Source organism: Proteus genomosp. 4 str. ATCC 51469, from assembly GCF_003144375.1.
Lineage (GTDB): Bacteria > Pseudomonadota > Gammaproteobacteria > Enterobacterales > Enterobacteriaceae > Proteus.
The window spans coordinates 1-109,697 of record NZ_PENV01000016.1 but is presented as its reverse complement, the minus strand read 5'-3'; the positions used below and the strand labels follow the sequence as shown (position 1 = coordinate 109,697).

131 protein-coding genes and 7 tRNA genes are annotated in these 109,697 nt (G+C 39.1%); 85 read left to right on the top strand and 53 right to left on the bottom strand.

Going from position 1 to position 109,697, the window contains the following annotated elements:
* Nucleotides 1-100 (top strand): IS3 family transposase (locus DK866_RS15240; RefSeq protein WP_162556975.1); only part of this gene is annotated, 100 nt, incomplete at its 5' end.
* Between the two features lie 335 nt (nucleotides 101-435).
* Here DK866_RS15240 and DK866_RS19850 read toward each other — a convergent pair.
* Entirely contained in the window at nucleotides 436-996 is a 561-nt protein-coding gene (locus tag DK866_RS19850; protein WP_159262666.1) for a hypothetical protein, read from the bottom strand.
* Complete coding sequence (locus DK866_RS15230) at nucleotides 993-1,232, bottom strand: Arc family DNA-binding protein (RefSeq protein WP_109409583.1); 240 nt, start codon at nucleotides 1,230-1,232, stop codon at nucleotides 993-995. Before DK866_RS15230 ends, DK866_RS19850 begins: the two co-directional genes overlap by 4 nt.
* Nucleotides 1,233-1,317: 85 nt before the next feature.
* Between DK866_RS15230 and DK866_RS15225 the strand changes: the two genes are divergently transcribed.
* Together DK866_RS15225 and DK866_RS20210 are read left to right on the top strand one after the other, a co-directional pair.
* Nucleotides 1,318-1,479 carry an Arc family DNA-binding protein gene (locus DK866_RS15225; RefSeq protein WP_109409582.1) on the top strand — a complete coding sequence of 54 codons (162 nt, stop codon included), beginning with the start codon at nucleotides 1,318-1,320 and terminating at the stop codon, nucleotides 1,477-1,479.
* Between the two features lie 71 nt (nucleotides 1,480-1,550).
* The gene (locus DK866_RS20210; RefSeq protein WP_244179715.1) at nucleotides 1,551-2,366 is read left to right on the top strand and encodes a phage antirepressor N-terminal domain-containing protein; all 816 of its coding nucleotides are present in this window, start codon (nucleotides 1,551-1,553) and stop codon (nucleotides 2,364-2,366) included.
* Between the two features lie 20 nt (nucleotides 2,367-2,386).
* On the opposite strand, the gene DK866_RS15215 is transcribed toward DK866_RS20210, so the two are convergent.
* The 38 genes from DK866_RS15215 to DK866_RS15040 form a co-directional block, all read right to left on the bottom strand.
* Nucleotides 2,387-3,079 (bottom strand): DUF6246 family protein, encoded by a 693-nt coding sequence (locus tag DK866_RS15215; RefSeq protein WP_109409581.1) that lies wholly within the window; start codon nucleotides 3,077-3,079, stop codon nucleotides 2,387-2,389.
* A 49-nt stretch (nucleotides 3,080-3,128) separates the two neighbouring features.
* On the bottom strand, nucleotides 3,129-3,884 hold the full coding sequence (locus DK866_RS15210) for an Ig-like domain-containing protein (RefSeq protein ID WP_109409580.1): 756 nt from the start codon (nucleotides 3,882-3,884) through the stop codon (nucleotides 3,129-3,131).
* Between the two features lie 64 nt (nucleotides 3,885-3,948).
* The gene (locus DK866_RS15205; protein ID WP_109409579.1) at nucleotides 3,949-4,317 is read right to left on the bottom strand and encodes a phage tail termination protein; all 369 of its coding nucleotides are present in this window, start codon (nucleotides 4,315-4,317) and stop codon (nucleotides 3,949-3,951) included.
* Nucleotides 4,314-4,685 carry a hypothetical protein gene (locus DK866_RS15200; RefSeq protein ID WP_109409578.1) on the bottom strand — a complete coding sequence of 124 codons (372 nt, stop codon included), beginning with the start codon at nucleotides 4,683-4,685 and terminating at the stop codon, nucleotides 4,314-4,316. The genes DK866_RS15205 and DK866_RS15200 overlap by 4 nt, the downstream gene beginning before the upstream one ends.
* 1 nt (nucleotide 4,686) lies before the next feature.
* Entirely contained in the window at nucleotides 4,687-5,028 is a 342-nt protein-coding gene (locus DK866_RS15195; RefSeq protein WP_109409577.1) for a hypothetical protein, read from the bottom strand.
* Entirely contained in the window at nucleotides 5,028-5,426 is a 399-nt protein-coding gene (locus DK866_RS15190) for a DUF7370 family protein (protein WP_036905480.1), read from the bottom strand. The genes DK866_RS15195 and DK866_RS15190 overlap by 1 nt, the downstream gene beginning before the upstream one ends.
* A gap of 56 nt (nucleotides 5,427-5,482) precedes the next feature.
* On the bottom strand, nucleotides 5,483-5,656 hold the full coding sequence (locus tag DK866_RS15185) for a glycoprotein (protein ID WP_109409576.1): 174 nt from the start codon (nucleotides 5,654-5,656) through the stop codon (nucleotides 5,483-5,485).
* Nucleotides 5,657-5,665: 9 nt separating this feature from the next.
* A complete protein-coding gene (locus DK866_RS15180) occupies nucleotides 5,666-6,760 on the bottom strand; it encodes a major capsid protein (RefSeq protein ID WP_109409575.1) in 1,095 nt (364 codons plus the stop codon).
* A 16-nt stretch (nucleotides 6,761-6,776) separates the two neighbouring features.
* Entirely contained in the window at nucleotides 6,777-7,214 is a 438-nt protein-coding gene (locus DK866_RS15175; RefSeq protein WP_109409574.1) for a phage cement protein, read from the bottom strand.
* Complete coding sequence (locus DK866_RS15170; protein ID WP_109409573.1) at nucleotides 7,214-8,488, bottom strand: hypothetical protein; 1,275 nt, start codon at nucleotides 8,486-8,488, stop codon at nucleotides 7,214-7,216. Before DK866_RS15170 ends, DK866_RS15175 begins: the two co-directional genes overlap by 1 nt.
* 3 nt (nucleotides 8,489-8,491) lie before the next feature.
* Nucleotides 8,492-9,421: a phage minor head protein gene (locus DK866_RS15165; RefSeq protein WP_109409572.1), complete on the bottom strand. Its 930-nt coding sequence runs from the start codon at nucleotides 9,419-9,421 to the stop codon at nucleotides 8,492-8,494.
* On the bottom strand, nucleotides 9,372-10,727 hold the full coding sequence (locus DK866_RS15160; protein WP_109409571.1) for an anti-CBASS protein Acb1 family protein: 1,356 nt from the start codon (nucleotides 10,725-10,727) through the stop codon (nucleotides 9,372-9,374). Before DK866_RS15160 ends, DK866_RS15165 begins: the two co-directional genes overlap by 50 nt.
* Nucleotides 10,727-11,971, bottom strand: coding sequence for a PBSX family phage terminase large subunit (locus DK866_RS15155; protein WP_109409570.1), 1,245 nt, complete (start codon nucleotides 11,969-11,971; stop codon nucleotides 10,727-10,729). The genes DK866_RS15160 and DK866_RS15155 overlap by 1 nt, the downstream gene beginning before the upstream one ends.
* Entirely contained in the window at nucleotides 11,952-12,392 is a 441-nt protein-coding gene (locus DK866_RS15150; protein WP_109409569.1) for a ubiquitin carboxyl-hydrolase, read from the bottom strand. Before DK866_RS15150 ends, DK866_RS15155 begins: the two co-directional genes overlap by 20 nt.
* A gap of 147 nt (nucleotides 12,393-12,539) precedes the next feature.
* Nucleotides 12,540-12,725, bottom strand: coding sequence for a hypothetical protein (locus tag DK866_RS15145; protein ID WP_063073743.1), 186 nt, complete (start codon nucleotides 12,723-12,725; stop codon nucleotides 12,540-12,542).
* A 5-nt stretch (nucleotides 12,726-12,730) separates the two neighbouring features.
* On the bottom strand, nucleotides 12,731-12,919 hold the full coding sequence (locus DK866_RS15140) for a hypothetical protein (RefSeq protein WP_109409568.1): 189 nt from the start codon (nucleotides 12,917-12,919) through the stop codon (nucleotides 12,731-12,733).
* Nucleotides 12,920-13,018: 99 nt separating this feature from the next.
* Entirely contained in the window at nucleotides 13,019-13,708 is a 690-nt protein-coding gene (locus DK866_RS15135) for a Rha family transcriptional regulator (protein WP_072063061.1), read from the bottom strand.
* Between the two features lie 509 nt (nucleotides 13,709-14,217).
* Nucleotides 14,218-14,382 carry a hypothetical protein gene (locus tag DK866_RS19845; protein WP_162557016.1) on the bottom strand — a complete coding sequence of 55 codons (165 nt, stop codon included), beginning with the start codon at nucleotides 14,380-14,382 and terminating at the stop codon, nucleotides 14,218-14,220.
* Nucleotides 14,379-14,636 (bottom strand): Rz1-like lysis system protein LysC, encoded by a 258-nt coding sequence (gene lysC, locus DK866_RS20355; protein ID WP_109409567.1) that lies wholly within the window; start codon nucleotides 14,634-14,636, stop codon nucleotides 14,379-14,381. The genes DK866_RS19845 and lysC overlap by 4 nt, the downstream gene beginning before the upstream one ends.
* Nucleotides 14,524-14,901: a hypothetical protein gene (locus DK866_RS15125; RefSeq protein ID WP_109409566.1), complete on the bottom strand. Its 378-nt coding sequence runs from the start codon at nucleotides 14,899-14,901 to the stop codon at nucleotides 14,524-14,526. Before DK866_RS15125 ends, lysC begins: the two co-directional genes overlap by 113 nt.
* Nucleotides 14,898-15,290: a M15 family metallopeptidase gene (locus DK866_RS15120; protein WP_109393617.1), complete on the bottom strand. Its 393-nt coding sequence runs from the start codon at nucleotides 15,288-15,290 to the stop codon at nucleotides 14,898-14,900. The genes DK866_RS15125 and DK866_RS15120 overlap by 4 nt, the downstream gene beginning before the upstream one ends.
* Nucleotides 15,283-15,600 carry a phage holin, lambda family gene (locus tag DK866_RS15115; RefSeq protein ID WP_109409565.1) on the bottom strand — a complete coding sequence of 106 codons (318 nt, stop codon included), beginning with the start codon at nucleotides 15,598-15,600 and terminating at the stop codon, nucleotides 15,283-15,285. The genes DK866_RS15120 and DK866_RS15115 overlap by 8 nt, the downstream gene beginning before the upstream one ends.
* A gap of 1,035 nt (nucleotides 15,601-16,635) precedes the next feature.
* The gene (locus tag DK866_RS15110) at nucleotides 16,636-17,223 is read right to left on the bottom strand and encodes a hypothetical protein (protein ID WP_244179714.1); all 588 of its coding nucleotides are present in this window, start codon (nucleotides 17,221-17,223) and stop codon (nucleotides 16,636-16,638) included.
* The gene (locus tag DK866_RS15105) at nucleotides 17,220-17,435 is read right to left on the bottom strand and encodes a hypothetical protein (protein ID WP_087726538.1); all 216 of its coding nucleotides are present in this window, start codon (nucleotides 17,433-17,435) and stop codon (nucleotides 17,220-17,222) included. The genes DK866_RS15110 and DK866_RS15105 overlap by 4 nt, the downstream gene beginning before the upstream one ends.
* Nucleotides 17,422-18,018 carry a recombination protein NinG gene (locus tag DK866_RS15100; protein ID WP_109409564.1) on the bottom strand — a complete coding sequence of 199 codons (597 nt, stop codon included), beginning with the start codon at nucleotides 18,016-18,018 and terminating at the stop codon, nucleotides 17,422-17,424. The genes DK866_RS15105 and DK866_RS15100 overlap by 14 nt, the downstream gene beginning before the upstream one ends.
* A complete protein-coding gene (locus tag DK866_RS20275) occupies nucleotides 17,990-18,124 on the bottom strand; it encodes a hypothetical protein (RefSeq protein WP_279629004.1) in 135 nt (44 codons plus the stop codon). The genes DK866_RS15100 and DK866_RS20275 overlap by 29 nt, the downstream gene beginning before the upstream one ends.
* A 5-nt stretch (nucleotides 18,125-18,129) precedes the next feature.
* On the bottom strand, nucleotides 18,130-18,396 hold the full coding sequence (locus DK866_RS15095) for a hypothetical protein (protein WP_162557012.1): 267 nt from the start codon (nucleotides 18,394-18,396) through the stop codon (nucleotides 18,130-18,132).
* A gap of 17 nt (nucleotides 18,397-18,413) precedes the next feature.
* Nucleotides 18,414-18,794 carry a hypothetical protein gene (locus DK866_RS15090; protein ID WP_109409562.1) on the bottom strand — a complete coding sequence of 127 codons (381 nt, stop codon included), beginning with the start codon at nucleotides 18,792-18,794 and terminating at the stop codon, nucleotides 18,414-18,416.
* 2 nt (nucleotides 18,795-18,796) lie between these two features.
* Complete coding sequence (locus DK866_RS15085; RefSeq protein WP_109409561.1) at nucleotides 18,797-19,240, bottom strand: recombination protein NinB; 444 nt, start codon at nucleotides 19,238-19,240, stop codon at nucleotides 18,797-18,799.
* Nucleotides 19,197-19,400, bottom strand: a complete 204-nt coding sequence (locus tag DK866_RS15080) for a Lar family restriction alleviation protein (protein WP_109409560.1) — start codon at nucleotides 19,398-19,400, stop codon at nucleotides 19,197-19,199. Before DK866_RS15080 ends, DK866_RS15085 begins: the two co-directional genes overlap by 44 nt.
* Nucleotides 19,393-19,725 (bottom strand): HNH endonuclease, encoded by a 333-nt coding sequence (locus DK866_RS15075; protein ID WP_109409587.1) that lies wholly within the window; start codon nucleotides 19,723-19,725, stop codon nucleotides 19,393-19,395. Before DK866_RS15075 ends, DK866_RS15080 begins: the two co-directional genes overlap by 8 nt.
* A 22-nt stretch (nucleotides 19,726-19,747) precedes the next feature.
* The gene (locus DK866_RS20350; RefSeq protein ID WP_162557015.1) at nucleotides 19,748-19,936 is read right to left on the bottom strand and encodes a Lar family restriction alleviation protein; all 189 of its coding nucleotides are present in this window, start codon (nucleotides 19,934-19,936) and stop codon (nucleotides 19,748-19,750) included.
* Nucleotides 19,936-20,229 (bottom strand): hypothetical protein, encoded by a 294-nt coding sequence (locus tag DK866_RS15065; RefSeq protein WP_109409558.1) that lies wholly within the window; start codon nucleotides 20,227-20,229, stop codon nucleotides 19,936-19,938. Before DK866_RS15065 ends, DK866_RS20350 begins: the two co-directional genes overlap by 1 nt.
* A 15-nt stretch (nucleotides 20,230-20,244) precedes the next feature.
* Nucleotides 20,245-20,478, bottom strand: a complete 234-nt coding sequence (locus DK866_RS15060; protein WP_109409557.1) for a hypothetical protein — start codon at nucleotides 20,476-20,478, stop codon at nucleotides 20,245-20,247.
* Between the two features lie 19 nt (nucleotides 20,479-20,497).
* Nucleotides 20,498-21,874 carry a replicative DNA helicase gene (locus tag DK866_RS15055; protein WP_109409556.1) on the bottom strand — a complete coding sequence of 459 codons (1,377 nt, stop codon included), beginning with the start codon at nucleotides 21,872-21,874 and terminating at the stop codon, nucleotides 20,498-20,500.
* Nucleotides 21,874-22,962: a replication protein gene (locus tag DK866_RS15050; protein WP_109409555.1), complete on the bottom strand. Its 1,089-nt coding sequence runs from the start codon at nucleotides 22,960-22,962 to the stop codon at nucleotides 21,874-21,876. The genes DK866_RS15055 and DK866_RS15050 overlap by 1 nt, the downstream gene beginning before the upstream one ends.
* 255 nt (nucleotides 22,963-23,217) lie before the next feature.
* Nucleotides 23,218-23,517, bottom strand: coding sequence for a hypothetical protein (locus DK866_RS15045; RefSeq protein WP_244179713.1), 300 nt, complete (start codon nucleotides 23,515-23,517; stop codon nucleotides 23,218-23,220).
* Between the two features lie 181 nt (nucleotides 23,518-23,698).
* Nucleotides 23,699-23,905 carry a helix-turn-helix domain-containing protein gene (locus tag DK866_RS15040; RefSeq protein WP_109409553.1) on the bottom strand — a complete coding sequence of 69 codons (207 nt, stop codon included), beginning with the start codon at nucleotides 23,903-23,905 and terminating at the stop codon, nucleotides 23,699-23,701.
* A gap of 98 nt (nucleotides 23,906-24,003) precedes the next feature.
* On the opposite strand from DK866_RS15040, the gene DK866_RS15035 reads away from it, so the two are divergent.
* The 4 genes from DK866_RS15035 to DK866_RS15020 all read left to right on the top strand — a co-directional run bounded on the left by DK866_RS15035 (nucleotide 24,004) and on the right by DK866_RS15020 (nucleotide 26,489).
* Entirely contained in the window at nucleotides 24,004-24,660 is a 657-nt protein-coding gene (locus DK866_RS15035; protein ID WP_109409552.1) for an XRE family transcriptional regulator, read from the top strand.
* Between the two features lie 55 nt (nucleotides 24,661-24,715).
* Nucleotides 24,716-25,495, top strand: coding sequence for a hypothetical protein (locus tag DK866_RS15030; protein WP_109409551.1), 780 nt, complete (start codon nucleotides 24,716-24,718; stop codon nucleotides 25,493-25,495).
* Nucleotides 25,492-25,857: a hypothetical protein gene (locus DK866_RS15025; RefSeq protein ID WP_109409550.1), complete on the top strand. Its 366-nt coding sequence runs from the start codon at nucleotides 25,492-25,494 to the stop codon at nucleotides 25,855-25,857. The genes DK866_RS15030 and DK866_RS15025 overlap by 4 nt, the downstream gene beginning before the upstream one ends.
* Nucleotides 25,858-26,201: 344 nt before the next feature.
* A complete protein-coding gene (locus tag DK866_RS15020; protein WP_109409549.1) occupies nucleotides 26,202-26,489 on the top strand; it encodes a hypothetical protein in 288 nt (95 codons plus the stop codon).
* A 15-nt stretch (nucleotides 26,490-26,504) separates the two neighbouring features.
* Here DK866_RS15020 and DK866_RS15015 read toward each other — a convergent pair whose 3' ends face one another.
* Nucleotides 26,505-27,020, bottom strand: coding sequence for a hypothetical protein (locus DK866_RS15015; RefSeq protein WP_109409548.1), 516 nt, complete (start codon nucleotides 27,018-27,020; stop codon nucleotides 26,505-26,507).
* Nucleotides 27,021-27,466: 446 nt separating this feature from the next.
* On the opposite strand from DK866_RS15015, the gene DK866_RS15010 reads away from it, so the two are divergent.
* From DK866_RS15010 to DK866_RS14940, 18 genes are all read left to right on the top strand, one after another.
* Nucleotides 27,467-27,661 (top strand): antirestriction Ral family protein, encoded by a 195-nt coding sequence (locus tag DK866_RS15010; protein ID WP_109409547.1) that lies wholly within the window; start codon nucleotides 27,467-27,469, stop codon nucleotides 27,659-27,661.
* Between the two features lie 59 nt (nucleotides 27,662-27,720).
* Nucleotides 27,721-27,996, top strand: coding sequence for a hypothetical protein (locus DK866_RS15005; RefSeq protein WP_109409546.1), 276 nt, complete (start codon nucleotides 27,721-27,723; stop codon nucleotides 27,994-27,996).
* Nucleotides 27,997-28,030: 34 nt separating this feature from the next.
* Nucleotides 28,031-28,195, top strand: coding sequence for a hypothetical protein (locus DK866_RS19840; RefSeq protein WP_162557014.1), 165 nt, complete (start codon nucleotides 28,031-28,033; stop codon nucleotides 28,193-28,195).
* 53 nt (nucleotides 28,196-28,248) lie between these two features.
* The gene (locus tag DK866_RS19980; protein WP_167395492.1) at nucleotides 28,249-28,404 is read left to right on the top strand and encodes a hypothetical protein; all 156 of its coding nucleotides are present in this window, start codon (nucleotides 28,249-28,251) and stop codon (nucleotides 28,402-28,404) included.
* 7 nt (nucleotides 28,405-28,411) lie between these two features.
* Entirely contained in the window at nucleotides 28,412-28,669 is a 258-nt protein-coding gene (locus DK866_RS15000) for a hypothetical protein (RefSeq protein WP_109409545.1), read from the top strand.
* A 32-nt stretch (nucleotides 28,670-28,701) separates the two neighbouring features.
* Nucleotides 28,702-29,139: an SAM-dependent methyltransferase gene (locus DK866_RS14995; protein WP_109409586.1), complete on the top strand. Its 438-nt coding sequence runs from the start codon at nucleotides 28,702-28,704 to the stop codon at nucleotides 29,137-29,139.
* A complete protein-coding gene (locus DK866_RS19975) occupies nucleotides 29,136-29,288 on the top strand; it encodes a hypothetical protein (protein ID WP_167395491.1) in 153 nt (50 codons plus the stop codon). Before DK866_RS14995 ends, DK866_RS19975 begins: the two co-directional genes overlap by 4 nt.
* Entirely contained in the window at nucleotides 29,285-29,605 is a 321-nt protein-coding gene (locus DK866_RS14990; RefSeq protein ID WP_109409544.1) for a hypothetical protein, read from the top strand. Before DK866_RS19975 ends, DK866_RS14990 begins: the two co-directional genes overlap by 4 nt.
* Before the next feature lies 1 nt (nucleotide 29,606).
* Nucleotides 29,607-30,221 carry an ERF family protein gene (locus DK866_RS14985; protein ID WP_109409543.1) on the top strand — a complete coding sequence of 205 codons (615 nt, stop codon included), beginning with the start codon at nucleotides 29,607-29,609 and terminating at the stop codon, nucleotides 30,219-30,221.
* A complete protein-coding gene (locus DK866_RS14980) occupies nucleotides 30,221-30,751 on the top strand; it encodes a single-stranded DNA-binding protein (RefSeq protein ID WP_109409542.1) in 531 nt (176 codons plus the stop codon). Before DK866_RS14985 ends, DK866_RS14980 begins: the two co-directional genes overlap by 1 nt.
* A gap of 50 nt (nucleotides 30,752-30,801) precedes the next feature.
* Nucleotides 30,802-31,080, top strand: a complete 279-nt coding sequence (locus DK866_RS14975; protein ID WP_109409541.1) for a hypothetical protein — start codon at nucleotides 30,802-30,804, stop codon at nucleotides 31,078-31,080.
* Nucleotides 31,080-31,346, top strand: a complete 267-nt coding sequence (locus DK866_RS14970; RefSeq protein WP_109409540.1) for a hypothetical protein — start codon at nucleotides 31,080-31,082, stop codon at nucleotides 31,344-31,346. Before DK866_RS14975 ends, DK866_RS14970 begins: the two co-directional genes overlap by 1 nt.
* Complete coding sequence (locus tag DK866_RS14965) at nucleotides 31,339-31,620, top strand: hypothetical protein (protein WP_109409539.1); 282 nt, start codon at nucleotides 31,339-31,341, stop codon at nucleotides 31,618-31,620. The genes DK866_RS14970 and DK866_RS14965 overlap by 8 nt, the downstream gene beginning before the upstream one ends.
* A gap of 72 nt (nucleotides 31,621-31,692) precedes the next feature.
* On the top strand, nucleotides 31,693-32,655 hold the full coding sequence (gene dcm / locus DK866_RS14960; protein ID WP_109409538.1) for a DNA (cytosine-5-)-methyltransferase: 963 nt from the start codon (nucleotides 31,693-31,695) through the stop codon (nucleotides 32,653-32,655).
* A gap of 72 nt (nucleotides 32,656-32,727) precedes the next feature.
* Nucleotides 32,728-33,312, top strand: a complete 585-nt coding sequence (locus DK866_RS14955) for a hypothetical protein (RefSeq protein WP_162557013.1) — start codon at nucleotides 32,728-32,730, stop codon at nucleotides 33,310-33,312.
* Nucleotides 33,299-33,901, top strand: coding sequence for an MT-A70 family methyltransferase (locus DK866_RS14950; RefSeq protein ID WP_109409536.1), 603 nt, complete (start codon nucleotides 33,299-33,301; stop codon nucleotides 33,899-33,901). Before DK866_RS14955 ends, DK866_RS14950 begins: the two co-directional genes overlap by 14 nt.
* A gap of 32 nt (nucleotides 33,902-33,933) precedes the next feature.
* A complete protein-coding gene (locus tag DK866_RS14945) occupies nucleotides 33,934-34,179 on the top strand; it encodes an excisionase (RefSeq protein WP_109409535.1) in 246 nt (81 codons plus the stop codon).
* Nucleotides 34,136-35,137, top strand: coding sequence for a tyrosine-type recombinase/integrase (locus tag DK866_RS14940; protein ID WP_109409534.1), 1,002 nt, complete (start codon nucleotides 34,136-34,138; stop codon nucleotides 35,135-35,137). Before DK866_RS14945 ends, DK866_RS14940 begins: the two co-directional genes overlap by 44 nt.
* Nucleotides 35,138-35,363: 226 nt before the next feature.
* Here the strand turns inward: DK866_RS14940 and nagE are convergent, their stop codons facing one another.
* Complete coding sequence (nagE, locus tag DK866_RS14935; protein WP_109409533.1) at nucleotides 35,364-37,406, bottom strand: N-acetylglucosamine-specific PTS transporter subunit IIBC; 2,043 nt, start codon at nucleotides 37,404-37,406, stop codon at nucleotides 35,364-35,366.
* Between the two features lie 354 nt (nucleotides 37,407-37,760).
* Between nagE and nagB the strand changes: the two genes are divergently transcribed.
* The 13 genes from nagB (at nucleotide 37,761) to fghA (ending at nucleotide 44,743) form a co-directional block, all read left to right on the top strand.
* On the top strand, nucleotides 37,761-38,567 hold the full coding sequence (gene nagB, locus DK866_RS14930; protein ID WP_109409532.1) for a glucosamine-6-phosphate deaminase: 807 nt from the start codon (nucleotides 37,761-37,763) through the stop codon (nucleotides 38,565-38,567).
* A gap of 125 nt (nucleotides 38,568-38,692) precedes the next feature.
* Complete coding sequence (nagA, locus tag DK866_RS14925; RefSeq protein ID WP_109409531.1) at nucleotides 38,693-39,856, top strand: N-acetylglucosamine-6-phosphate deacetylase; 1,164 nt, start codon at nucleotides 38,693-38,695, stop codon at nucleotides 39,854-39,856.
* Nucleotides 39,857-39,865: 9 nt separating this feature from the next.
* Nucleotides 39,866-41,098 (top strand): DNA-binding transcriptional regulator NagC, encoded by a 1,233-nt coding sequence (gene nagC, locus DK866_RS14920; RefSeq protein WP_109409530.1) that lies wholly within the window; start codon nucleotides 39,866-39,868, stop codon nucleotides 41,096-41,098.
* 413 nt (nucleotides 41,099-41,511) lie between these two features.
* Nucleotides 41,512-41,588, top strand: a tRNA-Met gene (locus tag DK866_RS14915).
* An 8-nt stretch (nucleotides 41,589-41,596) separates the two neighbouring features.
* Nucleotides 41,597-41,681 (top strand) — tRNA-Leu (locus DK866_RS14910).
* A 27-nt stretch (nucleotides 41,682-41,708) separates the two neighbouring features.
* Nucleotides 41,709-41,783 (top strand) — tRNA-Gln (locus DK866_RS14905).
* A gap of 41 nt (nucleotides 41,784-41,824) precedes the next feature.
* Nucleotides 41,825-41,899: transfer RNA gene (locus tag DK866_RS14900), tRNA-Gln, on the top strand.
* Between the two features lie 19 nt (nucleotides 41,900-41,918).
* Nucleotides 41,919-41,995 (top strand) — tRNA-Met (locus tag DK866_RS14895).
* A 5-nt stretch (nucleotides 41,996-42,000) separates the two neighbouring features.
* A tRNA-Gln gene (locus DK866_RS14890) sits at nucleotides 42,001-42,075 on the top strand.
* Nucleotides 42,076-42,125: 50 nt separating this feature from the next.
* Nucleotides 42,126-42,210: transfer RNA gene (locus DK866_RS14885), tRNA-Leu, on the top strand.
* A gap of 239 nt (nucleotides 42,211-42,449) precedes the next feature.
* Nucleotides 42,450-42,725: a metal-sensing transcriptional repressor gene (locus tag DK866_RS14880; RefSeq protein WP_036938507.1), complete on the top strand. Its 276-nt coding sequence runs from the start codon at nucleotides 42,450-42,452 to the stop codon at nucleotides 42,723-42,725.
* 20 nt (nucleotides 42,726-42,745) lie between these two features.
* Nucleotides 42,746-43,858: an S-(hydroxymethyl)glutathione dehydrogenase/class III alcohol dehydrogenase gene (locus tag DK866_RS14875; protein ID WP_109409529.1), complete on the top strand. Its 1,113-nt coding sequence runs from the start codon at nucleotides 42,746-42,748 to the stop codon at nucleotides 43,856-43,858.
* A 54-nt stretch (nucleotides 43,859-43,912) separates the two neighbouring features.
* Nucleotides 43,913-44,743: an S-formylglutathione hydrolase gene (gene fghA, locus DK866_RS14870; RefSeq protein WP_109409528.1), complete on the top strand. Its 831-nt coding sequence runs from the start codon at nucleotides 43,913-43,915 to the stop codon at nucleotides 44,741-44,743.
* Nucleotides 44,744-44,796: 53 nt separating this feature from the next.
* Here the strand turns inward: fghA and ubiF are convergent, their stop codons facing one another.
* Nucleotides 44,797-45,984 carry a 3-demethoxyubiquinol 3-hydroxylase gene (ubiF, locus tag DK866_RS14865; RefSeq protein WP_109409527.1) on the bottom strand — a complete coding sequence of 396 codons (1,188 nt, stop codon included), beginning with the start codon at nucleotides 45,982-45,984 and terminating at the stop codon, nucleotides 44,797-44,799.
* Between the two features lie 205 nt (nucleotides 45,985-46,189).
* Here ubiF and miaB point away from each other — a divergent pair, with 205 nt between their 5' ends.
* The 6 genes from miaB to DK866_RS14835 all read left to right on the top strand — a co-directional run bounded on the left by miaB (nucleotide 46,190) and on the right by DK866_RS14835 (nucleotide 52,412).
* Nucleotides 46,190-47,620 carry a tRNA (N6-isopentenyl adenosine(37)-C2)-methylthiotransferase MiaB gene (gene miaB / locus DK866_RS14860; protein WP_109409526.1) on the top strand — a complete coding sequence of 477 codons (1,431 nt, stop codon included), beginning with the start codon at nucleotides 46,190-46,192 and terminating at the stop codon, nucleotides 47,618-47,620.
* A gap of 28 nt (nucleotides 47,621-47,648) precedes the next feature.
* Nucleotides 47,649-48,710: a PhoH family protein gene (locus DK866_RS14855; protein ID WP_036912056.1), complete on the top strand. Its 1,062-nt coding sequence runs from the start codon at nucleotides 47,649-47,651 to the stop codon at nucleotides 48,708-48,710.
* Nucleotides 48,703-49,170, top strand: a complete 468-nt coding sequence (gene ybeY, locus DK866_RS14850) for an rRNA maturation RNase YbeY (protein WP_072070232.1) — start codon at nucleotides 48,703-48,705, stop codon at nucleotides 49,168-49,170. The genes DK866_RS14855 and ybeY overlap by 8 nt, the downstream gene beginning before the upstream one ends.
* Before the next feature lie 71 nt (nucleotides 49,171-49,241).
* Nucleotides 49,242-50,123, top strand: a complete 882-nt coding sequence (gene corC / locus DK866_RS14845) for a CNNM family magnesium/cobalt transport protein CorC (RefSeq protein WP_023581153.1) — start codon at nucleotides 49,242-49,244, stop codon at nucleotides 50,121-50,123.
* 7 nt (nucleotides 50,124-50,130) lie between these two features.
* Nucleotides 50,131-51,654: an apolipoprotein N-acyltransferase gene (lnt, locus tag DK866_RS14840; RefSeq protein ID WP_109409525.1), complete on the top strand. Its 1,524-nt coding sequence runs from the start codon at nucleotides 50,131-50,133 to the stop codon at nucleotides 51,652-51,654.
* A 71-nt stretch (nucleotides 51,655-51,725) separates the two neighbouring features.
* Entirely contained in the window at nucleotides 51,726-52,412 is a 687-nt protein-coding gene (locus DK866_RS14835) for a hypothetical protein (protein ID WP_109409524.1), read from the top strand.
* 8 nt (nucleotides 52,413-52,420) lie between these two features.
* On the opposite strand, the gene DK866_RS14830 is transcribed toward DK866_RS14835, so the two are convergent.
* The 4 genes from DK866_RS14830 to DK866_RS14815 form a co-directional block, all read right to left on the bottom strand.
* Entirely contained in the window at nucleotides 52,421-52,924 is a 504-nt protein-coding gene (locus DK866_RS14830) for a protein disulfide oxidoreductase (RefSeq protein WP_109409523.1), read from the bottom strand.
* The gene (locus tag DK866_RS14825) at nucleotides 52,924-53,655 is read right to left on the bottom strand and encodes a DsbA family protein (RefSeq protein ID WP_109409522.1); all 732 of its coding nucleotides are present in this window, start codon (nucleotides 53,653-53,655) and stop codon (nucleotides 52,924-52,926) included. Before DK866_RS14825 ends, DK866_RS14830 begins: the two co-directional genes overlap by 1 nt.
* A complete protein-coding gene (locus DK866_RS14820) occupies nucleotides 53,655-55,694 on the bottom strand; it encodes a protein-disulfide reductase DsbD family protein (RefSeq protein ID WP_109409521.1) in 2,040 nt (679 codons plus the stop codon). The genes DK866_RS14825 and DK866_RS14820 overlap by 1 nt, the downstream gene beginning before the upstream one ends.
* Nucleotides 55,695-55,779: 85 nt before the next feature.
* Nucleotides 55,780-56,169 carry a metal resistance protein gene (locus tag DK866_RS14815; RefSeq protein ID WP_109409520.1) on the bottom strand — a complete coding sequence of 130 codons (390 nt, stop codon included), beginning with the start codon at nucleotides 56,167-56,169 and terminating at the stop codon, nucleotides 55,780-55,782.
* Between the two features lie 365 nt (nucleotides 56,170-56,534).
* On the opposite strand from DK866_RS14815, the gene DK866_RS14810 reads away from it, so the two are divergent.
* The 8 genes from DK866_RS14810 (at nucleotide 56,535) to nadD (ending at nucleotide 64,849) form a co-directional block, all read left to right on the top strand.
* Nucleotides 56,535-57,428 (top strand): amino acid ABC transporter substrate-binding protein, encoded by an 894-nt coding sequence (locus DK866_RS14810; protein ID WP_109409519.1) that lies wholly within the window; start codon nucleotides 56,535-56,537, stop codon nucleotides 57,426-57,428.
* Between the two features lie 114 nt (nucleotides 57,429-57,542).
* The gene (locus tag DK866_RS14805; protein ID WP_109409518.1) at nucleotides 57,543-58,283 is read left to right on the top strand and encodes an amino acid ABC transporter permease; all 741 of its coding nucleotides are present in this window, start codon (nucleotides 57,543-57,545) and stop codon (nucleotides 58,281-58,283) included.
* Nucleotides 58,283-58,957: a glutamate/aspartate ABC transporter permease GltK gene (gene gltK, locus DK866_RS14800; RefSeq protein ID WP_072070241.1), complete on the top strand. Its 675-nt coding sequence runs from the start codon at nucleotides 58,283-58,285 to the stop codon at nucleotides 58,955-58,957. The genes DK866_RS14805 and gltK overlap by 1 nt, the downstream gene beginning before the upstream one ends.
* Entirely contained in the window at nucleotides 58,958-59,683 is a 726-nt protein-coding gene (locus tag DK866_RS14795) for an amino acid ABC transporter ATP-binding protein (protein ID WP_109409517.1), read from the top strand.
* Between the two features lie 327 nt (nucleotides 59,684-60,010).
* Complete coding sequence (gene leuS, locus DK866_RS14790) at nucleotides 60,011-62,593, top strand: leucine--tRNA ligase (RefSeq protein WP_109409516.1); 2,583 nt, start codon at nucleotides 60,011-60,013, stop codon at nucleotides 62,591-62,593.
* A gap of 12 nt (nucleotides 62,594-62,605) precedes the next feature.
* Nucleotides 62,606-63,154 (top strand): LPS assembly lipoprotein LptE, encoded by a 549-nt coding sequence (gene lptE, locus DK866_RS14785; protein ID WP_109409515.1) that lies wholly within the window; start codon nucleotides 62,606-62,608, stop codon nucleotides 63,152-63,154.
* Complete coding sequence (gene holA, locus DK866_RS14780) at nucleotides 63,151-64,185, top strand: DNA polymerase III subunit delta (RefSeq protein ID WP_109409514.1); 1,035 nt, start codon at nucleotides 63,151-63,153, stop codon at nucleotides 64,183-64,185. Before lptE ends, holA begins: the two co-directional genes overlap by 4 nt.
* The gene (gene nadD / locus DK866_RS14775) at nucleotides 64,178-64,849 is read left to right on the top strand and encodes a nicotinate-nucleotide adenylyltransferase (protein ID WP_109409513.1); all 672 of its coding nucleotides are present in this window, start codon (nucleotides 64,178-64,180) and stop codon (nucleotides 64,847-64,849) included. Before holA ends, nadD begins: the two co-directional genes overlap by 8 nt.
* Nucleotides 64,850-64,859: 10 nt before the next feature.
* Here the strand turns inward: nadD and DK866_RS14770 are convergent, their stop codons facing one another.
* Nucleotides 64,860-65,564: a YbgA family protein gene (locus DK866_RS14770; protein WP_244179712.1), complete on the bottom strand. Its 705-nt coding sequence runs from the start codon at nucleotides 65,562-65,564 to the stop codon at nucleotides 64,860-64,862.
* Nucleotides 65,565-66,120: 556 nt separating this feature from the next.
* On the opposite strand from DK866_RS14770, the gene rsfS reads away from it, so the two are divergent.
* The 10 genes from rsfS (at nucleotide 66,121) to crcB (ending at nucleotide 74,996) form a co-directional block, all read left to right on the top strand.
* Entirely contained in the window at nucleotides 66,121-66,447 is a 327-nt protein-coding gene (gene rsfS, locus DK866_RS14765; RefSeq protein WP_006537732.1) for a ribosome silencing factor, read from the top strand.
* A gap of 2 nt (nucleotides 66,448-66,449) precedes the next feature.
* Nucleotides 66,450-66,920 (top strand): 23S rRNA (pseudouridine(1915)-N(3))-methyltransferase RlmH, encoded by a 471-nt coding sequence (gene rlmH, locus DK866_RS14760; RefSeq protein ID WP_004246050.1) that lies wholly within the window; start codon nucleotides 66,450-66,452, stop codon nucleotides 66,918-66,920.
* A gap of 39 nt (nucleotides 66,921-66,959) precedes the next feature.
* Nucleotides 66,960-68,855, top strand: a complete 1,896-nt coding sequence (gene mrdA / locus DK866_RS14755) for a peptidoglycan DD-transpeptidase MrdA (RefSeq protein WP_109409511.1) — start codon at nucleotides 66,960-66,962, stop codon at nucleotides 68,853-68,855.
* 5 nt (nucleotides 68,856-68,860) lie between these two features.
* Nucleotides 68,861-69,973 (top strand): peptidoglycan glycosyltransferase MrdB, encoded by a 1,113-nt coding sequence (gene mrdB, locus DK866_RS14750; RefSeq protein ID WP_072070249.1) that lies wholly within the window; start codon nucleotides 68,861-68,863, stop codon nucleotides 69,971-69,973.
* Between the two features lie 10 nt (nucleotides 69,974-69,983).
* On the top strand, nucleotides 69,984-70,937 hold the full coding sequence (gene rlpA, locus DK866_RS14745; RefSeq protein WP_109409510.1) for an endolytic peptidoglycan transglycosylase RlpA: 954 nt from the start codon (nucleotides 69,984-69,986) through the stop codon (nucleotides 70,935-70,937).
* Nucleotides 70,938-71,058: 121 nt separating this feature from the next.
* Nucleotides 71,059-72,270, top strand: a complete 1,212-nt coding sequence (gene dacA, locus DK866_RS14740; protein WP_109409509.1) for a D-alanyl-D-alanine carboxypeptidase DacA — start codon at nucleotides 71,059-71,061, stop codon at nucleotides 72,268-72,270.
* Between the two features lie 200 nt (nucleotides 72,271-72,470).
* Nucleotides 72,471-72,734: a DUF493 family protein YbeD gene (gene ybeD / locus DK866_RS14735; RefSeq protein WP_036912266.1), complete on the top strand. Its 264-nt coding sequence runs from the start codon at nucleotides 72,471-72,473 to the stop codon at nucleotides 72,732-72,734.
* A gap of 162 nt (nucleotides 72,735-72,896) precedes the next feature.
* Nucleotides 72,897-73,538, top strand: a complete 642-nt coding sequence (lipB, locus tag DK866_RS14730; RefSeq protein ID WP_109409508.1) for a lipoyl(octanoyl) transferase LipB — start codon at nucleotides 72,897-72,899, stop codon at nucleotides 73,536-73,538.
* 104 nt (nucleotides 73,539-73,642) lie between these two features.
* Nucleotides 73,643-74,608 carry a lipoyl synthase gene (gene lipA, locus DK866_RS14725; protein ID WP_075671558.1) on the top strand — a complete coding sequence of 322 codons (966 nt, stop codon included), beginning with the start codon at nucleotides 73,643-73,645 and terminating at the stop codon, nucleotides 74,606-74,608.
* 13 nt (nucleotides 74,609-74,621) lie between these two features.
* Nucleotides 74,622-74,996, top strand: coding sequence for a fluoride efflux transporter CrcB (crcB, locus tag DK866_RS14720; protein ID WP_109409507.1), 375 nt, complete (start codon nucleotides 74,622-74,624; stop codon nucleotides 74,994-74,996).
* A 168-nt stretch (nucleotides 74,997-75,164) separates the two neighbouring features.
* On the opposite strand, the gene cspE is transcribed toward crcB, so the two are convergent.
* Together cspE and DK866_RS14710 are read right to left on the bottom strand one after the other, a co-directional pair.
* On the bottom strand, nucleotides 75,165-75,374 hold the full coding sequence (gene cspE, locus DK866_RS14715) for a transcription antiterminator/RNA stability regulator CspE (RefSeq protein ID WP_023581133.1): 210 nt from the start codon (nucleotides 75,372-75,374) through the stop codon (nucleotides 75,165-75,167).
* Between the two features lie 197 nt (nucleotides 75,375-75,571).
* The gene (locus DK866_RS14710; RefSeq protein WP_109409506.1) at nucleotides 75,572-76,045 is read right to left on the bottom strand and encodes a methylated-DNA--[protein]-cysteine S-methyltransferase; all 474 of its coding nucleotides are present in this window, start codon (nucleotides 76,043-76,045) and stop codon (nucleotides 75,572-75,574) included.
* A gap of 283 nt (nucleotides 76,046-76,328) precedes the next feature.
* Between DK866_RS14710 and DK866_RS14705 the strand changes: the two genes are divergently transcribed.
* The 8 genes from DK866_RS14705 (at nucleotide 76,329) to DK866_RS14670 (ending at nucleotide 84,876) form a co-directional block, all read left to right on the top strand.
* Nucleotides 76,329-76,553 (top strand): glutaredoxin family protein, encoded by a 225-nt coding sequence (locus DK866_RS14705; protein WP_072070255.1) that lies wholly within the window; start codon nucleotides 76,329-76,331, stop codon nucleotides 76,551-76,553.
* Between the two features lie 11 nt (nucleotides 76,554-76,564).
* Complete coding sequence (gene nrdI, locus DK866_RS14700; protein ID WP_109409505.1) at nucleotides 76,565-76,984, top strand: class Ib ribonucleoside-diphosphate reductase assembly flavoprotein NrdI; 420 nt, start codon at nucleotides 76,565-76,567, stop codon at nucleotides 76,982-76,984.
* A gap of 5 nt (nucleotides 76,985-76,989) precedes the next feature.
* Nucleotides 76,990-79,116 (top strand): class 1b ribonucleoside-diphosphate reductase subunit alpha, encoded by a 2,127-nt coding sequence (nrdE, locus tag DK866_RS14695; RefSeq protein WP_109409504.1) that lies wholly within the window; start codon nucleotides 76,990-76,992, stop codon nucleotides 79,114-79,116.
* A 24-nt stretch (nucleotides 79,117-79,140) separates the two neighbouring features.
* Nucleotides 79,141-80,109: a class 1b ribonucleoside-diphosphate reductase subunit beta gene (nrdF, locus tag DK866_RS14690; RefSeq protein ID WP_109409503.1), complete on the top strand. Its 969-nt coding sequence runs from the start codon at nucleotides 79,141-79,143 to the stop codon at nucleotides 80,107-80,109.
* Nucleotides 80,110-80,729: 620 nt separating this feature from the next.
* Entirely contained in the window at nucleotides 80,730-81,929 is a 1,200-nt protein-coding gene (proV, locus tag DK866_RS14685; RefSeq protein WP_109409502.1) for a glycine betaine/L-proline ABC transporter ATP-binding protein ProV, read from the top strand.
* Nucleotides 81,922-83,121 carry a glycine betaine/L-proline ABC transporter permease ProW gene (gene proW / locus DK866_RS14680; protein WP_109409501.1) on the top strand — a complete coding sequence of 400 codons (1,200 nt, stop codon included), beginning with the start codon at nucleotides 81,922-81,924 and terminating at the stop codon, nucleotides 83,119-83,121. Before proV ends, proW begins: the two co-directional genes overlap by 8 nt.
* 121 nt (nucleotides 83,122-83,242) lie before the next feature.
* On the top strand, nucleotides 83,243-84,238 hold the full coding sequence (proX, locus tag DK866_RS14675) for a glycine betaine/L-proline ABC transporter substrate-binding protein ProX (protein WP_109409500.1): 996 nt from the start codon (nucleotides 83,243-83,245) through the stop codon (nucleotides 84,236-84,238).
* A 287-nt stretch (nucleotides 84,239-84,525) separates the two neighbouring features.
* Complete coding sequence (locus DK866_RS14670; protein ID WP_109409499.1) at nucleotides 84,526-84,876, top strand: ribonuclease G; 351 nt, start codon at nucleotides 84,526-84,528, stop codon at nucleotides 84,874-84,876.
* Nucleotides 84,877-85,073: 197 nt separating this feature from the next.
* Here DK866_RS14670 and DK866_RS14665 read toward each other — a convergent pair whose 3' ends face one another.
* The gene (locus DK866_RS14665) at nucleotides 85,074-85,697 is read right to left on the bottom strand and encodes a TetR/AcrR family transcriptional regulator (protein ID WP_109409498.1); all 624 of its coding nucleotides are present in this window, start codon (nucleotides 85,695-85,697) and stop codon (nucleotides 85,074-85,076) included.
* 219 nt (nucleotides 85,698-85,916) lie between these two features.
* On the opposite strand from DK866_RS14665, the gene DK866_RS14660 reads away from it, so the two are divergent.
* Genes DK866_RS14660 through DK866_RS14650 form a run of 3 tightly spaced genes read left to right on the top strand, consistent with a single transcriptional unit; the run spans nucleotide 85,917 to nucleotide 90,091 of the window.
* On the top strand, nucleotides 85,917-87,383 hold the full coding sequence (locus DK866_RS14660; protein WP_109409497.1) for an efflux transporter outer membrane subunit: 1,467 nt from the start codon (nucleotides 85,917-85,919) through the stop codon (nucleotides 87,381-87,383).
* A gap of 39 nt (nucleotides 87,384-87,422) precedes the next feature.
* Entirely contained in the window at nucleotides 87,423-88,592 is a 1,170-nt protein-coding gene (locus DK866_RS14655) for an HlyD family secretion protein (protein ID WP_109409496.1), read from the top strand.
* On the top strand, nucleotides 88,589-90,091 hold the full coding sequence (locus DK866_RS14650) for a DHA2 family efflux MFS transporter permease subunit (RefSeq protein ID WP_244179711.1): 1,503 nt from the start codon (nucleotides 88,589-88,591) through the stop codon (nucleotides 90,089-90,091). The genes DK866_RS14655 and DK866_RS14650 overlap by 4 nt, the downstream gene beginning before the upstream one ends.
* A gap of 122 nt (nucleotides 90,092-90,213) precedes the next feature.
* Here the strand turns inward: DK866_RS14650 and DK866_RS14645 are convergent, their stop codons facing one another.
* Nucleotides 90,214-92,547 (bottom strand): TonB-dependent hemoglobin/transferrin/lactoferrin family receptor, encoded by a 2,334-nt coding sequence (locus DK866_RS14645; protein ID WP_109409495.1) that lies wholly within the window; start codon nucleotides 92,545-92,547, stop codon nucleotides 90,214-90,216.
* 549 nt (nucleotides 92,548-93,096) lie between these two features.
* On the opposite strand from DK866_RS14645, the gene DK866_RS14640 reads away from it, so the two are divergent.
* The 8 genes from DK866_RS14640 (at nucleotide 93,097) to emrB (ending at nucleotide 102,657) form a co-directional block, all read left to right on the top strand.
* A complete protein-coding gene (locus DK866_RS14640; RefSeq protein ID WP_109409494.1) occupies nucleotides 93,097-93,732 on the top strand; it encodes a CDP-alcohol phosphatidyltransferase family protein in 636 nt (211 codons plus the stop codon).
* Entirely contained in the window at nucleotides 93,729-95,498 is a 1,770-nt protein-coding gene (locus DK866_RS14635) for a bifunctional alpha/beta hydrolase/class I SAM-dependent methyltransferase (protein WP_109409493.1), read from the top strand. The genes DK866_RS14640 and DK866_RS14635 overlap by 4 nt, the downstream gene beginning before the upstream one ends.
* 109 nt (nucleotides 95,499-95,607) lie before the next feature.
* Nucleotides 95,608-96,939: a phosphatase PAP2/dual specificity phosphatase family protein gene (locus tag DK866_RS14630; protein WP_109409492.1), complete on the top strand. Its 1,332-nt coding sequence runs from the start codon at nucleotides 95,608-95,610 to the stop codon at nucleotides 96,937-96,939.
* Between the two features lie 10 nt (nucleotides 96,940-96,949).
* Nucleotides 96,950-97,357, top strand: a complete 408-nt coding sequence (locus DK866_RS14625) for a hypothetical protein (RefSeq protein WP_109409491.1) — start codon at nucleotides 96,950-96,952, stop codon at nucleotides 97,355-97,357.
* A 167-nt stretch (nucleotides 97,358-97,524) separates the two neighbouring features.
* Nucleotides 97,525-98,733, top strand: coding sequence for an MFS transporter (locus tag DK866_RS14620; protein ID WP_109409490.1), 1,209 nt, complete (start codon nucleotides 97,525-97,527; stop codon nucleotides 98,731-98,733).
* Nucleotides 98,734-99,225: 492 nt separating this feature from the next.
* A complete protein-coding gene (gene mprA, locus DK866_RS14610; protein ID WP_109409488.1) occupies nucleotides 99,226-99,753 on the top strand; it encodes a transcriptional repressor MprA in 528 nt (175 codons plus the stop codon).
* Between the two features lie 192 nt (nucleotides 99,754-99,945).
* Entirely contained in the window at nucleotides 99,946-101,124 is a 1,179-nt protein-coding gene (gene emrA / locus DK866_RS14605; protein ID WP_109409487.1) for a multidrug efflux MFS transporter periplasmic adaptor subunit EmrA, read from the top strand.
* Nucleotides 101,125-101,139: 15 nt separating this feature from the next.
* Entirely contained in the window at nucleotides 101,140-102,657 is a 1,518-nt protein-coding gene (gene emrB, locus DK866_RS14600) for a multidrug efflux MFS transporter permease subunit EmrB (protein ID WP_109409486.1), read from the top strand.
* A gap of 93 nt (nucleotides 102,658-102,750) precedes the next feature.
* Here the strand turns inward: emrB and DK866_RS14595 are convergent, their stop codons facing one another.
* Nucleotides 102,751-103,914, bottom strand: a complete 1,164-nt coding sequence (locus tag DK866_RS14595) for a tRNA/rRNA methyltransferase (RefSeq protein ID WP_109409485.1) — start codon at nucleotides 103,912-103,914, stop codon at nucleotides 102,751-102,753.
* Nucleotides 103,915-104,145: 231 nt separating this feature from the next.
* On the opposite strand from DK866_RS14595, the gene DK866_RS14590 reads away from it, so the two are divergent.
* The 4 genes from DK866_RS14590 to DK866_RS14575 all read left to right on the top strand — a co-directional run bounded on the left by DK866_RS14590 (nucleotide 104,146) and on the right by DK866_RS14575 (nucleotide 109,557).
* On the top strand, nucleotides 104,146-104,829 hold the full coding sequence (locus DK866_RS14590) for a tRNA-uridine aminocarboxypropyltransferase (protein WP_109409484.1): 684 nt from the start codon (nucleotides 104,146-104,148) through the stop codon (nucleotides 104,827-104,829).
* A 46-nt stretch (nucleotides 104,830-104,875) separates the two neighbouring features.
* Nucleotides 104,876-107,518, top strand: coding sequence for a bifunctional acetate--CoA ligase family protein/GNAT family N-acetyltransferase (locus DK866_RS14585; protein ID WP_109409483.1), 2,643 nt, complete (start codon nucleotides 104,876-104,878; stop codon nucleotides 107,516-107,518).
* A gap of 205 nt (nucleotides 107,519-107,723) precedes the next feature.
* The gene (pssA, locus tag DK866_RS14580; RefSeq protein ID WP_109409482.1) at nucleotides 107,724-109,082 is read left to right on the top strand and encodes a CDP-diacylglycerol--serine O-phosphatidyltransferase; all 1,359 of its coding nucleotides are present in this window, start codon (nucleotides 107,724-107,726) and stop codon (nucleotides 109,080-109,082) included.
* Nucleotides 109,083-109,209: 127 nt separating this feature from the next.
* Entirely contained in the window at nucleotides 109,210-109,557 is a 348-nt protein-coding gene (locus tag DK866_RS14575; RefSeq protein ID WP_109409481.1) for a YfiM family lipoprotein, read from the top strand.
* The last annotated feature ends 140 nt before the right edge of the window (nucleotides 109,558-109,697 follow it).

Sequence of the window (109,697 nt, the reverse complement as noted above, 5' to 3'; positions counted from 1 at the left end):
CGCGTATATGCGCTATTACAACCTAGAAAGGCTTCATACTGCCAACGGTGATCTGTCCCCCATTGAGTATGAACAAAATTCCTTAAGAAAAGTGTCCTGATTTAGTTGCGCAGAACAAGCATCATCAATGTTATTAAAAGGAGCCATTTGAACAACCTCTTCAAGCTCATCTTTCGTCATTGGCGATACTCTTACTGTGTAATCATTTAACTTATAAGAAAGAGGTGCCTTTACCAATGCTCTTGTCAACTCTGAACAATATTCTGAAAAATGTCGCTCATTAGCTTTTTCTATGGAAACAACATTAACCGCTAATAAAGCGATTACAAACACAGAGATAAGTCCAATTATAGTTAATCTAACCTTCCTCACAACACCATCCTCGTTAGTTAATTTGTTATTAGTTTAGCTGTTTGTGGTGCAAATGGGAGCAAATTATTTACACTCTACCCATTGCTCAGTTTCTTTTGTATTTATATTCGAAACAGCGTATTCATTATGTATTTCCGCCATTACATAGACATAATTACTGTCTTTTTCCATATAAAACCCGTTATTTTTTGCCTTCATTGCAGGGCTAATTAATTTATATCCATCGGGTCTTATCGCTGTAAATTTATCACCATTCAGTATTACTTTTGTATGGAATCTGCCTTGCATTTGCCCCATGGCATCACCAATTAATACAGCTTTTGAGTATATGCAATTATAGGTTTTACTATTGCTTGTTGTTCGACTAGCTAATGATGCGGCACTACTAGAGTTGTGAGTCAAAGATGATGAAGACTCTGTATTCGTATAAGAGCGTAAATTATTTGTTGTAGATGGATTAGATGTATAACTATTCGATGTTCCTACCCTGCATACTTTGTTTGCAGAAATGCATGTGTTGCCACAGGGAATTCCTTTTCTGCAATTTTTCGCTTCAGCATTATTCAAGAATAAAACAGGTAGAATAGTTACGAGGCACATGAGAATGCATTTTGAGGAAATCATTCTTCCTCCCTATACATCTTTTTGACTGTTTCAATAAACATCTCTCTAAATTTTTTAGATTCAATATCTGCAATATTCTCTATTTTAGATTGCCCGTAATCTTTATTAATGGACTCTTGAATAATTTGAATTATCTCAGCATTCATTGACCTACCATTCCTTTCTGCAATCTCTTTTAATTTCTCATGCATGTCAGGTGGCATTCTTAATTTAAATTGAGGATATTCTCTGCTCATATTATCACCTTAATTTTTCTTGACAGTCTATAACGGTGATAGTACATTCTCAATTGAACCACGGTGGTTTATAAAGAGGTTGAGAATGAAGGGAGCAAGAAAACTACCACAGCTTAATTTTCGTTGGCCTGAAAAGGACATTGAACTAGTTAAGCAGTGGGCAGAGAAAAACGGAAGATCTTTAAATAATGAAGTTCACAGAATTGTGATGGAATATTTAAAAGATAAGACAGTAACCAATGAGTAAAAATAGAGAGACCCCAACTGCGCTAACAGTCGAGGTCTCAAGTTTAGTCCGAAACTTACGAGAAACGAACTATGAATAGTGTATCAACAATTAACGTACCTTTCCACGGTAACAACCTGTATGTGGTAAATTTCAACGGCGAACCATATGTACCAATGAAGCCAATAGTTGAAGGTATGGGTTTAACTTGGCAATCTCAATTTGAAAAGCTAAAACAAAGGTTTAGTAAAGGGATCACGGAAATCGTGATACCTTCAAAAGGCGGTGAGCAATCAATGATTTGCCTCACCCTCCGTAAACTTGCTGGCTGGCTTCACACTATTAGCCCTAACAAAGTCAAACCGGAGATCCGCGATAAAGTAATCAAGTATCAAGAAGAGTGTGACGATGTACTTTACGAATACTGGACTACTGGTGAGGTTAAAAAGAAAACCAACTTTCGCCAATCAACAGCCAAAGAACTGATCCCTTTACGCCAAACAGCAGAGCGCTTAATTGCTCATGGGGTTGGTAATATTTATCCCGATATATGGAAACATATTCACAAAGAGTTCGGCGTTGAACACATCAATGAACTGTTACCAGAGCAGATACCGCTGGCAATCTCTTATCTTGATGCTTTGGAAGGTGAATACATTCCTAAAGAAACCCCACGAGAAGTTACTCAAGATAGAGCTAATCGTGATATGGATGCTCACCACGTAAATGTGCTAGCCAAACATTACGAAGCCATATACACCGCATGGAAAGTTGAATTATATCCAGCGTTATGCAGTGTCGATTCGCCGATTGCTTACAGATTGCGTGACCGACTCCGAGATGGATATTCAACCCTTATTCGGTTACAGGAAAGCTTAAACGGAAAACATCCTGTATTAATCAAGTAAACATAACGCCCAAGGATGGGCTACTTTCTCTTCCTGCTCACCAATCGGCGTTTACCACTGATCAGATCATCATTACGCTTATCATCTTGTTTCATGATGTTGTCATATTCTTCTTTAGTGAAGCCTTTCTCATCAGGGTATTTAGCTTTGAGCATCATCTGAAATTCAGTCATGGTTAACTGTTCGGATTCTTCCCGATTCATACCAAAATGAGCACGAGCAGAGCTAATGTAGTCAATTGCCATAAACTCATCTGAGAATTCGCTTTTGCCTTCGTTACGTTGAAGTTTGCGGATCTTAGCTTTACCGATAATTCCGTGAGTGAACAACTCTCTGGCAATGACGATAATGTCAGCGATTGGCATCTTACCGTTTTTATAGACAATACCACGTTTACCTGACTTCCATTCTCCAATGATTTCCGAACAGTCATCATCACAACACGCCTGCATCACTATCATTGCAGTTTGTAGGATATTGCGCCCATATGTTGGCTTGCTAATCGCTTTTATTAACCACTCAGGAATAACCCTATAATTCATTACGGCACGAGCAATTAAATCTTGTACCTCTGTGCCATTTAATTGACCATACGCACTCACAATCTGCTTAGGCTCACCAATTCTTGTCATATTGATGAACGATGGTCTAAATAAGTAATCCTTTTTATCAGTAGAGATAACCATCTCACCGATTTCTAAAATAGGCGTCATAATCCCTCCTGAATATTATCAAGGGTACTCGAGGGCACCCTTTGTAATATTAAGCAGCGGTAACAGTGACCACGCATTTGGCTGTCTTGCTACCATCTTCGGATGTTACAGTAACGTTCGCAGTGCCTTCAGCAACGCCACGCACAGTGACCACGTTCACAAACTGAGTAACTGTTGCAAAGTTTGTCTTATCGCTCACAGCGGTGTAGTTTTTGTTCGTCGCATCGGTTGGTGTAAATTTGACAGTAAATGTTTTGGTTTCACCCACTTTTACAGACAGGGTGGCTGGCTCTACTGCGACGCTTTCAACAACGATTTCTTCTTGTAGCCATTCAACCGTTTCTGCATCAGCAACTTTCAATTCACCTGAGTAAGTGGAAATTTCTTTTGTTGGAAACTCCATTGACCAGGACGTGAAAGTCATGTAACCCTGAACAACATCAGAACCATCTCCTTTCATATCAAGCTGAACCCAATATGCTGGTTGGCGACTTGCTTTGATTTCATCAAGGATTTCTTTGGCAATGTCGAAAGCGGAAGTAGAACCGGTTACACCAGCTTTTTTCAATTCACCATCAAAACTAATGGTAAAGTCAGCGCCAGTAACAATTGACTCAGTTAAGCCTTTAGTGTCATCAGCATTAGATGCCACTGTCTCCATACCGAAATCAAATGACTTGCTTGTTAGCGCACCTAATCGCAAGAATTTATCTTGTGCTGGTACTTGGTCAGGACAGCCTTTTGCAATGCGCAGAATACCTGCGTTACCCATTACTAGGCCTTTATCATCAGGGCATTGTGCCATGTTATAACCTCTTTATTTGCAAATAAAAAAGGCCGCATAAGCGACCTGTTGAGATATGTTTAATTTAAGATGTACAGCGGAAAGAAAGCTTAAGGATAAACCGACCTTCTTCTGTTGGTATAGGTCTTGGTAGACCGCCTAAGTTGTAGATTGAATTGAGTTCGCAATCTAACGAGTTGTTAGCAACGTAATTTAGAATTTCATTAGCTCTTATCAATGCGGGTTCAGGATCATACTGCGCAGATACTAGAAAAAGCGTCACGAAATCATCAGCACCCAAATCAGCAAATCGACCACTACCATCATCAGGCTGAATAACAGCATATTGCTGAGTCTTTTCGTCTGGTTGCTCATTCCACGTCAGATATTGAACGATGAAACCATCGAGCAAATTACCTCTGTTTAAGTAGCGCTCAAACTTCTCATGTATCATATTTGAAGCTCCCGTCTCACTGCTATATCTATCTCAGCTCTTGCCTCCTCAAATGACAATTTGAGAAACTCTTTCTTTGCCGTTGAGCGTCTGAATTTTTGTTTAACTCTAGGATCATGAACGTAAACAGCATAGTTAGCGGAGTAACCAACCCTACCAGTAACTAATGTTCCATTAACTTTCACTTCTCTAAATTGCGAATTTATCAGTGTTGATGTTTTACCAATCGGTGTATACAGAGCTGTTAGCGCGCTACCGGTATCTAATGCTGATTTAATTGCCCTAACAACCTTTCTGCCATGAATGTTACCTACAAGCGCTCTAAGGTTTGCGTTAGCCTGAGAAATACCCCTTACTTTTGCGCCCATATCACACCGCCGTTATCAGAGTGTAGTCATCTGCAATATGCTCAAATAGGTCTTCATCGCGTTTGATGAATTTTATTTCATCAGCACCGACAGATAACGGATCGCCTGAGTGCCTACCAATAGCGATAAAGTCACCTTTTTTAGCATCAGCATACTCAGTCCAGAAAACCAACTTAATGGTGATTTCAGAGCCGATATCTAACTTTCCAGACTTAAGCTCACTACCATAGCCACAAAGAAAATGAACCGGCTCTGAGAATGTAACTTTGCCGTATTTATCTTTTCCGTTTGGTCGCCATAAAGTAGCCCACGAGGTGTAAGCCCAATTTGCAACTGAACTCATTACGCCCCCCTACACATACAGCCGCCTTTCGCTATCCACAAACCAGCGTGAGCAGTTTGAGTTGGATCGTCTGGTATTAACCCATTAGCACAACCGTGCTTATCTAAACCACGCAGTAGTGACGCAGCCGATTTCCATCTATCACCAAACGATTGATATCGAAATGAGCGTGATGCGCCGTTAGGTGCTGTTTGTGAGCTGATATACTTATCACCTTGACCAAGCGCCATAAGTGATAGTAAGTACATCTGGATTAACAGCGCGGTTGCTGATGGATAGTGTTTATCAAGGCATTCTTGAATACTTCCTACCTGCTCAATAAGTGCTTCGAGAATAAAATCAGGTAATTCTATCCCCTGCCCTGTCAGGTACTCTTTGGCTTGCTCTTTTGTGATCATGATTACCTCACAAAGCAAAGCCCCCTTTCGAGGGCATAAAAAAACCGCTTTCGCGGCTATTCGTCTTTGTCTTTTTTAGACTTGGCTTTTGGTGTGGCTGGAACCAGTTCAGCAGCATCATTAGATAATGCTCTAACATTAGCCTTAAAGGCTGGATGAAGATTTTCTAACTCAACCACCTGACCCTTTTCGACACCATGCCAAGGGATAATAACCTCGTACTTTTTCATTGCAGATCCTTAGCTCAGTTTATCACCGTAAACCACACCTGACTTTCCGTCACCGTCACGAGTAATTTGCAGACCTGCTGCGCTCATGATTTGGAAGTTATAGTTTTCCTGTGGCATAAAGCGAGGTTTAGGAACAACACCTGTTGCCATACCAACTAACGGTGTCACTACATCTTTACGGCGTTGATAAGCGATAAACTCAGAGCCTTTAAGCGCATAAGTAGGGCGAATTTCTTTCACGCCAGCATACGGTAGTAACGTATCGATAATGCGACCATTTACCACGCTGTTACCTGCACCAGCACCAACAGAAACAACTACAGGCTTGATTAAGTTACCCCATGCTTCGTAACTCACCCACATAACATCGTAAGCGTCTACTTTGTTGTTGAATGCAGTCTGACCAAACGCGCCACCAAAACCAAAGAGCGCTAACAATGCAGGTAAGTCAGCTGTAGTTAAATCAATATTAGCACCAGAAGCACCTAAGTCGATTTTCGCTGTATTTCGGTGATTTTTCAGGCCTTGGCCTTTATAACCTTCCACGCTAATTGACGCATCACCATTTAAGAAGTAGTTAACTACTTTCTTATTGAATTGACGCATTTTTGCAGTTTGAGAATCAAGAACAAGGTCAATACCAACTGTGCTTAAACCAGCAGCATGACGCCAGTTAACACCAAATCCAGCGGTAAATACTGGGATTGGGTCGCCGTCAGAACCATAATCAGTGTGATCATGAGAGTATGGAGCTTGACCGTCAATACTGATTGATACGTCATCAGCAATATCTCCAACCACGTTATACAGTTTTGCTGTCTTTCCAATTGGTAACACTGTTTGCAGGCCCATTAAATCATTGACGATTTCCATGCCTGTCTCTTGGTCGCGCAACTGAATAATGTTGTTATCAACTTCTTTCCAAAAGTCCTTAGAGAAACCGCCTGACTGGTTTGCCGCTAATGTCTCACCATCCATAACGCCTTGATACTGGTTAATCATCAGGTTATGTTGCGTGTTATAGATATTACGTGTAGCCCACAGGCTATCCCACTGGCGTTGCAGTCGGCTATTTGTTGCTAAAGTTTCAGCAGTATAAAACATAGTTTTTTCCTTTTAATTACGCAGCAGCCACAGTGCCAACACGAAAGCGAACACGAATGAAATCATCAGCTTTTAGCGTCACTTCATCCTGAGAGTATCCAATTACTGATTCCGTATCAGCAGATGCAAGAGCACCTTTACCGCTGGCTCCGAGCTTGATCGGAGAGTCTTTTTTGTAAGTACCAGCAGGAACTAATACAGCCAGCTCTCGACCCTCTTCTACATACTCACCAACTAGAGAATCACCAGCGGGAACGCCATCACGAATAGACAACCCTTGGTGATATGCTGGATTAGCTACATAAATGCGACCGGATAATGCTGTGGCTTGAGCAAATTCATTGTCTGAGTTAATAACAACAAAAGTGCCCGGTAACGTAACCGCCTTTGCTGCACGAGTTTCTGTGATTGATTTACCGTCAAGATTTACACGGCGATAGCGACTAGTAGCCATTATTTAGCACCTCCAAAGTATGCTGCTGGATCTGGTGCTCCAGTTTGCTCTTGCTGTGCGCCTGAGTTGCCAGCCAAACTTGCTGCGTCACCAATTTGTTTATGCATATCGATCAGCGCCTGACCTTGCAGTGAGTTTGCAACCACTTCACCGTATTTTTCGGCAATTACTTTGCGCATTTCGGTTTCTTCTGCACGTTGGTTTGCGGTTAATGATTCTTCCAGCTTTTTGTGGTTAACCTGTAATGCATCAACCTTTTCGTTGATTGGCTTTAGTTGCTCAGCGAAGTTTGCAGCCAATGCCTGAGTAATATCACCTACGAGTTCTTTCTTTTCTTCTTGAGTTAAAGGCATATCGCCCTCCGTGCTGTTATTGATTGCAGGGCTTGCCTGCGGTTTACTGAAAGCTGATTTAAGTTTGTTTGTTACAACCTTTACCCATGACTCTTGTTGCTCAACTTCTACGCCTTGCGTGTCAAAGGTGATGTTGCCATTTTCATTTGTGTAGGAATGTAGTTTTGCATTACCGCCATCGATAACGATTACTGCATGAGTGTCTGTGAAATCCGATACCCACGCATAGCCATTACCAACAACGAACTGTTTCTTTGCAGCCATTTCAAGTCGATGAGATTTTTCACGATAAGTTTCACCAACCAGAGCGCCGCTGTTAGTTTTAACCTCTGTGGCTTGGTCAGCATTAACCATCATTCCAACACCTTGAGTTGGTGTCGCTGCTCCTGACTCATAAAGCAGAATTGCGTCATGATCCATGCTGTGTATCTTTGCAATCCAGTTATAACCCTGCGCTTTCTGTTCTTCGCTTGCTTCAATCTGCTCAAGAAAGACAGCAACGCTCGTATGAATTGGCTCTGAATTTTCACCACTTTCAATCGCTTCGACGCGCTGAAGAACTTCTTTACCGCCTTCTGACTCTTTAGCCTTGTCTACATCTATCCACTTTTCTAAATAGATGCGATTACCGACCTTGGAAACATTTCTGTTTGCCGCGCCGATATACCCAACATTAAGGCCTTCGAAAGAAAGCGCTGATACAAACTGACCATCAAGCGTAGGATGCCCTAAAGGTGCGGGAGTGCCTTCTAATTCTCGATAATGAGCGTCAATCTCACTGCCTGGATATAATCCACCATTCATAATGACGTTTGCTGGGAGCGTGTAGCTTGGGATAATAATGTGCTCACGACCGTTGTATGTTTCACGCCGAATAGAGGCGCTATTAACCTTGGTTGTGACATTTACTTGAATTGGCATCAGTTATTCCTCCGCCCATTGATAACCACGTTCTTTCATGGCCTCTTTTTCCTCTAGCAGTTTATTGATGAGAGTCTTGTTGTAAGGCTTGCCGTCTTTATCAACAAGAACGGTTACAGTTGAGCATTTACAGTTAATTGAATTGGCATCACGAGCCCACCAGTCACGTTGCTCATCAGTGGTGTATATGTTCCCATGCCTAATTGCATGGTGATGTCTTGTCGTTGGGCTTAGTGCGGATATATGAATTTCACGAGTTTCAAGGTTAAGCATTTCCTTAGCTTCGTCAGCTTCATCTAATCGCGCCCTACGCAACGCACTTGTTATCTCTGTCCTTGCTATCCGATTAGCTCGGCGAGTTTCAATGCCAGCTTGATTAGTTAGGTTTCTCGCTACTTCACGAGGATTTAACCCTCTCGCGATACCATCCGTAAGAATGCGAGCCATGTCAGCTTTAACCTGACCAGACAGCCCTTTCATCTCTTCGAACACACGAGCGCGAACTAGAGCCATTCTTAGTTGATATGGCTCACTCATCAGTATCGTTGCTATGCTTTGTTGAGTAGCTGCGTAGACAGTTGATTGCTGTGCTAAGTTTGCATACTGCTGTGCTGTTCCTCTTTCGTATGCTGTACTGACGTATTCGAGGAAAAGAAAGTTACCGAACTCGCCACCATTCAAAAGCACCTCATCAACCATTAGCTCACCATCTCTCAACAGTATTGATAGATAGTTAGGGTCTAAATCGAATTGGTATTTTCTATTGACGACTGGCTCAGAGGGGATTCTATTAAGAAGTTGAATATAGCCTTTTGATATTCTTCGAATACGTTTCGCAAACTCTCTCATTGCGCCACGTTCTAGTTTATCAACTGATGTTGGGTCAGCTTTCGTTCCGGGTCTTATCGCCGTCCTTATCTTCTGTATCTTCATCAGTTTCACCTAATGGCTCTTCACTATCATTTTCATAGCCAGCCGCTTCCCTAATTTCTTCGACACTAAACACCGGCTCACTAGTAGCGAGGGCTGTCTGATTAATTCGGCTCATCTTCTCAGCGCTATCAAGCTTCTCAATAGCTGATTGCTCGTTTAAATCATCCCAAACAACCGTTTTCTCACCGATAGGGTCTAGTACCTTGATATTAATTAGATGGTCGATGAAGTCCTCTATCTCAAATGAGAGTTCACTTTCTCTGCGTGATTGGCATCGTGCATTGAAATACTTCTGATCTTCGGTACTGGCTCTTTCGCCAGTCTGCATGCCAACAAGTATTTTTGATGGAATATCCATTGCGGCTGATGCTGTTTGCAAGTTAACCATATAAGTTGGTGTCGGATCAGATACGGCGGTAACCATAGGGCTGACGCTCGCACCCTTCGTAACAAGAACTGAGTCATTACCTGCGTTGATTTCTCTTGCTACTTCATTATAAATTTCCTGCAACCCAGCAATGTCAACGCCATACATTCTTGCCATTTCATCAAGGCTGGCTTCCTTTTCGTAGTTGATATTTAGCTGTCTTGCTGCGTTTTTAAGGAATGATTCACCAGAACCGCCCTCAACCTTTTCAAGGCTTACAAAGGCGTTATAGGCAGGTTCAAGAAAACCGATAGCGTCAACTGAATAATCACCGAGAATGAAAACCCTATCTGGATGAATATTGATATTTCTTGTCCCGCCATTTGGCAACGTCTCCGTGTACTGCCACATACTTGGCTGACCGTAGTCAGGAGAGTTAATGTCAGTAACCCAATCAGTAGGCTTAATTGCATTCGCCCAAGCTGGTGTGGCTTTCTTTAGTAACTTTGATTTCGTGACAGGCTCATGCCACTTTCCGCTATCGTTGATATGAAGGATCAAGCCTGCATAGCGACCGACAAGACGCTTCTGATCTGCTTCTTTGAACGCTTTCCAAATACGCTTATTCACGTACTTTTTAAATGAAGCCTCCCAAGTGGTTTCTTTCTTGTATTTATCTGCTTTATCACCCTCAATCACTTGAGGTGATGTTTTCCAGCAATTACCTACGAGCTTTGTTACCCCACCAAAGGCAATACCACCACGGCGAAATAGCTTATATAAATCCTCAAAGGTTAAATCTTGTTTGAATCCGTACTCACACCAAGCAGATGATCGCTTCGCATCAAGCCCCATGGTTGGATTAACCAAAGCCATACGGGCACGAGCTATCGCATCACTCACCATGTGATTGACGGCTAGTTTCATGTTTTCTTGCATTATCGCCTCAGTAATCGTTTTGGAACCAATAGGCCTGCGTTTGATTTTTGTGTGATATACCCATCAAGCCCATATCTAACCGCATCCCAGCAGTGGTTATTCTTATCCTCAATAACGGGAAGAACCTCACCTGTGATCCGGTCTGTTTTGTATGAGTAAAGACGGGCTTCTTTTGCTGTTTCTTTACAGCGAGGATGGATGATTATTTGCTTGAATCCGCGTAGATGTGTAATGCCATCTTCTACGCTACCCTGCCATTTTTTAGCGGCAGAGATATTGAAACCTTGGCGTTTTAGGTAACTGATTGTTTCGGGTCGTGCGGAGTCTGCTTTAATCGGCCACTTGCGAGACTCAGGTATCTTGTCGTAAAACGCTGGCATATAATCAAGTTCAACGCCTACACCATATACCTCATACTCGATGTACAGGCAGTCGTTTAAAATGAACTGACGTAGCAATGTATTTGGGTCTTTTGCAAAACCGAAGTCAGCACCGAATAGTAATCTGTCTGCTTTCTGCCATAAGTCATCAGGGAACGATTTAACAACGTATTTATTGGCTAATACCTGCTTATCGGAGTTTTCAAGATAAGCGCCTTCCCAAATCCATGCGTAAGTAGCAGAGTCCAATCTTTCCTGATCGCTTAATCGTTCTTCTTCAAGTACTGATGGAAACCACGGGTTATCATCGTAATTCATCTCGACAACGATGGCATTATCAGGTGGATTCTTTCTAAAGCGTTTATCTGTCGCGCTACCGTCTCGTTCAGGGTTCCATGTTACCCATATTTCAGACCCAGCCTCACGAACAGTGGGCGTTAATTTAGTCCATGCTATTTCTGATACTGATTCAGCTTCATCAACCCAAGCGATTAATATTCTCGCCTTAGATTTAATGCTATCTAAGTTATGTCGCAACCCTGCAAACACATAACTAACAGAGCGACATTTTGTGCGGATATACTTCTCGCCAAGTTCATAGAAATCATTTAACCAAGGCACAGACCTAATCGCCTGTTTTACCTCTTCCATTGATGATTCTTCTAACGAGTTCATGTACTCACGAGCACAAAGTATTACACCAGATTGGCCATTCATTGCGGCCATGTAACCACGAATTGCCGTCATTAATGCAAATGTTCTTGTCTTTGCAGATCCTCGCCCACCGTGTGAGCATCGATAGCGATAATTACCTTCAAAAGCTGGAATTAATTTAGGCGGTATTTCAATCCTTGCTACCGTCATTACTACCTCCGGCAACTAAAACTATTTTAGTTGGTGTCATTGAACCGTCAGATGACTTCAAATCAATATCTTGAGTTACCTTGTCACCATACTTTTTAGGGCTCATTCTTGCTAAAGCCCACTTTCTGGTATCTATCCTTAACCTTGCCTTAGCAACTGCCGATGGTTCTTCTGTTACATCATCAGCAATATCAAACAGCTCTTCAAACACGGCATCAGCTCTTGATTCCATTGCTTTCGCGTACTGTTCACGAAAGTCAGGATGTTCTCGTAACCAACGCATGACTTTAGTTGTGTTTGGCATTCCTGGTCGCTTGCATACAGAACGCAAACTTTCACCATCGGCAATTAGAGCGCATACATCGTCCGCCACCTCTGGTAAGTAATCAGAAGGGCGACCCATTTTCTTTTCAGTCGCCATTAATCAGCCTCTTTTAGAATAATTAACTGGTTTCGTTTATATATCTCCGGCAATCAATGACACCGTTGAGGATATAAACCTATATAAAACTCTATCAATGCCACTCAAAGAATGACATTTGTAGAATTTTCTAAAATGAATAATCATTTACTGTTCAACTACTGGCACATATTTAATATCACTAATCTCATCAGGTGATATGTATACCCATGAACCATCGAGTGATGCGATACCGATTAACCCGTTAGTCACACGAGGCTCTTTAGTGGTCATCATGCCTTCGTAGGTTGTACCGTCTTTCTTGGTTGCTATTACGTGATATTTTTCTGACATGATTACTAGCCTTCTTTCAATACATCATGAAATGCCTTAGCAATAGTTTTGATTTGACGAACATTTCCACGACCAGTAACGATGATTTTTCTAACATTTCCAGCCTGACACAAACAAGCCTTCAAGTTGCCATGAGTTATATCCACCTTCGTTACAGCCCCTGTGGTCTTGGCGTCTATGTTGTAATTTTTCATATTCCACCCAATAAAAAAGGCCACTAGGGCCTATTCATGTGATGCAACTTTTAGTGCATCGGTAATTTATTGATTTACAAGCAAAGCTCAATTTTTAGCCTACGCCGCCAATCTGTGTATTTCATCGATTAATGGCTGCTTGTGGTTTTTATTGAACAAACCTTTTAATGACTCTTTCCGTTGTTCAAAATCCCACCCCATAGAAATGAATACAGTATTAGCTCTTTGTAGTTCTGTTATTGCATGAATTTGTTGGTGTGAAAGATAGTCGCGAATAGGATCTGTTTTTCCGATGTCATTGTCTTTTCTGAATTTAGCTGATGACACACCCAGCACGATGCGATTGATTAAGTCAGCCTCGTTACTGAAATGATAATGCGCTGGTTCTTTCCCTTCTTGAATTTTGCTTTCTTTCACAGCATCGGTCATCGGCTTATATTCCATTCGAGCAATGTTGCGCTCTATTTGAACTTTAGCCTCTCTCGCTGCTTTTTCACGGAACTGAATAAAACTATCAACTAGTCTAACTTGCCCATCCCTTGCTTTCTCGCCACCAATAAACGGCATCGCGATCAGAAACCCGCGCTCAGTTAGTTCATAACAAGGGAGTTCTTTTTTCTGTTTAGTAACATAAGAGGAGGCTCTGAAATCGGAGGCTCCTAAATGTTGAGATGCAATTAACGATTCAATACTATTCATCACTCGGAAGTGATCTCTTCCAAACTCATTGGCGATGACATCTGTTGTTACTACTGGTTGATTGCCTGATTTCTTAATTAAATGCTTCATAGTTAGTTCCTTTTAGAGATGAACCTTGCGCCCAGGAGTAACCAGCCCAAAGAGGGTTAACCAGACCACTACTGATTATCCTCAAGGCTCATCCTGAAAGGTTCTTTGGTTTATGTGTGTCGGGCGTGACACTAAATTTGCACGCTATACATCTATTGGTGCTGAATTGAATAAATCCTTACAACTGATCGCAACCATCATCACGTATCACTACGTTAATCAGGTCACTTCTAGTCTGTTCCTAGCAGTCAAGATATGATCACTCTCCTTAATGGATAAACGATTTATCTAACCAAACTGGTATATATACTTACTTAAGCTATACTAAGTAAACATCGCTATACTTTGATTGATATCTTGTTAGTATTGCCCATGCACCCATGCTGGGCTTTTTTTATTCTTTTGGAATGCTTTTATCCAATTCTTCACGGAATTTAACTGGATTCTCTGAACCTTCTACTGCCATGATATTTCTCCATTAAAAAGCCCCGCTATTGCGAGGCTCGTTATTAATCTTTGATAAATTCATCTGTAGAAATTGAGCTATGAACCTCAACGAGTTCTGCGGTGGAGCTATCTACCACAACCTTAACGTGAGGATGATAGTTTTCTGCAAGATACTTCATTATTGGTTTAACTACTGCGTCAAATTCAGATCCATTTTTTTGATTCATTTTATCACCTGTCGTTGTTGTTCAATTTCCCGTATTGCTTTCTTGTCTGAGCTACATTGCTCAATAACCGATAACAGGGAGATGTTTAACATCAACGATTCTCCCCATGTCATTTGCTCTGGTATGTATGGCAATAGACAATCAGCGGTTAGGTGTGCTGGTATCGCTATGTGATCCACTGGCACGTATTCTTTCTGAATAGTCGTGCATCCTGATAAGAGCGTCACTAGGAATAGTAGTATTGGCGCAATCATTATTGACAAGAACAGTTTTGATAACCGTTTTAACTTTTTCAGAATCCACGGCTGACCTATTCCGCTCTTCGCTATTAAGTGATGAGACATTGTTGATAATCCTGAATGTGCGGTTGGCGTTTTCTGCGATTGAGTTTTGGCGAGATAACTGATTGGTTGCTGTGTTGTAATCTTTGCTTAGTTTGTCGTAATCATCTATTACCCACCATAGCCAGAATGCGGATATTGCCAGTAGCCCAGCTAATACCTTAGTTAGCGTATTCATGCTGGATATGTCTTATGGGTTAATTGGAAATGAGGACCATCTTTAAATGTTTTCCAGTTACCGCCCCATTCGATATCGACGCCTAACTCTTTCGCTGCCTGCATCATGGCATCAGCTACTTTTTTAAAGTATGACCAATCGTTCCAGGGGATCTGATTATTTACCAGTGGAGCACAATCAACAGCATGACCAGTTAAGTGACGACTATTCATCGTTTGGCTTTTGCCACTTGCAACCAATTGTCGTTGTCGGGCTTCATTGCGCTTACCTTCAATCACCATAAAATCAATATCGGTAATTTCTAATGCTCGATGTACTACCTTAACCAAATCAGGATGAACGCCACGGAGGTTTTCTTCGCTACGTCTGCTTAATCTAAACTTACTCACTTTTCACCCCCGCTCTGCCTTTAATAATTTTACTTAACGCATCAACACCGACATACCCAATAAATACGCTAGCTAGATATGCCAACTCGTGATTAATGCCAAGAAGAGTTAATAGGTCTTTTACAAACCAAGCGAAGAATGCGCACATTAATCCGTCAATAAGAGTCTTACCCCATCCACCGCCATTGTATCGACCCCGAAGAACTGCCATCGAGCCAGCTAGAATTGCACTAATGCCCTGCTCTTTATTCATAACGATGAGGTTAAGCATTTGAGCCCATAAATCGGGGTTTTCTTTCATATGATTCATACTCACCCCCTATCTGGAGGAATTAGTTAATAGAACGCCGACTCACAGCTCTTGTGTGAATGTGAGGTGTTGTGATTGATTCTGTGGTCGGCATATACGAAAAAAGACCGCCTAAGCGATCTTCTGAATGAGTTGTTCGGAATAACCGAACATGTGAAATAGCGTTATCGGAATTCCGGCATCGGAACAATATCAATAACTTAAAGCATGCTACCTTCATCAATGAAGGTAACACCCTCGAATTCGGGGGAATTAAAACGAAACGGGATTAATTGTTTCTTACAACGGTCTGTCGCCAAACAAGTGCCGTTAAAATTAACAATTAACCCCGCCAAAAAGCACGGATGACAAGTGTGCTTTGTTATTTCTTTCTTGGTACATAGCAATAGAAAGGGACACCAGATATCCGTCGACCAAAACATCATCTGGTGTCCCTAATCACACAACTCTCCAAAATGAAGAGGGTGTATTTAGTCAAAAGATCAACTGTAATGTGGTGTTGCGGATTTTCTTTTGTCTAAATTAGGCTGCCACACCAAGCCACTAGACAGGTAGTAACTATTGCCTGCGAGCGGGTGGCGTGGTCTTCAAGCCCCATAAGGGTACATCGAAAGCCCCAAACGTATCGCAAACCAGATTTCTCCATTCTGCGTAGAGGTTATGAGGGGCTCTGTTTCGGTAACAAAAAACCCCGCCGAAGCGAGGTTCTATTAATTAAGCATAATCCCTTGCCGGGGATAACGCTCAGATCGGAGATGTCAGGACCTCACGACCGTACTTACTTAACACACTGGTAGAATGATGATTAAAGTATAACCAACCATTACAAACTATATCGACCTCTCAGCCGATGCGGTTGGAGTTCCAGTCCAAATAGACTAAGTGACCAACTAGGCGGGATCGATAACAAGTGCCGCCTCTTTTACCTTGTTACCTGCTCTTTGCTTTAACGACCGAGCATAACATAAACAGTATACTATTTAGGCGCGGAATGCAATAGATTTCTCCTATTAATAAATTAAATAGAAAATATTGCTACTTAACTTCACTAATCATGGGATGAATGGCATCTTCAATCATAGTGCATGCCCACCTAACGCGACGTTTGGCAGAGTCTAGGTCTATACCTGTCTTCCTTGATAGCTCCTCTAAAATGTTTTGCGGGCTTTTGCATTGCTTATAGCGTTTAATAATTACATCACGAAGCGGATTACTTATTGGTAAAATTTCGTTAATACACTTTTCAACAAATTCGGCGTCATCTTTTTCTTTGGCGAGGCGAAGAGCGCCGAGTGTTGATTTGTTTGGTGCAATAATTTCTTTTACCTTAGCGATTAGCTCACTGCCTGTATATCCCATCTTTCTACAGCTATCAAAAGTGGCACGGATCAAAGTGGCTGAGCCGTCATCCCATTCATCCCTTGTCATTAATCGACCAATAACATTTATGTTTAGACCATCAGGCGAATCATCTCCTTGGTAGTTTCTACCCCATATGGTTAGCATGTATCTAGTCCATGGCCTTTCTGACTGACTTAGCTTTGGGAGTGACCCAAAAAGCTTTTTCCTCATTTCCTTTTCAGTTCTGAAGTAAGCTATTTGTTCAAATGAAGCCTTTCTCATCTCGCCTCCGGTAATACTGTGTGATGACCATCGCCACTTACTGAGTAGACAATAGATTTCTTCCTACGCTTTGCATCGCTAGTAACCAATACTGATAAGATGCCCATAGGTAGCTGAACCACGCTAAAGCTTTGCCTTTTTAGTGACTCTCTGGATAACCGTCTTGCCACAGTAATAGCAACTGGTAGGCTTTTGTATTTATCGCTCCTCATCTTTCAGCTCCTTCAACTTTGCTCGATAGTGATCACGTATCCGCTCATAATCCTCGCGCTTCCACTTTGGCAACTCATGAGAACTCATTAGGCGATCGAAACGCTCTTGACCAATTTTCTCTATGAGTCGAGGTGTGTAGTTTTCGATATTCCCCGATAGATGGTTATTACATGGTGCGCATTGTTTATGGACGTTATCTTCATCAAACCTAAGTTCTGGATTAGCACCAGTTGTTCGATAGTGTCCTGCGTGATACTGACCTTCATGAAATCGACCACACGAGATGCAAGGCTCATCCTTGTCTCTTTCTCTGATAAATGCGTTGAATGCGGTCTGTGCTTGCTTGGTGAAATATGAGAGGGGTTTTACTGCTAACTTGCGGGCTTTGAGTTTGTCTTTTGCTTTAACTTCCTTTTCTCTTTGCTCCTTTTTACGTTTCGCTAATATTTTTTCTTTTTCCTTATTTATTCGCCTTATTGCCAGTTCTGCTCCGTGTTCTGGACAACACCACCAAATATTACTGTATTTAGGGTGAAACCATTCTCGGCATATTTTACAGCGCCGTCGCCTTAGCTTCTGCATCTCCCCCTCCTTTGATTTTATCCATCACTTCCAAATGAGCGTATTCGTCAGCACACTTGCTACACACGTAAATTTCATCATCTGTTAACGGTCTATTGCATGACATGCAGTTCATTGAACGCCTCGCTTTACCGCACGTTTAGCTTCACGTCTAATGGCAATACCTAATCGCTCTAGCCACTCTCCGTATTTGAGTAGTGCTTCGGTTTCATCACTAATGCGAGGGAATCCATCCATTTCAATATCTACCTCAAACTTTCCAAAGTTATCTCTGGCAATAGATATTTTCTGCTCTAACTTTGTAGTCTCACTATTGTGAGTAACGTTATATTCCTTAAGAAATAGGTTTTCGTTTCTTTCAAACTTAACCAGTTCCATTTTTGTTGACTTGGTTTTCACACTCTCACCCCACTCAATAATGAATCAAACTTCATCAACATCGGATTACCCATGCCTGAGACGTTGGCCTTATCGACAAATTTCATGGGCCGTGCTTTAAACTCTCTCGCCTTTTGTCTAACTACTTTCACCTCAGCTCTATCGTCGGCATATGATTTGATTAGCTGTATCGCGTTATCACAAACAACAAACTTCCTTGCGCTATCTCCATATTTATCTATTGCCCTTATTTTCTTAAGAACTGCTATTGTTTCTCGACATTGATTTATTGTTAAATCTGTCACTGCAAACGCTGTTTTTGTATCAAATACATCTAAGTGCCTAACGGATTTGATAATTGTGATTGCGTTTTCTATTGAAAAGTTATCTCTAGCCATAACTATTCATCCTGTTCCCTTTTCAATTTCATGTACTCGCTATCTTCTGGAGTAGTTAGTATTAAACCGAACTGTGAAGCCCATGCCTCAACTCTCTGCAAGAAGTGATGCATATCCCCTTTATCTAACCTTGAGGTGTGCTTAAGTGTCTCTCGTTGCGTTTTTTCGCCTGTTAACACATCGGTGTATTCAGTTACCTCAAATCCCAAGTAAGTGGCCTTTAAACTTTCCTTCACCCACACTTCAGTGCAGAACTCACGACCAGACTTAATCAAGTAGTCGCTGATTTCTTTGTACCAAACATGGCTTAATGAGTTTTGAGAGAGGCTTCTTTTTGGTTTGTAAGGCTTGATGGTGACACTGAGTTTTGGGTGGGATTTAAGTAGTTCAATTACGTTGTTATCAAATAGATTTTTCGTTGATTCGTGTAGACAGAAGTTCTCCATAATTACCTCGTGCATTCCAATACTCGACTGCTAATTCCATATTTTTAGCAATAGGCCCTCTTGCGCCACAGCGATTACACTGAACAAATGAATTGCTGAATACCTGCATTACTTCAATATTTTCAGATTCGCAATGGTGGCAAGGTTTTAATTCACTCACTGTTAGCCTCCTGATGATATTGCTCAAACCAGAAAACAACTGGTTTATCGACTAATTCAATCATTCCGAAACGTTCTGCTGTTCTGAAATTTACTGAATACAGCCTAGCTCTATCTGCCTGCCGTTTTATTTCGTGTCGAAAATCTTCAATTGAGTATGTTTTTTTGAATAAGTTACATGGAGCACACGCGGGGACAAGATTTTCAGTTGTGTCATTGTTAGCAATAAAATCAGGGCCACGAAGAACCGGCTCTACATGATCTGCATGCCAGCCTTTTTCTGGTAACTCACAACCGCAGTAAGCACATCGACCACCGAACAACATTTTCAATTTTCCGCGTTGTTTTTTAGTCACTGTTAGCTCTCCTGTTCCATGCTGCTATGGCTTTCTGCTTGCTATCATTAAATCCCGTCTCCGCTTCGCATGAATTACACTCTGCCTTGTAGTATGTTTTATCGTCAAATTCTTCATAATCATACGTGCCAACAAAAATCCGGTCACATCCGCAAAACGGGCATTTCTTTAGTTCGCTCATCATTCACCCTCTGGCATTGGTGGGAGTGGCAGGTCTTTGATGTACATCCAGTGGTCGAATGTTTCCAGTGGAGCCGAATCATAGTCGCTGTTATTGTGTGGTATCCATCTAAGTTCTTCGCAGTCAACACCGCATGAAATTAGCTCATATGTTATGTTCTGGATATGTTCGCCATAGACAACAATTACCGCCTCGCCTTCGGTTGGTAATTTGTCCTTCGTCTTAACCCAATTAGTTCCCTGCATTAGAGCCTCCCCACGATCTGTTTGATTCTTGAAATTTAAACCTTTCATCACTCAACACCTCGATTAATTGCTAGCCATAAACTCACACTTGCTAACTCGCATATATGCTTTGCCCCTTGGAAAGCATCTATCCAATTTTCTTCTCAGTGGGGTAACTTTAATTTTAAGAGGGGTTTCTGAAATATTTATGAGTGGGTTGTTTATCCACTGCTGGTTATCAATTAATTTATCGTAATTTTTGTAGCAGTAGTCTAAATCTGGATACGGATAATCTTTGTGAAACAATGTTCCTTTCATCTAAAAATCCTCTTGCGTGTTAACACTCAATTTCTTCATCTGCGTATTCGTTGCTTAGATTGCTTAATACAGCCTGATCTAACCCACCGCGAGCGTTAGTGAAGTAATATGTTTTTTCTGCACCGGGTGCGTGCCGTGATTTCGTGCAAATAATCTCAGTAATTCCTTTTAGTTCTGACTGTGGGTTATATTTTTCATCACGATAAATCATGAAGATAACGTCTGCTTCCTGCTCAATAACGCCTGACTCTCTCAAATCAGCATTAACAGGGCGTTTGTTTGTTCGTTGCTCTAAGTTACGGTTTAACTGGGCAAGTGCGACTACGGGGCACTTAAGCTCTTTCGCGAGGTTTTTTAACCCTGTTGCAATTTCACCTACTGACTGATTCATATTTTCAGGGTTGGTCATTTTCATTTTCTGCAAGTAGTCAACGATAATGACACCTAAACCACCCGTTTTTTTGTGCATTTTCCTAGCGTCAGCGCGTATTTCATGAATACTCATTGATGGTCGGTCATTGATATAAATCGGTGATTCTTGAATGTCAGCAAGCGCATGAGATAACTTAGCCCAAGCCTCGTCCATGTTGATTTTCGATTTATCATCACCGAGTAAGTCTTGCTTGTTAACGCCTGCATGATGAAATGAAATTCGTTCTGATATCTGCCATGACGGCATTTCAAGGCTATAAAAAACAACAGGTTTCTTTTGCTTCAATCCGATTGCTTTTGAAATCGCTGTACTGAACATGGTTTTTCCCATGCCAGGACGACCACCAACAACAATCAAATCGGTATTATTAAACCCACCAAATGCTTTATCGATATCATTTAAACCAAATTGAGTTTTATATTTCCAGATGTCACCGTTGATCATCGATTCAAGAATATTTATCGACTCATTCACACCGTCCATGATGTGCTGTGTTTCAACAACACTACCTGTGTCCATTGATGAGATTGTGGATTGAACCTCACCGACAACATCAACGAGGTTACTAACGTTTGATGAGCTAATCTTCGCAATGCCTTCATTGAGAACAGCAAGCGTTTTGCGTGCTGTGGTTAGATCCTTAATCTTCTGAACATAACCGGGTAACATTTGAATACTAGGTGTATTCTTTGCGCATTCAGCAAGATAACCGAACCCACCCCGCATTTTTACGTTTTCTTGCTGCTCAATCTCACTGTTAAGCAAGATTATATCTATCTTAGAACCACTTCTTACTAGGCTCTTCATGGCTCTAAGGATGAATTTATGATTTGCAGAAGTGAAATCGTCATCAACTAAACTTTCAATGGCTGAGATAGCTATCTCTTCGGTTTCGGATGTGGCACTTAATATTCCACCGATAACCGCCTGCTCTGAGTAATAATCCGTGAATTTATTTTCCATTAAACAATCCCTTTTTTCCGTTCGGTATATTCGCGCTTGGCTTGTTCGTAGGTTTGCGACCATCTTGTCGGCGTTAAGATCCAGTCAAGAGTTAACCACCCCTTGTCTTGCAGACCAGTGAATAAACTTGATTGAGATATCAGCTTGAAGCAGGTGTCCATATGTTTTACTTCACGCCATTGCCCCTTGTTAGTTTTTCCATTCCAGACAGCTTCCAAATCTTTGTAAGCAGGTCTGCGTGATGTCCACTCATGAAAATCAATGGCTCTTTCAGGAACGTATTTATTCCAGATTTTAATTAACTCTTCATGAGGGCAATCGACAGGATTGATACCGTCGCGGCTTTTCCACTTGAGCGCATCTGACAGGTAGCCATCGAAGCGAGTCATTCGACATAAACTCTGCGGTTTTAAATCTTTTCCATTCTTCCAAGTCTTAACAGCCCACTCCATCACAAGTTTAATTTCATCAGGTGTGAAGCATTCGCCTTTTGACTTGATGGTGTTAAGCGCTTTTAGGATGGGTTCCGTAGATTGAAATTTAGAATTGGTTAGCTGATTAAAATAATCGAGAATTTCTAGAGCGATATTTTCCCCAGCGGGGGTAAGGGGGATCTTGTCTTTATTGTCTTTTGTATTATTGTCTTTTGTGTTTGACTGTTTCGGTAAAGTGGTTTTTACCGTTTTAGTAAAGCTATTCTTTACCGTTTCGGTAAAACTTTTACTGTTTCGGTCAATATCAGTTTCCCACTCGGAAATATTTTTATTCATTCCAATTTTTCGACCTTCCTGAATAAAAACTTTCATCCGAACTAATTGATTTTTAGCGGTTGAGCATTTAGTGCTATCAATCTTTGTCATGCTTTCAAGTTGTTCATTTCCAACCCAATCCATTTTTTTATTAAAGCCGTATGTTTTTCTCCATACAGCCATAACCATTAATAATTGGTGCTTGGTTAATCCAGCAAGCATGATTGCATCTAATAACTCATTCGCTATTCTGGTGTAGCCATTATCAAGATCTGCCACGTTAGGCCTCTCTTGCCGTCGTTGATTACCAAAAACTGCATATGCAACGTTATCTCTCATCGCTCTTACCTCCTAGTACCTGTTGACGATGTTCAGTGCGTATTTTTGCATCCTCAAGTATTTCTCTGAGGCACTTAACACCGTCCTGAGTCACCAATCTGTTAAAGCGATTTCTAGCGTTGTTTTTATGCACAGCACTATGATTAAATCTTTGTTTCATGGTATAATTCCCTTATTCCTAAGCTGTATCAGACAAGAGAAACCTAAATTCCCCTTGTCGAAATTACTGGTTATTGATACAGTATATTTGTTAGTTTAAATGGTTAAGTCCATTTGTTGAGAAGCCTCAGTTACCGCTGGGGCTTTTCTTTTAATCTTTCCCTTCCCTTCAAGAGCCTGAATAACCCTTTCTGCATAATCACCTTCAAGAACAACTTTCGTTGGATTCTCACTGATATTTACAGAGTCAGGGGGTAACCCGAACTTACTCACCAACTGGCAAGCTAAATCGAATATTCTGGCTTTATCTCGACTGGATTTTGATGGGTGTATTCCTAGCGCCTTAGCGAGTCCGTTATTACCGACTGAATACATTTGTTGAATGTAAAACGTCATCAATTCGTTTGATGAACACTCTACTTTGATATTTTTTGCACATTCCATTTGTTAAATTCCTTCTTAGATTACTTCCCATATTGGGAACAGCAGTAATGATCCGTGGCTCATTCCATATGAGCGGATTGTTTGCCCCAAGAGTGCCTAGAGCGAGTTAGTGATGTTAAAGAACGAATGATGCTTACTGATAACGTTGCGGATAAAGAATTTCTAATTCAGTTATTTTTCCGCGATAAAAATTTGCTAGTTTTTCTGCTATATCCAAAGATGCTGTCTGAATCCCTCTTTCTAACCTAGAAAGATTTCCAACATCAAAATTTATAGCGCTAGCTACTTCGGATATTGTCAGCTTCTGCTCAAGCCGAACTTTCCTTAATGGTGTTTGCATATCACACTCCTTATTGATGCGCTACACGCATATTAACACATAATAAAATATGCGCAACACGCTTTGTGTTGTGCGCATAAATAAAGTTGAATTAATGTATGAAAATAGGAACAAGAATTCGAGATTTAAGAAAAAAGAAGGGATTAACTATCCTTCAGTTGGCCACCGCAATTAATAGCGATGTGGGTAATATCTCTCGCCTTGAAAGAAATATTCAAGGCTACTCAGAAAATACATTAGTTAAAATAGCTGAAGCTCTCGGAGTGTCAGTAGCTGATTTATTTTCAGAAAATACAACTCAGCCTGATGAAATCGAATATATCGGCGCAGTACCATCAGGAATGGTTCAAGTGCGTGGTGAGGCATTCTTAGGTGTTGATGGTGCCGTTGATATGATCGAGGCTCACAATGGCTGGCTGAAGATATACAGCGACGATAAAGACGCATACGGGCTTAAGGTTAAGGGTGACAGTATGTGGCCACGCATTCAGTCAGGTGAATTTGTTGTGGTTGAGCCAAATACAACAGTCAGATCTGGTGATGAAGTTTTTGTGCGTACGGTTGAAGGTCACAATATGATTAAGATTTTCAGCAAAACTCGTGATGGAGACTATCAGTTTTCCAGTATAAACAACTCACACAAGCCTATAACTTTATCACCAGATCAAGTTGACACCATGCACTATGTGTCAGCCATCGTTAAACCAATTAAATATATAGACGCTTGCGAAAAAACAGGTCGAGCGTTGTTTTAATGGCCTGACGACACGTTTTAGAGTAAATAAATATTAATTAAAATGAGAATATGATATGGGTATGCCTCAGAAAAGAGCTATCGAAAAGCTAGGTTTGATTTTTAATCACATAGATAATCTAACCAAATTAGATCGGTTCACATTTGAGCAAATGTTAAAAGACTCTGAGTATTTAGATGATGAGCCGACAATGTACATGGTTAAAGCCCTTGCGTATGGGGCTTATCAAGATAATAAAAATGCTTTAAAGTACTTCGATATTGCAATGAAGTATGGCGATATTAGCGTTGCTAAAAACTATATAACTTATTTGACAAAAACTTTACAATTCAAATTAAGCTACAAGAAATCAATTGAACTTGCTAATAAATATGATAATCAATACCTCACATTTATGGCAAGGAACATAGCTTATTCCTTTGCCGATATAAAAAATTCCTCACTACTGACAGAAAAACTTGTTAAACTACACGGGAATGTAAATCTAGATCAATACCCATATCTTGATTTTTCTCAACCATTAACTGAGTTAGAGGTTTTTATGAAGTCTGGCAAAATATCAGAGCCGAATGCTAGATGGATCGTTGAAAAAGCTAATGAAGTTGCAGCCAGTAAAAAAATAAGATGTTTATCTAGCGAATTTTATACAAGTTCAGATAATAACGACTTTGCGGTTATTGTTTCAGTTACAACTTCAGATCCTGATGTACTTTCAGATATGGATATAGAAATAGCATGCGCATTAGCTGAAAATAGTGATTTATCAGATAAAAATGTTACAGCATGGTTCCGTAGCGATGAAAGTAAAGAAAACTATGCGGAGCTATTGAGATGAGTGTAACAGCGAAAGATTTTTTGGATTTAGCGAAAAGCAATCTATCAGAAAATAGTAGCGAAATGGAGCATAGAAACTGTATATCAAGAGCATATTATTCACTATATCATGCAACATGTTCATCGCTAATTTACTGTCCACCAACTACCCATCAAGGCGTTATTAATTATTTGTTTAGCCCAGCAGAAAGAAAAAAAGAGCCAGTTGATCAAAAAATATTAATATCTGTTGGTGCTGTTCTTAAGCAACAAATAATAAAAAGACATATGGCTGATTATGAGTTGAATAAACAGGTTTTTAAAAGCGAAGCTGAGTCCAGTGTTATGGCAATTGAAAAGACGATAAAAAAACTTGAAGATTAATTACTAATACTAACTATCAAGCCCTCTCCGCGAGGGCTTTTTTGTGCCCTATCCCCTCCAAAGAAGTGATCTGCATTCCAATCTGAGATTTATTTGAAAATAAATTCCTTTTAAATATCAAAGAAATAAGAAATATTCTTCTCACGCATTTATTTAAATGCAAATATGCGCTTGACGCATTTGCGCATAATGCATATTATTATCTCATCAACGGCAAGGAGCCAAAGGTAAACGGATTTAGTTCTTTAACAATTAGGAAGAAATGATTCAGGCATTCTTGAATCACCACTGAGTGGTTTTTGGTGAGCAATAAATCTCAACCAAAGATCACTTAGGAGGCAAATATGGCAACGATAAAAGTCATTGAAAGAAGTAGTTACTCTCAACGTAGATATGAGCGCAGGGCTGATTTCCTAGCTCGTAAACGTGAAGAGATAAAAACTCCAAGTCGCTCAGTGGAAGAAATTTGGGATTCGATATTTGGCGTTGAGAAGAAAGAACGCCCTGTTCTATCTCTCAAACCAACAAAGCATTATCCAAGTGGAGATAACTGTTGCTTACCTAATGTAGCAGTATTTTCAGGAGTTAAAACAAAACAGCCGAGCAGTGAGTTCGGGGTTACGGCGAGATAAAGCCCACGGATGGGCTTAGTCATGAAAGCCAAGTTTTGTTTTGGTAGCTTCAAGGAATAGCTTGGTAGCAATACTTGCATTAGCAAATGCATAATCAACCATTCTGCTAACAACAGCTTCAGCGCCCTTTTCTTTTACCATATCGAGAAGAGTTTTTTTATATTCATCAGGTAGGTTAACGGCTCTGATCATTGCTTCTAAGTTTTTAATGGTGCTTTCGTGAATTTTTATGTTAACAACGTTTAATTTGTTACCAAGAGTATCGGCATTAGCGCAGTCAACACCATCAGCGGTTAACCCCACTTTGTGAATATTAAAAGAATAGGGCTCATCATCGACAACACCGATTCTCACAGCACCGTCTTGTACTAACCCTCTTTTTTGCAAATAGTCCAACTCTCTTGCTAGTTGGTCTTCTCCGAATTCTTCCAGTAACTCGTTAAATTTATCCTGAGTTATTGGTTTCATTAAGAATTCTCTATTATTTAATGCTTGAATAATCATTTCTTGCCTCTCAGATAGAACGTGCATGTTGTTTTCCTTTTTCATTGGTGGGGGTGAACACATTGTAATCAATTTCTTTGGTGGGGACTAGAGAAACCACTGACGCCCTAAGTGGATAAATAAACGGGCACAGTTAACTAATTACAGTCCATTCTGTGGGCTGTGGTGAGATAGCTTTTTTAGACCAATAAACCAAAGGCGATAAATCGGTCTCGCCATATTTACTAAGCACCGTTTGAATCGGAGGATTTATGTAAGTGTTCAAATCTAAACTGAGAGAAAAATAAATATTATGCCGATCCTATTCATGGCTTGAATAGCGTTAGCCCATGACGATATATGGGCAACTAACCAGAGTTCATTGCTTAGTGGGCTGTGGTGAGTTGATTAATAGGAGTTAATTATGGAAAAAGATATCGAAGAATTCGACGATCATCCAGATGATGATATGCGCCAATATCAGGATTATCCGCATGAATACGACTTTTAACACCAATCAATGGTGCAGTCAGTTCAAAAAATGCAAAGGGTGCAATCTTGATGCTGAGTGCATGGTTAAGCCAGATGAAATGGCTTTAGTTGTAGAAGATGGAAAAATTGTCGATAAATGGGCGGTGAGGACTGCCACTATGATCGAAAGAGAGCTTAAGCGAAAAACGGAAAACTAATAGCTGTTCGTGAGTTAAGTTTCTTGAATGGCTTGGTGATTAATAGATAGGAGATAGAGATGGAAATATGGTTTAAGGAATTTGAGTCACATGGGCGTCAGGTTCTAGTTAAAAAAGCCCACAACGCCGAAGAATCAAAGGTTGGAATTCAATATTGCTGGCCTGAAGAAATATTTGAAGTCGAAGTTGGTCCGTGGATAGCTTATGACGAAGACGATGATGAAAGTTGCGAACAAGCAAATAAAGCTCGCGACGAACTATTTGAAGCTACCAATCAAGAAGTTGTAGATAACGCAGTTAGTGAAATAATTCAAATGCTTAAACTGGGTGATTAGCATCGCACTTGGTTAATAACGGAGGGAGTATGACATGCCAATGTTCAAGGTAGCTTGCAAATGGAATGGCGAGCCTTGGGAAAAGGATATTGAAGCAGAAGATGAAGGTGATTGTGCAGAGCATATTTATTTATGGGCAGTAATTGGAGCTAAGGCAAACATCACGGAATTAGATATCAAAGAAATACCTCAGCAGTAACCCACCGTACCAACACCAGATAACCACCCTATCGCTCACCTAGCGAGGTAAAAATGAAAACTAACTATTACAGCGCTATGCGTGATTGCATGGCGGTGCGTATCACTACGCCTCAAGCACGTAAAAATAAACACACGCCATCGTGGTTATTCACTTTAGCTGTGGTCATTGTGACAACCATTGGCGTAATACCGACATTTGTAAGCTGAGGTGATTATGAAAAAAATATCCTTCAGCTACTCGAACGGAACTCGGGTAATTCACGATAAAACAGTCATGGAATTTGACGATAGTAGCAAGCTTAGCATTGAGACAGGAAGTTTCGCTGAGCTGGCTAAATTAACGGAAATCGACCCAGTGGAAGCCCTGCAATGGATTATGCAGTTCGACAAGGAAGAGATTGACAGGATTGTCAATGAAGCAAGCAAGAATGCCCCTATTTCTAAGCTGGCTCTGCTAAGGAGGGTTGCGTGACTCAGGTTCTAGATATGTGTTGTGGCAGTCGCATGTTCTGGTTTGACAAGGAAGATAATCGAGCAATTTACAGCGACATCCGCGCAGAGAAGCATATTTTATGTGATGGCAGGAAGCTAAATATCACTCCAAACATTATCGCTGATTTTAAAAACCTCCCCTTTCCTGACGGTTCATTTTATCAAGTTATATTCGACCCACCTCATTTAATCAGGGTTGGCCACAACGGATGGATGTTTAAAAAGTATGGGAGATTAAATAAAGAGTCATGGAAAGACGATTTATCAAAAGGATTTAGTGAAGCATTTAGAGTGCTCAAGCCAAACGGAACATTGGCATTCAAGTGGAATGAAACGCAAATACCTACCAAGCAAGTTTTAGCGCTAACCGACCAAAAACCAACAATAGTACAGCGTGTCGGTAAGAACGATAAAACGCATTGGGTGCTGTTTATTAAGGAGGAGTTATGAGCAACTCAAAGCAATGGTTAGAAGAATTACGCAGGAAGCGTAAAGAATCGCAGGAACGCGAACGCAATGAATTTATGTATCAAACGGAAGTGTTAGGACGACAAGGACTGTCATTGCCAATGAAGGACTTTCAGGGAGATTTTCAATGAACGTTTCTAACTCATACCCTACCGATAAATACCCTCAATTAACATCTCCATCATTAGCAAAAAACAGAGAGGAAGCTCTGTCTCAGGCTATTGCAATGATTGAGGGTCATTTGCCGAATACGAGCGTAAAGGAAAGAGAAAAGCGACTTGCAATGGAACTGCTACACATGAACTTGGACGCATCGAAAAATCACCCTCCTATCCCTCCGCATATTCAAGCGTTACGTGATGCAGAAAGGAGCTCTGCACCGAGCAATAAATTTGAAGTCGATTACTACGGAAGCGATCGGCGTCAAGGTCAGTATCTTGGAGATTAACATGACTGCTGTATATAAAGCGATTAGCAATGTAGCCAAGGAAATGGCTGAAACAGGAATAAAGAAAGGAAGTAAAAATCAACAGCAAGGGTTTATGTTCAGAGGGATTGACGCTGTATATAACGCTCTTGCACCAGCTTTAGTTAAGCATGGATTGCTTATTCTTCCACGGATCATTGAACGCACAGTCACAGAAAGACAAACGCAAAGAGGTGGCCAATTATTCTACGTTGTTGTTAAGGCTGAGTTTGATTTTGTCGCCACGGAAGATGGCAGTAAGCACACGGTAGTAACTTATGGCGAAGCTATGGATAGCGGAGATAAAGCCACAAATAAAGCCATGTCGATTGCATATAAATACGCGGCATTTCAAGCGTTCTGTATTCCAACAGAAGAAACAGCAATTGATGCAGATGCGGAAATTCATAACGTAGCGCCACGGACGGCAGAGCAGGTGTTAGCTGATTACACTAACTTCCTTGGCACAGCAACAAATCAGTCACAAATCATGGATGAGTACAAAAAAGCATGGAATGCATTGGCTGGTACTGAATCACAAAAGGAATGTGAGCGTTTAACAGGAATTCGGATTAAAGAACTTAAGGAAGCTGCATAATGGCAAGTAAAGGCGTGAATAAATGTATTCTCATTGGTCACTTAGGGCAGGATCCAGAAATCCGCTATATGCCGAGTGGTGGTGCAGTAGCAAATCTCACACTGGCCACATCGGAATCGTGGCGTGATAAACAAACCGGTGAGATGAAAGAAAAAACCGAGTGGCATCGAGTATGCATCTTCGGCAAATTAGCAGAAATCGCAGGTGAATACCTAAGAAAAGGAAGTCAGGTATACATCGAGGGCTCTCTGCAAACCAGAAAATGGCAAGACCAAAGCGGGCAAGATCGATACACAACAGAAGTCGTTGTGAATGTCGGCGGTTCTATGCAGATGTTAGGCGGTAACAGTGGTAATACGGCAGGAAGCCAGAAGCCACAACAGAATCAAGGATGGGGTCAGCCACAGCAACCGCAACAGCCTAAACAACAAACTCCACAATACCCTGAGCCACCAATAGATTTTTCAGATGATATTCCGTTCGCTCCTATCGGACTCCCCTACCCACGCCACGCTATTTATGTGATTTAACCAAAGGATATAACCATTACTCAGTGCAAGGATGCAAACAGGAGATAGATATGATTGAGCTACAAAAGCAATTTCAACCCAAAGCGAGAAATATATGCTCGGCTTGCGGAGAAGATGTCGGGGTATCAAAGCTAGTTGTGGTAGGTAATATCAATATTTGCTTTGACTGCTCAGATTTAGCAAAGCAATTAGCAGATGAAAAACGCAAGGAAATAGCAGAAAAGGAAATCAAAGAAATTATTCGATTGATTGAAGGGTATGCGGTAAAAACTGACATTACAGATATTGCCAGCCTGCTTTATCACGCTGGATATAGAAAGGTGGAGTGATGGATAAATTAGCCGATGCTCGTGCTGTATTCGAGAAACTATATAAAGAACAAACCGTATTTATTGAAAATACTCATGGATATGATAGTCAGAAATTCGCTTTATGGGCTGGATTCCAATTGGGATGGCAAGCATCACGCGAGAGTTTAGAAATTGAATTGCCAGAGCCGTTTATTGCAAATGAAAATTGCGAAACTTGGTGTTATGACGAAGATTTAGTTAATCAGGTATTAATTAGCAACGGAGTGAAAATAAAAAATGAATGATGAAATCTTGGAGTTAGCGATTGATTTAAAAAATAAAGCTAAGGTATTAAGCGTTGGGCATGAACGATCATATGTTAATTTAAATACGCTAATAAAAATTTGCGAATATATCGAACACATTAACAATCTACAGCCTGTCGCTTGGATGTACCCTGTGTTTCATGATGAGAAAATGCAATTCACTACTGATGCAGTTACATCTGAAAATATAGATATTCATTTTCAATCTCATGGCTCACCATTTAAAGTAACCCCGCTATATAAATTAGATTAAACAACCATGCAAATAATCGGATATGTATTACTCATGCTAATACAGGGTTCTGCACATTCATAGGAAATAAAAATGATATATTTAAGTTTGTTCAACGGAATATCCGCTGGGCGATTGGCGCTGTCTCGCGCTGGAATTAAGTTTGATAAATATTACATAGCCGAAATAGATAAATTCGCCAATAAAGTATCTGAGTTTCATTATCCAGACAATATCCAATTAGGTGACGTTAATAATTGGCGTGAGTGGGATATTGACTGGTCAAGTGTAGGTTTAGTTACTGCGGGATTTCCATGTCAGTCATGGAGTTTGGCTGGTAAGCAATTAGGAGATAAGGATGAGCGTGGTAAATTATTCTGGACGACATTAGAGATAATGAACCATGTATTGGAAAATAATCCAGATGCTAAATTCATGCTCGAAAATGTAAAAATGAAAAAGGAGTTTGAGGAATATATAACACTGCATACGGAACGCGCATTAGGTTATGTAAATAAAACTCTTATTAATAGTTCGTTATTATCAGCACAAAATAGACAGCGTTACTACTGGACTAATTTTGAAGTTAGCCAGCCAGAAGATAAAGGCATTTTTCTGAAAGATATTATCGAGAATATTAACTCAAGTAATAGGCCATATGAAAAAAGAAATAATATTAACTCACGTCAATCAGAATTAATGCATATCGGAAATGCTGTTGATATAAAAGGTAATGAAACGATATTGAGAGTTTATTCTACTGACGGAAAATCGCCTACATTATCAACATGTCAGGGGGGGCATCGGCAACCCAAAATAGCATTGGATTGCAATAATTACAGGAAATTAACAGCGACTGAATTTGCCCGCCTACAAACGTTTCCCGATGGTTGGTGTGAAAACATAGTCTCAAATTCACAGTCATATAAATGCTATGGAAACGCTTGGACTGTAGATGTTATCGCTCACATATTTAAATGCGCATATAGAGAAAATAAACATGAAGCTATTCGTCCTACTGTTAATTATGAACAATCATGCAGTGCCAATATCTGAGAATTTATACACGCAATCGGAATGCAATAAACGTGCTGAATATTTAATGTCAGTGAGGAATGTTGAAGTTGTTTGTGGAGAAATATACAGATGAGTGAAGTTAAATCATTAGCAGATGGCTATAATTTAAATAACGAAACATGGAATAACTTTATTGAGCGGCTTAAATATCACAATCAAGGCGATGGAGTTAATTATCATGCAACTGCTTACCCTATCTTTACAGTAAGAGAAAAAATAACTGTCACTGGTAGTGAAGATGATAATGTAGGTATTTGCTGTGAAGGTGAATACTATGATGATGTTAATGATGCTTTTAATTGGCTAGAGATGGATGAGGCAAATACACTAAAGGCTCAATCAGAAGACGGTGCTGGATTCTCATGGGATAATTTAAGCGACTACGACAAAGCAAATACAATCATAGATATTGTTGATGACGCATATATTTACTACTGGAAATGGGATTACAGAACAGTAAATTCCCACCTAACCAAAGAAGCCGCAGAGCGATTTATTAAGCGCAAACAACACGACTACGGCAAGTTATCAATATATGTTGAATCTGCTTATTGGTGTTGGGAATTGCGAACAATAATTGATGCAATGATGGATGGAAGAATTAAATACGTTGGTGATGAGAATGAAAAAGTATGACTTGATATTGTGCGATCCACCTTGGTCTTACAATAACAAAGTTTCAAATGGCGCAGCAGATAATCATTACAATACCACAGATTTATATTCCCTCTCTCGATTACCAATAGAAAAACATACCTCTAAAAATGCCGTGCTGTTTATGTGGTACACAGGGAACTTTGCACTCGAAGCAATTAAATTAGCCGAGTCATGGGATTTTAAAGTTAAAAATATGTTCGGGTTCGCATGGGTTAAATTAAATAAAAATGCAGGAGATAGAATAAATAAAAAACCGCCAGAGGATTTCTTTGACTTCATGGAAATATTAAACAACGAAACAAAGATTAATTGCGGTAATTACACTCGTCAAAATGTCGAAATGTGTTTAATAGCTACAAGAGGAAATGGATTACCTCGTCAATCTGCAAGCGTGAGACAGGTTATTTACTCATGCTTAGGTGAACACAGCGAAAAGCCAAAAGAGGTACATCATCGTTTGGAGGAATTATACGGAGATGTTCCTCGACTCGAATTATTTGCAAGAGAGAAATATGGTGATTGGGATGTCTATGGCGACCAAGCGGAAGAAAGCATTCAATTAATATAAAGGAAGAGAAATATAAATAGGAGATATAATAAATGAAGCGAATAACATTATTAGAATGGAATAATAGATATTTTGCCAAACCAAAAACACCACGAACTTTATATAGATATATTAGCGAAGGTAGATTATACCCTGCCCCCGAAAAAGTTGGTGGAAGTTATGAAATCGAACCTTGGGCAATTCTAACAAATGATAAACTAGTAAAGGATCCGCAGTCTTTAATGGAGAGAATTAATGGGCAGAAACAGAAGTGCAAAGAACAAGGGGCTACCGCCTAACTTGTATTTGCGTAAAGGGATTTACTATTACAGGGATGTAAGAACTAAAAAGGAATTTTCTGTTGGCTCAAATAAATCATTAGCAATAACTGAAGCAATTCAAGCTAACTTAGCTATTTATAAACCCAAGGAGTCTTTAGTTGACAGAATTAACAATGTTCATTGTGTGACACTGCATGAGTGGCTTGATATTTATAGAAAAAAAATAGATAGCAGGGAACTAAAAGAGAAAACAATTTATGATTATGAATCAAGAATAAAGTTAATTAAATTGCACTTTGATGATTGTCCAGTTGAGAATGTAACGCCAAGAGATATTGCTACATTTATTTCAGAGTACCCAAAAAAGTCAATGGCAAAATTACTAAGATCCACCATGCTAGATGCCTTTAATGAAGCTATTGCGGATGGTGTAGTAAAGGAAAATCCCGTTGCCGTAACAAAGCCGCCAAAGACAAGTGTTCAGCGGTCAAGGTTATCACTAGAAGAGTTTAAATATGCCTTAAAACACGCAAATGACAAATATAGGTATATGTTCCTATTGGCGATACTTACAGCTCAACGCATTAGCGATGTTATCAACATGAAATGGGATGATATAAAAAATGATAGGCTGTATGTCACCCAATTAAAAACAGGCTCTAAAGTAGCAATACCTCTCTCATTAAGACTTGAGTCTATTGGTTATTCTATTAAAGATGTTTTAAATCTCATGAATAGGAGCTCAGATAAAATCTGTGGCAACACCACCGCAAAAACATTGAGAGGTAAATTTATCGAAGCGCTACCTAAACATATAGAAAATAAACCAACATTTCACGAAATTAGAAGTTTATCTGCGAGATTATATGAAGAAGAAAAGAGTGCTGAGTTTGCAAAGAAAATACTTGGACACAAATCTATGAGAATGACGGATAAATATCTTGATGATAGAGGTAATGGTTATGTTGAGTTGTGAGTTAATAGTGAGTGATAATGAGGGTCTCCATTTATCATATTGATATTTAATAAAAAAAACACATCCCACTATAATCCAATAAGCAGGTTTCATAAATACCTTAGCTAAATACACCCCTGAGATATTTATCAAAATAGAGATAAAAAAACGGGAAGTTTGAAAGACTCCCCGTTTTATCGTCTTATTTAACCATCTCTTTATAGAGGATTAAATATCTGTATAGAATTTATTTTAATACTTTGTAGATAACGGTTTTATTTCCAACCACGTCACCTGTAACTTGTTCAGCAATTTTATCAAAATCATCAATATTGCTTACAATCACAGGACTTATCATCGATTTAGCATTAGCGTTCAGATATTCAAGATCTAATTCTAAGATAGGTTGACCGACTTTAACGTCCGCACCTTCTTCAACTAAACGCTTAAAGCCTTTACCGCCTAACGCAACAGTATCAATCCCCATATGAACGATGATTTCAACACCATTATCGGTTTCAATACAAAATGCATGGTTAGTATCAAAAATCTTAACAACCGAGCCTGTTGCAGGTGCCATTACAATATTAGAGGTTGGTTTAATCGCAAGCCCATCCCCTACAACACCACTTGAGAAAGCTTCATCAGGCACATCTTTTAATGCTACAACTTCACCATCAAAAGGCGCAATCATTTCAAGTAATACTTTTGCATTAGCATTAGCTTGTTTTATAGGTGTTTTTTCAGTAGACACGGTTGAAGTAGATGTACCTTCATAAGCGGCAACTGGGCCTTGTGTTAATACATCGCGCATTGCGTTAGCCACAAGTTCTGCACGCGTACCCACAATCACTTGAACACTTTGTTTATTTAAACGAATAACACCTGATGCACCTAAACGTTTTGCATATGCATCATTAACTACAGAAGAATCTTTTACATTGAGACGTAGGCGAGTAATACAAGCATCGATACCCGTTAAATTATCAGAGCCACCAATTGCGGCAATATATTGACGAGCTTCTTGCTGAATGCCTTCTTTGCTATTTGCAGGGGCTGTTGTGATATCTTCATTATAACCATCTGCGGTTTCATCATCAGACACTTCATCTTCGCGGCCTGGTGTTTTTAGATTGAATTTCGTGATAGTGAAACGGAAAATACCGTAGTAAATGAAGAAGAACACAATACCTTGGACAATCAACATGTACCAGTGTACAGCAAGTGGGTTACGAGATGATAAGAACATATCCACTAAGCCTGCACTAAAGCCAAACCCTGAAATCCACTCCATACTTGCAGCAATATAAACAGAAATTGCCATTAAGAATGCGTGAATAACATAAAGCACGGGTGCAACAAACATAAATGAGAATTCAAGCGGTTCAGTGATACCTGTGAAGAATGCAGCAAATGCACCCGCCATCATAATACCAGCAACTTTTGCTTTATTTTCTTTACGTGCACAGTGATAAATCGCCAGTGCAGCACCGGGTAGACCAAACATCATGACAGGGAAGAAACCAGCTTGATAACGACCAGTTACACCGACTGTCGCTAAACCAGCATCAATAGATTTCTGACCAGCAAGGAAATTAGGAATATCATTAATACCCGCAACGTCAAACCAGAATACAGAGTTCAATGCGTGATGTAGACCAACAGGAATTAATAAACGGTTAAAGAATGCGTAAATACCAGCACCTAATGCCCCCATATCTTTAATACTTTCACCGAAGCTGACTAATCCGCCATAAATAACAGGCCAGATATACATCAAAATAAAGGCAACGATGATCATGAGGAATGACGCTAAAATAGGAACTAAACGTCGACCACTAAAGAATGAAAGTGCAAGAGGCAATTCTACTTGGCTAAAACGGTTATAAAGTTCCGCTGAAAGCACACCCACTAAAATCCCCACAAATTGGTTCTCTATTTTACCAAATGCGGCAGGTACAGCCTCTAATGGAATTCCCTTGATCATAGACACAGCAGCTGGCGAACAAAGTGTTGTGACCACCAAGAAACTCACAAAACCCGTTAGAGCAGCAGCACCGTCTTTGTCTTTTGACATGCCATAAGCAACACCAATGGCAAATAAGACTGACATGTTTTCGATGATAGCAGCACCAGATTTGATAAGTAAGGCAGCAAGCGCGTTATCGCTACCCCAGCCTACTGGATCAATCCAGTAGCCAATCCCCATCAGAATTGCAGCTGCAGGTAATGTAGCAACAGGCACCATTAGTGCCCGTCCTATCTTCTGCAGATAACTTAAAATATTCACAAACTCCCCCTTGGATAGCCCCTATACGGGATCTTATTCATACTCATTCATATTTTATAAAAAAATTGATGAGCTAATTATTTAATTCCATTTTCAGTCTAAAAAAATTATTTCGTATCGCAAATTAATTAGTCATAATTTGTGATTGAAGTCACCAATACCGTATATTTTTTAGCTGAAATGCTGGCTAAGTCAGAAAGCTTATTTTATGATTAAAAATATCTTTTGGCGGGACAATTGAGTCATCGACTAAAAATGAAAAGAAATTCGTGTTATAGATGAGCCACTGATAATCACACAATGAAATAACATGTTCCTGAATTATCAGATTTGTCTTTTTTCTAAGAGGTTACTATGAGGTTAATCCCCCTATCCACGGCAAAACAAGTTGGTAAGTGGTCTGCAAATTACATCGTTGAAAAGATCAACGCATTTAATCCAACCGCAGATCGCCCTTTCGTGCTTGGTTTACCAACTGGTGGCACGCCATTGGCGACATATAAAGAGTTAATTGAATTGCACCGTGCTGGAAAAGTCAGTTTTCAACACGTTGTGACATTCAATATGGATGAATATGTTGGTATTCCATCAGACCATTCACAAAGTTATCGTACATTTATGTATGAAAACTTCTTTAATCATATTGATATTAAAGATGAAAATATCAATTTATTAAACGGCAACGCAGAAGATCCACAAGCAGAGTGTGCACGTTATGAGGCTAAAATAAAGTCTTATGGCAAAATCAATCTGTTTATGGGCGGTGTAGGTAACGACGGTCACATTGCATTTAATGAACCTGCGTCATCACTCTCTTCACGCACTCGTATGAAAACGCTCACCGAAGACACCCGTTTAGCCAATTCACGTTTCTTCGACAATAATGTTAATCATGTTCCTAAATACGCACTAACTGTCGGTGTAGGTACATTATTAGACGCTGAAGAATTAATGATTTTGGCAACAGGTTTTAATAAAGCGCAGGCTGTACATGCCGCCACCGAAGGTGCAGTTAACCATTTATGGACAATTTCCTGTGTCCAGCTTCATCCAAAAGCAATTATAGTGTGTGATGATCCTGCAACAATGGAATTACGAGTTAAAACATTGCGTTATTTCCAACAAATTGAAGCGCAAGAGTGTCAAAAATACCAAGACTAAGTTTAGTAAAATAAGTACCTACTGATTAAGTAGTGGAAAAGGCTAAGCTCTCTTACTTATCAGCCAGAATTTACTGGCTGATATCGGCTTTTTTAGATTGACTTCCCTTATCAGGAGACAAAGGTATGTTTGCCTTAACAAATGCTGTTATTTATACAGGTTACGACCGTTTAGAAAATCACGCCATTATTATTAACGGCTCCCGTATTGAGCAGGTTTGCCCACAGGATCAACTGCCAAAAGATATCACTGTTCGTGATATGAAAGGTGCAATTGTCTCTCCCGGTTTTATCGATTTACAAGTTAATGGCTGTGGTGGCGTGCAATTTAATGACACACCAGAAAATGTCACCGTTGAAACGCTAGAAATCATGCAAAAAGCAAATGAGCGTTTAGGCTGTACCAGTTATTTACCAACACTAATTACCTGTTCTGATGAATTGATGAAGATAGGCATCGAAGCAACTCGCGCCTACATGAAAAAACATGAAAACAAAGTGCTGGGATTACACTTAGAAGGCCCTTACATCAATGTGATTAAAAAAGGGACACATGATCCGCAATTTATTCGTCAACCAAGTGCTCAGATGATTAGCTATTTGTGCGATAACGCTGATGTCATCGCTAAAATCACCCTTGCACCAGAAATGGTTGATGAAAAGTATGTTCGTCAATTAATCAAAGCAGGTATCATTGTTTCGGCAGGCCATTCCAATTCGACTTATGAAGAAGCTCGTAAAGGATTCCGTAATGGAATTTCATTATCGACCCATCTTTATAATGCAATGCCTTATATTACAGGCAGAGGTCCTGGCCTTGTTGGCGCTATTTATGATACACCTGAGGTTTATGCAGGTATTATTGCTGATGGTATGCATGTTTCATGGGCTAATATTCGCAATAGTAAACGTTTAAAAGGCGATAAATTACTATTAGTCACAGATGCAACTGCGCCTGCGGGGCTTGATCCTAATAAAAATGAGATGGATAGCTTCGTTTTTGCAGGAAAAACCATATATTATCGTAATGGATTGTGTGTCGATGCTGATGGCACATTAAGTGGATCATCACTTACCATGATTGGCGCGATTAAAAATAGCGTGATTCATGTAGGTATTCCATTAGATGAAACATTACGAATGGCTACACTTTATCCCGCTCGTGCGATTGGGATAGAAAAAGAACTCGGTACAATTGAAGCAGGAAAAATTGCTAATCTCGCTTCTTTTGACAAGGACTTCAACCTTTGCACAACATTTGTCAATGGTATTGAAATAACTGATAACTAATGGATGTATATGCTGATGAGTCATAACAACACTGAAACGCAAATTGGCAATATCGATCTTGTTAAACAACTTAACAGTGCGATTGTGTATCGACTGATTGATCAACACGGGCCCATTTCCCGTATCCAAATAGCCGAACAAAGCCAACTAGCACCTGCCAGTGTGACTAAAATTACTCGTCAGTTGCTTGAACGTGGACTGATTAAAGAAGTTGACCAACAAGCATCAACAGGTGGACGCCGTGCGATTTCCATCATTGTTGAACACCGTAATTTTAATACCGTCAGTGTGCGACTAGGACGCAATGATGCGACTGTCGCACTCTATGATCTGAGTGGTAAAGTCATTATTGAGCAACACTATCCCATAGAACAGAGCACACAAAATGAAGTTGAAGCTCTACTTATTAATGCAATTGATGATTTTATTAAACAAAATCAACGTCGTATTCGTGAGCTGATTTCAATTTCTGTGATCTTACCCGGTCTTGTTGATCCCAATAAAGGCGTTGTTCGCTATATGCCTCATATGAAAGTGGATAATTGGGCTTTAGTAAACAGTCTTGAAAAACGCTTTAGCCTTCCATGTTATGCTGGTCATGATATTCGAAGCCTCGCATTAGCTGAAAACTATTTTGGTGCCACCAGAGATTGTGAAGATTCGCTATTAGTGCGGATTCACCGTGGTGCGGGTGCCGGGGTTATTATTAATAATAAAATTCTCCTCAATCAGCGCGGTAACCTTGGGGAAATTGGCCATATTCAAATAGACCCTCTAGGCGAGCGTTGTCATTGTGGTAATTTTGGCTGTTTAGAAACAATTGCATCCAATACAGCAATTGAAGCCAAAGTACGCTATCAATTAGAGCAAGGCTACCCAAGTCAATATTTATCATCGACACAATGTCAAATCCAAGATATCTGTCATGCGGCAGTTAACAACGATCCATTAGCGGTGGAAACAATTAAACAAGTTGGCCTACATTTGGGTAAAGCCATTGCGATCGCAATTAACTTATTTAACCCACAAAAAGTTGTCTTAGCGGGTGAATTAACCGAAGCTGCTGAAATTTTGCTACCGTCCATTCAAAGTTGTATTAATACGCAAGTCTTAAAAGAATTTAGAGAAGAGCTTCCTGTAGTCACATCAGAGCTTGATCATCGTTCTGCAATAGGGGCTTTTGCATTAACTAAACGAGCAATGCTTAACGGAGAATTGCTTCAACAGCTATTAGAAAAGTAAGTTATTGCTGATAAATTATACTTTTTGAGTTAAATACATACTTTTTCTTAGTTAAATAGAAAAATGAGTCTAAATTTCAAACAGTAATAGATTAAGAAAAAGAAATGTTACGTGATTTTCTCACTACATTTCTTTTTTTATACCTTTTTATCTCTATATTTTAATAGTGTTTATTCATCTCCTCTCTTCTTACTGCTTTGTTTTTTCTTTTTATTCACACTTTACACTCTCTTATTTTTGAGTATATTTTTTATCAACAAGGTTGTTTTTTGGATCTTTTTTCGACAAAATGATTAACCATCGAGCAAACGGACACGTTTCTCGAAAATTAATGCAAAAAGCAGTTGACGGATTTGTCTGTAATACGCATAATGCGCCCCGCAACGCCGACGAAGGTTATGCAAAAAAAAGATGGCTATGTAGCTCAGCTGGTTAGAGCACAACACTCATAATGTTGGGGTCACAGGTTCGAATCCCGTCATAGCCACCATCTTTTTTGCGGGAGTGGCGAAATTGGTAGACGCACCAGATTTAGGTTCTGGCGCCGCAAGGTGTGCGAGTTCAAGTCTCGCCTCCCGCACCATTTTAACCTCGTCAAGAATTTATCAGTTGGGATATCGCCAAGCGGTAAGGCACCAGGTTTTGATCCTGGCATTCCCAGGTTCGAATCCTGGTATCCCAGCCATATTTCTGATAAATTAGTGTGTTGACAATTGAATTAGCGGATGGGATATCGCCAAGCGGTAAGGCACCAGGTTTTGATCCTGGCATTCCCAGGTTCGAATCCTGGTATCCCAGCCATCTTTCGCTAGATTCATATGGCTATGTAGCTCAGCTGGTTAGAGCACAACACTCATAATGTTGGGGTCACAGGTTCGAATCCCGTCATAGCCACCATTTTTTGGGATATCGCCAAGCGGTAAGGCACCAGGTTTTGATCCTGGCATTCCCAGGTTCGAATCCTGGTATCCCAGCCATATTTTGAAAGAGAGACTCGCAAAGCGAGTCTTTTTTTCTCCAAGTTGTTGCGGGAGTGGCGAAATTGGTAGACGCACCAGATTTAGGTTCTGGCGCCGCAAGGTGTGCGAGTTCAAGTCTCGCCTCCCGCACCATTGATTATTAACGTGTTTATCACGAAATCAACGATTAAGACTCGCAATAGCGGGTCTTTTTTGTTTCTGCGATCCTATTTTCCCCAAACACAATTTCTCCCTTTTGTACTTCTCTTTACTTTCCTGCATTCAAAACGATTTTTTTAATTCCATCTTTATTTTTCCAAGTCTTTTTGATCTCTCTGTACATATATTTACTCAAATACTATACTCCCCTATAGTATATTTAAGGATTATATATGCCACACTCACCAGCAGAAAAAAAAGCCGCGTTAACTCGCGTGAGAAAAATCAAAGGGCAACTTCTTGCATTAGAAACTGCTCTTGAAAATGAAAATGAATGCGGTCAGGTATTACAACAAATTGCCGCCATTCGGGGCGCTATCAATGGCCTAATGGCAGGTGTACTCGAAAGTCATTTACGTGAAGGTCTAATGGATGCTGTCGCTTCTCCTGAAGATCAAAAAAATTCCGTTGATGATGCCATTTCACTTATCCGCACTTACCTGCGTTAATAACAAAAAAAGGATACACCATGAAATCTCGTGCTGCGGTCGCATTTGGACCAGGAGAGCCTTTAAAAATTGTTGAAGTTGATGTTATGCCACCAAAAGCTGGCGAAGTGCTGATTAAAATTAGCCACACTGGCGTTTGCCATACAGATGCCTTTACGCTCTCAGGTGATGATCCTGAAGGCGTCTTCCCAGCAATTCTTGGTCATGAAGGCGCAGGCGTTGTTGTCGAAGTAGGTGAAGGCGTCACTAGCGTAAAACCTGGCGATCATGTTATTCCACTGTACACAGCAGAATGCGGTGAATGCCTATTTTGTAAATCAGGCAAAACAAACTTATGTGTTGCAGTCAGAGCAACACAAGGAAAAGGCTTAATGCCTGATGGAACAACACGCTTTTCCTATAATGGACAACCTATTTATCACTATATGGGATGTTCTACCTTTAGTGAATACAGCGTTGTTGCTGAAGTTTCACTAGCAAAAATTAATCCTGAAGCTAATCACGAAGAAGTCTGTTTATTAGGATGTGGTGTAACAACAGGTATTGGTGCAGTTCACAATACGGCAAAAGTACAAGAAGGTGATTCAGTCGCTGTCTTTGGTTTAGGTGGTATTGGTCTTGCTGTTCTGCAAGGTGCAAGACAAGCCAAAGCGGGCCGTATTTTTGCCATTGATACTAATCCTGAGAAATTTGCATTGGCACGTCAATTTGGTGCGACAGATTGTCTGAATCCTAATGATTACGATAAACCTATCCAGCAAGTCCTTGTCGAAATGACCCAATGGGGTGTTGATCATACTTTTGAATGTATCGGAAACGTCAATGTGATGAGAGCTGCATTAGAAAGTGCGCATCGTGGTTGGGGTCAATCAGTCATCATTGGTGTGGCAGGTGCAGGACAAGAGATCTCAACACGTCCTTTCCAATTGGTGACGGGTCGTTCGTGGAAAGGTACTGCTTTTGGTGGTGTAAAAGGCCGTAGTCAATTACCCGGCATGGTTGAAGATGCAATGAAAGGTAATATCGAACTTAAACCTTTTGTTACCCACAAACTGCCATTAGAAAAAATTAATGAAGCTTTTGATTTAATGCACGAAGGTAAATCAATCCGCACTGTTATTCATTTCGATTAATCATCCTCAAACCTATGTCTCATAGGTTTGTGTTTGTTTTTTAAAGGAGTCAAAATGGAAAGGATTGAACGTCACGCCTGTTTTGGTGGTTGGCAAGAAGTTTATCAACATACATCAAAGGCGTTAAATTGTGAGATGAAATTTGCCATCTATCTTCCTCCGATGGAAGAAGGGCAAAAATACCCTGTTTTATATTGGTTATCAGGTTTAACTTGTAATGAACAAAATTTTATTACTAAAGCTGGTGCTCAACAATTTGCAGCACAACATAGCATTATTTTAGTTGTGCCAGATACCAGTCCTCGTGGTGAAAATGTCGCTGATGATAGTGCTTATGATCTAGGGCAAGGTGCAGGCTTTTATCTTAATGCCACCCAATCGCCTTGGAATGAACATTACAAGATGTATGACTATATTGTTGATGAGCTACCGACACTGATTGAAACACACTTTCCTGTCACGGATAAACGCGCAATTAGCGGTCATTCAATGGGAGGACATGGCGCCTTAACGATTGCCTTACGAAATTCAGCCCGCTATCGCAGCGTGTCGGCATTTTCTCCTATAGTGTCACCCTCTATTGTTCCTTGGGGTAAAAAGGCGTTTAGCGCTTATTTAGGGAATGATGTGGCACAGTGGAAACAATATGATGCGGTTGAATTAATTAACCAAGCAGAAAGTGTATTACCTATGCGTGTTGATGTCGGGCTTGATGATCCGTTCTATCAAGAACAGCTTAAACCTGAATTATATGCGCAAGTTTGTGACAAAAAACAGTTCCCTTATCAATTGAATTTACATCAAGGGTACGATCACAGTTACTATTTTGTGGCAAGTTTTATTGGCGAACATATTGCCTTTCATGCAAAGCACTTAAACGCTTAGCGATAATGCGATGATCTCTTTAGGGAGAACATCGCATTACTTTATTACTTAAATCACTTAATGCCTAATGCATAACGTAGCGCCGCTTCTTTAGCCTTACCTGCATGTTGAGCTGCTAAAAGACCGATATTTCTAACAACTTTTAATCCCGGTAATTGGTGACTAAAGGCGTGATAAAAAACATCCATTCCCGCTTGCATCACTAAGTTATCAGGCATACGTCGACGCTGATATTTCTTCAATAACGCCATTGAATCCCAAGGTTCAAAATGTTTTTTGGCATCAGCCACTAAGCCTAAGAAACAATCCACATCACGGTAACCTAAATTGACGCCCTGCCCCGCTAAAGGATTGATGGTATGAGCCGCATCTCCCAACAAAATAATCCCTTTATCAACATAACGACTTGCATGTTGACGCGTTAATGGGAATGAACCGGCTGCAATAGGTGTCGCTTTACCTAATCGCTCAGGAAAAGCATGTTGAATTTCTTTTTCTAACTGCATCATCGACATGTTTTGCAGTTTTCTAATTCGATCAGGCGAGTCATACCAAACCAAACAAGCCCAGTTATCAAAAAGCGGTAAATAAGCACGAGGCCCAGAAGGGTAAAAACGTTGCCATGTTCCCTTTTCTGGTGGTAATTCTGTTTTTACTGTAATCAACATACAAGATTGGCGATATTGCCAGCCATTGCTACCAATACCTGCAAATTGGCGTACTTGAGAATTCGCACCATCGGCACCCACCACTAAATTTGTGGTCACTTCACTGCCATCAGAAAGTGTTACTTTCCATTTATCATCTAAATAGGTCATTTTGCTTAGACTGTTTGGGCATAATAAAGTGATATTGCTATAACGTTCAGCTTCTTGCCAAAGCGCTAATTGCAAAATACGGTTTTCAACCATATACCCCAATTCGGGCAACCCTAAGCTTTTTGCATCAAAAACAACATGAGCGTTTTCTTCTTCCCATGTTTCAAGAGTAAGATAAGGTGCAGAACGCATAGCCAAAACATGTTGCCATGCACCTAGTTGTTTTAATAGACTAACGGACGCACAGCTAATCGCAGAAATACGGATATCAGGATGAGATGACGCATCAAAAGGTGCTGGAGACTGTCGTTCAATCATTGCGACACGCAATCCTTCTTGCGCCAGTCCAATTGCAACAGCAGCGCCAATCATCCCGCCACCCGCGATGATTGCATCAAAATCGTTTTTTACATTACTCATCATTGTTATGCCATAACTCATTACTTTAAATAATAGGTAAGCGCTGTTTCAGTTTATTTTGATTAAACTAAACGCCATAAAGAATTAGCGCCGACTTACTCTAGTCACTGACCACACAAATGACTACAATAACCGCCTTATTGGCTTATTACACGCAACGTTTTCCAGTGATTAGCTATTGTCTCACTGAAAATACCGGATTTACACAATGTCGACGATAAAAAAACTGTACATTAAAACTTGGGGCTGTCAGATGAATGAGTACGATTCATCCAAAATGGCAGACCTACTCGAAAGCACCCACGGTTATCAGTTAACCGATGTCGCCGAAGATGCGGACATTCTACTGCTAAATACCTGTTCTATCCGTGAGAAAGCACAAGAAAAAGTCTTTCATCAGTTAGGACGTTGGAAATATTTTAAAGATAATAAACCCGATATTATCATTGGCGTTGGCGGTTGTGTTGCCTCTCAAGAAGGTGAATACATTCGTCAACGTGCGCAGTGTGTCGATATTATCTTCGGACCACAAACCTTACACCGCTTACCTGAAATGATTAATCAGGTTAAAGGTACTAAAAGCCCAGTTGTCGATATCAGCTTCCCTGAAATCGAAAAATTTGACCGTCTGCCAGAGCCTCGTGCAGAAGGCCCTTCAGCTTTCGTTTCCATCATGGAAGGCTGTAATAAATACTGCTCTTTCTGCGTTGTACCTTACACTCGCGGTGAAGAAGTCAGCCGCCCTTGTGATGATGTGCTATTTGAAATCGCACAATTAGCAGCTCAAGGTGTACGTGAAGTTAACTTATTAGGCCAAAACGTTAACGCCTATCGTGGCGCTACTTTCGATGGCCAAATTTGTAGCTTTGCTGAATTAATTCGCTTAGTGGCAGCAATTGATGGTATTGACCGCATTCGTTTTACCACTAGCCACCCTATCGAATTTACTGACGATATCGTTGCTGTTTATGAAGATACGCCAGAATTAGTCAGTTATTTACATTTGCCTGTACAAAGTGGTTCTGACCGCATTCTAACATTAATGAAGCGTAACCATACGGCACTTGAATATAAAAGCATCATTCGCAAATTACGCAAAGCACGTCCTGGTATTCTGATCAGTTCAGATTTTATCATCGGTTTCCCAGGTGAAACACAAGACGACTTTGAAAAAACGATGCAATTAATTGCAGATGTTAATTTTGATATGAGCTTTAGTTTCATCTATTCCGCACGTCCAGGTACGCCAGCGGCTGACTTACCTGATGACGTTAGCGAAGATGAAAAGAAACAGCGTTTATATCTGCTACAACAACGTATCAATCAACAAGCCATGAACTTTAGCCGAGCTATGCTAAACAGTGTGCAACGTATTCTTGTTGAAGGCCCTTCACGTAAAAATGTGATGGAGCTTTCTGGTCGTACTGAAAATAACCGAGTGGTTAACTTTGAAGGTACACCGGATATGATTGGTAAGTTCGTTGATGTTGAGATTGTGGACGTTTATGCCAACTCCCTACGTGGTAAAGTGGTTAGAACGGAAGATCAAATGGATTTACGCATCCATGAATCACCAGAATCCGTCATTGCACGTACTCGTAAAGAAGATGAATTAGGGGTAGGTGTTTACCAACCTTAATTAATCAGATTTAACAAAAGGATAATCAGTGACAGTAATAGCACATGCACAAGTAGCGACCCAAGAAATTTTCTTAGAGCCAGCTGACAATGCCCGTTTAATGAGCCTATGTGGTCCATTTGACGATAATATTAAGCAACTTGAGCGCCGTTTAGGTATCGAGATTAATCATCGTGATAACCGTTTTAAACTCACGGGTAAATCATTATGTGTCAATGCAGCAGCAGGAATTTTACGTCGCCTGTATGTGGAAACCTCGCCAATTAAAGGCGTGATCCCCGATATCGACCCTGAACAAATTCACCTTGCAATCAAAGAAAGCCGTGTGCTTGAGCAAAGTGATGAGCATGTTCCTGAATTTGGGAAATCAACCAATATTCGGACTAAACGAGGTGTGATAAAACCTCGCACACCGAATCAGGCACAATATATTGCCAATATTCAAACCCATGATATTACATTTGGTATTGGGCCTGCTGGTACAGGGAAGACATATCTGGCTGTTGCTGCCGCTGTTGATGCTCTTGAACGCCAAGAAGTGCGTCGTATTTTGTTAACACGCCCTGCGGTTGAAGCTGGTGAAAAACTGGGTTTTTTACCTGGCGACCTTAGTCAAAAAGTCGATCCTTATTTACGACCGCTTTATGATGCGTTATTTGAGATGTTGGGTTTTGAAAAAGTTGAGAAACTAATAGAGCGTAATGTTATTGAAGTCGCTCCTCTCGCTTATATGCGTGGGCGTACACTCAATGATGCCTTTATTATTCTTGATGAAAGCCAAAACACCACCATTGAACAAATGAAAATGTTCTTAACGCGTATTGGTTTTAACTCTAAAGCCGTTGTCACTGGGGATATTACTCAGATTGACCTGCCAAGAGGCAATAAATCGGGCTTACGTCATGCCATCGAAGTTTTATCCGATGTGAATGACTTAAGTTTTAACTTTTTCCACAGTGAAGACGTTGTTCGCCACCCTGTGGTTGCCAAAATTGTTATCGCCTATGAAGCTTGGGAAACTGAAGACCAAAAACGTCGCCAAGCTATCAAAGCAGAAAAAGAGAAGCTTCAGAGAGAAAATCATGAGTGAAGTTATCCTTGATTTACAAGTTGCAAGTGAAAATACGCAAGGGCTTCCGAGTGAAGCCCAATTTATGACATGGCTTGAAGCGGTATTACCACAGTTTCAACCAGTCAGTGAAGTCACCATCCGCATTGTTGATGAAGCAGAAAGTCATGAGCTTAATCTCACTTATCGCGGTAAAGATAGACCCACTAACGTGCTTTCTTTTCCTTTTGAAGCACCACCTGAAATTGAACTGCCTCTATTAGGTGATTTGATTATTTGCCGACAAGTGGTAGAAAAAGAAGCCGTTGAACAGAGTAAGACTGTCGAAGAACATTGGGCACACATGGTTATTCATGGTTGTCTGCATCTTTTAGGTTATGATCATATTGAAGATGATGAAGCCGAAGAAATGGAAGGTTTAGAGACAGAAATCTTACAAAATTTAGGTTATGCAGATCCCTATTTAATTGAAAAAGAGTAACAGTTCTCTTATTTTTATGATAAATACTATATCTAATTAACCATTCAATGAGGAAAAATAGTTAAAACGCCATGAGCGACGACCAATCTTCGAGTAACGATAACCCTGGTCCTAAGAAAGGGTTTCTCACACTGCTTAATCAGTGGTTCCACGGTGAACCTAAAAACCGTGATGATCTGATGGAGCTTATCCGCGATTCTGAACAGAAAGAATTAATTGATCCTGATACCCGCGACATGCTTGAAGGGGTAATGGATATTGCTGAACAGCGTGTTCGGGATATTATGATCCCACGCTCCCAAATCGTTACACTAAAACGTAATCAAACTCTTGATGAATGTTTAGATGTAATTATTGATTCGGCACATTCCCGTTTCCCAGTCATCAGCGAAGACAAAGATCATATTGAAGGCTTATTAATGGCTAAAGATTTACTGCCATTTATGCGTACTGACGCAGAGCCATTTAGTATGGATAAAGTCTTACGTTCAGCGGTTGTTGTACCTGAAAGTAAACGGGTCGATCGCCTATTAAAAGAATTCCGCTCACAACGCTATCATATGGCAATTGTGATTGATGAATTTGGAGGTGTATCAGGGCTTGTCACAATTGAAGATATTCTAGAACTTATCGTAGGCGAAATTGAAGATGAGTATGACGATGAGGATGATATTGATATTCGTCCACTGAGTCGCCACGCTTACTCAGTTCGAGCTTTAACCCAGATAGAAGATTTCAATGAAGCGTTCGGTACACATTTCAGCGATGAAGAAGTTGATACTATTGGCGGTTTAGTTATGCAAGCCTTTGGTCACCTTCCTGCTCGTGGTGAAACTATTACCATTGATAATTACCAATTTAAAGTTGTTATGGCAGATAGCCGTAAGATCATTCAGGTTTATGTGCATATCCCAGATGATGCGCCCATTCCTGAACTAGGTAATGATGCATAGGATCTAAATGAATAAGACCTCTTTCTTAAACCGCCAGTGGGTTCGCGCCCTTCTGGCGGTTTTTTTCGGTGCCATTGGCACATTAGCATTTTCCCCATTTGATTTTTGGCCAGCAGCCTTAATTTCACTGCTGGGCCTATTACTGATAATCACGCAACGTACAACTCGACAAGGTGCATTTCTTGGTTTTGCTTGGGGATTTGGGTTATTTGGTAGCGGTGTAAATTGGGTTTACGTCAGTATCGCTGATTTTGGTGGTATGCCATTTGCGATAAATATCTTTTTAGTGATTTTATTAGCACTCTATTTATCACTCTACACACTGTTATTTGCAGGATCACTGAATAAGTTTTTTCCAAAACCAACACTCTGGCGTTTTGTATTTGCAGCCCCCGCACTATGGCAAATTACCGAATTTTTAAGAGGTTGGGTATTATCAGGCTTTCCATGGTTACAGTTTGGTTATAGCCAGATTGATGGCCCATTAAAAGGTATTGCACCTATTTTTGGTGTCACCATGATAACGCTGCTTTTAACCGTTATTAGTGGATTAATTGCATTTACAATCTATCGTAAATCAATTTACAGCCTTGTAGTTGCGTTGCTTTTATTAGTATTACCTATTAGCTTTAAGTCCTATCAGTGGTATCAGCCTTTACCTGATGAAACGCAAGAAATTGCATTAATCCAAGGTAATATCGCACAATCTTTAAAATGGGAACCGGGTACATTAGAGAGCACACTAAAAACCTATCTCACCTTAAGTCGCCCTTTTATTGGTAATGCAAATCTCATTATTTGGCCTGAATCTGCGATCCCTGATATTGAAATTCAACAACAAAGCTTTTTAGCAGAATTAGATAAGCAATTAAGAGAGCAAGATACCCATTTAATGACAGGAATTATTGATGCTCGACCAACATTAGAAGGTTATCGTTTCTACAATAGTGTCATCACATTAGGTGAACACTATGCTTATCAATACCCAGCAACAGATCGCTATAACAAACATCACCTTGTTCCTTTTGGTGAATATGTACCATTAGAATCACTATTACGCCCACTGGCACCTTTCTTTAATTTACCGATGTCATCATTAAGCCAAGGTGAATATGTACAACCTCAGCTTACTGTTAATGATGCCAAAATAACCGCAGCTATTTGCTACGAAATTATTTTAGGTGAGCAAGTTCGCGCTAATTTCAAACCTGATACACGGTTCTTATTAACGATTTCTAATGATGCGTGGTTTGGTAATTCAATCGGCCCTTGGCAGCATTTTCAAATGGCGAGAATGCGTTCTCTTGAGTTAGGAAGACCATTATTACGCTCGACGAATAACGGTATTACAGCCTTTATTGCAGCCAACGGTGATGTAATTTCTCAACTTCCTCAATTTGAAGAAGGCGCTTTAGCGGAAAAAATGACACCAACAACTGGGTTAACCCCTTATTACAAATGGGGCAATACACCATTGTGGATATTGGTTGGATTATTTTTTACCATCGCCTTTATTAAACGCCGTAATTAAAATGAATAAAGCCCAACCCTATTAAGTTAATATTAATTAGGTTGGGCTTTTTCTAATAAGAGAGCTTTTTTATGGAAAATTATCCTGAACATATTCTTGATGTCATTTGGCAAAGAGCTAAAGAAATATCAGCAGATAATGAAACAAAGGGCTTTCGTACGGATAAAGAAAATAAATGGCTCCAACGCCAAATGTTCAATCAGCAACAACATGAATTTGGCTGGGTATTATCAAAACAACCAGAGTCAATTAGCCAACTTATTGAAGATAAAACCATTGTACCTGTGCATTGGAAAACAGCGGTTACCGATCAACAAAAACAAGAGGCCGAGTCTAAACGCGTTAATGTCACTCCACTTGAACCACCAGCTCTATCCCAATTAATTCAGTCATCTGTAAATATTCAATCTTATTGGCAATATGCACATAAAATTTCCAGCGATAACGAAGAAAAAGGTTTTCGTAAAGATCATTACGGTTATGTTATTCAGCAAAATGCGTTTGGGGATAAACAGCATCAATATGGCTGGACATTAGCTCAATTAACCCCTACTAATAAAAATAATCAAACCGTTATTCCTATTAATATAGTGCCAATACATATTAATACTGCAAAACGCATTGCCGATGAAAAGACATTAATTGCCCAGAATACCGAAGAAGCAAAAATTGAACGCAGACGTAAAAATATTATTTATGAAATAATCTATTTTATTGTCAGCTTACCCGGTACCTTTTTTTCTTTACTAAAATTCTGATAGCTGATTTAGATAGAAGCCCACCATAAACGTAGTTTTAATCCCCACGAAGATGACCAACCACTAGTAAAGCCTACCATCTCCCCTTTATAAACAATAACAAATGAAGGTGTTGCACTAATTTCCCACTGCTGAGAAATATCGCCTCGACTATCATTTATTACAGGAAAGACCAGTTCTTTAGACTGAATACCACGTACGAGTTTTGCATTATCACCAGAACGGATCGCAACTGATGTCACATTATACCCATCTTGCGCTAACGAATTTACAGCGGGTGTTGTTAGTTTACAAACACCACACCATGTTGCCCAAAAATAGATTAATAAGGGTTTTTCAGCACTCAATTCTGTTAATGAAACAACTTTATTATCAACAGTATAAAGTTCAGGTAAATTCGTCAAAGAAGGTGGCGTAGGTTGTCGCCACCAATCCATCGCGAAAGAGGCTATACCGAAAATGACCACCAGAACAATAAGTTCTTTACTCCACTTTCGTAAGCGACTACGCATTATTTTTTCACTTTAGCCAGTTGCTCTTTCACAATCACTTCTAGCTGAGCATAATCAACGGCGCCTGGGATAACCATATCGCCAACAACAGTTGCAGGCGTACCTTGAATACCTAATTTACGAGAAAGATCTAGGTTATTTTGTAACGCTTTTAAGCTGTCATCCGTTAATTTTACTTTGCTTGTATTGGTTGTTTTCATTGCATCATCAATACTTGCATTATCTAGCATTGTTTTCTTCTGCATTAAACGTTGGTGTAACGCTAAGAACGCTTTTGGATCTTCTTTCCATACAGAAAGCACAGCTTGGGAAGCTTTGGCCGAACTTTCGCCTTTAAATGGTAATGGTTTAATTACCACAGCTACTTCTGGATAATCTTTTGTGATTTGTTCTAATAATGGATCGAAACGTTTGCAGTATGGGCAGTTATAATCAGTAAAAGAAACTAACACTAACTTCGCGTCTTTTGCACCAATACGAGGGCTTGCTGCATCGTTATATAATGCGTCGTGTTCTGCCTTTAATGCAGTACGAAATTGTGCTTGTTGCTCATCGGCTTTTTGTGCTTGTAATGCAGTGATTGCTTCTTCCAGAATTTCTGGGTTTTTGATTAATGTATCACGAACCAGCGCGCGAACTTCTTTTTCCTGATCAGCACTTAATGCTGCGGCTTGCACATTTGCACCAAAAAGTAATGACGAAATAACCAGTGCAGAAAGTGTTTTTTTCATTATTGGGCTCCTTTAGCCTCTGAAAGAACAGTCAATGTTGAATCTTTATTTAAAAGAGGGGGTAGAACCACGCCATTTTTATGGCAAGGTCCATAAACTTGGTTAAAAGGTACAGCAACTTGACCACGTTGTTTTAAAAACTGAGTGATCTTATCAGAGGGTTTAGTCCAATCCCCTCTTAATGCAACAACATCAGGTGCTGACAGTGCAGCCTGAATATCTTCTCGCAATAATACATTGTATTTGTTTGCTTTGCAGGTCACACACCAATCTGCCGTGACATCAACAAACACACGTTTATTATCAGCCAAGGCTTGATGTATTGCTTCTTCAGATAAAGGTTGCCAATTTACCGTGTCTTGACCTGCAAGTGTATGGCTTTCTGGTTGAGCAACAAATAAATAAGTGCTTCCCGCCAAAAATAAGGCAATTACAGTAGAAATAAGAGCCATTTTTTTGCCATAGTGCCGTGTAATTGCGAGTAATAAAAGCAAAGTAATAACAATAAAAATGCCAGCAACAATTGCTATCCCAAAATGAGGAATTAAAAGTGTAATAAGCCAAATGCTAGACAACAGCATCATAAAACCTAAAACAACTCTTAGGCGATTCATCCATTTACCGGGTTTTGGTAGCACTTTTGCAACAGATGGAAATATTGCCACTAAGATCCAAGGCAAACTCATTCCTATCCCTAATGCAGTAAAAATAAGCCATAACTCACTTAACGGAGCAATCAAAGCATAAGCGACTGCGGTACCTAAAAATGGTGCAGAACAAGGGGTAGCAAGTAAAGTAGCAAAAGCACCTTCCCAAAAATGACGACTATATCCCTGCCCACCTGCCGTTGCCATTTTAGTATTCATATTGCTACTTAGACGTAACTCAAATAGACCAAATAAATTAGCGGTAAAAATAGCCGTCACTAACACCATAAATCCAATAAACCAAGGGCTTTGAAACTGTATTCCCCAACCTAAGGCTTCTTGGCTATAGCGTAAACCCGTCATAAATAGAGCTAATGCCCAAAAAGAAACTAAAATACCTAAAACAGACACCGAAAATTGCTTACGAATAACCCCTTTATCACGATTTTCAAGGTGTAAAATCGAACCCAACTTCATCGCGAGTACAGGTAGTACACAAGGCATTAAATTTAAGATCAATCCACCTAATAGCGCAAAAGCTAGAATACTCCATAATCCAACACTTGAATGAGATGGAGGAGCAATACCTGTTTTCCCCAGTCCTATTGTGTCATTAACTTGACGAGAGAAATCTTGGTCAGTAATAACAAATGAGAGTGTTTTACCCGAAATATCACCCGCAGCATCACCCCAGTCATCAGTTACATCAACAGTGACAAATAAATTATTATCTTTATGATTTAAATGCGGAATTCCATAAAGCATACCTTCGGGAGGATCGAGATAAATATTAGGTTTAACCCACGAACCTTGCTTTTTTTGTAAAGAGATAGTGAGCTGGCTATCGTTATAATCAGAAGAAACCGAGGAGATAAGTCCTGTGCCAACTGGGATTTTTGCCATCGCCTGACTATATTGCCATTCAAAATCAGCAGGTGCTGGCTCTGTAAGATCCAAGTCTAAAGTGTAGTCAGTCAAAATACAGACATTACTGCATGTTGATAACGTTAAAACGCCTGTTAAACGATCCGCATCAACAGAGGTTAATTCAATCGGAAAAACAACTTGTTTGTCATAGCCTTGAGTGTGAATACCTGCGACATCAAAAGCAGAAGGTGACGGCCAATGCCATACCATTGCACTCACATCTTGTGACCAATTAACTTCAGGTGCAACACCACCTTCTCCTGGTGAGCGCCAGTAAGTTTTCCATCCAGACTCAAGTTGCACTTCAAGTAACATTTTCACATCGCCCGTTGGTGACTTTTGTGCTGTCGCCCTAACTTGTGCGTGAGAATTATCAGGCATGGTTAACCAACCTGTATCTGCTGCTTGAGATGTAGATAACGTAAATAGCGTTAATACCAACGCCATAACAAAAGAACGAAACATAACAACTCCCTAAAAATTCCTACAACGCTACACACAAAGCTACGCCCAAAGATAGACGTGCAATTTTTTAGCTAAAAGGAAATTTCTAATCCCTCAAAATACAATAATGAAGGTGAAGTCTTATTGGAGGAGGTGGATGATGGTGTTTTTTCTGGCTACGCTGACGCGAAACATAGATAGCGGCCATACTTAACAGTAATAGTACAGCCCACGAATGGAAAAAAGGCTCTATTGTTAGTGGGGGAACAGATAATAATGATTTAGCGCTTAATTCACAGGTAGAGAGTGAATAAGTATGTTCTGTTGCGCTATTCTCATCAGTAATCGGTGTTGATAGTGGATATTGAGTTTGAGAAACAGCCGTCGCTAAGCGCTCACTAATGACGTGGGCACCTAATGAACGCTGAACAATGCAACACAAGATCAGCAAAACTGTTATCACCACTAGCCAGCGACCTGACCGCCAATTACTCATAGATGTTCCTCATCAATATGACCCGCTATCTTAACGGTAATCCACAGACAAACAACTCCTTAAGACAAACTTTACAAATCCCTACTTATTTTATTTTTACTATTATCTCAATTTTTCATCTTTAACCTTTATTTCCGTAAGGTTTCTACTACAATAATTTTAAATATTGAAAACAACTTCCAAAAAAATAATCAACCACATTTGATTTCATTCTTTTATTGAGAGATACCTCTCGTATTTCACAAATTACACTTCCCAACGGTATGTTATTTGTTCTATCTATTAACATTATCAAAACAAATTAAAACAAAAAAGCAACACAAGGCAAATCACAAATATCATTTATCACCACGACAGGAGTTATTATGCGCATGCGTAAACTAGCATTATCATTAATGATTTTAGGGGCTGCAGGAGCTGTGCAGGCAGAAGAACTCACTGGAACCTTAAAAAAAATCAACGACAACGATATTATTATTGTTGGACATCGGGAATCCTCTGTTCCTTTCTCTTACTATGACAACCAACAAAAAGTGGTTGGCTATTCTCAAGACTATTCCAATCTGATTGTACAAGCAGTAAAAGACAAAATAGGCAAACCTAATCTGCAAGTTCGCCTGATCCCTATTACATCTCAGAATCGCATTCCATTATTACAAAATGGTACATTTGATTTTGAATGTGGCTCAACAACCAATAATGAAGCTCGTCAGCAACAAGCTAGTTTCTCTAATACTATTTTTATCGTAGGTACACGTTTACTGGCGAAAAAAGACGGTGGAATAAAAGACTTCTCTGATCTATCCGGTAAAAATGTAGTCGTAACATCAGGAACAACATCTGAAATGTTACTCAACAAACTTAACGATGAGAAAAAAATGAATATGCGCATTATCAGCGCAAAAGATCATGGTGACTCATTCCGTACACTTGAATCAGGTCGTGCTGTCGCCTTTATGATGGATGATGCATTACTTGCTGGTGAACGCGCTAAAGCGAAAAAACCAGGTCAGTGGGAAATTGTAGGAACCCCACAATCTGAAGAAGCCTATGGTTGTATGTTGCGTAAAGACGATGCTCAATTCAAAGCATTAATCGATGAAACTATCGCTAACGCACAAAAATCAGGCGAAGCAGAAAAATCCTTCAATCGTTGGTTCAATGCCCCTATTCCACCTAAAAACCTTAACCTAGAATTCACTATCTCTGATGAAATGAAAGCCTTATTTGCATCACCAAATGATAAAGCATTGAATTAAAAATACATACGAAGTTGATGCAAACAAATAATTATAAAGTATCTGTTGGACAGACAGATCAGTGAAGTTTGGGGCAGTCGTTCCCTGCCCCTATTTTTCACCGGAGGTGAAATCATGTCGATTGATTGGGATTGGGGGATATTCTTCCAAGAAGCCCCTTTCGGAAACACCACATACTTAGGATGGCTGATTTCAGGCTTCCAAGTCACCATTGCCTTATCTTTATGCGCTTGGGTTATTGCCTTTCTTGTTGGTTCTTTATTCGGAATTTTGCGTACTGTACCTAATCGTTGGCTTTCGAGCTTAGGTACAATTTATGTTGAGTTATTCCGAAACGTACCACTTATTGTTCAATTCTTTACATGGTATTTAGTTATTCCTGAACTATTACCTCAATCTATTGGCGACTGGTTTAAAATGGACTTAGCGCCAAATGTACAGTTTTTTGTCTCTTCAGCACTCTGTTTAGGTTTATTTACTGCAGCACGTATGTGCGAACAAGTCAGAGCTGCAATTAACTCATTACCCCGTGGGCAAAAAGCTGCTGGACTTGCCTTGGGTTTAACCTTACCTCAAACCTATCGTTATGTTTTATTACCCAATGCTTATCGTGTAATTATTCCACCAATGACCTCCGAAATGCTTAATCTCGTAAAAAACTCAGCGATTGCTTCCACTATCGGGTTAATTGATATGGCGGCACAAGCAAACAAGCTACTCGATTATTCAGCGAAAGCGTATGAGTCATTTACAGCAATTACCCTCGCCTATGTTTTTATCAACGTCATCATTATGTTAATCATGAGTTGGCTTGAAAAACGTGTGCGTTTACCTGGCACAACAGGAGGTCAATAATGTACGAATTTGACTGGAGTTCTGTTGTTCCAAGCCTACCATTTTTAGTCGATGGTATGGCAATCACTTTAAAAATCACTATCACCGCTATAGTAGTTGGTATTTTATGGGGAACAGTGCTTGCTGTTATGCGCCTTTCTACGTTTAAACCTATTAGTTGGTTTGCGGCTGCTTACGTTAATACCTTTCGTTCAATCCCATTAGTCATGGTATTACTGTGGTTTTATTTAATTGTGCCTAACATATTACAAAATGTTCTAGGACTTTCACCGAAAAGTGATATCCGTTTAATTTCAGCAATGATAGCGTTCTCATTATTTGAAGCTGCGTACTACTCTGAAATTATAAGGGCAGGTATTCAAAGTGTTAGTAAAGGACAATTCTCTGCCTCACTTGCATTAGGAATGACTAAATCACAAACGATGCGCTTAGTGATTTTACCTCAAGCATTTAGAGCCATGGTTCCACTTTTACTCACTCAAGGAATTGTCTTGTTCCAAGATACGTCCTTAGTTTATGTATTAAGTCTCACTGACTTTTTCAGAACGGCGGCAAATATTGGTGAACGCGATGGCACACAAGTTGAGATGATCCTCTTTGCAGGTTTTGTTTATTTTGTCATTAGCTTCGCAGCTTCAATGTTAGTGAACTTTCTTAAAAAAAGGACTACCTAGATGATTTCCCTAAAAGACGTATCCAAATGGTATGGTCAATTTCAAGTACTGACTGAATGTTCCACTGAAGTTAAAAAGGGGGAAGTTGTTGTTGTCTGTGGGCCTTCTGGTTCAGGTAAATCGACACTGATCAAAACAGTGAATGGTCTAGAACCAATACAGCAAGGTGAGATCCTTGTTAATGAAATCAAAGTAAATGATAAACATACCGATCTTGCTAAATTACGAGCAAAAGTAGGTATGGTATTCCAACATTTTGAACTTTTCCCTCATCTTTCTATTATTGAAAATCTTACACTCGCACAAGTTAAAGTACTTAATAGAGAGAAAGGCGCTGCAAAAGAAAAAGGCTTAAAGTTATTAGAACGCGTAGGTCTATCCAATCATGCGAACAAATACCCAGCTCAACTTTCTGGTGGTCAACAACAGCGTGTCGCCATTGCTCGTGCTTTATGTATGGACCCTATCGCAATGTTATTTGATGAACCTACATCCGCACTTGATCCTGAAATGATTAACGAAGTACTCGATGTAATGGTAGAGCTTGCAAATGAAGGCATGACGATGATGGTAGTAACCCATGAAATGGGTTTTGCTAAAAAAGTTGCTGACCGTATTATCTTTATGGATGAAGGTCGAATTGTGGAAGATAGGCCTAAAAATGACTTTTTTGATAATCCAAAATCAGACAGGGCAAAAGATTTCTTAGCTAAAATCTTGCATTAATACTTTATATCTCCTCTGCTGGCGTGCTTTCTTAGCACGTCAGCCTCAAATAATAATTTTGAAAAACCTCGCAACCAAATATCAAGCAATCTTCTTTTCTCGCAATATCACCAACGTTTTTCTAGAAAATACGCATTTATTCTCTTTTTGTTTTAACTCTTTCCAAGATATCTCGCAATTGTCTTGAAAAAGTTATGCAAACAGTGGCTTTCATTAAGATCAATAGTTGTGGCTATTAGACAAAATCAGCTATGCTATGCAAGTCTTAATTTCATAATAGCGGTTACCCTCCGGTAGCCATTAATTCACCATAGGATTATCGGTGCCATGCAAGAACAATATCGTCCCGAAGATATAGAGCAAACTATCCAGGAACACTGGGAAAAGAACAATACATTTAAAGTGACAGAAGATAATAACAAAGAAAAATATTACTGCCTGTCAATGCTACCTTATCCTTCTGGCCGACTACACATGGGACACGTCCGCAACTACACCATTGGTGACGTGATTTCCCGTTATCAACGTATGCAAGGTAAAAACGTCTTACAACCTATTGGTTGGGATGCGTTTGGTCTACCCGCTGAAGGTGCCGCAGTAAAAAACAACACCGCGCCTGCGCCGTGGACTTACGAAAACATCGATTACATGAAAAACCAGTTAAAGAAACTGGGTTTTGGTTACGATTGGGATCGTGAAGTCACAACATGTACACCAGAATATTATCGTTGGGAACAATGGTTCTTTACTAAGTTATATGAGAAAGGCTTAGTGTATAAAAAGACCTCAGCTGTTAACTGGTGCCCACATGATTTAACCGTATTAGCTAACGAACAAGTTATTGACGGCTGTTGCTGGCGTTGTGATACCCCTGTAGAACGTAAAGAAATTCCACAGTGGTTTATCAAAATTACCGATTACGCAGAAGAGCTGTTAAACGATTTAGATACGTTAGATGAATGGCCTGAACAAGTTAAAACCATGCAACGTAACTGGATCGGTCGTTCAGAAGGCGTCGAAATCACATTTGATGTTGCGGATAGCGACGACAAAATGACGGTTTATACAACACGTCCTGATACCTTTATGGGTGTTACTTATGTGGCCGTTGCAGCAGGTCATCCATTAGCGCAAAAAGCAGCTCAAAACAATCCTGAAGTTCAACACTTTGTTGATGAATGCCGTAACATGAAAATGGCAGAAGCCGATATGGCAACAATGGAGAAAAAAGGGATTGCTACTGGTCTTTATGCCATTCATCCATTAACTAAAGAGAAAGTCGCCATTTGGGTTGCTAACTTTGTATTAATGGAATACGGCACAGGTGCTGTAATGGCGGTTCCAGGTCATGATGAACGTGACTGGGAATTTGCAACTAAATACAATTTACCAATTAAAGCTGTTATTGCAGATGCTGAAGGTAATCAACCTGACTTATCTGAAGGTGCATTAACCGAGAAAAATAGCCTGATCAATTCTGGTGAATTTTCAGGTTTAGATAACCAAGCTGGCTTTAATGCTATTGCAGATAAACTTGCACAAATGGGTGTCGGTGAACGCAAAGTTAACTACCGTTTACGTGACTGGGGTGTTTCTCGTCAACGTTACTGGGGTGCACCAATTCCAATGGCAACCTTAGAAGACGGTACTGTTGTTCCTGTTCCTGAAGATCAACTGCCTGTTATTCTGCCAGAAGATGTAAAAATGGATGGGATCACCAGTCCAATTAAAGCCGATCCTGAATGGGCAAAAACCACCATTAATGGTCAGCCAGCACTGCGTGAAACAGATACTTTTGACACCTTTATGGAATCATCTTGGTATTACGCTCGTTATACCTGCCCTGATTACGATAAAGGCATGTTAGATCCAAAAGCAGCTAACTATTGGTTACCTGTTGACTGGTATATTGGTGGTATTGAACACGCCATCATGCACTTAATGTATTTCCGCTTCTTCCATAAACTGATGCGTGATGCAGGTTTAGTAAACTCTGATGAACCAGCAAAACGTTTACTGTGCCAAGGAATGGTATTAGCTGATGCGTTCTATCACACAGGCGAAGACGGTGCTCGTCATTGGGTATCTCCTGCTGAAGCTATTGTTGAACGTGATGAGAAAAATCGCATCATTAAAGCGACGGACAGTGCTGGTCATGAACTGACTTATGCTGGCATGAGCAAAATGTCTAAATCTAAAAATAACGGTATCGACCCACAAACAATGGTTGAACGTTATGGTGCAGATACCGTCCGTTTATTTATGATGTTTGCAGCTCCACCAGAATTAACACTTGAATGGCAAGAGTCTAGTGTTGAAGGTGCTAACCGTTTCTTACGTCGTTTATGGCGTTTAGTTCATGAGCACACTCAAAAAGGATCGGCACAATCACTTGATCTGTCTGCATTAACAGAAGAACAAAAAGATTTACGCCGTGACTTACATAAAACTATCGCAAAAGTGTCTGATGACGTAGGTCGCCGTTTAGCTTTCAATACCGCGATTGCAGCTATCATGGAGTTAATGAATAAATTAACTCGTGCAAGTCAAGAAACAGAACAAGATCGTGCATTAATGCAAGAAGCATTAGAAGCCATCGTTCGTATGCTTTCTCCAATTATTCCTCACGCTTGTTTTGTAATGTGGCAGGCATTAGGTGGAAAAGAAGACGTTGATGTTGCGCCATGGCCTGTTGCTGATGAAGAAGCCATGATTGATGACACTAAACTGATTATTGTTCAAGTGAATGGTAAAGTCCGTGGTCGTGTCACTGTTCCGGCTAATTCAGAAAAAGAATATGTTCAGGAAATGGCGACAAAAGAGTACAGTGTTGCTAAATACTTGGAAGATGTGACTATTCGTAAAGTCATTTATGTTCCAGGAAAATTACTGAACATCGTTGTTGGCTGATAAGGAGGCCTAGTGCGATATCTATTTTCGCTATTTTTCGGTTTAGCGGTGTTAATCACCGCTGGCTGCGGTTTTCACTTACAAGGGAAAACTCAGGTTCCAGCAGAATTAAAAACGCTTTATCTTAGCTCTGGTGACCCTTATGGCCCATTATCTCGTGTAATGCGCCAACAACTCAGACTTAGTGGTGTTCAGCTTGTTGAAAATCCAACAGCAGATATCCCTATTCTCAAGATTGTGGGCTCGTCAGAGAGTAAAGAGACCGTTTCTGTGTATCAAGACGGTAAATCAGCAGAACGTCAGCTAACATTTGTGCTAGATGCGCAAGTGATTATGCCAGATGGAACGATTTATCCTATTTCATCACAGGTTTCACGACCATTCTTCGATAACCCATTAGAGGCATTAGCAAAAGATGCTGAAAATGACATTATCAAACAAGAAATGCGTGAACAAGCGACAGCAATATTAGTGCGTAAATTATTAGTTGTTCACAATGCTGAACGCCAAAAAGCCGCACAAGCTGAGCAAGCAAAACAGATAATCTCTCCGGCCAAATGATCCGCTTATATCCAGAACAACTGAATGCGCAGCTCCAAGAGGGGCTGCGCCAAAGTTATCTACTCTGGGGCAATGAACCTCTATTGCTCCAAGAGTCTCAAGATGCCATCCAATCTGTTGCTAAAGCCCAAGGGTTTATTGAACACTATCAATTTACTCTTGATAATAATACGGACTGGAATGAAATTTACTCCCTTTGTCAATCGCTAAGCCTTTTTTCTCAAAGACAATCTCTTTTACTGCATTTGCCTGAAAACGGTCCTAATGCAGCTATGTCAGAGAAACTCACAAGGTTATCTCAAGAGTTACATCAAGATTTATTGTTGGTTTTACGTGGCAATAAACTCACCAAGGCTCAAGAAAACAGTGAATGGTTTAAAACATTAAGCCAGAATGGAACGTATGTTTCTTGTCTCACACCTGAACTTGATAAATTGCCTAATTGGGTTGCTCGTCGAGCAAAACAAAAAGGATTAGCGCTGGATGAACAAGGTAACCAACTACTTTGCTACTGCTATGAAGGTAATTTGCTCGCATTGGCACAAGCGATAGAGCGTCTTTCCCTACTTTACCCTGATGGTAAATTGACATTACCTAGAGTAGAAGCAGCCGTTAATGACGCTTCTCATTTTACCCCTTATCACTGGGTTGATGCATTGCTTGCAGGTAAAACACAACGCGCATGGCATATTTTGCAACAACTCAAAAGAGAAGATAGTGAACCTGTTATTTTACTCAGAACGTTGCAACGTGAATTAATGCAATTAATTACGCTACACCGAGAGTCTAAAACAGCTGCTTTAAAAACGATTTTTGATAAACATCGAATTTGGCAAAACCGACGTCCAATTTTTACAGCAGCATTACAACGTTTATCCGAGCATCAACTGCTAACTGCAATACGGTTATTAGCCAGTATCGAAATGACCATTAAACAAGATTATGGTCAAACTGTTTGGCCATCTCTTAGCGCGTTAGGCTTATTGCTTTGTGGGAAAGCATTACCAGAAGGATTTGTAAATCATGCCTAAAAATAATGATCCTACTCCTTTAATTAATCAAGCTATCGCCTTATACGGTGGCACATTTGATCCAATTCATTATGGGCATTTACGTCCAGTTGAAGCACTTTCAGGATTAATTGGCTTAAAAGAAGTGGTATGGCTACCCAATAATATTCCCCCTCATCGCCCACAGCCTGAAGCATCTTCTCAGCAACGTCTGGATATGGTACGTCTTGCTCTTGAGCCATATTCTTCATTTAAAGTGGATACTCGTGAGCTTGAAAAGCTAACACCTTCTTATACGATTGAGACATTAAGAGACTTCAGACAAGAAATTGGTAATAAACAACCTTTAGCATTTATTATTGGTCAGGATTCATTACTTTCAATTAATATGTGGCACCAATGGGAAAAACTATTAGATATATGCCATTTGTTAGTTTGTGCTCGCCCTGGTTATCAAACTCATTTCGAGTCACCTCAAATGCAAGAGTGGCTAAAAAAACATCAAACCAATCAACAAGAAGATATTCATTACCTACCTTCTGGCAAAATTTTTCTGGCAGATACACCTCTTTATAATATTTCAGCAACAGATATTCGTGCTCGCCATAAAGCAGGAATTGATTGTCACGATTTGCTACCCAGTTCTGTTGAAGACTATATTCGCCAGCAACAACTCTATAAATAATTAATTAAGGCTAAAGTTGCTCTCTTAAATAATTAAAAGCGAACGGATAAGGCGAAAAATAGCGTTGATGACTCAAATACTCATCAGGATAAACAGTTAACCAATATTTGAGTAAATCATAAGGTTTAGATAAAGGCACAATACCTTGACGATATTGTAAAATTGTCTGTGCCATTTCTTGTTTTTGTTGTGAATTTAGATTTCGCTTAAAATACCCAGCCATATGCATTAACGCATTAGTTTGCCCTTCTCTATTTGCTGCAACACTGAATGCCTTCATTAGCTTTTCCTGATATTTAGATGCAACTTCTCCAAGGGGAATAGCATCAGAAAAATTAGCAATATCACGCCCCAGTTCTCGATAAGCCACAAGTGAATAAGCCATAATTAAATATTTGTATCGGCTATGAAATTTAACTAAAGCCCCTTTAGTTAATGATTGATAAACCTGTTGTTGATAATCAAACAGTGTGAAAAATTGGGTAAGAAAATGGTCAAGAACAATAGGCTGTAAAAGTTGATCAATATTTATTTGAGGTAAAGCAAAATTCAAGGGTGAGGTAAGTCTGTCTCCTTTTTTTCCAACATAACCATAAAGTGGTAATAGGTTATCTCTATTTTGAGCCTCTATCTGCATAATACCTATCTTTTCCGCCTGAACAGTATCGCAAAGCAATGCTAACTTTTCTTGTAATTGGTGATTGGTGTTACTCATAATTTCTGAAGATATCCCGAGATAATTCACTTTTCTTTCCATTCTTTTTCTCTCCAATTAAAAAGTCTAAGCATTACACGGTATAATCTGACGCAAACAAAGTAAAAACACACCTAATTAGGTGCTTGATGAGCATTGACAGACGATGTTTAGCTGTTATTCTCACCCTCTGTTCCCTTAAGGGAACTGTAAGGTAAAACTGTCGTCTAACTGAAAAGTTCTTATGCGCCTTCTTTTTATTATTGATTATGACGCAGTTAATGGGCATATATGAATTTTTCTAAATCAAACGTCGAAAAACAAAAGAATGAGGTTTATGTTCTTGTTATCGCTAACTGGAATTACTCATCGAGTAAAATAGATTTATTGGTGTAAATTCCTTTAAAATAGCGTTCATGCTCTAAATAAATCGAGGTGCAGTAAAACGACAAGTAAATTGGCCACTAAAAGCAGACAAAAGTCTGTAACTAGTACAAATAAACATAGTTAACAATACTGCAAACTGACGTATAACGAGTATAGTATTTTTCGATTGAATTAACTCATTAGATTAAAGGTGATCCTTTTGCAAGGTTCTGAATTACAACAATTTATTATTGATAAACTTGAAGATTCTAAAGCTCAAGACATCATTGCATTAGATGTCCGTGGAAAATCAAGTGTAACGGATTACATGATTATTTGCACAGGTACATCAAGCAGACATCTTATGTCTGTGGCAGATAATCTCGTTGATGATTGCCGCGAAGCGGGATTACAACCTTTAGGTGTGGAAGGACAAGGTGTTTCTGATTGGATTGTCGTCGATCTTGGTGAAGCCATGGTACACGTAATGCAAGAAGATAGCCGTCGCATGTACGAACTTGAAAAACTCTGGAGCTGAGTTTGAAATTACAGCTCATTGCCGTTGGTACAAAAATGCCGGACTGGATACAGACCGGCTTTATGGATTATCTTAATCGATTTCCCAAAGACATGCCTTTAGAACTTATTGAGATACCCGCAGGTAAACGCGGAAAGAATGCCGATATTAAACGAATTCTCGAAAAAGAAGGCGAACAAATGTTAGCGGCTGTTGGTAAAGGGAATCGTATTGTCACTCTTGATATTCCTGGCGCTCGCTGGGATACGCCAAAACTTGCGGAACAACTTGATCGATGGAAGCTTGATGGTAGAAATGTCAGCTTATTAATTGGTGGTCCTGAAGGGTTAGCACCTGCTTGTAAAGCTGCAGCTGAACAAAGTTGGTCTTTATCTCCTTTAACAATGCCACACCCCCTTGTTCGTGTCGTAGTTGCAGAAAGTCTTTATCGAGCATGGAGTATTACGACAAACCATCCTTATCATCGTGAATAATCAATAGAATTGGCGGGTCAGTAAGTGAAGTCAAATGGGATGAAGAGAAAAAAACGTACCCCGTTTCGAGATTATACTGCGGAATCAAAATTGTTTATCCGCCGTGTGATCGTCGCATTTTCAGTAATTATTATATTAAGTGGTGTTTTGGTTTTTAACCTCAATCACTTACAAATCGCTCGCCATGACGATTATCAAACACGTTCAAATGATAACCGAATTAAACTTGTCCCAATTGCACCTAGTCGTGGCATTATTTACGATCGCAAAGGTATCCCTCTTGCGCTCAACCGTACTATCTACCAGTTAGAAGTCGTACCTGAAAAGGTAACAAACTTACAAGAAACGCTTGAAAGTTTGAGAGAAGTTGTTGACTTAACTGATGAAGATATCGCCGCTTTTGAAAAAGAGCGTAAGCGCTCTCGTCGATTTAGCTCTATTCCCTTAAAAACTACACTTAGCCAAGTGCAAGTTGCGCGTTTTGCTATCAATCAATATCGTTATCCGGGCTTAGAAATCAAAGGTTATCAACGCCGTTATTATCCTTATGGCTCAGCATTAACACATGTAATTGGTTATGTTGCAAAAATTAACGATAAAGATGTTGAACGCCTTGATAAAGAAGGTTTATCACCTAATTACGCTGCTACTCATGATATCGGTAAATTAGGTATTGAACGTTATTATGAGTCTGTATTACACGGAACAACTGGCTATGAAGAAGTTGAAGTCAATAGCCGTGGTCGCGTTATTCGCCAATTACATGAACAACCGCCACAAGCAGGTAAAGATATTTACCTTACCGTTGATCTTGAATTACAGACCTATATTGAAACATTACTCACCACAAGCCGAGCTGCTGTTGTAGTGACTGATCCTCGTAATGGTGAAATTTTAGCCCTTGTCTCAAACCCAAGTTACGATCCGAACTTATTTGTGGGCGGTATTTCTAATACTGATTATCAAGGATTGCTAAATAACCCTGATAGACCGCTAATAAATAGAACAACACAAGGCCTTTATCCACCAGCCTCAACGGTTAAACCCTTTATGTCTGTTGCTGCATTAAGTGAAGGGGTTATTACTGCGAATACGACTATCCACGATCCTGGCTGGTGGCAACTTCCTGGCTCTGAAAAACGCTATCGTGACTGGAAACGCTGGGGGCATGGTAAACTTAACGTTACCAAGTCCATTGTTGAGTCTGCGGATACATTTTTCTACCAAGTTGCTTATGATATGGGAATCGATCGTATATCAACTTGGATGGGGCGCTTTGGCTATGGCGAATACACAGGAATTGATCTATCCGAAGAACGTAATGGCATCATGCCAACGCGCGAGTGGAAACAGCAACGTTATAAAAAACCTTGGTATCAAGGTGATACGATCCCTGTCGGAATTGGTCAAGGTTATTGGACAGCAACGCCAATTCAAATGGCAAAAGCGTTAATGACATTGATTAATGATGGTCAAGTTAAAACTCCTCACCTACTTTACGGTACGAAACTGGGTAATGAAATGTTGCCTTATGTTGATACTGAAACCCGTCAAATTGGTGATATTAACTCTGGCTATTGGGAATTAGCAAAACATGGTATGTATGGTGTGGCTAACTTCCCTAATGGCACAGGTCGCCGAAGTTTTGCTGATGCTCCTTATAAAGTGGCAGCTAAATCAGGAACTGCACAGGTGTTTAGTTATGAAACATACAACGCAAGCCAATTAGCTGAACATCTTCGTGACCACAAACTGATGATTGCCTTTGCGCCTTATGATAAGCCGACTGTTGCTATAGCAATTATTTTAGAAAATGGTGGTGCTGGCCCTTCTGTCGGTGATATTACAAGACAAATTCTTGACCACATTCTCCTAGGTGATAACAACACAGTGTTACCTGATTCGCCACCTGCTCCACGCGGTTCAGAGGAATAATCATTATGACTGAAAATAATAAGAAAAAATCCTTCTGGACCCGAGTCCATATAGACCCTCTATTCTTGCTCTGTATTATTGCTTTATTGGGATACAGCGCATTTATTATGTGGAGTGCAAGTGGCCAAGATCCAGAAATGATGCAACGCAAATTAGGCCAGATTGGTATGGGGTTTATGATCATGATAGTCATGGCTCAAATCCCACCACGAGTCTATGAGAGTTGGGCACCACATCTCTATTTCTTTTGCGTTATCTTGCTTATTCTTGTTGATGTCTTTGGTCAAATAAGTAAAGGTGCTCAACGCTGGTTAGATTTAGGTATTGTACGTTTCCAACCTTCAGAAATTGCTAAAATTGCGGTGCCATTAATGGTAGCACGATTTATGAACCGCGATATCTGCCCGCCTACGTTGCGTAATACAGCTATTGCTTTGGTACTTATTTTTGTACCAACGTTATTAGTTGCGGCACAGCCCGATTTAGGAACATCTATTCTTGTTGCCGCATCGGGTTTATTTGTTCTTTTTCTTGCAGGAATGAGTTGGCGCCTTATCACTGTAGCCATAGTTCTTGTTGCTGCTTTTATCCCCATACTCTGGTTTTTCCTTATGCATGATTACCAACAAGCTAGGGTAATGATGCTGCTTGACCCTGAATCTGATCCACTCGGCGCCGGATATCATATCATCCAATCTAAAATTGCCATTGGTTCTGGCGGATTACATGGAAAAGGATGGTTACAAGGCACGCAATCTCAATTAGAATTCTTACCAGAGCGCCATACAGACTTTATTTTTGCTGTATTGGCTGAAGAACTCGGATTAATTGGTGTTTTGATACTGCTAGCTCTTTATATACTCTTAATTGCGCGAGGCCTTTACCTTGCAACGAAAGCACAAAATACATTTGGTAGAGTAATGATTGGCGGATTAATGCTAATCTTCTTTGTCTATGTCTTTGTCAACATAGGAATGGTGAGTGGTATTCTTCCTGTTGTCGGTGTTCCGTTACCGCTAATGAGTTATGGAGGCTCTGCCCTAATTGTCTTAATGGCAGGATTTGGCATTGTTATGTCTATTCATACACACCGAAAACTATTATCGAAAAGTTTATAATGAGGTTTCTATGCGTCTGCAATGGGTTTTGATAGGTATCAGTGCATTGCTACTTTCAGGGTGTGTTGTTGATAAACCGAACACTAATAAACAGCCAGCACCATTACCCAATGTGCCTGCTCAACGTGTTCTCGGTGCTGAACCTCGTTACGAGCCTTATCACCCAACGGCAAATCAAGATTACCGAAAAAATGGTGTGGTCTATCGTATTGTGACTGATCCCGCAAACTTTAGTGAGCGAGGAGAGGCTATTGTTTATGATAGCTTAGCTATGAGTCGTTTAACGACTATTGGTGAACGTGTCAATCCCTATGAATTTGCAGCTGCACATCCCACATTACCCATTCCAAGTTATGTAAAAATTACAAACTTACTCAATGGGCGCACAATGGTTGTCAGGATCAATGACCGTGGCCCTTACGTCAACGGTAAACAAATCCAAGTCACTCCCGCCGTTTCTGATAGTTTGCGTTTAATGCCAACAACACCATTGCAAATTGAAGGGATCGTCGTCGATCAAAATGGCCATATGAGTGGTATTGGTACACACGGGGCTCAAATTGAGAAGAAAACAACAGCCTTACCCGAGCGCCCTAATTTTAATGCTCAATCAACAACATCTACACCATTAACAACATCTGCACCTGTTAATATGCCTATTGAGCCACCAGCACAACCGGAAGTCAAAGTTCCAGCTTCAGCTCCAGCTCCAGCTCCAGTATTACTATCAAACTCCATAGCGCAAGGCTTTTATGTACAAGTTGGCGCACTCAGTAACGAAAATAATGCTCAGTTTTGGCTCAATGATTTATCGTCATCATTTGGTACTCAAGGCGTGATTAATAAAACAGATGGACTATATAAGGTACAACTCGGCCCTTATTCCTCTAAAGATCAAGCCGAAGCAATAAAAAACAAACTGAAACAAGTTAAAGATATCTCTGGGTTTATTATTACTCAATAAAGGTAAGATGACGTAAAATCCTTTTTATATCAGCAAATTCAAGCGTAGAATCGCCTGGTTTTGCTGATATTTTATTTATCAGCCCCTATTTTTCCCTGAATTTTCGGATTAAACAAACAGAATGAAACAGACACTCCCAGCTAAATTACTAAGAACGAGCCTATTAAGTGCCACTTTTGCTTTATTGACAGTAACGCATCAAAGCTTGGCTGATGATTCACTAAAAACAATGATACCCGCTGTTCCTAATATCGAAGCCGAATCTTATATTCTTATTGATTATAATTCTGGGAAAGTGCTGGCTGAAATGAATGCTGATGTTCGTCGCGATCCTGCAAGTTTAACCAAAATGATGACCAGTTATGTTATTGGACAATCTATTCGCGCAGGCAAAATTACTAATAACGATATCGTGCCAATTGGTGAAGAGGCATGGGCAACGGGTAACCCTGTTTTTCGTGGCTCCTCTTTAATGTTCTTAAAACCTGGCGACCAAGTTACTGTCGCACAATTAACCCGTGGCATTAATTTGCAATCAGGTAATGATGCTTGTGTAGCAATGGCCTCTTATGTCGCAGGTAGCCAAGATACATTTGTCACCATGATGAACGATTACGTTAAACGTCTCGGCTTAAAAAACACCCAATTTCAAACAGTTCATGGACTTGATGCTCCAGGGCAATATAGCTCTGCTCGTGATATGGCGTTAATTGGAGCCGCATTAATTCGTGATGTACCTGACGAATATGCCATCTACAAAGAGAAAGAGTATACCTATAACAATATCCGCCAAACGAATCGAAATGGATTGTTATGGGATAGCAGTTTAAATGTGGATGGTATTAAAACTGGCCACACTGCCTCAGCAGGTTATAACTTAGTTGCCTCAGCAACCGAAGGCAATATGCGCTTAATTTCAGCAGTAATGGGTGGCCATTCATCTAAAGGTCGTGATGCTGAAAGTAAAAAATTGCTGACTTGGGGTTTTCGCTTCTTTGAAACAGTAAAACCACTCCAAGTAGGTAAAGAGTTTGCAGCTGAACCAATTTGGTATGGTGAAACAGATAAAGTACAATTAGGCGTAGATAAAGATGTTTATTTAACTATCCCTCGTGGTCGATTAAAAGACTTAAAAGCAAGCTATGTCCTTGATAATGTAGAATTACATGCCCCAGTGAATAAAAACCAAGTTGTCGGAACTATTAATTTCCAACTTGATGGGCAAATTATTGAACAACGTCCACTCGTGGTGATGAATGAAGTAAAAGAAGGTGGCTTCTTTAGTCGCATTATCGATTACATCAAATTATTATTCTCACACTGGTTTGGCTAAGACTTGAAAAAGGTAAATGTGACCACATATAACTTACATATAGATATTGGCATAAACACATTTACCATTCCCCTATTTACCCTAATTACCAGTATCGCATTCCTTAATAATTAAGGAATGCGCTTTTTATTTGTCAAGATTAGGTGTAGATATAGATAATTAAAACAACAGTGTCTGTTGTCTTAAGGAATTACATTATGATGAAAACAAAATTAAATGAACTGTTAGAGTTCCCATGTTCTTTCACTTATAAAGTGATGGGTCATGCAAAACCAGAATTAGTGGATCAAGTCGTTGAAGTTATTCAACGCCACGCACCAGGTGATTATACTCCTTCTGTAAAACCAAGCAGCAAAGGCAATTACCATTCAGTTTCTATTACGATCAATGCAACCCATATCGATCAAGTAGAAACACTGTATAAAGAGTTAGGTGAGCTTGAACTAGTTCGTATGGTTCTGTAATCCCTTCATTTAAAATGATGAATTTTTCAAAAGCGCCTTTTACTCAGGCGCTTTTTCTTATCTTAATATCTTTCATTTTTCTCTCCTCTTCGGAAAAAAAACATCTCAATCTGGTAGTTCATTTACTGGGGCGTTATACTGCTCTTCACAATTACGCTACAAATGAAGATTTTCACGGTGCAAGACAAAACAATCATTATTCGCCAATTAGGTGTGAAACCCTACTTACCGGTTTCTGATTCTATGCATCAGTTTACGGAAAAACGGGAAAGTCACACACCTGATGAAATATGGCTCGTTCAACATGAACAAGTTTTTACTCAAGGCCAAGCAGGTAAAGCTGAACATTTATTAAACACAGGAACTATTCCTGTTATTCAATCTGATCGTGGCGGTCAGGTGACCTATCATGGCCCAGGCCAACAAGTCATGTATGTTTTAGTGGATTTAAAACGTAACCATATTGGTGTTCGCCAATTAGTCACTGCACTTGAAAATACCGTTATTGATACGCTAGCGGAATTTAATGTAGAAGCTTATGCTCGCGCTGATGCACCGGGCGTATATGTGAAAGGCGATAAAATCTGTTCGTTAGGGCTACGTATTCGTAAAGGTTGCTCTTTTCATGGTTTAGCCCTCAATATTGATATGGATTTATCCCCTTTTTCACGAATAAATCCTTGTGGTTATTCTGATCTGAAAATGACACAGTTAATTGATTTTGCTCCTAATACGACAACGACACAGGTAGCACCATTATTAGTTAAGCATTTTTGTACACAACTAGGATTCCAACCACAGTAATAAAAATGCTATAATTTTTTTAACATTTGTCATTTTTTTTTAAAACCCTGATTACCTCAGTCACATCGTGTTAATCACTCTAGATAACTGGAACTGGCACAATTATGAGTAAACCTATTCAGATGGAACGCGGAGTTAAATATCGCGACGCCGATAAAATGGCACTTATTCCTGTTAAAACAGTCGCTACAGAACGTGAACAACTGCTACGCAAACCTGATTGGATGAAAATAAAGCTGCCCGCTGATTCAAGTAAAATTCAGGGCATCAAAGCAGCAATGCGTAAAAATGGCCTTCATTCTGTCTGTGAAGAGGCATCTTGTCCTAACCTTGCAGAGTGCTTCAATCACGGAACGGCAACCTTTATGATCTTGGGCGCAATCTGTACACGTCGTTGCCCATTTTGTGATGTCGCTCATGGCCGACCAAATGCTCCCGATCCACAAGAGCCAGAGAAGCTCGCACAAACCATTAAAGATATGGGATTACGCTATGTTGTTATCACCTCAGTAGACCGTGATGACTTACGTGATGGCGGTGCCCAACATTTTGCCGATTGTATCGCCGCTATTCGTGCAAAGAATCCTACTATTCGTATTGAAACACTAGTACCAGATTTCCGTGGTCGTATGGATAAAGCACTTGAAATCCTGACAGACACTCCACCAGATGTCTTTAACCATAACTTAGAGAATGTACCTCGCGTTTATCGTCAAGTACGCCCAGGTGCTAACTATCAATGGTCATTGACACTATTAGAACGCTTTAAACAAGCACACCCTGATATTCCAACAAAATCAGGCCTGATGGTAGGTCTTGGGGAAACCAACGAAGAAATTATTGACGTTATGCGTGATCTGCGTAAACATGGGGTAACGATGCTGACATTAGGGCAATATTTACAGCCAAGTCGCCACCATCTTCCTGTTCAACGCTACGTCAGTCCTGACGAGTTTGAATATATGAAAGAACAAGCACTTGCAATGGGCTTTACTCACGCAGCTTGTGGGCCTTTTGTTCGCTCATCTTATCATGCCGACCTTCAAGCTCAGGGGATTGAGGTTAAATAACGATTAATCTCTCATGCTTAACATTGCAATTGCTGTATTTATAGGTGGTGGTTTAGGTAGCGTATTACGCTGGCTAATTAGCTACCGCCTAAATTCTATTTTTCCTCATTTTGCCACAGGCACCTTTGTTGCTAACTGTATTGGTGCATTTATTATTGCCTTTGGTATCGCTTGGTTTAGCAAAGCACCACATATTGATCCTATTTGGAAAATTATGCTGACAACGGGCTTTTGTGGCGGTCTGACAACTTTTTCAACCTTTTCGGTTGAAGTGGTTTCTCTCTTAACAGAAGGGAAAATTGGATGGGCATTAAGCACCATGGGGGCTAATTTAGCGGGCTCATTTTTAATGACAGCATTTGCATTTTGGTTATTACGTGAAATGTAATATTAGAGACATAATAGCCTATTCAATAATAGGCTTAACTCTAGAAACATTAAAACCCGTTAAAAACGAGTTTGCTATATAAAATACAAATCCGTTAAAAACGAGTTTGCTATATAAATATAAAAACCCGTTAAAAACGGGTTTTTACTGTCTCAAAGAAGTCGTTAATTAGATAGCGACAACGTTTGCAGCAGATGGCCCTTTCGCGCCGTCAGTAACTTCAAACTCTACTTTTTGACCTTCAGCAAGGGTTTTAAAGCCTTCTGATGTAATAGCGGAAAAGTGTACAAATACATCTTTGCTGCCATCTTCTGGAGTGATAAAACCAAAACCTTTAGTTTCGTTAAACCACTTAACGTTACCTTTTAATTTAGACATCAAGTTTACCTTTAAAATAGAAAATAAACGCAAGCGTTTTGCGTTGGCTATAGTAAAACAAAAATGATGATTCCCTGTCCACAGCCTAGATCACGAAACTCACATTTTTTTTCTGCTAAATGATTAATATTCAGACAAATCCCATGCCTTAACCCATAGTTCACTTAAGAAACAATACTTAATACTTACAATCTGAACTATTCATCAACTTCTACTTTTTCATATTGAAGTAGCCAACGCTTAATATCTAACCCGCCAGTATAGCCAACTAACTTGCCGTTATGACCAATAACTCGATGACAAGGAATAATTAAAGAAATTGGATTGCGTGAATTTGCCATTCCGACCGCCCTGCAATAATTGACCGAACCTAATGTAAGTGCCAATTTTTTATAACTCCAAATTTCACCATAAGGGATTGTCTGTAATGTCTTCCAAACACGGCTTTGAAACTCCGTTCCTTCTGGTGCCAGTGGCACAGAAAAGGCGGTACGTTTACCCGCAAAATACTCTTTTAATTGTTTTATACATTGATTAATTACGGGGCTTGAATTCACAGCAACATCTTTGTCATTTACAAAATAGAGGCTGGTGATCCCTTTTTCATTGGCTGTAATAGAGATATAAGGTTTTGGGAAGCCAACAGGTGCATCGAGATAGTCTTGGTACATAATATTTTCTCTGCTGATTTGTCTGTAGCACTAAGAGTAAATCATGCGTGATTGATAATGCAATCATCTAATTACTTGTATATCTAATAAAAATAGATCAATAGCGAGATCGAAAAATAAAATTAGTGCGCTAACTGTTTAATTTTAATGATAATCATTATCAAAATAGAAAAACACCATATATTGTGTGGTTGAAAATAAATAACTCTATATATAGTATTTAAGTACTTCTCATTATGGATGTGAAAACAGACGCATCCATATTTTTATAAGGGTTATTTTTATGTCTGTTATCCTCTATACCAAACCGAATTGCGTTCAATGTAGTGCCACAGAACGCGCATTAAAACAGAAAAATATTCCGTTTGTTGCTGTTGATCTCACCCAAGATACACAAGCCTTAGCTCAAATAGTCTCTATGGGATATCGCCAAGTTCCCGTTGTTGTTCATGGTGATCAACATTGGTCGGGTTTCTGCCCTGATAAGATAAGACAGATTACGCTCTAAAGGAGCCTTTCATGCAAACTGCATCTTTGATCTATTTTTCAAGTCGTTCGGAAAACTGCCATCGGTTTGTGCAAAAGCTTCATTTACAGGCGACTAGAATTATTGAAGATGAAATATTACTTGCAACACAGCCATTTGTGTTGCTTTGCCCTACTTACGGTGGCGGCGGTACTAAAGGTGCAGTTCCTAAAGCGGTTATTCAGTTTTTAAATATTCGTGAAAACCGCCAACTAATACGCGGTGTTATTGCTTCTGGAAATACAAATTTTGGTACAGCTTATGGGTTGGCTGGAGACATCATTGCACAAAAATGCCAAATCCCTTTTTTATATCGATTTGAGCTATTAGGCACACCAGAAGATGTAAAACGTGTAAAGACTGGTTTAAGTACGTTTTGGTCAAACCTAGCAGACCACGGCGTCACGAGATAATTAACATGACACAATCAATAGAACAACTTGATTACCATGCCTTAAATGCCATGCTAAATCTGTATGATGAGCAAGGTAATATTCAGTTTGATAAAGACAAATTAGCGACACATCATTTTTTTCGCCAACATGTAAATCAAAACACGGTATTTTTTCATGATTTAAAAGAAAAACTCGAGTTTTTAGTACAACAACACTATTACGAAGCTCAAGTATTAGAACAATATGAATTTGCCTTTATCAAACAGCTATTCAAACATGCTTATAGCAAAAAATTTCGCTTTCAATCTTTTTTAGGTGCTTTTAAATACTATACCAGTTACACCTTAAAAACCTTTGATGGTGAGCGTTATCTTGAACGCTATGAAGATCGCGTCTGTATGGTAGCGCTTACTCTTGCACAAGGTGATACCAACCTTGCCATTCATCTCGTTGATGAAATTATTAGTGGTCGTTTCCAGCCCGCAACACCAACTTTCCTAAATTGTGGAAAACAACAACGTGGTGAATTGGTTTCCTGCTTTCTATTGCGTATAGAAGATAATATGGAATCTATCGGTCGATCGGTCAATTCTGCATTACAGCTTTCTAAACGTGGTGGCGGCGTTGCATTTTTGCTTACTAATTTACGTGAAGCCGGTGCCCCTATTAAGCGTATAGAAAATCAATCTTCTGGCGTAGTTCCCGTCATGAAAATGCTTGAAGATGCTTTTTCCTATGCAAACCAATTAGGTGCAAGACAAGGTGCTGGCGCTGTTTATCTTCATGCTCACCATCCTGATATCTATCATTTTCTTGATACCAAAAGAGAGAATGCGGATGAAAAAATCCGAATAAAAACTCTCTCTTTAGGCGTTGTTATCCCTGATATCACGTTTGAATTAGCAAAACGTAATGAAGATATGTATCTCTTCTCACCTTATGATGTAGAACGTGTTTATGGCGTACCAATGTCAGAAATTAGTGTTAGCGAAAAATACAGTGAGATGGTGAATAACGCACAAATACGTAAAAAGAAAATTAAAGCGAGAGAGTTCTTTCAAACATTAGCCGAAATTCAATTTGAGTCTGGCTATCCTTATATCATGTTTGAAGATGCGGTAAACCGCGCAAATCCTATCGCAGGTAGAATTAACATGAGCAATCTCTGCTCTGAAATTTTACAAGTCAACAGCGCAAGTGAGTATCACCCAGACTTAAGTTATCGCCATATCGGTCATGATATCAGTTGTAACTTAGGTTCTATGAATATTGCTATGGCAATGGATTCTCCTAACTTTGCACATACCGTCAGCACTGCAATTAGGGCATTAAGCAATGTCTCTGAAATGACGAAAATTGAGTCGGTTCCTTCTATTGAAAAAGGTAATCTCGCTTCTCATGCGATTGGTTTAGGACAAATGAATTTGCATGGCTATTTAGCGCGTGAAAGAATTTATTATGGCTCTGAAGAAGCATTAGATTTCACCAATATCTATTTTTATACTGTCACTTATTATGCGTTATTAGCTTCAAACCAATTAGCCATTGAAAAAAAACAACACTTTAAAGGTTTTGAAAACTCAAAATACGCAACAGGTGAATACTTTAATAAGTATCTATCACAACAATGGCTGCCGAAAACACAGAAAGTCCACCAGTTGTTTAGTCAATCGAATATCCATATTCCTACACAAGAAGATTGGCAAACACTCAAACACTCTATTATGACGCATGGGATCTACAACCAAAACTTACAAGCGATACCACCTACTGGGTCTATTTCCTATATAAATCATTCCACATCAAGCATTCACCCTATTGCAGCACCAATAGAAATTAGAAAAGAAGGCAAGATTGGACGAGTTTATTACCCAGCTCCATTTATGACTAATGAAAATCGCCAATATTATCAAGATGCGTATGAAATTGGGGCAGAAAAGATTATCGATACCTATGCAGAAGCGTCACAACATATCGATCAAGGCTTATCACTGACATTATTCTTTTCAGATGAAGCCACAACAAGAGATATTAACAAAGCACAAATTTATGCTTGGCGTAAAGGAATTAAAACCTTGTATTACATTCGTATCCGACAATCCGCATTAGCAGGCACTGAAATTAAAGGCTGTGTTTCGTGCGCACTTTAATAATTACAATAAGGAGAACATAGCATGTCATCACCTTTATTAAGTCATGTTAATGCGATTAACTGGAATCGTATTGAAGACGAAAAAGATTTAGAGGTTTGGAACCGTTTAACCATGAATTTTTGGTTACCTGAAAAAATTCCACTCTCTAATGACATTCCTTCATGGAACACATTAACTCAAGCCGAAAAGCAGCTCACTATTCGTGTTTTTACTGGGTTAACGTTACTGGACACGATCCAAAATACAGTAGGCGCGCCAACATTGATGCCTGATGCATTGACACCACATGAAGAGGCAGTGTTATCCAATATCTGTTTTATGGAAGCTGTTCATGCTCGCTCTTACAGCTCGATATTTTCCACACTCTGCTTAACAACAGATGTTGATGAGGCATATCGTTGGAGTGAGGAAAACCCTTACCTGCAAAAGAAAGCAGATATTATTCTGCGCTATTATCAAGACAGCGATCCTTTAAAGAAAAAAATTGCCAGTGTATTTTTAGAATCTTTTTTATTTTATTCTGGATTCTATTTACCTATGTATTGGTCAAGTAGAGGAAAATTAACCAATACAGCCGATTTAATTCGTCTCATTATTCGTGATGAAGCCGTTCATGGTTATTATATTGGCTATAAATTTCAAAATCAGTTATTAAATAAATCTGAATTAGAGAAACAAGATATTAAAGATTTTGCATTTTCATTATTATTAGATTTATATGACAATGAAGTTAAATATACTGAAGATCTTTATGATACTGTGGGTTGGACAGAGGATGTAAAAAAATTCCTTCATTATAATGCAAATAAAGCATTAATGAATTTAGGTTATGAAGCATTATTCCCTGATGAAATAACAGATGTCAGTGCAGCGATCCTTTCATCATTATCGCCTGATGCTAATGAAAATCACGATTTCTTTTCTGGCTCAGGTTCATCTTATGTTATTGGAAAAACCATTAATACTGAAGACGATGATTGGGATTTTTAATACAAAATAATACAACTAAGTGTATTAGAACCAATAAAATACATTCGATTTAATTATATATTTCGATTTTAACGTAACGCACTGAAAAATAGATATTATTTTTTTGTGCGTTTTTATTCGTTCAATAAATCACCTAATTGTATGATTTTTACCGTTTGATTTATTCAAATAATCAATTTTTTACGAATGGTTTTAGCTTATTTAAAATATCCAAACCGATAATAACCCAAAAAACATTACATTTTCTAATATATATGGATTTTTTTTCATTTATTTTTTCCTTATTTTCGCCTCAATTTAGTTATTTACTGCCTGTTTTTATTGAGATCCTAATCAAAATAACAATATGTTTAAAAACAACTGTATTTCAGTAAGTTAAAAGAAATATTATCTTTTAATAAAAAAGTTTTATTTCACTTTATTTAATTGTTAATCATTATAAAAATAAAGAAAAAACATCCCGGTTTTTTAATTAATTATAATTAACATAGGGTTGTCAGATGCAATCATTGTGGTAGGGTATTTCCCTTACTAAAAATCTTATTTAGGAAAACAACAATACTGATTTAATTAAATTTAATTTATTCCTTTCATTATTTAAATAGGAAATAATATATTGCATGGCAATTAAACTCGAAGTAAAAAATCTCTATAAAGTATTTGGCGAGCACCCCAAACGAGCCTTTGAATTATTAAAATCGGGTATGAATAAAGATCAGATTTTTGATAAAACAGGTTTAACCGTTGGTGTTCAAAATGCAAATCTGGCAATTGAAGAAGGCGAAATATTTGTCATCATGGGATTATCTGGCTCAGGTAAATCCACCCTAGTCCGCCTTCTCAATCGTCTGATCTCTCCTACAAAGGGAGAGGTGCTTATTGATGGTGAAAATATTGCCACCATGTCTGATAAAGAATTACGACAAGTTCGACGTAAAAAAATCAGTATGGTGTTTCAGTCATTCGCCTTAATGCCACATATGAATGTGCTTGATAACACAGCTTTCGGAATGGATCTTGCTGGATTAAGCAAAGATGAACGTTATAAAAAAGCAATGGATGCGTTAGAGCAAGTCAATCTTGGTAGTTACGCGAACTCTTGGCCTGATGAGCTTTCTGGTGGGATGCGTCAACGTATTGGTCTAGCTCGCGCACTTGCCAATGATCCCGATATCTTGTTAATGGACGAGGCTTTTTCAGCACTTGACCCATTAATTAGAACTGAAATGCAAGATGAGTTATTGAGCTTACAAGGCGATAAACAGCGTACTATTGTGTTTATTTCTCATGATCTTGATGAAGCCATGCGTATTGGTGATCGTATTGCCATTATGCAAGGTGGGGTCGTCGTCCAAATCGGCACACCTGATGAAATACTAAATAATCCAGCTAATGATTATGTACGCACATTCTTCCGTGGGGTTGATATTAGCCATGTATTTAGTGCAAAAGATATTGCCAAACGTCGCCCTGAAACCTTATTACATGTTGCTCCCGGTTTCGGCCCTCGCTCAGCATTAAAAGTGCTTGAAGATGAAGATAGAAATTTTGGTTATCTCATTGAACGAGGTAGGAAGTTTATTGGTATTGTTTCTGTGAACTCTCTTGAAGAGGCTCTAAAAAATAAACAACCTATTGAATCAGCCATTTTATCCGAACCTTGCGCTATAAATGGTGATACACCATTAAATGAGCTGATTTCAACTGTTGCACAATCTCCCTGTGCTATTCCTGTTATTGATGAAAAAAACCGCTATATCGGTTTAATTTCTAAAGGAATGTTACTACAAGCACTGGATAAGGAGACGCCAAATGAGTAATACAACAAATCAAGATACGGTTTTAGATACAAATATCCAAGAAACCGCAACAAGCGAGACAGCTCAGGAGACAACCCATAGCGTAAATGATGATCCTTGGGCTACAACCGATACCAGTACAACAGAAAGTGATCCTTGGAGCAGTGCTGACAGTTCATCGGCAGATGTCGATCCATGGGGAGCTGGCAGTAGTAGTGACAATATTGATACATCATCCGCAGGGAGTGATTGGCTAGATGCAACACCTACTGATGTTGCGCCAGACTCTTTTAATCTTATGGACCCCTTTCATAATACACTGATCCCTTTGGATTCGTGGGTTACCGACGCAATTGATTGGATAGTATTGCACTTTCGTCCTGTGTTCCAAGGTATTCGAGTCCCCGTTGATTTTGTATTAAGTGGCTTTGAGAATTTCTTAACCTCAATGCCAGCACCTATTGCCATTATTTTATTTTCACTGATTGCATGGCAACTCTCAGGCAAAGTGATGGGCATCACCTCGTTTATTTCATTGATATTGATTGGTGCGATTGGCGCTTGGTCTGAAGCTATGGTTACGCTTGCTTTAGTACTAACTTCGTTACTGTTCTGTCTGATAATTGGACTTCCCTTAGGGATATGGCTTGCCAATAGTGATAGGGCATCAAAAATTGTTCGGCCTTTACTTGACGCAATGCAAACTACCCCTGCATTCGTTTACTTAGTACCTATTGTAATGCTATTTGGGATTGGTAATGTGCCAGGTGTTGTAGTCACTATTATTTTTGCTTTGCCGCCTATTGTAAGACTGACCATTTTAGGGATCAAACAAGTTCCTGAAGATTTAATTGAAGCAGCTCAATCATTTGGGGCAAATCCACGACAAATGTTGTTTAAAGTGCAGTTACCACTCGCCATGCCAACAATTATGGCTGGTGTAAACCAAACCTTGATGTTAGCGCTTTCAATGGTTGTTATTGCGTCAATGATAGCCGTTGGTGGATTAGGTCAAATGGTATTACGTGGTATTGGTCGCCTTGATATGGGACTTGCTGCTGTAGGGGGTGCCGGTATTGTTATTCTCGCGATTATTCTTGACCGATTAACGCAATCCTTGGGGCAGAATAGTCGTCATAAAGGCAATCGATGCTGGTATATGACAGGCCCTATTGGCTTAATTTGCCGACTATTTGGCAAAAAAGCATCGTAATAAATATTTTCACTATTAATTAAAAATCTATAAAGAACATAACGTTCAATCAATATAAGAAATAGAGGCGACAGTTCGCTGTCGCTATTTATCTCTTACTATCACAACAGAAGGAAAAACTATGCGTAATCCAGTTATCTGGGCAACCGTATTGTCCGCCACACTGATAAGCACCCAGTTATCCGCTGCTGATTTACCCGGAAAAGGGATTTCGGTTCAACCTGTGCAAAGTACAATTTCGGAAGAAACGTTTCAAACCTTAATCGTCAACAAAGCACTCGAACAATTAGGCTACACAGTTCAACCGATCAAAGAAGTCGATTACAACGTTGCTTATTCCTCTATCGCCAACGGTGATGCCACTTTTATGGCGGTAAGTTGGGTTCCACTTCATAACTCACAATATGAAGCTGCAGGTGGTGATAACACTTTTTATCGTAAAGGCGATTATGTCGTTAATGCAGCTCAAGGCTACTTAATTGACAAGAAAACAGCTGAAAAATACAACATCACCAATATTGAGCAATTTAAAGATCCTAAAATTGCCAAACTCTTTGATGCCAATGGTGACGGTAAAGCCGATTTAACAGGTTGTAACCCAGGCTGGGGATGCGAAGAAGCCATCAATAATCACTTAAAAGCCTATGATTTAGAAAAATCAGTTACACATAATCAAGGTAATTACGCGGCTATGATGGCAGATACCATTACTCGCTACAAAGAAGGTAAACCTATTTTTTATTACACATGGACACCATATTGGATAAGTGATGTATTAAAACCGGGTAAAGATGTTGTTTGGTTACAAGTGCCATTTTCATCTTTACCGGGTGATGACAAAACAGACACCACATTAGCAAATGGTAAAAACTATGGCTTCCCACCAAGTACCATGCATATTGCAGCAAATAAAAAGTGGGCTGAAGAAAACCCTGCTGTGGCAAAACTCTTTGAAGTCATGAAAGTGTCTGTTGCCGATATCAATGCGCAGAACTTACGTATGCATAATGGTCAAAAATCACAGGCTGATATTGAACGTCATGCAAATGCGTGGATCAAAGCTCATCAGAAAACATTTGATGGTTGGGTTGAACAAGCTCGAAGTGCCACGCAATAACATCATAAAATAACAAAGACTCTAAAATAGAGATTATTATTAAACAGGCTACAATTTTGTGGCCTGTTTTTATTTATAAATAACTAGAATGATAGGTAATTAAACAAAATACGTTTATACAATAAAAAATCTTACCCCTACTTTATTATTAAGATTATTCTTCTTATTAATCACTTAAATAACCCTTCCTTTCATTCATTGAATTCTTCAATTATGATTATCTTTTTCTCCAGTTGCCATTTTGGCATTCTCATTTTTATATTGAAGATTTAGATAAGGAATAAATTGTGTCTTACACTAACAAACCTGTACCTGAAGAAATTAAACGTTGGAACTGGGGTGCTTTCATGTTTAATATTATTTGGGGTTTTGGTAATAAATCCTATCTTCCATTATTAGCACTCGTTCCTTTACTTAACCTTATCTGGATTTTTGTTTGTGGTATTAAAGGTAATGAATGGGCTTGGAAAAGTGGTGATTACGATTCTGTTGAAACCTTTATGAAAGTACAAGAAACATGGAATAGAGCTGGCTTTGTTTATTTTATTATCAGTATCGTTATGGCTGTTCTTTTCTTTATTTTCTTCTTCACTACCATGATGGCAATGATTGCAACTTCTGCATCATACGGTTATTAATTCAATACTTTGAATATTGAACGCTTAATGACAATAAACCCCATATTATTTTCGTGGGGTTTTCTATAAAAATTTATCTATTCTCCTGTCACTAACTTTTTAAAGTTCTAAATTAAAGATCCATCTCAAATTGATTAATGATAATGAAAAAGCCCCTTAAAATATCTTAATTAACTACTATTTTGATAAGGAGCCTTCTATTTTCCATACGCCTTTAAAAAAGTATCCACCGCATTTTTCACCCACAAATCTTGTCTTGCCATTGAAAGTGTTGATGTGGGATGAGTTAAGTATTCCAAATGCCCTTCTCCACGTAACATGCTAGTAAAAAGCTGTGCTGCTTGGGTAGCGCCAATAGCATTAATATTAATTTTTCCTGCATTCGCAGCATTGATAAAATAATTAGTAATTTTATCAATAACTGGTTTTGGTCCTGCTAAATAAAATCGGTGGCTTATTTCAGGAAAACGAGGGGCCTCAGCAACAATCAGACGGAATAATGCAATTGATGATGGAGAAAAAACTAATTGTAAGTAAGAAACACCAAGTTGAGTAAGTGCATCTTCTATATTGCCGTCAACAATTTTCATTGTATTAAATGCATGTCCCATTATACGACATTCTTTATCAATCACGGCCGTAAATATCGCTTCTTTGCTAGGAAAACACGCATACATTGTCGCCTTTGATACCCCCGCTTTACGTTGGATCATATCTGTTGTCGCGGCACTAAAACCATGAACAAAAAATATCTCTGTAGCAGCATTAAGCACTGCTAACTCTTTTTCATCGGCTGTAGTCATTGATTTTGGCGAAAGCATATTGTCACTCATCAATTAAAAATTAGATAACACAAAGCTAGCATATTTACTGCCTATCATCAAACAAACCGATCGGTACAACAAACAATAAAAAATAAATTAAAAAAGTCCAATACATATATTTATTGACATTTATAAACTATAAATATTACAGTACCGATCGGTTTAGTTTACTTTTTACACGCCTAATAAGTCTACGTTAGTAGCTAAAGGATCTTTATGAAACAGACTTATCCGTACTCTCGCTTTTTTCAAAAAAAGCATCTCGCACTTCTTTTAGCTATTACGCTTTTAGGGTGTGTAAATACATCGGATATTCCAACATATTCAGCTGAACATATTGATATTTCATTACTTATACAAGACGCAGATAAAAAAGGTGACACCGCTTTAACAACAGAAACCATGCCGACGTTATGGTGGGAATTATTTAATGATCCAATGTTGATCACCCTTGAATCGGAAGCTGCCAAATCAAATTTTGATTTACAAACAGCCCTTCTTCGTGTTGAAGAAAGTAGAGCACAACTTGGACTAGCATTTGCACCTCGCTTGCCACAACTTGATGCTTCTAGTGGATATTCTCGCCAAGCGATTAGTAAAAACGAACCTCTATCCATGCTTGGTGCTCCCTCTACTGCAAGTAGCTCATGGAATTTAGGTCTCCAAGCAAGTTGGGAATTGGATTTGTGGGGATATCTTCGCCATCAAAATGAAGCTGCATTGGCAAAACTTCAGGTAACTAATTTCGGCATGATTGCGACTAGAAACTCGATTTCAGCTGAAGTTGCGCGAACTTATTTACTTGTTCGAGGAATTCAATCCCAAGAAAAAATATATAAAGAACATCGTAATATTGCACAGCGATTACTAACTATTGCTGAAGATAGGAAAAAAAATGGTGTAGCAACAATTTCTGATGTTGCATTAGCTCGTGCTGAATTAGCACAAATAGAAGCTCAATTGATGCAATTACAACAACAACGTGATTCATCAATAAATGCATTAGCATTATTATTAGGAAAACCACCTCATAAGCTAGTTATCTTACTTGTACCTAAAGATTTACCTTCAATGCCAGCACAGTTACCTGTGGGTATATCTTCAGATCTCGCCAAACAACGCCCTGATATTTTACAAGCTGAAGCAAACCTACGAGCAGCTGTTGCCGATATCGGTGCCGCAAGAGCTGATTTTTACCCTCGAATTAGTTTAACAGGCAATATTGGCCTACAAGCATTTGAATTATCAGATTTAGGTAGTTGGGATTCTCAGCGCTTTTCTATTGGGCCATCACTCTATTTGCCTATTTTCCAAGGTGGCCGTTTACAGCGCAACTTAGAGCTTAGTGAAGCTCGTCATCGTATTGCTGGTATTGCGTATCAACAAACCGTTTTAAAAGCTTGGCATGAAGTTGATGATGCCTTGAGTTCTTATATCACCGAAAAAAATCGTCATGAGCAACTACAACTTGCTTTTGAACAGAATAAAGCTGCCCTAAACATGATGGAAAATAATTATAAACAAGGGATAAGTGATTTTACCTCAGTGCTTATCGCACAACGTTCTTTACTCTCCAGCCAATCGAATTTAGTGGATTGTGCAACTAATTCTGCTCTTTCCGTTGTTTCACTCTACCGTGCTTTAGGCGGTGGTTGGTCTCCCGAATTACAAATTAATAAATAAAATATTGTAATGAAATATCAAATTAATAAGGAAAAAACCATGAACACTACAGTGGAAGAAAAGCAAGAAAAAAATCATTCCAATAAAAAAAGAATGCGTCGCAAAGGACTAACAACGGCACTATTGCTCATGGTTTTGACTGCAACAACTTGGTGGGTATGGTCAGAATTTTTTTCACCCAATACTGTTGAAACAGAAAATGCCTATACTGCTGCCGAAATTGCAGATGTTACTTCATTAGTCTCAGGCCCAGTAGCACAAGTGCAAGTTCATGATACTCAGTTTGTAAAAGCTGGTGATATTCTGGTTACTCTCGATAATGCCGATGCTGTACTAGCTGTCGAACTAGCACAAGCTCGTTTAGCACGCACAGAGCGTTCAGTCAGACAACTGTTTGCCAATAATTTAGTGTTAAAACAAAAAGTCAGTAGCCAAGCTGCAAATTTAAATGCAGCACAGGCTGATGTTACTCGTGCTAATGCAGATTTAAAACGCACCAGACTTGATCTAAATAGACAACGTAATTTGGCAAAAACAGATGCGACATCCCAAGAGAAATTGACCAATGCTGAAGCCTATTTCTCTATTGCTCAAGCAATGTACAACCAAGCTGAAGCTCGCGTTAATGTAGCAAAAGCCAATTACAACACTGCTATCGAAGAATTAAAAACTCATGCAACATTAATTGATGGGGTCACAGTCGAAACGCATCCTGATTTGCTTGAGGCACAAACAAAACTAAAACAAGCACAACTAGATCTAAGTCGAACTATTGTTCATGCGCCTATTGATGGAATAGTGAGTCAACGAAATGTTGATATAGGACAGAAAATCCAGCCAGGTCAACGGTTAATGACCATTACACCTATTGATAAAATTTACGTTAATGCCAACTTTAAAGAAGCACAACTCTCTGAAATACGCCCAGGACAACACGTACAATTGATATCAGATTTTTATGGAAGCAAGGTGCTTTATAAAGGTACTGTTATTGGTTTATCTGGTGGTTCTGGTTCAGCTTTTGCTGCAATTCCAGCTCAAAATGCCACCGGTAACTGGATTAAAGTCGTTCAACGTGTACCAGTACGTATTGAGCTAGATAAAGAAATGTTACAAAAACATCCATTAAGAGTTGGTCTCTCAATGCATGTAACCGTTAATCTAGATCCAACATATTCAGCTACTGATTTAAAAGAGGTAACTGAATGAATATGGGAAATACACCACTGAAAGGGCTCCCTCTCATTTGGGGGACTATTGCCATTGCGTTGGCTAATTTTATGATTGTGCTTGATACCACTATCGCCAATGTGTCTATTCCCACTATTTCTGGTGATCTAGGGATCTCAACTACAGAAGGAACATGGGTTATTACCTCTTATGCCGTTGCGGAAGCAATCACTGTGCCTCTTGCGGGTTGGTTGGTTCATCGATTTGGGCAAATAAGATTATTTATTTCGTGTGTTGTTATTTTTATGTTTTTCTCATTGCTATGTGGTCTTTCATGGTCATTAGAAAGCCTTGTTCTATTTCGTATATTACAGGGATTGTCTGGTGGCCCATTGATTCCACTATCAGCAACCTTATTAATCTCCATTTATCCGAAAGATAAATCGACTATTGCTGTCGCATTGTGGGGAATGACAACAGTTGTCGCTCCCATTATTGGCCCTATTCTTGGCGGATGGCTTTGTGATAATTATAGTTGGCCTTGGATTTTCTATATCAACTTGCCTATTGGTATTATTATTGGGATCTCAGCTTGGATTTTATTACGCTCTCGCGAAACAGAAACAAAACGTGTTCCTATTGATGTCATAGGATTAACTCTCTTAATTATTTTTGTTAGTGCATTACAATTAATGATAGATAAAGGAAAAGAGCTGGATTGGTTTTCTTCATCTTTTATTATCACTTGTGCCGTTATTTCTGTTATCTCCCTTATATTCTTTGTTATTTGGGAGCTAACTGATGAAAACCCTATTGTCGATCTCTCTGTTTTAAAATCGAGAAATTGGATACTTTCAACACTCGCCGTAAGCCTAATGTTTGGCTTATTCTTTGGTAATGTTGTTATCTCACCAATCTGGTTACAACAACAAATGGGCTACACTGCTTTTTGGGCCGGGCTTGTGATAGCACCAATGGGAATATTATCTGTTGTCACCTCCCCTATTGTGGGAAAACTTCTACAAAAATTAGATCCTAGATGGATTGTAACCTGTGGCATGTGCATATTGGCATTATCATTTTATTTACGTGCACTTTTTACCATTGAGGTAGGTTATTGGGAAATAGCACTTCCAATGTTTATTTTAGGCGCCGGAGTGCCCGCTTGCATAGTCACTTTAACCAGCCTTGGTGTGTCTGATTTACCAAGTGAAAAAGCCACTAATGGCGCGGGGTTACAAAACTTTTTTAGAGTTATGTCAATGGCAATTGGAGGATCACTTTCTCAAACTTATTGGGAGCATCAAGGAAAAGTCAATCGCGCAGAACTTGTCAGTATTATTGATGTTCATAATATGCCTAATTCAACAATAGATTCATCATTGAATCAGTTTTCATTATTAGTTGATCAACAAGCAATGATGTTAGCAACTAATGATTTTTATGCTTTAGCTTGTATTTTGATGTTGATATTTGCTGTCGTTGTTTGGTTTATAAAACCAAGTAAGACACCTTTAAAGCAAAATACGGGCCATTAAAAAATTCATTTATATTGACCATAAGCTACTTAACATGCGATTTTTTATAGACAAAGTGCCCCTAGCAATGAGTTGTTAAACTATTATTAGGGGCACCTTTAGTATTTTTACTTTTCGTAATATTAGAAACGTTTTACCACAGTAAATCGATAATCACGTCCTACACCTGAAACTGATTCACCTAAATAAGGGTAGTAATCACGGTTAAATAAATTTGCGACAGTAAAACGAACCTCAGTATTATCTATAAAAGAAGGTTCCCAATTTGCGAATAAACCGTGGATTGCATAACCTTTACTTTTTGGTAATGACCAATAGCCAGCATCAGGATCGGCATCCATTGGTGAACGGCGTTGAGCACCAATAAAATCCCCCGTCCATCCCATATTGACATTAATACTTGGTACTTTTACACCAAGAGTGGCATGTAAAGCATCAGGTTGAATTTCGGCAATCCATGTTTTCTGACCAAACCATGGGTCACGCGGTGATTGATCGCGCTTTCCTTTCATTGTGGAATACGCTAATCGACCAAATACATTAGGGCTATTATAAAAAGCTTCGATTTCCAACCCTTGAATATGGTATCCCGGTAAATTACGGTAGTTACCAATTGATGGCGGGCAATTTCCATTATGCCCATCCACCTTTTGACTTTCACAATAGACACCACGACGACGGAAAATTTCGTCTTTACCACGAGTATCAAATAGTGTTGTTCTTAACTGCAGTTGGTCTTCTTGTTGAATAACACTTTCAAAGTCTGCAATTGCGCCAATTCGTGCGGCTCTTACCGTTTCTTTATCTAAATGACGGCTCGTGCCAGTTAAGCTAGAAATACTTCCTTGTACTTCATATTGCTCATCAATCAATGGTGCTCGCCATGTATAGGTTAAATCACCAAAGAATCTGAAATTCTTGTTCATTTTCCATAATAAACCTAAATGAGGTGTTGCTCCGCTATAAGTTACATCAGAGTAATCATGACCATAATAGGGATCAGGATCTTGATAGGTAATAGCTCGGCTTCCCTTACCTTGGTTTTTAACGATATCGTAACGAACACCCGGTGTTATCGTCAGATTTCTATAACTCATCGAGTCTTGAAGATAGAAACTGGTTGTCGTTTGCGTACCTTCAGGCATATAAGGAGGCGCATAATATCCATAGTTATAATTCGGATTTTTAGCTTTATCGCGTGTAAACATTAAGACGTCACGATCATTACGATGCCAGCGTGTTCCTACTAATACCTTATGCTCTAAAGCACCTTGCATAACCGTGCTTTCATTTTTAATTTCAATTTGATGATTACGATAATCGACCCAACTTTGATTGCCCATGCTGCCACTAAAATAGGAGCTAGCTGTCTCTGGGCGACTATCGTTTTGTTTGGTTTTTGAATAACCGTAAGTCAGTGTTAAATTAATTAAATCTGAATCAACTGGTTGAATATTCCATTTCACACTGAAGGTGTCATCTTTTTGATCACGATAAACTAATTTGCGTTTCATCGCTGCATCAAAGCCATATTTATCTACGTCAGCTTGGCTAGGTTTAGCTAATTCATCCCGTTTAGCAGCCCAAGGTGTCCAGCCGTCACTTTCTGATCGTGATGCTGATAACGTTAATGTTTGTGCTTCGGTTAGATAGATATTGGTTTTAATTAAAAAAGAATCTTGATCGGATTGTGAATAGCCAAATTTAGTTCCATCAGGACGTCGCAGATCATCACTTTCACGACGGTTAAAATAAAATAATCCGTCCGCTTTCCCATCGAGTAATTTACCGTATACCGCACCACTATAACGATTTTGTCTATCATTCGTATGGTGACCATATTTTAAAAACATCCCAATATTCTGATCAGGTAATAATAAATCATCAGGATCTTTGGTTTCAATTCTCACCGAACCACCAAATCCACCATTACCTTGAGTAATATTATGAGGGCCTTTATCAACATCAAGACGGCGTATTAATTCGGGATCAATAAAAATTGAACCTTGGCGATATTTTTCAAAGGTTTTGGGTGTGCCATCAAGTGTGATTTTAATATCTTCAGGATTACCCATTCCCCAGATATTTAATGTTTGACCGCCAGGTCTTGGTGAGCCAGATGATGAAATTCCCGGTAACTTATCCACCAGCTCTGCAATATTATTAGGCTGAATTCGGTCGATATCTTTTAATGTCAGAACCGTACTCCCTGCATCAACACTTGAATTGAGTTCACCTGATACGTAAATAGGTTCAATAATAATCTTTTCACGCGATTTAGGTTGCGCAGGACTTTCTGATTTTGTGGATGCCGTTATTTCTGGTTTAACACTTTCAGCCGCATAGCTATTTAGTGAAGTGAGTGAAGTCAATAATAATGCTATCGCTGATGACGAAAATGAAAATATCCCAATTCCCTGACGATAAGCATCATTTTTTGCTAAGAAATGGATCATAATAGTAGTATCTTTCTGTATGGTTATTAGTTTGATAGATGATTAGAGCTGTAACTAACAGCGCCAATCATGATAATGATAATAATTATCATTATCTAGTTTTTTTGCACTTATCACTCAATACAGATAACTACACTATCGATACACTCTTGCTGGATTTAAATTTCACCTAAAATAATATTTATAATAAATTAAACTAATTTCATTAGTTATTATAAGGTATTTAATATCTCTTATTTCCATTTTCCTCATTTAATTCACTAATTATAATTACGTACATATTACTAAAGAAAATTTAATGATTTTAAAAATAAAAAGAATAGAGCAGACACGGAACAGTCTGATAATTACAGTTTTGCGGATCTTATTTTTTCTTTATTTTGAGAGCTAAATAATTATTAACTCAAGTAAATTTTAAGTCTTAGTTTTATGTTTAAATCGTAAATAAATTAAAGCATTGAAATAAAGATATTCAATGAGATAAAAATCAGCTAATAATAAAATTATGATTATGAGGTATATACGCACTTTTGAACACAAGGATGCGTCATGACAATTTATGACCTAAAACCCAAATTCCAAGCTCTATTACGCCCTTATGTAGAACAATTATTCACAAAAGGGATCACAGCAAATCAGGTCACGCTTTTTGCCTTACTGTTATCCATTGCTGTTGGTGGATTACTTTTGCTCTATCCTTACCCTCATTTATTTTTATTGCTCCCTTTTGTCCTTTTTTTTCGTATGGCTCTTAATGCCATAGATGGCATGCTTGCACGAGAACATAATCAAAAAAGTGCGCTTGGCGCGATATTAAATGAAGCCAGTGATGTTATTTCAGACATTGCACTTTATCTCCCTTTTGCCTTTATTTTTCCACAAGCCTACTGGTGGATCATGCTGGCACTTTTTTTAATGATAATGACTGAGTTCTTAGGGGTTCTTGCCCAAACAATTAATGCCACTCGTCGTTATGATGGCCCGATGGGAAAAAGTGATAGAGCCTTTATTTTCGGCACTATTGCCTTTTTTATCGGATTATTCCCCTCGCTGACATCATCAGAAAACACGCATTATCTTTTTATTATTATTAATTTATTACTTTTGTTGACTTGTTATCACCGAATTCATCGCGCACTAAAAGAAGCAACGATGACAGATAAAGATAAGGATACATCGTTATGAATCAACAACCGCAATATCAAACTCAAAGGAATATGATTGAGTCTGAATTTACCACCAGCGATAAAACACCGTTGTATTATCGCCATTGGCCAGCTCAAATTACCACTGAGCCAAAAGCAATTATTTTATTTCATCGGGGGCACGAACACTCAGGCAGAGTTTCTCATCTAGTTGATGAGTTAGATCTTCCTGATTTCTCAATGTTTGCTTGGGATGCTCGTGGGCATGGTAAAAATGAAGGCGCTCGCGGTTATAGCCCATCAATGGGAACGTCAATAAAAGATATAGACGAATTCGTTCATTACATTTCATCCAACTATAATATTCCAATGGAGAATATTCTGGTTGTTGGTCAAAGTGTCGGCGCCGTTTTAGTTACCGGTTGGGTGCATGATTATGCCCCTAAGATCCGCGGCATGGTGTTAGCTTCCCCTGCATTTAAAGTGAAGTTATATGTTCCTTTTGCACGCACAGGCCTTGCCTTGATGCAAAAAATTCGTGGGCTTTTCTATGTCAATTCATACGTAAAAGCAAAATACTTAACCCATGACCAAAGCCGCATCGATTCTTTTAATCAAGACTCGCTGATCACTCGTCCTATTGCCGTTAATATTTTATTAGAACTTTATAAAACGGCCGATCGTGTGGTTGAAGACGCAAATGCGATTACCTTACCAACACAATTATTTATTTCGGGTAATGATCATGTTGTTCACGCAAAACCTCAGCATCTTTTCTATGAGCGTTTAAATACCTCAATTAAAGAAAAGCATATTTTACCCGGTTTTTACCATGACACTTTGGGCGAGAAAGACAGGGCAATCCCCATCAATAAAATGCGTCACTTTATTGAAACCTTGTTTGCACAACCGCTTTATCAACATGATTACCAAAATGAAGATATATGGAGCCATAGTGCTGATGTTTATCGTTCATTACAGACACCACTTCCTCAATTTTGCCCCAAAAGACTCTATTACAAAGTGCTTAGTCGTTCGATGAGCACGTTAGGTAAAGCATCTGAAGGTGTGGCACTAGGTTACGATAAAGGTTTTGATTCTGGATCGACTCTTGATTATGTCTATCGCAATCAGCCACAAGGAAAAGGCTTATTTGGCCGTATCGTTGATAAACAATATTTGAACAGTATTGGTTGGCAAGGTATTCGCCAACGTAAAATCAATATTGAAAATACGATCCGATACGCTATTCGCCAATTAACACAAAATAATATGCCAGTACATATTATGGATATTGCTGCTGGGCAAGGCCGTTATCTTTTTGATGCGGTTAATGACTATGGTAAGGTCGATTCAATTTTAATGCGTGACTATAGCCCGATTAATGTTGAACAAGGCCGAATTGCTATTAAAGAACGCCACTTAGAAGACAAAGTGCGTTTTGAAGAAGGTAACGCCTTTGATGCAGAAAGTTTGAGTGCCGTTTCACCATCACCAACTTTAGGTATTGTCAGCGGACTCTATGAATTATTCCCTGAAAATCATTTGCTAAGAGAGTCTTTAAAAGGGCTATCGCAAGCCATTCCAAGTGGTGGTTTATTAATTTATACCTGCCAACCTTGGCACCCTCAGCTTGAAATGATTGCCCGTGTATTACCCAGCCACCAAGATGGTCAACCGTGGATCATGCGTTGTCGTAGTCAAGGTGAAATGGATGCACTAGTAGATGAAGCTGGTTTTGAAAAGCTCGACCAACAAATTGATCACTGGGGTATTTTTAGTGTATCGATAGCAAAACGTCGCTAATAAAATACACTATGGCTAAATGAATTATCGCTATATGGCAACATATAGCGATAATTTTAAGCAAACTGCAAAAATAGAAAAAACGATAAACAAAAAAAGGAAATTTAGTATGGAGGGAACTCAACACTCTCAAATAACATCATCAAGAAAAAGTATCTGGCTTGCTGGGATTGTATGGCTGTTATTTCTAGCCCCTTTTTTCTATTTAACTTATATGCAAGTCAATGCTTATACTTCTACTTTATCTGATGTTCCTTCTTTTGTTTATTCGTGGGAAAACGCTATTCCCTTTTTACCGTGGACAATCATTCCTTATTGGAGTGTGAATATTGCCTATGGTATTTCACTGATTATTTGTACAACGTTAAGAGAACAATTTATACATGGGCTACGTTTAATTGTTGCCTCTCTTATTGCTTGTGCTGGTTTTTTATTATTTCCTTTAAAATTTAGCTTTATTCGCCCAACAACAGAGGGATTTTCTGGTTGGTTATTTACCCAATTAGAAGGTTTCGATTTACCTTATAACCAAGCCCCTTCTTTGCACATAATCTTATTGTGGATACTTTGGTTACGTTTTCGCGCCCATACGCCAAAATCATGGCAATGGTTTTTAAATTTATGGTCATTGCTTATTGCTGTTTCTGTACTGACAACGTGGCAACATCACTTTATCGATATTATTACGGGTTTTGGTGTTGGCGTATTTATTTGCTATTTATTACCAATAAATTCGCGTTGGAAATGGCATTTTACTGGTAGTAAGCGCAGTTTACGTATTAGTAAAAACTATGCGTTATCTGCAATGGTGTTTTATCTGTTATCTTTGGGTTTGCAAGGACCCTTTTGGATCTTTCTATGGCCAGCAATCACATTAACTTTTGTGACTTTGGGCTATTTAGGCGCTGGTGCTTCTATTTTTCAAAAAAATACACAAGGTGAAATTCCACTTTCTGCACAGATAATCCTATTACCTTATCGCTTCTTTGCATGGTGTACTTATCGTTATTATTTAAAACAATGCCAAACACCGAGTTTAGTCACTGAAGGCATTTTATTAGGTGGGCGTCCTCTTTATGATCTCAACGCCAATGCGGTATTTGATTTAACTTGTGAGTGGCCAAGAAATAAGTTTAGTCAAAATAAACTTTATTTAGCACAGCCTCAAATCGATTTATTACCTTTATCTCCAGATGATATTAACAGAGCAATGTTATCAATGGAGCAACTCAATCAAGCGGGTACTGTTTATATTCATTGCAAACTAGGCTATTCGCGTAGTGCAACCATTGTCGTTGCTTGGTTGGTTTACAATGGCACAGTAGCAACGCTAGAAGATGCGATAAAAAAAGTCTCTCAAGTTCGTCCCCAAGTGATTTTAAATCCAGAAACACGAGAGGCACTACAAATTTGGTATTCACATTTTCAGCACATTAAATAACGAGACAACCATGTTAACAACTAAAACTAGCGGTAAAGTGATTGTATCTTTAACACAAAGTTGGCGCTATTTACTGTTTTTATCACTTTTTCCTTATTTGAGTACATGGCCTGTATTTAGTCTACACTTTCATCATCAACTGACTTTTTTTGTTGCTTCTTTTTTATTTTTATTTACCCAATATTTTCTTTTTCGTTTATGGCTTGATAGTCATTTTTTTCGGGCTCTTTATCGTTATCAAGATGATATTAGCTTTGATGAAAGTCTCTCTATATTATTTCCTAAACGCCCCCAAAAACAGACAATGGAAGCTCGCTGGCTAGGGACTAAACGTCTATTTTCTTTTGCAATAATTGGCGTTTCAGTTCAATGGATATGGTGTTTGACGATGCTCTTTTTTACGCTTTTTAGTTATTAAAAGGCTCAATGAACAACCTTATTTAGCATATAAAACAATATGTTATAACAATTAAATATAAAGATTTATATCAAATTAATTGAACATTTCTATCACAGTAATTCTTTTCTCAAAAAAATGACTCATGTTACTATCATTTACCTTACAAATGATTTTTTATGAGTATTATGGAAAACACCGCACCACAAACATCACTTAGCAAAGGTCTTATTCTGCTAATGGCCGTTGCCACAGGCATGGTTGTCGCCAGTAACTACTACGCACAACCTCTACTTGATTCTATCGCAAATTATTTTCATATATCAGCGACTTTAGCCGGATTTATTGTCACCACGGCACAACTCAGCTATGCCGTAGGACTGATGCTATTAGTGCCTTTGGGCGATATTTTTGAACGCCGTTCACTCATTATTACCATGACATTAATTTCTGCCAGTGGGCTATTAATTACTGCGATGGCAACGAATATTTGGGTGATGTTAATAGGTACCGCACTCTCTGGTATGTTCTCTGTTGTCGCTCAAATTCTAGTTCCTTTTGCAGCCACTCTCGCTGCACCACACCAACGAGGAAAAGCCGTTGGCACAATTATGAGTGGCCTTTTGTTGGGTATTTTACTGGCTAGAACAGTATCTGGGCTGATGGCGTCATTTACAAATTGGCAAGGTATTTTCTGGGTTGCGAGTGTTTTTCTAACAATCTTAGCTATTACGTTATGGCGTTGTTTACCCACTTATAGAAGTCAAACAAACTTAAATTACTTTCAGTTATTAGGTTCTATCTTCAAATTATTTGTTACAACCCCGGTACTTCGAACTCGTTCAGTAATTGGCGCGCTGATTTTTGCCCACTTTGGCTTATTGTGGACATCAATGGCCTTTTTGCTGGCGGCAGATCCATTTAACTACTCTGATGCAGTTATTGGATTGTTTGGTCTTGTGGGCGCTGCGGGCGCATTGATGGCAGGAAAAGCAGGCGTATTAGTCGATAAAGGGAAAGGCAAGAAAACCACCACTATCGGATTAATTATCCTCCTTCTGTCTTGGGGTTTTATTATCATTGCGCCTTATTATCACTGGGTTGGACTCATCAGCTTTATTATTGGCGTTGTCCTGCTAGACTTAGCTGTTCAGGGTGTACATGTCACAAATCAAAGTACCATTTATCGTATTTTACCTGATGCTAGAAATCGCCTAACCGCGGCTTATATGACAAGCTATTTTATTGGTGGGGCATTAGGCTCTTTATTATCAGGTTATGCCTATCATCAATATGGATGGATGGGGGTTTCTATTGCTGGACTGGTTATTGGCATTATCGGTCTTATTGTTTGGTTATTAGGTTATAAAAATGATCCAATAATCCATGCTGAATAATTTTTAGACCCAAGGATGGGCTATATTATTCCTACAATCCCACTCTAATCAGAATAAAATGTGAATGTTTTAACAGCGTGATTACTATTAATGTATATCATCATCCCATTCTTTATTAAGAAAATTATATCAATCTCATCAATAAAGCACTGTATAAATAATTTCAATTCGGTATTATCCACAAGGTAACCATTGGTGATTAAAATAAATTTATTACGTGTTTTATCGTAAAAAACGATCCATTTTTTCGCAAATAGACTACTATTCATAGTCGGATAAGTGATAAATTGATTTTATTAACTTATTGCAAAGAGATAAGTACCTATCCTTTTTTTTGTGTTATCATTCAGAAAATTTATGAATCAGGTAACATAATCAAAAAAACATAGTGACTATAAATAATAAAAATTGCTAAATTGTGTGTTTAATATACCATTTAACATGTTGATAACAGCATTATCCTAATTTTCGAAACTAACAAGGTGTCTAAAAATGGAAAGCTCATTTACGCCAACAGAAGAATTACTAAACACTCGCGCTACACAACAGAAATCGCTTAACAAAGATATTCCTTATCAAGAAATTTTGTTAACTCGCCTTTCTATGCATGTTCAAAGCAAACTTCTTGAAAGTCGTAATAATATGTTGAAGTCTCAGGGTATTAACGAGACGTTATTTATGGCACTAATGATTTTAGATACGACAGAAAATCGTAGTATTCAACCTTCAGAGCTAAGTGCTGCGCTGGGCTCTTCAAGAACAAATGCAACACGCATTGCTGATGAACTTGAAAAACAAGGTTGGATTGAGCGTCGTGAAAGCCATAATGACCGCCGTTGTTTGCATCTCCACTTAACGGATGCCGGTGAAGAATTTTTAAATAGCTTATTACCTCCACAGCATCAATGTTTAAAACAAATCTGGTCAGTGTTAGATCAACAGGAACAAAAACAGCTTGAAACGCTAATGCGTAAGTTGTTATTACAACTGGATACTTTGGCTGAAAAAGAGTGTGAATAAGCCATATAATAAATAGTTTTATTGATCTAATCCTATTTACGCCATAAATCGGCAAACATACTTATCCATTAGCATTTATAATTTACCTTCACGCTAATAATTATTCTAAGATTGACTTTATAATTATGTTTCCAGTTTCAATACTGGAAACATATCTAATGATGTTTTTCTGGTTTTATGGAGATCTTCTAAATGAGTGTTAATGAGGAAAATACCCCCCCTCAGGCTCCCATTCGCAATAAAAAACGAACTCGCCGAAATGTTCTACTGCTGCTGACTATTCTATTTATTTTAGCTGGGGTGGCTTACACCGCTTATTGGTTTATGGTGTTAAGACATCATGAAACAACTGATAATGCTTATGTCACAGGCAATCAGATCATGATTATGCCGCAGATTTCTGGTTCTGTTACCACCGTTTATGTTGATAACACCGATTTTGTAAAAGCGGGTGACCCTTTAGTTTTATTAGATTCAAGTGATGAAAAACTGGCTTTAGAAAAAGCAAAAACAGCATTAGCGAATAGTGTTCGTCAAATGCATCAACAAATCATTAATGGTCGCCAATTAAAAGCAAACATCGCTTTACGCGAAACAGAACTAACTAAATTACAAAATGACCTTCGTCGCCGTGAAGTTTTAGGCGAACGCAATGTGATTGGTAAAGAAGAACTTCAACACGCCAGAGAAGCTGTTTCCACTGCAAGGGCAGCTTTAGAAGTTGCTAAAGAGCAATACAATGCTAATCAAGCGATTATCTTAAATACACCAATTGCACAACAACCTTCCGTTCTACAAGCATCAACTGATGTTCGTAATGCATGGCTTGCCTTAGAACGTACTAAAATTTTAAGTCCAACAGATGGCTATGTTTCACGTCGTAGCGTTCAAGTAGGTGCTCAAGTCGCACCAGGCAAACCTTTAATGGCTATTGTTCCCGTAACAGGTATGTGGATTGATGCCAATTTTAAAGAAACTCAGCTCGCTAATATGCGTATCGGCCAACCAGCAAAAATTACAACTGACTTTTATGGTAAAAAAGTAATTTATCATGGCACTGTATTAGGTTTAGATATGGGAACTGGAAGTGCTTTCTCATTATTACCAGCTCAAAATGCTAGTGGTAACTGGATAAAAGTTGTTCAGCGATTACCTGTTCGTATTTCATTAGATGAAAAAGAATTAGCAGAAAAACCACTGCGTATTGGCCTTTCTTCAGAAGTTACCGTTGATACGATTAACCTCGATGGAAAAGTATTATCACACAGTGAACGCCAAGTACCTGCTTATCATACTGATGCATTAACTATTGATATGTCAGCGATTAATAAACTGATCAATGAAATTATTGAACAGAATGCGGGACAATAAAGGCGAGGTGTAAAGGTGATTAAAGAGCCATTACAAGGAGGAAGACTTGCCTTAATGACCATCGCCCTTGCGTTGGCTACCTTTATGCAAGTTCTCGATTCTACAATCGCTAACGTCGCTATTCCAACAATTGCAGGAAACTTAGGTGCCTCTAATTCACAGGGTACCTGGGTTATTACCTCTTTTGGTGTAGCAAATGCTATTTCTATTCCAATTACAGGTTGGTTGGCAAAACGCATTGGTGAAGTTCGACTCTTTATGTGGTCAACAGCACTTTTTGCATTAACGTCTTGGCTTTGCGGTATTTCACAAAGCCTTGAAATGCTGATTTTCTTTCGTGTGCTTCAAGGGTTGGTCGCTGGGCCACTAATTCCTTTATCACAAAGTTTATTATTGAATAACTATCCACCAGCTAAGCGAAATATGGCACTTGCACTATGGTCAGTAACCATTGTTGTCGCGCCAATTTTAGGCCCCATTTTAGGGGGCTATATTAGTGATAACTATCATTGGGGATGGATATTCTTTATTAACGTTCCATTTGGTGTGTTGATTATTATGTGTATATCAAACACCTTAGCTGGGCGAGAAACAAAAACCGAAATTAAACCAATTGATACCATTGGTCTTGTTTTACTTGTTGTTGGTATAGGTGCTTTACAAATCATGCTCGATCAGGGTAAAGAGCTTGATTGGTTTAACTCAACAGAAATCATTGTACTCACCATCGTGGCAGTTGTTGCCCTTAGCTTCTTAATTGTCTGGGAGCTTACAGACGATCATCCAGTGATAGATCTTTCACTCTTTAAAAGTCGAAACTTTACTATTGGGTGTGTCACACTCAGTCTCGCCTATATGATCTATTTCGGTACCATCGTTTTACTGCCACTGCTTTTACAAGAAGTCTTTGGCTATACAGCAACATGGGCGGGATTAGCATCAGCATCGGTAGGTTTATTGCCTTTAATTATCACACCGATTATAGGTAAGTTTGGTGGTAAAGTGGATTTACGCTATATCATCAGCTTCAGCTTTATTATGTTTTCTGTGTGTTTTTATTGGCGAGCTTATACTTTCGAACCAGGAATGGATTTTGCTACTGTGGCATGGCCCCAATTTTGGCAAGGTTTAGCGGTTGCGTGTTTCTTTATGCCATTAACGACAATGACATTATCTGGATTACCCCCAGAAAAAATGGCATCAGCGTCAAGTCTTTCGAATTTCTTAAGAACATTGGCTGGGGCAATTGGTGCATCGTTAACTACGACAATTTGGACACAAAGAGAATCACTTCACCATGAAACCTTTGTAGAAAAAATTAATCCACTTGATCCTGATTCACAAATGGCATTCCAACAAATGAATGATCTTGGTCTTTCAAATGAACAGGCATCTGCCTATTTAGCAAAAACCATTACAGAACAAGGATTAATTATTTCAGCCAATGAGATTTTCTGGTTAGCAGCAGGTATTTTCCTTATCATGATGATTGTGGTTTGGTTTGCTAAACCGCCATTCTCTCCAGGAAAATAACGCAATTCACGTAGATCTTATATATAAAAAAACCGCTTAAATCACAATGACTAAGCGGTTTTTTATCAATCTTTATTTAAAACTATAAAGCAATTAGCCTTGGTGCTGACGCCACCATTCTGCTAGTAATACACCTGAGGCAACAGAAACGTTTAAGCTCTCTACGTGCCCTGTTCCGCCGATGTAAATGCTCATATCACCTTGATTTAAAGTGCTTTCACTTAAGCCATCTTTCTCTTGACCTAAGATAAGTACCATTTTTGCAGGTAATTGTGCTTTTGATAATGGCACACTGCCTTTATGGCTTGATGTTGCCACCAGCGTATAACCCGCTTTTTTAAATTTATCTAAAGTTTGAGCAAAGTTATCAGCATCAATACCTTGGATATATTCAGCACCACCTTCTGCAGTACGAACAGCTGCACCAGATTCTAATACAGCAGAATCAGGAGAGATAACCCCTTTTACGCCAAAATGCGCACAACTACGCATAATTGCACCTACGTTATGTGGATTACCTACATCTTCCAGAGCTAATACACAATCACTCTCAGGAGCATCTTTCAGATAAGTTTCTGCATCATGACCAACACGCTTTTTAATTAGGAAGCATACCCCACCATGGTGATCGGTGCGGGCGGCTTTGACCATCTCTTCTTCTTCAACAACGTGATAGGCTTTACGATTTGCAGCCATCCATTTTAATGCGTCACGAAAACGTGGCGTAACGTCTTGTAAAAACCAAGCACGAACAATCGCATCAGGACGGTTTTTAAACATTGCCTGACAGGCATTTTCACCATAAATACGTGTTTCTTCTAAGCGCTGACGACGAAGTTGTTCAGGATCGATTTGACTCTTACCCGTAATGCCATCGTGCTCTTTTATTGCCTCTTCACCAGCAGGGCGAGAAACAGTTTTCCATGGAGAAAAACTTCCGCCTTCGCTATCGCGAGAAGGTTTTGATTCATTACGTGATGCGCCACGCCCTGAAGGCTTACCTGCACCGCGGTCATCACGACGAGAAAATTTGTTATCACCACGTCTGTTATCGCGATTTTTATCATCACGGCTATCACCGCGTCTGTTATCACGATTTTTGTCGTCACGGTTATCACCGCGTCTGTTGTCACGGCTATCACCACGACCATTTTCAGGACGACGGGATGGTTTTTTAGGTTTATTATCGGCATTGTCCTCACTACGGACATACATCACTTTTACTTTGCCGTTTTTACCTTCATAAGAATCGTTCATTTGTCTCTCCAACTGCAATAGGGGCGCAGATTACATGATAGTTTAGCAACTGTCACCGAGAGAATCACGCATAGGAATCGATAAACTAATCAGGATCAATTGATAATTAAATTCAGTATAGATATAAGCAATATATCAATATGATTTTTATGAAAAAAAAGTGCTGAATAGTTTGTTTGTTTTTAACATGATAAAATCCGTTTCTTTTTTATTAGTGTTGGTTTATTTGCTATGCATGACAATGCAGTCTCTCGACTTCGTCAATATCGACTTTCAGTTTCAACCCGTCCTTTTAAAGCCAGAGGATTTCGGATAAAACGCTGTAGCTTCTGCTTATTACCTGAAAAGCAGTGCCTTTGTGACACAATTGTCAGCCAACCTGCAAAAAGCCAATTTTGTTTATTGATGTATGATACTGAAGTAATGAAACCAAGTAATACAGGGAAATTAATTGCCGATGTATTACCAGACACGCAGGCATTTTTATGGTCCCGTACTACTCCTGAACAGGCCTTGCTTGACCTAATCAATACACCAGATAAGCAAGCTTATGTTGTCTTCCCTGAAAGCTATGCTTCGAGTAGGCGTGTTGTATATAACCAGCTCCCAGTTAATAGCAAACCCCCTCTGTTTATCCTTTTAGATGGCACATGGAGTGAAGCGCGTAAAATGTTTCGTAAAAGCCCTTACCTCGATTCATTACCTATCTTTTCACTTAATGAAGCCAGTAAATGTGATTACGTGCTTCGCCAAGCCGCAAGAGAAGATCAACATTGTACTGCTGAAGTAGCTGCGTCTATTTTAGAAAATGTGGGTGATATAAGTGCATCACAACAACTCTTTTCCCATTTTAGTTACTTTCGTCAACAATATTTAATCGGAAAACCAGACCGCCGTCAGGCAAAAGAAGAGTAAATCAGCTACATTGAATAAAAGTTGATAAGCAAACTCTGGAGTGGATATGAGCCAACGAGGTCTTGAAGCACTATTGCGTCCTAAATCTATTGCGGTAATTGGTGCCTCTGAAAAATTAGGTCGTGCAGGAACCACTATGATGAAAAATCTACTCAGTGGTGGATTTAACGGACCTGTGTTTCCAATTAATCCCTCTCGTGGCTCTGTCTCTGGGGTTTTTACTTATCCGTCTATTGATAAATTACCCCAAGTTCCTGATCTAGCAATTATCTGTACCCATCATCACCGTAACCTTGAATTACTAAAGCAATTAGGTGGATCAGGTTGTAAGGCTGTTATTGTCCTTTCAGCACAGCCTGAACAGTTTCAGCCAATAAAGTTGCTCTGCCAGCAATATCATATCCGTTTGCTAGGCCCTAATAGTTTGGGCCTTTTAGCACCTTGGCAGGGACTAAATGCCAGTTTTTCACCTCTCCCTGTTAAAAAAGGAAAACTTGCTTTTATTTCACAATCGGCGGCTGTCGCCAATACTATTTTAGATTGGGCTTATTATCGCAATATTGGGTTTTCTTACTTTATTGCCTTAGGAGATAACCAAGATATACAAGTCGATGACTTATTGGATTTTCTAGCAAGAGACAGCAAAACTAGCGCTATTTTATTGCATTTAGAGCATATTAAAGATGCTCGCCGTTTTATGTCTGCCTCTCGAAGTGCTTCACGCAACAAACCTATTTTGGTCATAAAAAGTGGTCGTACCCAAAAAGCGCAGCTGTTATTGGGTGATACGCCAAGTTATGACATCGCTTATGATGCCGCATTTCAACGCGCAGGGTTATTACGCGTACAAGATACTCATGAAATGTTTTCTGCCGTAGAAACTCTTAGCTATATGACGCCCCTAAAAGGCGAAAGATTGATGATTATGAGCAATGGCTCTGCACCTGCAGCCATGGCGATAGATGAGCTATTTTTGCATTCAGGCAAGCTGGCTAAACTGACAGATGAAACAATGCAAAAACTACAAAGTGTTATTCAAGAAAAAAACACCATCCGTAATCCATTAAACTTGGGTGATGATACAACCGTTGATCGCTATGTTGCAACGCTCAATTGCTTATTAGATAGTCATGATCATGACGCTTTATTACTTATTCATACCCCAAGTGCTATTGCACCAAGTATTGAAACAGCACAACGCGTCATAGAAGCCATCAATAAACACCCTCGACGTAAATGGCTGACCGTTTTTACTAACTGGGGCGGAGAATATTCATCTCAACAATCACGAAAATTATTTAGTGAAGCGGGTATTCCTACTTATCGCACCCCTGAAGGTGCTGTTACTGCATTTATGCATATGGTGGAATATCGTCGGAACCAAAAACAATTAAAAGAAACACCTGCATTGCCTTTAGATGTCAAAATGAATACGCAACAAGCGCACCGCTGTATTGAAGAGGCATTACAGAATAAGCAATATCGATTAGATACACACCAAGTTCAGCCAATTATGGAAGCTTATGGTTTCAATACACTTCCTACTTGGATTGCTCATAATGCACAAGAAGCGGTAAGTATAGCGGAAAAAATTGGCTATCCCGTTGCACTAAAATTACGTTCTCCGGATATTCCTCATAAATCTGAAGTTCAAGGTGTCATGCTTTATCTACGTGACAGTACTGAAGTTTCATCAGCGGCTCATGCTATTATTGAACGAGTAACAGAGCTCTACCCTCAGGCTCAAATTCAGGGTTTATTAGTGCAAAGTATGGCAAATCGAGCAGGCTCTCAAGAGCTGCGAGTGGCAATTGAGCAAGATCCTATTTTTGGCCCATTAATTCTATTGGGTGAAGGGGGAGTTGAGTGGCAAATTGAAACTAAGGCCGCCGTTGCATTACCGCCTCTGAACATGGCACTTGCCCGTTATTTGGTAATTAACGCCATTAAAAGTGGAAAAATACAGCCAAGAAGTGCTTTACAGCCTCTAAATATCTTAAGCTTAAGTCATTTTTTGGTACAGGTTTCTCATCTACTTTTAGATTGCCCACAAATAGTTAGGCTAGATATTCACCCATTACTGGCTTCTGGCAATGATTTTACTCTATTAGATGTTGCAATGGAGTTAGCACCACTGCAAGGTGATCCCCACCAAAGACTTTCTATCCGCCCTTATCCTAATGAATTAGAAGAAACATTTTATCTAAGAGATAGCAATCCTTGTTTTATTCGTCCTATTTTGCCTGAGGACGAACCTCTACTAAAAACGTTTATTAACCAAGTGACAAAAGAAGATCTTTACTATCGTTATTTTAGTGAAATAAGTGAATTTACTCATGACGATCTCGCGAATATGACTCAAATTGATTATGATCGAGAAATGGCATTTGTCGCCATTCGAAATCCAGATGATCAACCTGAAATCATTGGTGTAGCCCGTGCAATGGCAGATCCGGATAATCAACATGCTGAATTTGCTATCCTTGTACGATCTGATTTAAAAGGAAATACTCTAGGTCATCAACTTATGACTAAACTTATCAACTATACTAGAGTACATGGCATTAAACGTTTAACCGCAATAACCATGCCTGAAAATCGCAACATGATAAGTTTAGCGAAAAAATTAGGTTTTTCGGTTGAAGTACAGTTTGATGAAGGAATAGTGAATCTTGACTTGCTTCTTTGATCCTCAAAAGAGATGTAAGTGCGATAATCATAAGTGAAAGTTTTGTTATGTGATTATTCACGCATCCTTTGATAAATTAGCTATATATGATGATTTTATGCGTACATCCCATATAACTAATGTTATGATCAGAAGATCGGTTAAAGAAAATCTACATGGACGATGGCTCCATCTGCCATCATAAACAAGAGAACTAAGCACTGTGATGTTGTCTAAACTAAAACTTGCTAAGCATCAACAACACCTTGCACAACTGCCTAAATTAGCTCAGTCAGTTGCTGATGTTGAAACGCTTTATCAGACGTCCGCGTTTCGCAGCACCTTATTGAAATATATTGCTCAAGCCAAAAAAGAGATCTTTATTACAGCTCTTTATTTAGAGCACGATGAGGCTGGTGAAGAGATCCTTGATGCACTTTACACCGCAAAACAACAACGTCCTGAATTATCCATTACCGTTATTGTTGACTGGCACCGTGCTCAACGTGGGCGAATTGGTGTCTCTGCTGATGCGACAAATGCAGATTGGTATTATCATGTTGCACAGCAGCATCCTGATATAGAGCTCCCTATCTATGGGCTCCCTGTTAATACTCGTGAAGCACTAGGTGTATTACACCTTAAAGGCTTTATCTTTGATGATACGGTTATTTATAGTGGTGCAAGCATTAATAATGTGTATTTGCATAAGCTAGATAAATATCGCTATGACCGATATCATATTATTCAAAATAGTGAATTAGCGACCACAATGAAACAGTTTATTGTGAATGATCTTCTGCAATCTGAAGCTATTCAACGTCTTGATATTAAAGATAGAGTTCGTTGTGCTGAAATAAAAAATTGCATACGTCAATTTCGTTTTAATTTACGCACGCGTGATGGCTATGATATTAAAGCCAATGCTTCTAATCATGAATTAGCAGTAACGCCTTTAGTAGGTTTAGGTAAGAAAAATATCTTAAATAAGACCATTTCTCACCTAATGGCTTCTACAGAAGAAAAATTAGTTATTTGTACACCTTATTTTAATTTACCAGCGATCCTTGTTCGTCAAATCAGCCATTTATTAAGAAATGGCAAACAAGTCGAAATTATTATTGGTGATAAAACGGCAAATGACTTTTATATTCCACCTGAAGAGCCGTTTAAAATTATTGGTGCCCTGCCTTATCTCTATGAAATCAATCTGCGTAAATTTACCCAGCGTTTCCAACGGTTTATTGATAATGACCAATTAACAGTAAGGCTCTGGAAAGACAGTGATAATACCTATCACTTAAAAGGTATGTGGGTTGATGATAATTGGCAATTGATTACAGGTAATAATCTTAACCCACGAGCATGGGGATTAGATTTAGAAAATGCGATATTAATTCATGATCCTAAACATGAATTGCATGAACAACGGCATAAAGAGCTAGCCTGTATTCGCCAAAAAACACGTATTGTAAAACATTACCAAGAGCTAGAAAGTATTAAGCTTTACCCACTTAAAGTGAAAAAATTAATCAAGCGATTACGGCGTATTCGTGTTGATAGATTAATTAGCCGTATACTTTAACGCCAGCACTTCCTGCTTCGAAGCCTTACTTAATATCAGTAAGGCTTTTTTGTATTAACAATCATCTTCTATACTCTACATATCTTATTTATGATCATAAATTCTCTGTGAGAAGGCTTTTATTTTTATGAAACTAAAGCTCAAATATGGTTCTGTGATTATTTTATTTTCAATAATGACTTTAACAGGTTGCCAGTCATTTCATTTTGCCAATGATAATTGGCGAGGAAAAGATAAAGCTCAACATTTCTTATTTTCTATGGTGGCATCAGCGGGTGCGAATGCTTATGCAGATCATCAAAATTATGGCCATAAAGAAGGTATTTTAATCGGTCTGTCGTTTTCGATTAGTTTAGGAGCAGCAAAAGAACTTTATGATAGTAGACCCGAAGGAACAGGCTGGAGTTGGCATGATTTTGCTTATGATGTTGTTGGTGCGGCTGCAGGTTCATTACTTTATCAACAATTAAAGTAATATTTTTCTATTTAAAACACCAAACGCAAAAAAGCCAACCCATTGGGTTGGCTTTCTCGTCTTATTTAATGCCTGGCAGTTCCCTACTCTCACATGGGGAGACCCCACACTACCATCGGCGCTACAACGTTTCACTTCTG

Coding starts and splice junctions, on each gene's coding strand:
- DK866_RS19850 (WP_159262666.1), bottom strand. CDS start 996: ATGATTTCCTCAAAATGCATTCTCATGTGCCTCGTAACTATTCTACCT.
- DK866_RS15230 (WP_109409583.1), bottom strand. CDS start 1,232: ATGAGCAGAGAATATCCTCAATTTAAATTAAGAATGCCACCTGACATG.
- DK866_RS15225 (WP_109409582.1), top strand. CDS start 1,318: ATGAAGGGAGCAAGAAAACTACCACAGCTTAATTTTCGTTGGCCTGAA.
- DK866_RS20210 (WP_244179715.1), top strand. CDS start 1,551: ATGAATAGTGTATCAACAATTAACGTACCTTTCCACGGTAACAACCTG.
- DK866_RS15215 (WP_109409581.1), bottom strand. CDS start 3,079: ATGACGCCTATTTTAGAAATCGGTGAGATGGTTATCTCTACTGATAAA.
- DK866_RS15210 (WP_109409580.1), bottom strand. CDS start 3,884: ATGGCACAATGCCCTGATGATAAAGGCCTAGTAATGGGTAACGCAGGT.
- DK866_RS15205 (WP_109409579.1), bottom strand. CDS start 4,317: ATGATACATGAGAAGTTTGAGCGCTACTTAAACAGAGGTAATTTGCTC.
- DK866_RS15200 (WP_109409578.1), bottom strand. CDS start 4,685: ATGGGCGCAAAAGTAAGGGGTATTTCTCAGGCTAACGCAAACCTTAGA.
- DK866_RS15195 (WP_109409577.1), bottom strand. CDS start 5,028: ATGAGTTCAGTTGCAAATTGGGCTTACACCTCGTGGGCTACTTTATGG.
- DK866_RS15190 (WP_036905480.1), bottom strand. CDS start 5,426: ATGATCACAAAAGAGCAAGCCAAAGAGTACCTGACAGGGCAGGGGATA.
- DK866_RS15185 (WP_109409576.1), bottom strand. CDS start 5,656: ATGAAAAAGTACGAGGTTATTATCCCTTGGCATGGTGTCGAAAAGGGT.
- DK866_RS15180 (WP_109409575.1), bottom strand. CDS start 6,760: ATGTTTTATACTGCTGAAACTTTAGCAACAAATAGCCGACTGCAACGC.
- DK866_RS15175 (WP_109409574.1), bottom strand. CDS start 7,214: ATGGCTACTAGTCGCTATCGCCGTGTAAATCTTGACGGTAAATCAATC.
- DK866_RS15170 (WP_109409573.1), bottom strand. CDS start 8,488: ATGCCAATTCAAGTAAATGTCACAACCAAGGTTAATAGCGCCTCTATT.
- DK866_RS15165 (WP_109409572.1), bottom strand. CDS start 9,421: ATGAAGATACAGAAGATAAGGACGGCGATAAGACCCGGAACGAAAGCT.
- DK866_RS15160 (WP_109409571.1), bottom strand. CDS start 10,727: ATGCAAGAAAACATGAAACTAGCCGTCAATCACATGGTGAGTGATGCG.
- DK866_RS15155 (WP_109409570.1), bottom strand. CDS start 11,971: ATGACGGTAGCAAGGATTGAAATACCGCCTAAATTAATTCCAGCTTTT.
- DK866_RS15150 (WP_109409569.1), bottom strand. CDS start 12,392: ATGGCGACTGAAAAGAAAATGGGTCGCCCTTCTGATTACTTACCAGAG.
- DK866_RS15145 (WP_063073743.1), bottom strand. CDS start 12,725: ATGTCAGAAAAATATCACGTAATAGCAACCAAGAAAGACGGTACAACC.
- DK866_RS15140 (WP_109409568.1), bottom strand. CDS start 12,919: ATGAAAAATTACAACATAGACGCCAAGACCACAGGGGCTGTAACGAAG.
- DK866_RS15135 (WP_072063061.1), bottom strand. CDS start 13,708: ATGAAGCATTTAATTAAGAAATCAGGCAATCAACCAGTAGTAACAACA.
- DK866_RS19845 (WP_162557016.1), bottom strand. CDS start 14,382: ATGAATCAAAAAAATGGATCTGAATTTGACGCAGTAGTTAAACCAATA.
- lysC (WP_109409567.1), bottom strand. CDS start 14,636: ATGATTGCGCCAATACTACTATTCCTAGTGACGCTCTTATCAGGATGC.
- DK866_RS15125 (WP_109409566.1), bottom strand. CDS start 14,901: ATGAATACGCTAACTAAGGTATTAGCTGGGCTACTGGCAATATCCGCA.
- DK866_RS15115 (WP_109409565.1), bottom strand. CDS start 15,600: ATGAATCATATGAAAGAAAACCCCGATTTATGGGCTCAAATGCTTAAC.
- DK866_RS15110 (WP_244179714.1), bottom strand. CDS start 17,223: ATGAGAAAGGCTTCATTTGAACAAATAGCTTACTTCAGAACTGAAAAG.
- DK866_RS15105 (WP_087726538.1), bottom strand. CDS start 17,435: ATGAGGAGCGATAAATACAAAAGCCTACCAGTTGCTATTACTGTGGCA.
- DK866_RS15100 (WP_109409564.1), bottom strand. CDS start 18,018: ATGCAGAAGCTAAGGCGACGGCGCTGTAAAATATGCCGAGAATGGTTT.
- DK866_RS20275 (WP_279629004.1), bottom strand. CDS start 18,124: ATGTCATGCAATAGACCGTTAACAGATGATGAAATTTACGTGTGTAGC.
- DK866_RS15095 (WP_162557012.1), bottom strand. CDS start 18,396: ATGGAACTGGTTAAGTTTGAAAGAAACGAAAACCTATTTCTTAAGGAA.
- DK866_RS15090 (WP_109409562.1), bottom strand. CDS start 18,794: ATGGCTAGAGATAACTTTTCAATAGAAAACGCAATCACAATTATCAAA.
- DK866_RS15085 (WP_109409561.1), bottom strand. CDS start 19,240: ATGGAGAACTTCTGTCTACACGAATCAACGAAAAATCTATTTGATAAC.
- DK866_RS15075 (WP_109409587.1), bottom strand. CDS start 19,725: ATGTTGTTCGGTGGTCGATGTGCTTACTGCGGTTGTGAGTTACCAGAA.
- DK866_RS20350 (WP_162557015.1), bottom strand. CDS start 19,936: ATGAGCGAACTAAAGAAATGCCCGTTTTGCGGATGTGACCGGATTTTT.
- DK866_RS15065 (WP_109409558.1), bottom strand. CDS start 20,229: ATGAAAGGTTTAAATTTCAAGAATCAAACAGATCGTGGGGAGGCTCTA.
- DK866_RS15060 (WP_109409557.1), bottom strand. CDS start 20,478: ATGAAAGGAACATTGTTTCACAAAGATTATCCGTATCCAGATTTAGAC.
- DK866_RS15055 (WP_109409556.1), bottom strand. CDS start 21,874: ATGGAAAATAAATTCACGGATTATTACTCAGAGCAGGCGGTTATCGGT.
- DK866_RS15050 (WP_109409555.1), bottom strand. CDS start 22,962: ATGAGAGATAACGTTGCATATGCAGTTTTTGGTAATCAACGACGGCAA.
- DK866_RS15045 (WP_244179713.1), bottom strand. CDS start 23,517: ATGACGTTTTACATTCAACAAATGTATTCAGTCGGTAATAACGGACTC.
- DK866_RS15040 (WP_109409553.1), bottom strand. CDS start 23,905: ATGCAAACACCATTAAGGAAAGTTCGGCTTGAGCAGAAGCTGACAATA.
- DK866_RS15035 (WP_109409552.1), top strand. CDS start 24,004: ATGAAAATAGGAACAAGAATTCGAGATTTAAGAAAAAAGAAGGGATTA.
- DK866_RS15030 (WP_109409551.1), top strand. CDS start 24,716: ATGGGTATGCCTCAGAAAAGAGCTATCGAAAAGCTAGGTTTGATTTTT.
- DK866_RS15025 (WP_109409550.1), top strand. CDS start 25,492: ATGAGTGTAACAGCGAAAGATTTTTTGGATTTAGCGAAAAGCAATCTA.
- DK866_RS15020 (WP_109409549.1), top strand. CDS start 26,202: ATGGCAACGATAAAAGTCATTGAAAGAAGTAGTTACTCTCAACGTAGA.
- DK866_RS15015 (WP_109409548.1), bottom strand. CDS start 27,020: ATGCACGTTCTATCTGAGAGGCAAGAAATGATTATTCAAGCATTAAAT.
- DK866_RS15010 (WP_109409547.1), top strand. CDS start 27,467: ATGAATACGACTTTTAACACCAATCAATGGTGCAGTCAGTTCAAAAAA.
- DK866_RS15005 (WP_109409546.1), top strand. CDS start 27,721: ATGGAAATATGGTTTAAGGAATTTGAGTCACATGGGCGTCAGGTTCTA.
- DK866_RS19840 (WP_162557014.1), top strand. CDS start 28,031: ATGCCAATGTTCAAGGTAGCTTGCAAATGGAATGGCGAGCCTTGGGAA.
- DK866_RS19980 (WP_167395492.1), top strand. CDS start 28,249: ATGAAAACTAACTATTACAGCGCTATGCGTGATTGCATGGCGGTGCGT.
- DK866_RS15000 (WP_109409545.1), top strand. CDS start 28,412: ATGAAAAAAATATCCTTCAGCTACTCGAACGGAACTCGGGTAATTCAC.
- DK866_RS14995 (WP_109409586.1), top strand. CDS start 28,702: ATGTTCTGGTTTGACAAGGAAGATAATCGAGCAATTTACAGCGACATC.
- DK866_RS19975 (WP_167395491.1), top strand. CDS start 29,136: ATGAGCAACTCAAAGCAATGGTTAGAAGAATTACGCAGGAAGCGTAAA.
- DK866_RS14990 (WP_109409544.1), top strand. CDS start 29,285: ATGAACGTTTCTAACTCATACCCTACCGATAAATACCCTCAATTAACA.
- DK866_RS14985 (WP_109409543.1), top strand. CDS start 29,607: ATGACTGCTGTATATAAAGCGATTAGCAATGTAGCCAAGGAAATGGCT.
- DK866_RS14980 (WP_109409542.1), top strand. CDS start 30,221: ATGGCAAGTAAAGGCGTGAATAAATGTATTCTCATTGGTCACTTAGGG.
- DK866_RS14975 (WP_109409541.1), top strand. CDS start 30,802: ATGATTGAGCTACAAAAGCAATTTCAACCCAAAGCGAGAAATATATGC.
- DK866_RS14970 (WP_109409540.1), top strand. CDS start 31,080: ATGGATAAATTAGCCGATGCTCGTGCTGTATTCGAGAAACTATATAAA.
- DK866_RS14965 (WP_109409539.1), top strand. CDS start 31,339: ATGAATGATGAAATCTTGGAGTTAGCGATTGATTTAAAAAATAAAGCT.
- dcm (WP_109409538.1), top strand. CDS start 31,693: ATGATATATTTAAGTTTGTTCAACGGAATATCCGCTGGGCGATTGGCG.
- DK866_RS14950 (WP_109409536.1), top strand. CDS start 33,299: ATGAAAAAGTATGACTTGATATTGTGCGATCCACCTTGGTCTTACAAT.
- DK866_RS14945 (WP_109409535.1), top strand. CDS start 33,934: ATGAAGCGAATAACATTATTAGAATGGAATAATAGATATTTTGCCAAA.
- DK866_RS14940 (WP_109409534.1), top strand. CDS start 34,136: ATGGGCAGAAACAGAAGTGCAAAGAACAAGGGGCTACCGCCTAACTTG.
- nagB (WP_109409532.1), top strand. CDS start 37,761: ATGAGGTTAATCCCCCTATCCACGGCAAAACAAGTTGGTAAGTGGTCT.
- nagA (WP_109409531.1), top strand. CDS start 38,693: ATGTTTGCCTTAACAAATGCTGTTATTTATACAGGTTACGACCGTTTA.
- nagC (WP_109409530.1), top strand. CDS start 39,866: ATGCTGATGAGTCATAACAACACTGAAACGCAAATTGGCAATATCGAT.
- DK866_RS14880 (WP_036938507.1), top strand. CDS start 42,450: ATGCCACACTCACCAGCAGAAAAAAAAGCCGCGTTAACTCGCGTGAGA.
- DK866_RS14875 (WP_109409529.1), top strand. CDS start 42,746: ATGAAATCTCGTGCTGCGGTCGCATTTGGACCAGGAGAGCCTTTAAAA.
- fghA (WP_109409528.1), top strand. CDS start 43,913: ATGGAAAGGATTGAACGTCACGCCTGTTTTGGTGGTTGGCAAGAAGTT.
- ubiF (WP_109409527.1), bottom strand. CDS start 45,984: ATGATGAGTAATGTAAAAAACGATTTTGATGCAATCATCGCGGGTGGC.
- miaB (WP_109409526.1), top strand. CDS start 46,190: ATGTCGACGATAAAAAAACTGTACATTAAAACTTGGGGCTGTCAGATG.
- ybeY (WP_072070232.1), top strand. CDS start 48,703: ATGAGTGAAGTTATCCTTGATTTACAAGTTGCAAGTGAAAATACGCAA.
- corC (WP_023581153.1), top strand. CDS start 49,242: ATGAGCGACGACCAATCTTCGAGTAACGATAACCCTGGTCCTAAGAAA.
- lnt (WP_109409525.1), top strand. CDS start 50,131: ATGAATAAGACCTCTTTCTTAAACCGCCAGTGGGTTCGCGCCCTTCTG.
- DK866_RS14835 (WP_109409524.1), top strand. CDS start 51,726: ATGGAAAATTATCCTGAACATATTCTTGATGTCATTTGGCAAAGAGCT.
- DK866_RS14830 (WP_109409523.1), bottom strand. CDS start 52,924: ATGCGTAGTCGCTTACGAAAGTGGAGTAAAGAACTTATTGTTCTGGTG.
- DK866_RS14825 (WP_109409522.1), bottom strand. CDS start 53,655: ATGAAAAAAACACTTTCTGCACTGGTTATTTCGTCATTACTTTTTGGT.
- DK866_RS14820 (WP_109409521.1), bottom strand. CDS start 55,694: ATGTTTCGTTCTTTTGTTATGGCGTTGGTATTAACGCTATTTACGTTA.
- DK866_RS14815 (WP_109409520.1), bottom strand. CDS start 56,169: ATGAGTAATTGGCGGTCAGGTCGCTGGCTAGTGGTGATAACAGTTTTG.
- DK866_RS14810 (WP_109409519.1), top strand. CDS start 56,535: ATGCGCATGCGTAAACTAGCATTATCATTAATGATTTTAGGGGCTGCA.
- DK866_RS14805 (WP_109409518.1), top strand. CDS start 57,543: ATGTCGATTGATTGGGATTGGGGGATATTCTTCCAAGAAGCCCCTTTC.
- gltK (WP_072070241.1), top strand. CDS start 58,283: ATGTACGAATTTGACTGGAGTTCTGTTGTTCCAAGCCTACCATTTTTA.
- DK866_RS14795 (WP_109409517.1), top strand. CDS start 58,958: ATGATTTCCCTAAAAGACGTATCCAAATGGTATGGTCAATTTCAAGTA.
- leuS (WP_109409516.1), top strand. CDS start 60,011: ATGCAAGAACAATATCGTCCCGAAGATATAGAGCAAACTATCCAGGAA.
- holA (WP_109409514.1), top strand. CDS start 63,151: ATGATCCGCTTATATCCAGAACAACTGAATGCGCAGCTCCAAGAGGGG.
- nadD (WP_109409513.1), top strand. CDS start 64,178: ATGCCTAAAAATAATGATCCTACTCCTTTAATTAATCAAGCTATCGCC.
- DK866_RS14770 (WP_244179712.1), bottom strand. CDS start 65,564: ATGAGTAACACCAATCACCAATTACAAGAAAAGTTAGCATTGCTTTGC.
- mrdA (WP_109409511.1), top strand. CDS start 66,960: ATGAAGAGAAAAAAACGTACCCCGTTTCGAGATTATACTGCGGAATCA.
- mrdB (WP_072070249.1), top strand. CDS start 68,861: ATGACTGAAAATAATAAGAAAAAATCCTTCTGGACCCGAGTCCATATA.
- rlpA (WP_109409510.1), top strand. CDS start 69,984: ATGCGTCTGCAATGGGTTTTGATAGGTATCAGTGCATTGCTACTTTCA.
- dacA (WP_109409509.1), top strand. CDS start 71,059: ATGAAACAGACACTCCCAGCTAAATTACTAAGAACGAGCCTATTAAGT.
- ybeD (WP_036912266.1), top strand. CDS start 72,471: ATGAAAACAAAATTAAATGAACTGTTAGAGTTCCCATGTTCTTTCACT.
- lipB (WP_109409508.1), top strand. CDS start 72,897: ATGAAGATTTTCACGGTGCAAGACAAAACAATCATTATTCGCCAATTA.
- lipA (WP_075671558.1), top strand. CDS start 73,643: ATGAGTAAACCTATTCAGATGGAACGCGGAGTTAAATATCGCGACGCC.
- crcB (WP_109409507.1), top strand. CDS start 74,622: ATGCTTAACATTGCAATTGCTGTATTTATAGGTGGTGGTTTAGGTAGC.
- cspE (WP_023581133.1), bottom strand. CDS start 75,374: ATGTCTAAATTAAAAGGTAACGTTAAGTGGTTTAACGAAACTAAAGGT.
- DK866_RS14710 (WP_109409506.1), bottom strand. CDS start 76,045: ATGTACCAAGACTATCTCGATGCACCTGTTGGCTTCCCAAAACCTTAT.
- DK866_RS14705 (WP_072070255.1), top strand. CDS start 76,329: ATGTCTGTTATCCTCTATACCAAACCGAATTGCGTTCAATGTAGTGCC.
- nrdI (WP_109409505.1), top strand. CDS start 76,565: ATGCAAACTGCATCTTTGATCTATTTTTCAAGTCGTTCGGAAAACTGC.
- nrdE (WP_109409504.1), top strand. CDS start 76,990: ATGACACAATCAATAGAACAACTTGATTACCATGCCTTAAATGCCATG.
- nrdF (WP_109409503.1), top strand. CDS start 79,141: ATGTCATCACCTTTATTAAGTCATGTTAATGCGATTAACTGGAATCGT.
- proV (WP_109409502.1), top strand. CDS start 80,730: ATGGCAATTAAACTCGAAGTAAAAAATCTCTATAAAGTATTTGGCGAG.
- proW (WP_109409501.1), top strand. CDS start 81,922: ATGAGTAATACAACAAATCAAGATACGGTTTTAGATACAAATATCCAA.
- proX (WP_109409500.1), top strand. CDS start 83,243: ATGCGTAATCCAGTTATCTGGGCAACCGTATTGTCCGCCACACTGATA.
- DK866_RS14665 (WP_109409498.1), bottom strand. CDS start 85,697: ATGCTTTCGCCAAAATCAATGACTACAGCCGATGAAAAAGAGTTAGCA.
- DK866_RS14660 (WP_109409497.1), top strand. CDS start 85,917: ATGAAACAGACTTATCCGTACTCTCGCTTTTTTCAAAAAAAGCATCTC.
- DK866_RS14655 (WP_109409496.1), top strand. CDS start 87,423: ATGAACACTACAGTGGAAGAAAAGCAAGAAAAAAATCATTCCAATAAA.
- DK866_RS14650 (WP_244179711.1), top strand. CDS start 88,589: ATGAATATGGGAAATACACCACTGAAAGGGCTCCCTCTCATTTGGGGG.
- DK866_RS14645 (WP_109409495.1), bottom strand. CDS start 92,547: ATGATCCATTTCTTAGCAAAAAATGATGCTTATCGTCAGGGAATTGGG.
- DK866_RS14640 (WP_109409494.1), top strand. CDS start 93,097: ATGACAATTTATGACCTAAAACCCAAATTCCAAGCTCTATTACGCCCT.
- DK866_RS14635 (WP_109409493.1), top strand. CDS start 93,729: ATGAATCAACAACCGCAATATCAAACTCAAAGGAATATGATTGAGTCT.
- DK866_RS14630 (WP_109409492.1), top strand. CDS start 95,608: ATGGAGGGAACTCAACACTCTCAAATAACATCATCAAGAAAAAGTATC.
- DK866_RS14625 (WP_109409491.1), top strand. CDS start 96,950: ATGTTAACAACTAAAACTAGCGGTAAAGTGATTGTATCTTTAACACAA.
- DK866_RS14620 (WP_109409490.1), top strand. CDS start 97,525: ATGGAAAACACCGCACCACAAACATCACTTAGCAAAGGTCTTATTCTG.
- mprA (WP_109409488.1), top strand. CDS start 99,226: ATGGAAAGCTCATTTACGCCAACAGAAGAATTACTAAACACTCGCGCT.
- emrA (WP_109409487.1), top strand. CDS start 99,946: ATGAGTGTTAATGAGGAAAATACCCCCCCTCAGGCTCCCATTCGCAAT.
- DK866_RS14595 (WP_109409485.1), bottom strand. CDS start 103,914: ATGAACGATTCTTATGAAGGTAAAAACGGCAAAGTAAAAGTGATGTAT.
- DK866_RS14590 (WP_109409484.1), top strand. CDS start 104,146: ATGCATGACAATGCAGTCTCTCGACTTCGTCAATATCGACTTTCAGTT.
- DK866_RS14585 (WP_109409483.1), top strand. CDS start 104,876: ATGAGCCAACGAGGTCTTGAAGCACTATTGCGTCCTAAATCTATTGCG.
- pssA (WP_109409482.1), top strand. CDS start 107,724: ATGTTGTCTAAACTAAAACTTGCTAAGCATCAACAACACCTTGCACAA.
- DK866_RS14575 (WP_109409481.1), top strand. CDS start 109,210: ATGAAACTAAAGCTCAAATATGGTTCTGTGATTATTTTATTTTCAATA.